We start from the raw sequence: 115343 nt of genomic DNA on the forward strand, positions 1-115343 counted from the left end.
CGAGAACGGTAACTACTTCGGTTACGGTGAGAAAGTTTCTTACGTCGACCCCGAACAGGTCGAATGGCTGAAGAAAGATCTTCAGGCTACCGATAAACGATGCATCATCTTCTCCCACCAGAGCTTTGAATGCTCCTCACAGAACCGCGAAGAGATACGCAAGATCTTTGAGGACGAGAACCTGCGTGCCGGTTATAAGAAAGTAGCAGTGGCCTTCAGTGGCCATGATCATACCAATTATATGAAAGAGATTAACGGCATTGCTTATATCCAGATCAACAGCGCCTCTAACCAGTGGGTGGGAGAGAAGTACGCCTGCCCGGAACGTTTCAGCGACGAGATCAATCAGAAGCGGCCTGCTCTGAAATACACCTTACCTTATAAGGATGCCCTCTACGGGATCGTTACACTGACTGGCGACGGTATGCAGTTGAAAGGCGTAAAGAGCGAATTCATCGCCCCCGGCCCCGAAGAACTGGGTATTACCGACCGTTCGCAACCGCTGGTGCCCTGGATTGAAGACTTACAACTCACATTCTAAATATAAACATTGAGAAACATGAAAAAGACATTTCTGAACATCGCCTTGCTGAGCTGTGTGGCATTCTCTGCCAGTGCTGCTTATACAGGACGTGTATTTGTAGACAAGAACAACAACGGCGTCTTTGATAAAGGCGAAAAACCGATGGCAGGTGTAGCCGTCTCCGACGGCCTGAATGTCGTAAAGACGGCATCCGACGGTACTTTCTCCCTTCCCGGTCACGACCGTGAACGTTTTATCTTTATCACGACCCCTTCCGGATATAAGACAGACAACAAGCATTACCACCGTATCAATGGCGACCAGATATCTTATGACTTCGGATTGCAATCCTACAACGGTGGCATCAAGAAAGACGGTAGCCATAAATACGTGCATATCGCCGACACTGAGATCTTCAACACCGAAAATCACGGTGACTGGGTGAACAACGTCCGCGACTATGTCGCTAATGAACAGGCCGCTTTCATTATTCACACCGGTGATATTTGTTATGATAACGGCCTGAAAGCCCATATCAAACTGATGAACACAGCCAATATGGATTGCCCGATGTTCTATTGCATCGGTAACCACGACCTCGTAAAAGGCAAGTACGGTGAAGAACTTTTTGAAAGTATCTACGGCCCGGTCTATTACTCTTTTGATGCCGGGAGCACCCATTATATCGTCACCCCGATGGCCGGAGGAGACTATCAGCCGGGCTATACCAAGGAAGATGTCTACCGCTGGTTAAAGAACGATCTGGCACAGGTTCCGCAGGGAAAACCTATCGTTGTCTTCAACCACGACCTGCTGACTTACGGCGACCAGTTTATCTTCGGTATCAACGATCAGGAACAGATCAACCTGAATGAACATAACCTGAAAGCCTGGGTCTACGGTCATTGGCATATCAATTATATGAAGAAGCAGGGCGATGTCTATTCCATCTCCACGGCTACGCTCGACAAAGGCGGTATCGACCACTCGACAAGCGCTTTCCGTGTGCTGCATGTAGACAAGAAAGGCGACTTCGTATCCGAACTTCGCTATACGTATCTGGATAAGAACATACAGATCGCTTCTCCCGTAGAAGGCCAGGTACCTGTTCTGGCATCCGGTGCCGTCCCGCTGGCGGTGAATGTATATTCGTCGGTCACTCCGGTAAAGGAAGTGACTTATACCTGTCTGGTAGACGGTAAAGCCATCTTCTCCAACAAGAAGCTGCAACAGGCTACCGACTGGTGCTGGAATACGGAAGTCCCTCTGACCGCCAAGCAGGAAGGTAAAACCGTCACCCTGAAACTGAAAGCCCGCTTCAACAACGGCGAAGTAGCAGAGACGGAAAGCGCTTTCACCTACCACGCCACTCCGACAGAAGTAAAGCTGGCCGGTAATTGGGAGAACCTGCTCGGAAACCCGCAGCACGCCGCCACCGCCCAGCCTGCACTGAACCAACCTTTGCAGCTGGCCTGGATCAAAAACGTCGGTGCCAATATCTATATGACTTCTCCTCTCGTTCATAACGGCAAAGTCTATATTGCTTCCGTCGACGAGAACTTGCAGGGTGAAGGCCATGTATATGCCCTCGACGGTAAAACCGGTGAACTGGTTTGGAAATACCCCGTGCGCAACTCCATCAAGAACACGATTGTGGTAGACAATGGCCGTGTGCTGGCACAGGATGCACAAGGCTGGCTCTACGCCATCGATGCGGCAAGCGGTAAGCTCACCTGGGAGAAGCAGTTACCTATCAATGGCCTGCCCGCCCTGATCGAAGGACTGGTGGCTGCCGACGGTGTTGTTTATGCCGGAACAGGCAAAGGCCTTTGTGCCATCGACACCAAAGACGGTCGCGAGATCTGGCGGAACAAGGGATGGGGGCAAGGCGAAGGTACAACTTCCACCTTCTCTATCGCCAACAACATACTGGTCGGCTCTTCCCAATGGCGTGCCCTCTACGGCAACGACCTGAAAACCGGCGAGCTGAAATGGGAAGCCAACACGAACGGCCTGCGTAACCGCGGTGCCTCGGCTGCCGTTCACGGAGGTCTGCTTTATATTATCTCGGATAAGTCATTCTTTATCCTGGATGCTGAGAATGGCCGTGTGATTGTGCGTAAGGAGTTGCCGTTCAGTGTGGATGTCACTTCTACTCCTTTACTGACGGATAAGGAGATCATCTTCGGTTCGGCGAAAGACGGCCTGATCGCTTTGGATAATGAGACGCTGGAACTGAAATGGAAGTTCGCGACGGAGAATGCTCTTATCTATACTTCCCCTTATTCCCGCAAACCGGCTTCGACTATCGAAACCAGCCCGGTACTGGCCGGAAAGACCGTTTATGTCGGTGCTTCCGACGGTACGATCTACGGGATCAATAAGGAAGACGGCCAGTTGGTATGGAAACATGCCACAGGTGCTCCGGTATTCGGTTCGGTAGCCGTATCGGGCAATGCGCTGATCGCGGTCGACTTCGGAGGGAATGTGTATACCTTCGTGGGGACAATAGAATGATATAATCCTGTCTTGTCCTGAAATAGGTTGTCAGTTAATAGTGTAATCCTTAAATAGGTTATCATTGAAATACTAACTCCTTGTTCTCAAAACCTCCATATCAACCTGTTTTACACCTGTGTCTCGACGATGCTCACATCCGAGCTTCGAGAGCGTCAAGAGCGTCAAGAACCGGATATAAAGCGATATTTGTCATCATATATCTGATAATTAGATATATACCACATATAAAAAGACCGGCATGTATCCGGTTTCAGGACGAGACAGTGATAGTAGGGTGATAGATGAGTGATAGTTAAAATCGGCAACTATCACTGTTGCAAGCCTTGATTATAACGATATTAAATGGATTAGTGATAGTATGATAGTTGTTTCTCTAAATATACTTAGTAAGTATTGTAGACTCACTTCTTGCCGGAAGTGAGTGCCGCACCCAAATACGATAGCTGCGGCAGCTATTTTAAACCGTTGCGGCAGCCACTACTATTGGGTGCTGCAGTCATTGGAAACAGGTTGGCTGTACTTGAGGAAAAGACTTACGCTTTTTATCTAAAAGGCTTACGGTTCATGCCCTATATCCTGCGCAGCTTTACAATATAAGGTAGCGAGTGATACCCTCTAGGCCGCAAGCCGGCACTATATAGGGAAGAAGCCGGGTCAGTAGTGCCAGCTTGCCGACACTACTATCCCGGATGGCTGACACAGTAGTGCTACCCTCTTTGATTTATCCTAAGATACCATCTATAAAGAAACGAATAGGCACCGAACGGCAAACGAGTAGGCATCGGATAACGAACGGACAGGCACCCGTTTTTAAAGGTCAGGTGTTTTGAAATGTTAAGACCTTAGTTTTGATTTCAAAAGAAGGGACTTTTGATTTTAAAAGACCGGTCTTTTTTTCTTGGGCTGGGCTGGATAGCCCAGTTATTTATAGACTCTATAAAAGAAATGCTTACCCAGGATTGAACCGGGTAAGCATCTTATACCTTCTTTATATTTACTCCGAAACAAATGTCACAATTGAACGTGCCGGAATAACGGCTGTTTCCTCTTTACTCAGGACAGGAAGGGGCAAGAGGTTCTCGTTGGCGGCGTCGGAAGTGCGGTAAGGCTGCCAGGCGGTTACTGCCGGATCCGACAGGTCGATGGTGAAACGCTTTTCGGTGGGGGCATAGTTGATAACCACCATCACCCACTGTCCGTTGGCATTCCTGTAGGCGGAACACATCAGGCCTTGCTGGTCGGTATCGCCTTCGCTGATCACTTTTCCCTGTGGGTCTTTGGCCTCTATCGACAGGCGGACGGCGCCCGGGCGAATAAAACGGCTGTAATTGCCCAAGGCCCACATGAGCTTGGAGTCTTCCACACGGCCATCCGACAAGTCTTCGTTGCTGTACTCACGAATCAGTCCGTCTTTATAGTCGCCGCCTACCGAACGCCACCATTGCCAACTGGCGGCATCGGCATACACGATGTCGTGGTGGATGATGCGTGCAACGTAGAGAGCCGTCTTCATGGTGCGGTCGAAGCCCTGGCCGTAGCCGATCTCCTCGTCGTTGCCCATAATACAGGTTTCTGTCTGCCAGAAACCGATATTAAATTTATCGAGGGTATCACGTAACTGGCAACGGATGTTGCGCAGGTCGCTCAGCGGGGTGTTGGTCCAGTAGCTGTGTCCTGCCATCAAGTGCGGAACATTCGGCGTATCCCCCAGATACGTATCCGTGCTGTCGGGGTTGAAGAAAGTTTGTATTTCATAACCACGTTGCCAATCCGTTTCGTGGGTGGCAAACATACAGCGGTAATCGGACGACTCGCTGACAAGTATCTGCGTATTGATACCTCTTTTAACAAACTCCTTGCTCAACAGGCGGACGGTGCGGGCAATCTCGCGGTTGGTGGCCGGGGTACCTTCCTGTTTGGGGCCGATCCAGTTCCAGTGGCCATCCGGTTCATTGAAAGGACAGAGATAACTGAATCGAATGCCATCCTGTTTCTCTACACCTTCTACCACATCTGCCAGGAAGCCGACAAAACGGTCGTAGCAATCAGGGCGGAGATTGAATGTGCCGTCGCGTCCGGTATTCGTAGCCAGACCGTTTTGGGTAAAATGAACGGGAGGTGAGTTGAGGAAAGCCAGAAAACGGGTGACTCCACGCTCCTTGGCCAGGCGCAGGAAGTTACGTTGTCCTTGCTGCTTGTTCCAGTTGTAGGTGCCGTCGGCGTTGAGGAAGCATTCGGAGCGTGTCCAGGGCGAACCGATCTGGCTGGCTTCGCCTTGTTCGGCACTGCCGGCACCTACGTTGAAACGCCAGACAGAGAGACCGATTCCTTTCGGTTGGCCGTTCGTATCGTTTTCGGTGCTGAACAACCAGTCTGCCACCTGGTTTTGTACGGGTTGCGACCAACGTCCGATGTGTTGCATGCTCCAGCAGTCGGATGCACCGAAGTGTTCCATGGTCTGCCGGGGCTGGTCGGGACGTATCTGATAATGCACCGTTTGTGCCTGAAGGCTACCGATGATCAGTAATGATAGTAAGAATGTTTTGTATTTCATGGTGCTATTTGAATTGATAAACGATTGTCACAACAGAGTTGGGTTGGATACTGCACTGGTCATTGTCTAGCGTCTTCTCACTTAAATCCTCATTTTGGGAGGTCGTGTATTGTTTGATACTTGCGATGCTTTTCCCTATTCCTTCAATCGCTGTATCGAGCCCGATCGACTTGGCGGAAAGGTTTGTATAGACTGTTACCAGTTTATCTCCTTCCGGCGAGATATAGGCACTGCCGAAGAAAGAGTTGGACGCATTCGCTATGTTAAGACTGACCCGCTGGTAACCGGGACGAATGAACAGGCTGTAGTTACCCAGTACCCACAAATTCTTGGTAGCTTCATATGTCCCGCTCTCAGCAATGTCTCCATAATCTCCTCCGGCCGGAGTCACTTTTACCAGGTGGAAACGGCATTTCTGGCTCCAGCGTTCCGTATCCATGCTTGTCCAGTATGACCAGGAACTGGCATTGGCTGTCGTGAAGTCCTGATAAATGACTTTCGACATATAAAGGGCCATGTCCAGATAAGAGGCTTTCTCATGCCCCGGATAGCCATCGCTGTTATAGCCGTCACCCAACATGCTCCATTCGGTCTGGTAGACTTTCAGGTTATAAGCAGCGGCGGCCGAAGCCACTTGCTGGCGGACACTGTATAACGTGCTCCAACTTCCGTCGGTCCAGTAGCTATGACCGGCAATGGCGGGGAAAACATGCGGTAGGTTGCCTACGTAATTACGTGAGGCCGGATCGAATAAGTTGTATATCACATTACTGCGGTTGGCGTCGCTCTTTTCTTTGTAGGTATATTCCCAGTCGCCGGCTTCGGCCAGTAAGATACGGGTGTTTGTAAGGCCTTTGGCCTCGAGGGCTTTATCCAGTTCGACTGTCAGGTCCCTGATCTCGCTGTTTTGCCAGGCCGTACCTTCCTGCGAAGGTTCGTTCCAGTTATATTGCGGTTCATTGACCGGGCTGATGAGCGTGAATTCAATCCCTTTCTGTTGTTTGAAATACTGGGCGACCTCTGCCATGTAGTTGGCAAAGGGAGTATAACAATCCTCTTTCAGGTTGCTCCGTGAACCCATTCCCGAGTAGCCTTTCCCGTTGCGGGTGTAGTAAACGGGAGGGGTGTTACTGAACATGACAAACTCCCGGCATCCGTATGCTTTGGCTTTATCCAGAAAATATTGTTGTCCTTGCTGGCGTGTCCAGTTGAGGTTCCCGTCGGCTTGCAGGAAGCATTCTGTGCGTCGGCTCTTGTCTTCGATATTGCTTTCCTCCCCCTGTTCGGCTGTTCCTCCTCCCAGGTTGAAACGCCACATAGACAGGCCGATACCCTGCGGCTGGCCGGAGGTGATATCCGGCGAGAACAGCAGGCGGGCAATTCCCTCTTTACTTTCTTCCGGCCAGTATTTGCCTATATAGTTGGGTACCCAGCAATCGGATGCGCCGAAGCCGTCGATCGTCTGGTAGCGGATAGAGCCGTCAATCGTGATCTGTTTGGTCATATCCGCGGGTTCGGGCGCCGGGATATCGTCGCCTCCGTCGCTACAGGCAACAGAGGCGAGCAATCCCAGTGATAAGAAGAAGTATGCCGGTTTCATACGTTTTAATTATAATTCGGATTCTGTGTAATGCTACCTTCCGACATGGATATTTCGGCATGAGGGAGCGGGAATACCTGGTCGCGGTCTTCGCGGAAGTTGTAACCCTTGTTGCTGTTCTCCTTTTGGTTGGTCAGCTCATACTCGTCGGTAGATGTTTCGAGGTTATATTTAACGAAGGAACCGTTTTCACCCATGACGTTGCAGATGGCTTTCTTCCCGTTGTCGTCTGTCCAGCGGCGCAGGTCGTACAGGCGATTGTACTCCAATGCCAGTTCGAGACGGCGTTCCTGGCGGATTGCATTGCGCAGGGCGGTACCCGATGAGGTGACGTCGGCCAGTTTGGCGCGATGGCGAACCTGGTTGAGGGCTTCGCGGGCCGGAGCGTCTTTGCCTAATGCGTTCTCTACTTCGGCATACATTAATAAGATGTCGGCATAGCGCAACAGGCGGTAGTTCAAAGGGATGTGTGCTGCATCGTACGGGCTGGGGCGCTGATCCACCGGGATATACAGTTTACGGGTTACACGGCCCGATTTGTGTTTGTCCGGAAGGATGATATATGGATTGCTTTCGCTCCAGGACGCGTCGCCGGGGACTTCTGTTGCATTATGTTTGATGATGGTCCATTTCAGACGTTCTGTATCACCTGCATCGAGGAAGGCCTTTTCAAGGTTGCTGGTAGGCAATCCCCACGACCAGCCTGAGTCGTCGCGTGAACCGCAAACAACGGAGATACGTTCTCCCAGGTTATAAGTCAGGTCGCTGTTGGTCTGTACCTCAAACAACGATTCTTTGCTGTTGTTGGTGGCAATGCTCCATACATCGCCGAATTCGGGCAACAGCTCATATTCGCCGGAATTGATGACCTCGGCCAGTACCTGTTCGGCTTCGCTGTATTTCTCCTGGGTGAGGTATACTTTGGCCAGATAACCCTGAGCGGCACCTTTGGTAGCACGGCCCATATCCGAGTCGGCATATTCGCTGCGGCGGGGTAGGTCGGCGATGGCTTCCGTCAGGTCTTTTTCGATCTGTGCATATACTTCTTCCGTCGTGCTGCGGGTGATGCCCTGTACTTCAGAGGGTAGTGCCATCGTCAGGACAACCGGTATGCCACCGAAGTTTCTTACCAGGTCGAAGTAATGGAAAGCGCGAAGGAACTTCGCTTCGGCAATCATGCGTTTGCGCAGTGTCTCATCGGCGATCGGTGCATCCGGTACACGAGTAATGACTACATTGCTGCGAAGGATGCCTTTATAGCGATACTGCCAGTAGTTTTGCGTTGCATCGGTCTGACCGTTGCCGGTGTAATGTGCCAGGTCGCGGTAATCACCGGCATCCTGGGTGGTGTTTCCCATCCACATATCGTCTGTACACATTTCCGAGGCCACAATGAACTTGCATATCTGCCACCAGTCGTCGTAGAAGAGGGTCTGGTAGCATCCGTTGACCTGTTTCAGACATTCTTCCTCATTCTGGAAATAGGTATCCAGATTCTCTTGTCCCAGTACCGGTTGTTCGAGGAAGTCGGAACAACTACTGAAGCCGGCTGCCAGAGCGGCTGCCAAAGTAAAACTTACTATTATCTTTTTCATGATCGTTTACTGATTAAAAGGTTAAATTAAGACCAACGAGGAAAGTACGCGGGTTCGGATAACCTACCCCGTCGATACCTGACTCTGTGATACCTGCGTCGCCGCTCAATCCGGCTCTTTCAGGATCCATACCCGAGTATTTCGTGATGGTGAACAGGTTCTGTGCCGATACCGATACGCGGATGCCCAGACCATCGACAAGCGATTTGGGTAGTGTGTAGCCTAACTGCAACAATTTACAACGGAAATAAGAACCGTTTTCAACGAAGAAGCTGGAAACACGTTTGTAGTTATTGTTGGCATCGTTTACCGACAGGCGGGGAACTTCGTTGCTGGTGCCTTCGCCGTTCCATGCCTTTTCGTAGGTGCCTGCAAATACGTTGGATCCGCCTACACCGGAGTACATCTCACGGGTCTTGTTGAAGATATCGTTGCCGAACGTACCGTAGAAGTTGGCCACCAGGTCGAAATCCTTATAGGAGAAATGGGTATTCAGGCCAAGCATCAGGTCGGGGAGGGCAGAACCCAGATATACTTTGTCCTTATCGTCGAGTACACCGTCGTTGTTCAGATCCTTGAAGCGGATATCACCCGGTACGGCATTCGCTTGCAGCACTTCCCCGTGTTCGCCGGTATGTGCATTCACTTCTGTCTGGTTCTGGAAGATACCGTCGGCAATATAACCGTAGAAGCGGCTGATCTCGCCACCTTCTTCGTTGCGGATGATATAGTCACCGTTGAAACCGCCTGTCAGGATCGGACTTTCACCTAATAACTTTACAGCCTTATTCTTGACAGAAGAGAGGTTCACACCGATTTCATAACCGAAGTCGTTCACTTTATCATTCCAGTTGACGGAAAGTTCCCAGCCGGTAGCTTTCATTTTACCGATGTTCGTCCACATCTGTCCGTTCCACATCGGATAACCGAGGATCAGCAGATTGTCTTTCTTCAATAACATATCGGTTGATTTCTTCTGGAACCAGTCGGCTGTTACGTTCAGACGTCCGTTCAGCATGCCCAGGTCGATACCTACGTTTACATCTTCCACTGTCTCCCAGCGCAGGTTGGTGTTACCGATACTGCTTACGGAAGTACCCAGTACGCGGTCGGCACTGTTACCGAATACATAGTCGCTGGCACCCACCAGGCTCAGGTAAGCGTTGCTGTCGATATTCTGGTTACCTACGCGTCCCCAGCCGGCGCGCAGCTTCATGTTGCTGAAGATATCCTGATCCTTCATAAATTGTTCACTGCTGATACGCCATGCACCGGATACGGCAGGGAAAGTAGCGTATTTGCTTCCTGTAGGGAATTTGGAAGAACCGTCCACGCGGATAGAAGCTGTCAGGTAATAACGTCCGTCATAGTTGTACATCAAACGTCCCAGGTAGGAGATCAATGTGCTGTATGCGTTGGTACCTTCCGATTTCTGGTTCATGGTACCGGCGTTTATATATTGAAGCTCTTCCAGGTTGCTCGGGGTGTTCTCACGGGAACCGAGTACCCAGTATTCAGAGAACTTTTCCATGGTATAACCTCCCATCACATTGATGCTGTGCTTGTCGAGCGTGGTCATGTAGTTGATTGTATTGGTCCAGTTCCAGTCTATCCAGTTATCGGCCTTTCTTTCTACGTAACTTTGTTCTTTCTGTTCGAGGTTATCGATGAAGAATTTGGGTTCGAATTTATCGGCAATACGAAAACGGGCGTTTACACCGAACTGCGAACGGATGGTCAGTCCTTTGATCGGCTCGATATTGATATACGGGTTCATCAGCAGGCCGTATTCGTCGCTACCGTTGTTCATACGGGCTACGTTGGCAACCGGGTTCCATACCTGGCTGTTGTGAGAGCGTGAGTAGTTGTTATATACATTATCTGTCCACTGTTCTTCCGGACGGAATACCGGAGTGGTCGGGTCCATACGCATCGCATCATTCATCAGATTAGGAGTATCATCCCAGCGTTCCAACTTAGGAGAGAAGTCCATACCGGCTTTCACGATCTTGTTGAAACGATATTCAGTATTGAAACGAGCTGTCAGTTTATCCCAGTAACCATAATCGTAGTGTGAATTCTGGCGGAAGTAACCTACACTACCGCTGTATACGATCTTGTCGGAACCACCCTGGAAGCTCAGGTTGTAACTCTGCATGGTGGCTACTTTCTTCACCGTCTCGTCCCACCAGTCGGTGCCCTCCGCATCAGTCATATTGTCTTTGCTGTTCCATACCGGGCTATTCCCGTCGTTGATATAACGTGCTTTGAATACTTTCTCATATTCGGAAGCACCAGCAACGTCGGGCTTTGAAAGTGTCAGGAAGCCGACTGAGGTATTGAACTGGAAAGTCGTTTTCCCTTCTTTCCCTTTCTTGGTTGTTACAAGGATGACACCGTTTGAGCCGCGGGTACCGTAGATCGCGGCAGCTGATGCGTCTTTCAGTATCTCGATATTCTCTATATCATCCTGGTTCAGGAAGTTGATATTCGTGCCGACCGGCATACCGTCTACTACATATAATGGATCGGAACCGTTTACCGTAGTGACACCACGAATAATTACACGTGGAGTGGCTCCCGGACTACCGGCACTGGTGATCTGTACACCATTGGCTTTTCCTTGTAGAGAATACATGGCGTTACCACTGGCCATCTTCTTCAGCTCATCGCCTTTGACGGTTGAAATGGAGCTGGTCAGGTCGCTTTTCTTTGCCGTACCGTAACCGATCACTACCACTTCGTCCAGCGCCTCTATATTTTCGTCGAGTACCACATTAATGACAGTCTGGTTGTTTACCTTCACCTCTTTGGTCTTATAACCGATCATGGAGAAGGTCAATGTACCATTGGCAGGAACTTCGGATAGGGAGTAGTTTCCATCCAGGTCGGTCACTGTCCCGGTCGTGGTTCCTTTTACCATGATCGTAACGCCGATCATAGGCTCCTGATCACTGGAAGAAATTACATTACCGGTTAGCTTTATCTGTTGCGCATAGAGGCTCAGAGTAAAGAACGATAATAGAATGAATAAATATCGTTTCATGTTTTTATAGTATTATATATTAGTTAATCGGATAAAATCTGGAACGTAATAAGTGCGTATCGAACTTGAACATATACTTTCCGTCTTTCTGCACTTTCACCTTACTCATGTTGTTACCATTATTCTTGGTGTTATATTCGTTCTCGCCTGAGTCGGATTCACCGGCTTCAAAACGCCAGAAGGGTTCGAGCCACCAGCCGCCGTCGTCGGTACCTTCGTGAACAAGGTCTTTCGGGGTGATTGTGAATTCCACTTCGCTGCCGGCTTCCAGCTCGACTTCGCCGTAGAATAAATAAGGATTATCTTTGTCGCGTGTCAATACAAATCCGGATCTGGTATCCCAGCTTGGTATTCCGACCATTCCGGCTCCAACCAGACTCATCTGGAATTCTACTGTTTCCGAACCGATTGCTACTGTATAAGGAGCAGGCTCGTCGGTCGGTGTGTAACGGTTGGTTGTGTATTCTCCTGTCAGCACATTGAAGGTGATTTCATAATATCCTTTTTCTTCCAGTACGATAGGTAAAGACATTTCCGGTTCATCGGTCAGTACGGTATTATCGTTCGGGTTGATACCGAAACAGATCGGGGAGAAGTCGGTCTTTTGAGGGACGAAACGTACTTCCGTGCCCGGTGCTTCCGAGTAGTAACGTGCGCGGTAGGTATACGGAGCAGTGCGTTCGATGAGCATCGGAATACCGAATAAGTCGCTGTTCAGCAGGTCGGCTTCCTTCACGTCACTCAGATACATCTTGGAGAAGTCGGGCATTTCGGATACGGTGATCACACTCTTTTTAACTGTCTCCTGACTGAATTTGTCTACAGCCTTTATCTCCAGATTATAAGAAGCGATTGCGGAAGGCAGGCTGATAGCCTTGTCGTAACTCAATGTTTTGCCTTCAACCGGTAGTTTTTCGTAGAAGTCGAGTTCAGGGATACTTACCTCTACATAATCGAGTGCTTTGTCGTCTGCTGCACTGAAACGGAGGTTCAGTTTCGTTTCTTCCTTGATCAGAACTGTCACGGTGGCACCCGGTGCTGCAGGGAAGGTAGGTGCTGTAAAGTCACCGTCCATAGTAACCAGTACTTTCGATTCTACCGTACGGCCGCCGAGGTCGGTCACGGTAATATCGATGTTGAAGCTTTCGCCCTCCTGTGTTTTAGGTGTCTTGAAGCTGTAACTTAAATCATAGGTATAAACAGGCTCTTTGTAGATTTCCAGCAGATCGATTGTCTTTCCCAGGCTCAGCTCTGCATTAGCTAAACGGATAGAACGGATTCCGTCTTTGTCTTCTACCGTACCTTTGATAGTGAATTCACGACCGGTCTCGGTCTGAATGTGATCTGTCGTTAACGCGATAGTCGGGTTTTGCCCGTCGACATCCGGGTAACTATCGTCGTCGTTGCATCCTGTTAGAAGGAAGGATGCGATTGCGAAGCTTGCCATATATATGGCATTGGATGAAAAATACTTTTTCATAAATATTAGTATTAAAGATTATTTGTCAATGAATATTTTGATCCCTTAACACTGCAAAGATATTAGGTGTAAATTTGACAAGCTGATATAAATCGTGCAAATATGGGATACTAATCATGCAATGCCCGATTAGTGTATCTTTTATACCGATTTATTTCGTATTTTTGAATCGGTAAATAAATTAGCGATCACAGCTATGCGAAAAACACTTCTATTCTTCCTTCTGTTAATTTCCTTCTCTATTTCTGCTCAACCTTATACGGTTAAACAATTAGAGATTGAAAAGGGATTATCCAACAATTATGTCGTGAGTATTGCGCAGGATAAATTAGGTTTTCTGTGGTTTGCAACCGAAGAAGGACTGAATAAATTTGATGGTACCCGTTTCATTACTTATTACAAAGAGACGAATAATGCACAAAGTATAACCGGTAATGAATTAAACTGTCTGCTCGATGATCCGCTGGACTCTGTTATGTGGATAGGTACCCAGCGAGCCGGACTGAATGCTTACGATTATGTAAACAATCGTTTCACCTGCTATAAACATGATGAGGATGATCCCCATAGCCTGATAACGGATGACATAACCAATATTAAGGTGGCGGCTGATGGGAATTTGTGGATTGCTACCTATTGGGGAGGAATCGATTACTTCGATAAAAAGACCGGATATTTTACTCATTATAATATCGAAACCGTATCGGGCTTTAAATCTAACAGTATTTGGTCGCTTGCTGACGGCGGCGATGGAAAATTGTATGTAGGGCATGTTCGCCAGGGCTTCAGTATTCTTTCTATAAAGGATAAAACTGCAAAACATTTTATGCACGATCCGGAAGATACTCATAGTTTGCCGGGCAATGATGTGAGGTGTGTCTATAAAGACATGAGTGGTAATATCTGGGTCGGAACCAATAATGGGCTGGCTTTGTTCAATCCGGAAGCGGAGAACTTTGTAACCTTCAGTGGTAAAGGGAATCCGGTTTCTCATTTTGTTTTCGACATCCGGCAAATGGATAACAATAAGCTCTGGATCGCATTCGAGTTCGGGGGCATAGCCATATTAGACCTGACACAACGTTTGTTCTTACTTCCGGAACAGGTACATTTCAATCGGATAAAAGAGGGTTATGATGAGTACGGACTCTCGAATTCGACTGTTCGCTGTGTTTTTCAGGATTCGTTTAAAAATGTATGGGCAGGAACCTGGGGAGGTGGCATTAATTTCCTGAACCATTCGGCCTCTTTATTTAATGTATACGGCTATTCGCCTATCCAGGCATCGGAAAGTAGCCTGAACAATAAAACTGTCGGAGGAGTTTGTGTCGACCGGGAAGGTAAACTATGGATTGGAACAGACGGGGGAGGTATCAACGTCTTTGATAAGGGAAAGCGTGTGGCTATCTATAATGAAGAAACAGGCGATCTGAGCGGAAACTCGATTCAGGTAGGTATGTGCGATTCGGAAGGAAATCTTTGGTTCGGGGTCTTCAATGGAGGGGTATGTTATTATGATATGAAAAGGAGGGCTTTCCGGCAGATTTTCCCCTCTGATAAAGCAAATGCGGATGTCCGTTCGATTTACGAGGACGAAGATCATACGATCTGGATTGGAACCAGTGAGGGGATCTATAAATCCAGTTTGGATGAAAAACGAATTATCGGACACTATGATATGCAGAATAATTTAATCCGTAGTATATCCAGAGATTCCCGTGGACGGTTATGGATTGGAACATATGGCGGAGGATTGAGTGTTTGTTCCGAAGATCTTAGTGTGTTGAAGCAGTTCTCTACTTTTGATCGCTTTCCATCGAATACAGTCAATGACATTTATGAGGATAGTAAAAAACGGATGTGGGTGGCAACCGGTGACGGACTGGTTTGTTTCCCTTCTCTTTCCGGATGGGAATACAATTCTTATGGAAGGGAAGAAGGGCTTGAAAATACCCATATTCATTCTATAATAGAGGACAATAACGGTAATATCTGGTTGAGTACCAATAAAGGGATTAGTTGCTATCTGGATAATAAAGGGCTGTTTTATAATTATGGGCGCTGGGATAATGTACCAGTCGGTAGTTTTATGAGTGGTAGTGTCGCACGTGATAGTCTGGGGGTGATTTATTTAGGTTCTTTGAATGGTCTTTGTCTTTTTCATCCGGAAAGGGTTCTGGAAGAGCGGCAGGCTCCTGCAGCGATCATTACCGACATGAAGATATTTGGTCCGATGAAAGAGAAGGAAAACAACGATAGGATACTTTCCCTGAACCAATGCCCTGTAGTGGATCTGAATTATATGGAGAATAACTTCAGCATCACCTTTACTGTTCAAAATTATGCGCTGACAGATCAAATTGAGTATGCTTATATGCTTAAGGGGCTGGAAGATGCCTGGTATACGATCAATGAGCCTAATAATGTTACTTTTCGCAATGTCCCTCCCGGTAAATACCGTTTTCTGGTAAAAACAAGAATTCGTAACCAGGAGTGGTCGGAAGAGGTTACAGGCCTTGATATTCGCATTAATCCTCCTATGTGGCTGACCTGGTGGGCAAAGTCATTGTATTTTGTTCTGGCAGCTTTGACACTGTTTCTTATTTCGTATGCCTATAAGCGAAAGATCGATATGGAATCGCTCTATTTGCTGGAAAAGAAAAATCATGAACAAGAGCAGGAGCTTAATAATGAACGCTTACGCTTCTACACGAATATTACCCATGAACTTCGTACACCGCTTACGTTGATCCTCGGACCGCTGGAGGATTTGTTGAAACGGAACACATTATCTTCCGGTGATTCGCAAAAGATATCTGTGATTCATCAGAGTGCTATTCGATTGCTGAATCTTATCAACCAGATACTGGAATTCAGAAAGACAGAGACACAAAACAAGAAGCTATGTGTCAGCCGGGAGAATATGGCTGCTCTGATCTATGAGATTGGACTGAAATATAAGGAATTGAACCGAAAGCCAAGCATAGAGTTTCGTATCGAAGTTGAAAAAGAAGATATGACCTTGTTCTTTGATAAGGAAGTAATCATGATCGTCCTCGACAACCTGATCTCGAATGCCATAAAATATACAGATAAAGGTATTATTACCTTGAGTCTTTACAATATCAAGCGGGATGGCCTTATGCAGACTGAAATAAAAGTGTCGGATACCGGCTATGGTATCAGTGTGGATGCATTACCCCATATATTTGACCGTTATTATCAGGAAGGAAGCGAACATCAGGCTTCGGGAACGGGTATCGGGTTGGCCTTAGTAAAGAACTTGGTCTTATTGCACGAAGGAAATATCAGGGTGGAAAGTTCACTGAACGTAGGTAGTTCTTTCTATGTGAGCCTGTTGACAGACAATACATATCCTCATGTCCTTCATGCCGATTCGACTGAAAAGGAAGAAGAGATGGAAGAAGAGCTTTGTGAAGTAGTGCCCGAACCGTCCGGAACCGGGAAGCGTATTTTACTGGTGGTGGAAGATAATCCGGATATTTGCGATTACATTGTCGATTCGTTCTCTGAACATTTTGATGTTAAAACAGCTGAGAACGGAGAAAAAGGTCTGGAGCAAGCATTTGGTTGCATACCGGATATCATCGTTAGCGATATCATGATGCCGGTCATGAATGGCATGGATATGTGCAAGAAACTAAAAGAAGATGTCCGTACCAGTCATATCCCTATTATCTTGTTGACAGCTAAAGACTCCTTGCAGGACAAGGAAGATGGTTATCTGATAGGAGCGGATTCATACCTGACAAAACCATTCAGTGCCACCCTGCTTCATAGTCGTATACAAAACCTGCTTGACTCACGCCGGAAACTGGCCGAACGGTTCAGTTCGACTTCCGGTATCAACGACAAGCGTGTCATTATCGAGGAATCGTTGAATAAGCTGGATAATGAATTTCTTGAGAAGGTTAGTCTGTTGGTTGAAGAAAGAATGTCGTCGGAAAAGATTGATATCGGTTATCTGGCTGATAAGTTATGTATGAGTAATTCTACTCTTTATCGTAAGATGAAAGCTTTGACCGGCCTTTCTACCAACGAGTATATTCGCAAGGTGAAGATGCAATATGCCGAACGCCTGTTGCTTGAAGGGAAATATAATGTTTCGGAAGTAGCCTTCATGGTTGGTTTCAACAGCATTGTTTATTTCCGCCAGTGCTTCAAGGAAGAGTTTGACGTATTGCCTTCGGAATATCTGCGGCGAGTGAAAACGGAATAGTTCAAACTTATTGCTTTTATCCGTTAATCAATTTGCCCGGATATACGAAATAGGCGTATACCCGGGCTGTTTTTTTAAGGAAAGGATGAGTAGTTATTTCAATTCAAATGCTACTTTGCTGCGGATGTCGGTTGCTGATGCACCGATCAGTGTCTCGAACTGTCCCGGTTCGGCTACCCATTCGTGCTTGCCGTCGTCGAAGAAACTCAGGGCATCGGTGGCGATGGTGAAGGAGACTTGTTTCTCTTCGCCCGGTTGCAGGTAGACCTTTTGGAAACCTTTCAGTTCCTTTACGGGGCGGGGCAAGGACGATTTCTTGTCGCTGATATAAAGCTGCACGACTTCTGCACCTTCGCGGTTGCCTGTGTTCCTGACGGTCAGGGTGAAGGTGATCGGTTCGCCCTGGGCGATCGTTTTCTTGTCGGCAGTCACCTTGCCGTATTCGAAGGTGGTATAGCTCAGGCCGTGGCCGAAGCTGAAGAGCGGTTTGGCTTTCTGCTTGTCAGCCCAGCGGTAACCGACGAAGATACCTTCGTTGTATTTCTGGTCTACTATATGGCTTCCGTCGTTTCTGGGAGTACCCGGATATTCGCCCAGTTTATGCGCACCTACATCCTGCAAAGAGACAGGGAAAGTGAACGGCAGCTTGCCGGACGGATTTACGTCACCTACCAATACCGAAGCAATGGCACTGCCTGCTTCCGATCCTAGATACCATGCCTGTACGATGGCCGGAACCTCTTTCACCCACGGCATGGAGATGGCATTACCGGAGATATTAACCATAATCAGGTTCTTATTGGCCTGGGCCAGAGCTTCTATTACCTGATCCTGTCCGTAAGACAAGCCCAGTTCCTTGCGGTCTGCATCCTCGCAGTCCTGGTGTGCGCTCTTGTTCAGACCACCGATAAAGATCACATAGTCGGCTTCCCTGGCCACAGCCACGGCTTCGGCTATCAGTTCTTCCGGCGAACGGTTGTCTTCCAGATCTTGCCCGGACTTCACCCCATTGTATTCACCGCTCGGATCACCTACATAACCACGTGCATAAACGACTTCTGCCTGGTCGCCCACCCGCTTGCGGATACCATCCAGCGGGGATAGTTCGTATTTCACTTTCAGGGAAGAAGAGCCGCCGCCTACGGTCATCATCTTGATGGCATTTTCACCGATAACGGCTATTTTCTTTGCACGGCTGAGGTTGATAGGCAGTACATTATTGTTGTTCTGCAACAAGACAATACCTTCTTCACCGATTTGGCGGGCTGCGGCGAAATGGGCTTCCGAGCAGAGCGCCCCGTAAGGACGGTTTCTATCCATATTGGTGCGGTAGGCCAGGCGAAGGATACGCCTTACCTTGTCGTCGAGTTCTTTCGTCCCGACTTTACCTTCCCGGATCAATTGGAGATAGGGGTCTGCCAGGTAATAATTATCGTAGGCGTTGCTTGCCCCGTTGGATAATCCGTTAGTCCAGCTTCCGAACTCCATGTCGAGCCCGTTGGTGATCGCTTCCTGCGTATTATGAACGCCGCCCCAGTCGGAAACGACAACGCCGTCGAAGCCCCATTCGCCTTTCAGGATGTCATTCAGCAGATATTGGTTATGGCAGCCGTGCTGGTCTTTATACAGGTTATACGAGCCCATGATAGCCCAGGTCTTTCCTTCCTGGACAGCGGCTTTGAAGGCCGGCAGGTAGATTTCGTGCAGGGCGCGGTCGTCTACGATTACGTTGGTCGTGTGGCGGTTCACTTCCTGGTTATTCAGTGCGTAGTGTTTTACACAGGCGGCTACACCGTTCTGTTGAACGCCTTGTATGTAGGGAACCACCATCTTTCCGGCCAGGTAAGGGTCTTCGCCCATATATTCGAAGTTACGACCGTTCAGTGGTGAGCGGTAAATATTCACACCGGGGCCCAGCAATACCGTTTTGTTGCGGTAGCGGGCTTCTTCGCCGATATTCTTTCCGTACAGCAAAGCTATTTGAGGATTCCAGGTAGCCGCCAGGCAGGTTAGTGCCGGGAAGGCTACACAAGAGTCGTTCGTCCATCCGGCCTGTTCCCATTCATCCCATAATACTTCGGGGCGGATGCCGTGAGGGCCGTCGGTCATCCAGAACTCGGGAATGCCTAAACGGGCCACTCCCGGCGAACAGAACTTGGATTGCGCATGTGTCAGCGCCACTTTCTCTTCGAGTGTCAGGCGCGACAAGGCGTCTTCCACACGTTCTTCTATCGGTTTGCTGTTATCCAGGTAAACCGGGACTTCCTGCTGTGCCTGTGCAAAAGCGGGCAACAATAGCAGGGAACAGGCTATGTACTTGATCAGTTTCATCTTATTCGTGTATTTTTAAACTTAGTGAGCGGATATATTCTTTCTGGATGATGCAGTTCGGCAGGCGGCTGTTGCGGATGAACTCCATCAGGGCAGCCCTGGCTTCTTCCTGATCCGGACGGGCGTCGCGGATCTCCTGGTAAGTGCCGCGCGGGGCTTCGGAGAAGGCGACCACCCGTTCCCAGTTCTTCGGCGGTTTGATACCGGCGAATGCGGAGTCGTTGATCTTCTTATACGGCCAGAATGTCCAGCCGATATTGTTCTCTTGCATTGTATGGCAGAATGCGTTCATCCAGGTAGACGTGTTGTGTCCGATCTCTCCCATATACATCGGCAGGTTGACGCGGTCGCGGAAGTCGATGATCTCCTGAATAGCTGCTTTGGTGGCCTCGCCGCCGTAACGGTGGCAGGTGTACATGATCTTGTCGTCGAAGGTGGAGTCGGTGAAAGGGCGGAAATTACCGTTCCACTGGGCACCGCCCAACAGGATGATATGGTTGGTATCTACTTCGCGGATAGCGGCGGTGGCCCGTTTGTACAACGGTTCCAGTTTGCCGTTCAGCTCTTCCATATTACTGAAATAGGGGGCGATAGGCTCGTTCATCAGTTCGTAGCCCAAGATAACGGGTTCGTTCTTGTAGTAGGCGGCGATCTTTTTCCAGATGTCGCAGAACTGCTGCTGGCTGGCTTCGCTTTCGAATAGCCAGGGATACCCGTAGCTGTCGTCGATGTTATCACCGGTTTGTCCGCCCGGGGCATCATGCATGTCGAGGATCAGGTAGAGGCCTGTTTCCCGGCACCAGTTCACAACGCTGTCTATGCGGGCGAAACCGTCCTGGTTGGCGGTCAGTCCCATATAATCCTCGTCGGTGAACAGTTTATAATGGAAGGGGAGACGGATGGTGTTGGCTCCCGTCCCGGCGATGAACTGTACATCTTCACGGGTGATATAGTTGTCTTTGAATGCTTTCCAGAATTCGGCGGTGAAGTCGGGGCCTACCATTTCACAGAATAGCTGGTTGATGCGTCCTGGGGAGTTCGTCTTGCTGAAGCCGAACATATAGCCTTCCGGATTCAACCAGTTACCGAGGTTTGTCCCTTTGATAAAGAACTTCTGTCCTTTGGGAGTGATCAGGTCGGTTCCGGATATGCGGATAAAGGCTTCCGGAGGCAGGGCGGAGATTTCCGCCTCGCCCGGCCCTGTATGCTGCCGGCATCCGGTGAAGGAAACCAGCAGGAGCAGTATCGCTATATATATATTCTTTTTCATATCAGTTGTTATTTGTTGTTATTCGACGGTGAATGATGTTTGTAAACCTTCTGCACTGTTGGGGCCTACCCAAAGGTTGAACTCTCCGGGTTCGACCACTCTCTGCATGTCTATGTTCCAGAATGCCAGTTCTTCGATAGGAAGGGAGAAGGAGACTGTTTGCTTTTCCCCCTGCTTCAGGGATACGCGTTGGAACCCTTTCAGTTCTTTTACCGGGCGGGTGACAGAGCCGGTTTTATCTTGTATGTATAATTGTACGATTTCCGTGCCGTCGTACTTGCCGGTATTTGTCAGGTCGAAACTGATTTCCAGCGTACCGTTCGCAGACGGTTTATCGGTAGCCAGCCGCAGGTTATCGTATCCGAAAGTGGTATAGGATAATCCGTAACCGAAGGGAAATAAGGGATCGAAACCGGCATCCATATAGAAAGAGGTGCAACCTAAAGAGGTCTGACCTGCTTCCAACGGGATGTCGTCGATCAATGTCTCTTGGCGGGAAGCGGGGCGGCCTGTGTTCGTATGGGCATAGTAAACGGGGATCTGTCCGACCATCTTTGGGAAGGTGACGGGCGTTTTGCCACTGGGTACCGCTTTACCGAAAAGCAGGTCGGCGATGGCCGGGCCCCCCATCGTTCCCGGATGGAAAGCGTAGAGGACAGCGTCCGATTGCTTTACTTCCTGTTCGATCGTCAGCGGACGGCCTGCCATAACCACCGTCACGAGCGGTTTCCCTGTCTTTGCCAGGGCGGCTATCAGTTCGCTTTGTGCTCCCTGCAGGTGCAGGTCTGCCAGCGAGTGGGCTTCACCGGAAAGGATGGACTCTTCTCCGACACAGGCTAGTACGGCGTCGGCACGGATGGCAGCGCTGACGGCTTTGGAGATATTGGCGGTGTTTTTGTCGCGGCTGTAACCTAAAGCCGGTTCGTAGATGAATGTAACTTTGTCGCCATACATTTCTTTCAAGGCGGGTAGTAGCGTTTGGGTATGGGCTTTCTCCCCGTCGAATACCCAGGTTCCCATCTGGTCGTGGGCGGCGTCTGCTAACGGGCCTACGATTGCGATGGTGCGGATCTTATCTGTAAAAGGCAAAGTCTCCCCGTCATTCTTCAGTAAGATTACCGATTGCTCGACCGCTTCTTTGGCCTTTGCCAGATGGGTGGGGGTATATTTTACATCTTGGTCTGTGTTTACATAAGGATTGTCGAACAATCCCAGGCGAAACTTAAGGCGTAGGATGTTGCGCACCGCTTCATCGATCGCTGCTTCCGATACTTTCTTTTCTTTTACGAGTTCTTCCAGGTGGCGGATAAAGGTGCCGCTCACCATTTCCATATCGACTCCGGCGTTGACAGACTTCATGGCAGCTTCTTTTTCGTCTTTACAGAAACCGTGGGAGATCATTTCGGCTGTCGAAGCCCAGTCGGTCACAACCATGCCGTCGTAGTTCCATTCGTCGCGCAATACATCTTTCAGGATAAAGCTGTTGCCAGTTGAAGGCACACCGTCGTTATCATTAAAAGAGGTCATAAAGGTGGCACATCCGGCTTTGGCGGCTGCTTCAAACGGGGGGAAGTAGACGTTGCGTAACTGACGTTCGGGGATAAAGGTCGAATTATAATCGCGTCCCCCTTCTGCGGCTCCATAACCTACGAAGTGCTTGGCACAGGCTGCTATCGAGGTTGGATCATTCAGGGAGTCGCCCTGGAAACCTTTCACCATAGCCACGCCCATAGCGGCGCTCAGGTACGGGTCTTCGCCACAACTCTCGGCTATACGTCCCCAGCGGGGATCACGTGAAATATCGATCATCGGGGCAAATGTCCAGCGGATACCGTCGGCAGACGCTTCGATGGCTGCCACGCGGGCGCCGTCTTCCACGATCTGCGGATTGAAGGTCGCTGCTTGTCCCAAGGGGATAGGGAAAATAGTTTTATACCCATGAATAACATCGCGCGACATTAATACAGGAATGCCGAGCCGGGATTCTTCCACCGCTATTTTCTGTATCCGGTTGACAACGTCCGGATCTGTCACGTTCAGTAAAGATCCGATCTCTCCTTTACGTATCTGTTCCGCTACCTCTTCCGGGCCGCCGAACGGACTGAGCTGGTTCATCTGCCCGATCTTTTCCTGTAAAGTCATTTTACCGAGCAGTTCCTCTACCTGCCTGTCGACAGAGGCCTCCTTCCCTGATCCCGAAGGTCGGCTGCACGCCGTTAGGGAGAGCGCCAGCAGGCCTGTATAGAAAATGGTTGATCCTGATGTTTTCATGGGTATAATAGTTATTCCTGGTTATTAATACGGATTTTGTGTGATGGTTCCTTTCGATGCCTCGATTTCACTCTGTGGGATAGGAAGATACTTCTTATTCACCGTCCATTGAACGCGTTCGGGGATACCGTCTTTTACATAGCTGCCGCCTCTCTTATCCAATACTTTTCCGCCTTTGGCTTTCAGTACGTCTTCCGCTTTGTTGAAACGAACCAGGTCGAAGTAGCGTTTGCCTTCGCCTACAAATTCGCGGCGGCGTTCATTCAGGATATTATCGAGGTTGGCATCGATCGGGGCAACGCCTGCACGTTCGCGAACCTGATCCAGATAACCTTTGGCCGTTCCTGTGTCGCCGGTGCGCAGGGCCAGTTCAGCGGCATTCAGCAGTGTTTCCGCATAGCGGTAGATACGAAGGTTGTTGTCCCAGTTGAGGTCGGCATCACCAACGCAACCAGCATTGCCGCCGATGCGTCCCAGATACTTGCGCATGAAGAGTCCGGTGTTCTGGTAACGGCCTCCGTAGGTAACGGTTATGCCTTTGGCTGCATTGTCTGCGATATACTTATCCATATTCAGGATACCGATGTCACGGCGCTTATCGTTTTCTTCGTAAGCATCGTATGCCTCTTTGGCAACCGCTTCAAATCCCCAGCCTCCTACATAATCGGGACTACCGCTCAGGCCGTCGATGCCGATCATGGCGGGAACTACGGTACCTCCGGTGAAGTTGGCATCGCCCCAGGTTCTCTTACCGCCTTTGGAGATATAATTGATGTCGAAGATCGTTTCATTGTTCCATTCGAATTCAGCTTCCCACAAGTTCTCAAACGGTTGCAGGGAGTATTGGCCTGAAGAAATAACGCTCTTCATATAACCCAGCGCTTTGGCATATTTGCTTTCGTCCTGCTGGTACATAACGTATTCGGCGTATAGCATGGATGCCATTGCCTGGGTCACGCGACCGGCCCATTCTGTCGGTTGTTTCATCGGAAGCACATTGCTGTCGAGCACATCGGCCAGGTCTGCTTCTATCAGGTCGTACACTTCTTTAGCCGTTTTCTGTTCGGCTATGTAAGGGAAAGTCAGGTTTACATCGTAATAAGGAACATTACCCCACAGTTTCCACAGGACGGAATAGTACCAGGCGCGCAGCACACGGGCTTCGGCTATCAATTTCTTCTTATCCGTTTCACCCATTTCGGATGCTTCCACATCGGCGATCACCAGGTTTGAACGGTTGATACCGGAATAGCTGGTTGTCCATGCACCGGCGATCGTCTTGATCGGGTCGGACAAGTATTGTGAGATCAGATGGAGCTCGCCCTGGTCGCTGGTGCTACCGCCGCCTACATATACATCGTCGCTCATGCAATCGTACACCAGGCTTAAAGGAGCCCAACCGCTGAAATAATCGTACCATTGCAAGGGGTCGTAAGCAGCGGTAACCGCTTCCATGATACGGCTTTCCGAATTGTAATATCCGTCGATAGGTACGCTGCTGGAGGGTTCAACGGACAGGAAATCGTCTCCGCATGAGGTCGCTCCGAAGATAGCCAGAGCTGCACAGGATGTTATTATTATCTTTTTCATGTTGTCTTATCTTTTTAAATGTTAGAAATTAAGGTTTAAACCAACTGTAAACGTACGGGCTTGCGGGTAGATACCCCGGTCGATACCTGAAGATGCGTCGTAAGAGATCTCCGGATCGAAACCTTTGTAACCGGTCAGTGTCAGCAGGTTCTCAGCCGCTACATATACGCGTAGGCTGGAAATGAATGCTTTTGAAGTCAGCGTCTTAGGCAATGTATAACCCAACTGGATATTCTTCAGGCGCATATAGGAACCGTTCTTGATGTAAAGGTCTGAAACACGGTAGTTGTCGTTGTTGTTGGCCCAGGTGAAACGGGGAACGGAGTTGGATGTCCCTTCGCCGTGCCAGCGATCCATCATTTCAGATGACAGGTTCACGTAGCGCAGGTCGATACGGCGGGTGGCATCGAAAATATCGTTACCGATAGATCCTGCGATCAACATGCTGAAGTCGAAATCTTTCCAGGCAGCCTGGAAGTTAAGACCATACGTCCAGTCCGGTGTACCTTTACCGATTTTTGTGCGGTCGGTATCGCTGATCTTTCCGTCTTCATTTACATCGATGAAGATAACATCACCGGGTTCTGCATTGGGCTGAAGTTTTTCTCCCTTACTGTTTACATACGCATCGATCTGTGCCTGGTTCTGGAAGATACCGGCTGTCTTATAACCGTAGAAGAACGGGTAGACTTCACCGTTTTCCGCACGGCTGACATTTCCCAGCTGGTGAACGTTGTCCTTCATTTCGAAGCCGTCCGAGTTACCCAGGTTGATCAGTTTGTTTTTCAGGTAGCTGATATTACCGCCCACCTTGAAGCTCCAGTCGCCTGCTCCGAACTTATACCCCAGGTCTACTTCAACCCCCGAGTTTTCCATGCTACCCACGTTACCCCAGGGTTTGGATTCACCCAAATAGGAAGGTATGCTCATTTCTTTCAACATGCCGTTCGTTTTCTTCTTGAAGTAATCTGCGCTCAATGTCAAGGCATTGTCGAAGAAGCCGAAGTCGAGACCTGCGTCGTACTGTTCCGATTCTTCCCATTTCAGGTCGGCATTGGGCGTGCCCGACGGCTTGCTACCCATGATGATCTGCTGGTTTGTTCCGCCACCGAATACATAGTTGTTGCCGGTTGCCACGTTGGCAGTATATCTGAAGGCTCCGATGTTCTCGTTACCGTTCTTACCCCACGACAGGCGCAGTTTGGTACTGGTCAGCCAGTCCGGGCGTTTTTCCATAAATGATTCGTTGGTGATATTCCATCCTAAAGAGACGGAAGGGAAAGTTGCCCATTTATTATTCGGGCCGAAGTTGGAAGAACCGTCACGGCGTACAGTCATCTGTAACATATAACGTTCGTTGTAGTTGTAGCTGATACGGCCAAAATACGAAGCCAGGGTGGAAGGGTCGAACATACCGCCGTATACATCGCGTTTACCGTCGGATGCCAGTCCGGATGTGAAATCGAGGTTGGCTTTGTCTTCCATTTCCGCAATCATATCATAAGCGCTACCGCCTATCTTACGACCGGTATATTTCTTTGCCGACTGTCCCAATACGACTGCAAACGAATGGGCACCGAATGTTTTGTCGTAAGTCAGGATATTTTCAAGCTGCCAGGTGCAGCCACGGTTCATTTCCGACCACACTTTCGATTTGTCGTTGTGGCTGTTTACTGCCAGGTAATAAGCCTTGCTCCATCCGTCTTTGCCCCAGAAGGCCAGGTCGGTACCGTAAGATGTCTTGAACTTCAGGTTATCCCAAAGGGTTACTTCTGCATAGAAGTTGGCAACGAACTTATCTGAGTTGTTCGTTTCTCCCGGCAGGGAAAGATATCCCAGCGGGTTGCTGATCTCGTTGAAATCTTTGCTGGGGATAGTGACCAACCGGCCGCTTTTCTTGTCTCTTACCAGATCGCCGTATTGCTTGATCTCCTCGGCATATTGTTTGTACATAGCTGCTTCATCATCTGCATATACGCCGTCCAGTGGGGAGAGGAACATGGCATTACCCAATGCGGAACCGGTCAATGAGTTAGTCTCGATACCGGTATTCTTAATGCGGGAATAAGCGGCATTCACGCCGATAACCATTTTGTTTAACCAATTGCGCTTTTTGCTTTCATCAAACAGGGTATAAGTCGTATTGGAACGCATGGTCATACGTTTGTAGTTGGAACGGTCGTAGTCGCCACCCACAATACCTTCCTGGTTGTAATAACCCAGAGACAGGAAGTAATTGATTTTTTCCGTGGCACCGCTTACGCTTACCTGATGGTTCTGCACCGGAGCGTTGTAGTTGAAAGTCTCTTTCTGCCAGTTTGTACCTGCGCCGTACTGGGCAGGATTGTCATACATATTCCCTTCACCGGCATAGTTGCTGGCCTCGTTCATCAAAGTGGCATACTGTGTGCCGTTGAGGAGTTCGCGTTCTTTCCAGGGACGTTGCCATCCGAAAGAAAAATCGTAAGTAACCCTTACTTTTCCTTCTTTACCGCTTTTGGTAGTCACCAAAACAACGCCGTTGGCGGCACGTGCCCCGTAAACAGCTCCCGAAGCAGCATCTTTCAGCACTTCGATAGAAGCGATGTCATTCGGGTTCAGATAGTCAATACCGCCGTCGATAGCCATACCGTCAACAATATAAAGGGGGTCGGAATTGTTGATGGTACCGGTACCACGTATACGGATCTTGGCTTCTGAACCCGGCTGACCATTGGTCGTCGTTACCTGTACACCTGATGCCAGACCTTTCAGCGCATTATCCACACGAACGGGGGCTGTCGTGCTTAAATCGTCGGCCGAAACCCGGGCGATAGAGGCAGTAACCACACTCTTTTTCTGGACACCGTAACCGATAACGACTACTTCATCCAATGCCTGGTTATCTTCTTTCAGGATAATAGATAAAGGGTTATTGTTCGCCGCCTTTACTGTCTGGGCCAAATAACCTATAAAAGAGATTTCCACGATGGAGCCTTGCTCGACATCCGGAATTGAGAACATTCCATCCAGATCCGTTATCGTACCGGTAGTAGTGCCTTTTATCGCAACGTTCGCACCGGTGATCGGTTCACCCTGGGTGTCTTTTACTTGTCCGTTAACTGTAAGTTTCTGGGCAAACACTAATGTAGGAAATAACAACAGGCATAATAGAGGAATGATTCCTTTACAAAGCCTTCTTTTTGTTAAAATGCTTTTCATAAGATAAATACATTTTTTAAAGTTAACATACTAATCGTTTTTACTTTTGTTGTACATGCAAAAGTAGTGTGTGGCTTATTGGGTTCAATAGGCTGGTAAACTGGAGAAGTAAGTCGGCTGTTTTTGTATATTATTGTTACACAGCTGTGTAAGCTTTTTGCACACGTGCAAAAAGTAAGTTATTATATGGGGTAAAGGAGGGTTTGAGAGCTGTTTCAGCGCTCTATTTTTCCTAAAGATTTTACAATTTCCGCAAAATTCTCTCTGGGGACGATCGCTTTACTTCGTGTTTTCAGCCGGTTGTTGTAGACAGTCTGGGCAGAGCAGTGCAGGAACTCGGCTATCTTTACACTGTCGCTGATCCCCAGCCGCACGAGCGCATAGATACGGAGTTCGGTATTCAGTAATTCCCCTTCCTTAGGTATGATTTGCTTATCCGGTTGCAGCAAAGCGTTGAAATCGGAAACAAAGTCAGGATAGATATGCAGGAAGATAGCATCGAAATTGGCATAGAACTCTTTCAGTTCGTTAGAAGCCAGTGAAGAGGCATCTGTCATCTTTTTTACCTCTTCCACCATACCGGCTTTGATCTTCCGGTTTATGTTTTTCCTGTATTCATCGAGCTTGCTGATATAGCTGGAACAGATATTGAATACATAACCGATATATTCTTCCTTGACGTAATTTGATTCGGTCAGTTTGTTGTTGGCTTCCAGCAACTGTCCGTTCAACGACTGAAGCTGGTTGTTTGCTTCGGCCAGTTGCACATGTGCCAGTTCCAGTTCGTCCACATGATTATTCAACGCCTGATTGGCGACATTGAGTTTCTTTCGTGAATCTTTCAGCCTCTTCATTTGCAGGGCAATAAAGAAGATGGCCGCAAGCAGGACTAACGACAACATGCTGACGATAAGCAGATAACGGCGTAGATCGGCTTCCTGTTTCTTATTTCTCTGTTCGTAGGTTTTATGAATGGCATCCAGGGCAGAGGAGATACCGATCATCCGTATCCTATTCTTGTAGAGTTGTGCACAACTCAGGCAATAATTCAGGTAAGAATATCCCCGGTCTATCTCTCCCTTCTCATAGAGTATTTTCCCTAACTCTTCCAAAGATGCAATATCATGGTTGGCAGACCTTATATCGGCCATTGACGAGAGAATCAGATAACGGAGAAATTCTTCTTCCTTGTTCTCCTCTTTATATAGCTGGGCCAGGATATAAGAATTCATGGCGTCCGGACGTGAATTGAATTTGGAAGTAGCCAGTACGTGGGACAGCTGATCTCTTACCTCTGCGGCCTGAGGCGTTCCTTTGGACTGCCATCCTCTGTACCACAAATATAAAGGATGGTCGCCGGGAATATGAAAATAGACGGAGTCGCGGTATGATTTTTCCTGTATGTTGTAGAGAGCGGTCTGACTGGAGTTCTCTCCCGAGTATTGTCCGTAGTGTGAATACAGATACATCATCTGTCCGTAATAATCTGTCTTGGCATAGGAGGACAGGTTTTCTACTTTTATCTCGTTTAGCAGATCCAGTCCCTCTTTCAGAAAGCCGGTAGCGGATGATATGAATGATTGTTCTATTTTCCATTGTGCCACCCATTGGGGATTATTCAGACGTTGGGCAATATCCAGGTTTTTATGTATATAGCTCAGGGCAGAGTCACTGTCATATACCATATATTCCTCGTAAAACAGTTTGTTCATCCAGTATTGTTCTTCCTCTGTCTGAACCTTTTTCTCCATTTTCCTCAGCTCTTCGATCCGTTTCTCTTTGGCAACTACAAATGTTTCCTTTTCTACAACCAGAGAGTCAAGACTTTGCAGCATCCTTTCTATATTGTCGGACATTATTTGTCCTGTGGCATACCCTGAAAAGATAGATAAAGCGGTAATAAATAGTATTATTCTGATATACATTGTTGTCTGATTGAAGGTTTACGGGTCAAAGATAAAAAAAGAGGATGAATCTTACCTTCTTTTTAGAATTTACTTTTTCGTTAGATTATATGTGTTTTTATTGTGTTGTTCTCTTAAATACATGACAAAGATATGATGTGGATATGTGGTGAATGAACCGAATGGAACCCAGTGGGAATATGAGGGTATTTTTATTGACTTATTTAATAATACTGTTTTATATCCGCAGGTTTTCACCATAATTGATTTCATAAGCGAAAACAATTGTATTTGATTTGAAAAACAGTTGTTTTTGATCACAAATACAATTGTTTCTGTGATTGAGTTGTGCATATCAACTCAATCATTTAGTCCTACTATCGGGAAGTAAATGTGTCAAGCCGGACACTTTCTACCGAAGAACGAAGATTTTTTGTTTTGCCAGCTCCCCTTATAATTCTTTATAAAGAATATTCTTTCTATATTTAAAGAGAAAAATAAAGCCGTCAACGATGTCTAATCAAAACACCTGTTAAATATCATTTAATCAGCGAATTAAATGTACTCATCCAAAATCAAGCGCTAATATTAAAATTTGTCAACAAAACTGGTATTATGAAAGAATCGATAAATTACTTTTTCGTTAGATTGTATATATTTTTAATTGATTCGAGAATATCCAACGTTTGATCCAAATCTTCTGTTGTATGCATGGCTGTTACGCTGAAACGTAGCCTAGATAACTTCTCAGGGACAGCCGGATAACTAATCGGATTTACATATATACCTCGATCGAACAATACACGAGCAGCCTCTTTTACATTTTGTTCACTACGCACCATAACAGGAAATATTGCTGATTCTGTATTCCCGAAATCCAGGTGTAGTTGCTCAAGTCCTTTCTTAAAGTAATTGATGTTATCAAGTAGGTTGTTTCTTAATTGCGGTTCCTTATCAACGAGCTGGATCGCTTTAATGGCGGAAGCAGCCGTTTGCGGAGTGGCAGCAGCGGAGAATATATTTTGTCTTGAATAATATCTTAATAAAGTTATGATTTCTTTTCTGGCAATTGCATATCCGCCAACACATCCAAAAGACTTGCTGAATGTTCCGGTTATCATATCTACCTTATCCAATAGGTCATAATCTTCAATAATTCCTCTTCCTGTTTTTCCTAAGACACCAATTCCATGTGCATCATCCACAATTAAGTAAGCACCAAATTCCTTACAGACCGTATATATTTTATCTAACGGAGCGATATCGCCATCTTGTGAATATACACCGTCTATAATAACAAACCTATTTTTGTAATTTCCTGAATTCTTCAATACATGAATCAGGGAATCCACATTATTATGTAAAAATCTTTTCGTGTTGGTACATAAGCAACCATCAAAAACACTGGCATGTGTGAACATATCCATTATTGCAATATCCTGTTTTCCCATTAATGAGAGTAAGGTGCTTGAATTGGCTGCATATCCGGAAGTGTATGATAGAGCGTATTCGTTTTTCATGAAACGGGCGATTTCCTGCTCTAATTGCTCATGTAAAAAATTATGTCCCCCGATTAATGGACTGGCACCAGCACCGGCTCCATACTGTTCTAGTGCTTTTATACCGGCTTTTATTACTTCCGGATGGTGTGATATCCCTAGATAATCATTTGATACGTAGCTGATTACTTCTTTTTCTTTATTGGAGTAAGGATCTATCAATTTCATTCGTGCATTGGAACCTGTTAATGAGATAACACGGTAGGGCAAATGTTGGATTTGATGTCTATATGAAATATAATCATCTATTTGTTTGGCTCTGGTCAAAAGGTCTTCTCCCCGGTTCTCAAAGTCTTTTAATGTCATGTTGTCGAATTTGTTTTGCATAAGGTAAACTGTTTTTGGAATTATAACTATAAAAGGAAATAATACATTTAATGGATCTTTTTACGGATCTGGCTTAGTGTTTGAGGAGCTACTCCTATATAAGAAGCTATATATTTTAAAGGAATTTGTTGAATAAAATCTTTGCTTTTAGTCATTAGCTCTTTATATATTTCTTCACATGAAAGTCCCAATAATTGTATTTCTCGGTTAATCTTTCGTACTAAAGCATCTTCTAGAACGATTCGTGCGATTTTATTTATATTCAAGGAGGTTTCATATAAGTTGGCTAGGTCTTGCTTTTCTAGTTTCCAGATTATACAGTTAGTTAGAGCTTGAATATTTATGAGAGAGGGTTCTTTTTGCTTAAGAGAGAAATAGGAGTTCGCAAATTCTCCGGGAAACGAGAACCAAAAGGTAATTTCCTTATCAGGATCATTATGACTGGTAGTAGTCCAATAACGGAGGATCCCCTTTTCTATGAAGTAAAGATAATTCTCAAAATCGCCGATTCTGATAGAAAATTCATTTTTCTTTATTTCTTCTCGTTTAAAGTGTTCACAGAAAAAGGATTGTTCTTCCGTGGTTAGCCGTAAACCTCTGTTTAAAGAGTCGAGTGCGTTTACGGATTGTTCGATTAGTAAGGCTATATTTGTTTCCATATATTTTTTCTTTTGTTAAACAGACAGTGTCTGAGGCGTTGTCTTTTCAATGTCTCAGCACAAAATTAGAATAATGTCTGAATCGTCAAACAAAAAAAGAAAAATTTATGGGGATAGCTTGTATTTATTAATATATCTTCATTTTATAGGAAGGCTTTTACCTATATGTTATTGATTCCAGATTGTATTCACTTTTCTTATGTAATGTAGTGATTGATTCTCTATATGATCCATAAAAAAATCGATGGTTAACATAAAGTTGTCATTATCAATCTTTTGGAGTTAAAATGAACTCTGAATATATTTCTATATCTTCTCTTTCTAAACCATTTGATTTTCGAATCGTAATAGTTTTGTAAACACGATATTTTCCGGGAAGGTAACAATGTTGTTGTGGATATAAATTAATTATATCACCAATTTCGCTTCTGGGAAGTAAACGATGTGCAACGCTCTCTATATCGAAGCTCAGAATTATCTTTTCCCATTTCCCTCTATTTAAAAAAAATATAGAATAATCATCATCAGTTAGTGCTACACTGTTTGATTCCATTTCCAAATTATGATTTATAATCTTTATAGGAATCGTTTCAACTGATAATTCATATTCTTTAGAATACATTCTCAACTCAAAGCCTCTTTCATTTGTATTTGTACTCATATTTTCATCATGATAATTATTTGAAAGGCTTTGTTCTGAGATAGTCGCCTCTTTTTTTTTATTTGGTTTGGGTTTAACACATCCCCAAAGAAGACAAATAGAAAATAAATAATATATAATATTCATATCAATAAATTATTAAGCCCGCTTGTATAGCGGGCCTTTATGTTAATATCTAAAGATACCTAATTTTTGATTAATCAAATCAGCTTTACAAAAATGAGCCGTTTTACCATCTGTACTGGCTCCCTGGTGTATTCCTAATGTATATCGATATCCAGTACTTGATACATAGGAATAAACAATTGCGCCACTATCTCCTTTATCACTATCATAAGTTGCATCAGTAATATTAGTATAAGAATAACCCGATTTATATGTCACGGAAGCCCTTGTATTTGTTATCACACCATAACTTTGAGTAATCTGACCATGCATATTAACAACCGTACCTTTCCCAGGCTGATCCGTTTGCGTTGAAAGTATCATTGATTTATTCCCTCCAATATAGTTCGTTGGTTGATAGTTTGAATCAGTTATTGGACACCAAGCAGCATCGACTTCTCCTCCACGATTTCGTTTAGTACATTGTGCAAAAACTTTCCCATTCATTAGTAAGTCATTATATTGTTCTATACCATGAGCAGCAGTAACAACACCTTCATAATAGTTATTAGCAGCACGATAACCGATTGAAAGTTCATCTGTTGGTGAATACACATAAGCACCTGGATCAACATTTACATTAGCATGTTCTTCATGATCTCCTGTTGACTTCTTAAATACTATAGCAGGAGAATTTGATACATGTTTTTTGAATTCTTTTATTGCATCATCACTAAAGTCCTCTAAAGCGACAACTACACGATTTTGGTCATCTTGGATAGCCCACCAGTTAAAGTTTGTACAATACTGTTTATTGGCTTCGTTTAACTTAAAGGCATCAATAGTATCCATAACAGCATTTAATAAATTGAAAGAATAATCAGCCGGTATTGTGATTATTTCATTATTAGATGTAATGTTAGTCAACTTTGACTTGCCTTTATGAATATCCCCCAAAACAAAAATTACCAGCTTTCCATCCTCGTTAATATAAGAACCACCATAATAGTTGGGGTATTCTCCAGAGGCCACAGACCTGGTTTTTGTTTGTCCAAAAGAAATCAACATTTCTCGATAAGAATCTACTGCTTCTTTTTGATTATCAATACTTTTTTCTACAAAAGAGGTATTCGATTTAGTCATTGCCCCGTCAACTACTGAAGAATCCTTTAGATCTTCTTCATTACATGCTGTAAAAATGGCAATAGCCATTAATAGCCAGGAATTTAATAATTTGTACTTCATATTACTATTTGTTTAATTTATGATATTGCAAAGAAATATGCAATCAGATTAAATTCCAATGAATGATTCTTAGTTTAGCATCTTCCTAAATGAATATATATTAATAAACATAAAATTTCCCCACTTTACTACTAAATGGATCTGTTTTTTATGTGTTATAGCTCCATCACCACCTCTATACTATTTTTCCTGTCCGGAAACATTTTGAAACAAACCTGTATCCTTCTGAAGTTTCATTTTCCACGATCTTTCCCTGCTGGGGAACCGGAATTGCATCCTTATTATGGCGATGTCTTTGTTGGCCAGGTATTCCTGCACTTTGAGGTATGTTTCCTGTGCTATGTCGGGGGCGATGTTATGGAGCACCGATATCTCGGGATGTGGCATCAACATGTTAAAATATGCAGAGCGATATTCTAATGAAATCGCCAAATTTGAAATATGACAGAACTCGTATAAGAAAACAGAGCTTCGTTTCTCAGCAAGGCATAAAAAACTATTTTCTAATGGTAAGCCATAAACCTCATTAATATAGATTCATTTTGCAGGGAGTAAAGATGGAATATTAATGTGCTATTATAGGAACAACACTTGGATCATCTTTTATAAAGACAATGCATTTGTCATCTAAAATATTATTCTTAAAGATATTTATAATAGTATCATTACATTCTTTTATTCTTACAGATATATGATTATCTTCAAGATTAAGCATGTGACTAACTATCTTGGTACTATCTATAATAGAACTGTTCTTTTTGTCTTGAAGAAATTTGGTTAATATACTATCCACCTTTGTCAGGTGGTTATACGAAAAATTACATGATTTGATAGAAAAGTCTGTACTATTAAGAATTTTGGTCATTTCTTTTTTCCCTTTCAATGTATCTCCTACAATATAGATTATGAGATTATAATCATCATCAGTAAAATTTCCACCATAGAAATCTGGGAATTCTCCTTTTTCTACGTAATAATTTCTTATTTTTAATATTCTTTCTCTATATGTTGCCAATGATATTGTTTTGGGCCAATATTCAGGTTTAAGGGGATAAGCTTCACCTTTTGACTTGTTTCTTTGCTCCAAAATCTTTTTCTGAGCCAAATCCGGATTTGAGTTAATAGAACTATCCTTTTCAAAACCTGTGCAGTTGCAAAGAAATAATAATATAGTCAATGTAGTGAAAACATGTTTCATACTTTGTATATATGTGAATGATAATAATATGTAGTGAGATTTCTTTCACTATCTTTCTAAATCACCTGAATATCTCTACATATTTTTTTAAGATATAGATCCGGCCACGTTTACCTCCTGTAATCTCTTTTAGAACATCAAGTTTTTCCAGTTCTTCAATAAGTTTGTAAGATGGTGCCTGACTTATACCTGTTATAGATGAAACCTGAGCTGCATCTATAATCGGTTTTTTGTACAGTTCGGTTATTACTTTTAAAGCGTTGGCAGATCTTCTTTAGACATGAGTGCTTCTTCCATATTTGTTTGAGTACCTTCTATCTTAGAAGATTGAGTTGCCTCTTTCATTATATGCATGCTAATGAAAAGATCGATATTAGGTATATGCTCTGAGTACATGTCCAGTCTGCCAAGCATTCTGTCAGCTTTGCTTAACAATGTTACTATTTCCATGTTTTCAATTACCCAGGGGTGATTAATTAAGTTCGGCTGAAAACTTTTGTAGTAACCTTGATTTATGTAAGTGCCTGATTTAAAGTTTTTCATGGTGATATTGGAGGGATAAACCAATTTTAGAATTTAACATTTAATTAAAATAAGCAGAGCAATATTCCAATATAATCGCCAAATTTAAAATAGGACAGAACTCGTATGAGATATGCTCTTATTTTAAATTTGGCGTAGATGTTATTTAGTCTTACGGCTCCATCACAACCTCGATACTATTCTCCTGACCAAGCAGCTTTTTGGTAAAAGCCTGTATTTTAGCCGGAGTAATACCATTCAGCGTTTCGACATACTTTGTTGCGCCGTCGAAGCCTTTGTAGTAATAATTATCCAGTGTATTCAGCCAGTAACTGTTTTCCTGTTGGTTTTCTGCATGACGTTTCAGGATATTGTCCTGCGTCTTTTTGAAATCTTCGGGACGCGGGCCGATATCGGAGATACGTTTCAGTTCGTTGCGGACGATTGTGTTCATCTGTTCCCGTTTATCCGGATCAGTATCGAAGTAAGCCTGCAGGAATGTTTGTCCCTCGGGGAAAGTGGAGATACGTGCGGAAGTCTGTACACCGTATGTTCCGCCCTCTTCCTCGCGTACCTTTTCCATATAAACAAGGTCAAGCACCTGCTTCAACATGGTTGCCGTAAGGATATTTTCCAGGTTGTAATCCATCTGTCCGGAATAGAAGTTTACGACAGAAGCTTTCGGGGTTTCCATCTGGCGTTTGAAACGGTTCACGTATTCGCCTTTACGGATGGGTGGGACTTCTTTTACATTTCCTTTTTCAATTTTACCGTTGGCCGGTAAGGTTGCCAGGTATTGTTCTACCAACGGACGGATGCTATCGGTATCGATATTACCTACGAAAGTGAAGACGAAGCCGGAAGCATCACCGAAACGCTCTTTATACATTTCCATGATACGCGGGTAACTTATGTTTTTGAAATCAGCCGGCTCGATACGCATGGCGCGTGGGTTGTTATTGTAAATAGCCTTGGTCAGCGAGTCGCTGAAAGCCACCATCGGGTTCAGTTCCACGTTTTTCAGCTGGGCGATCATACGGTTCTCGAACGATGCGTATGCCTCTTCGTCCATTCTTGGAGCGGTGAAATAGAGATAGATCAGTTCGAACAACGTTTTCAGGTCAGAAGGTGTGGAAGAACCGTTCATATTTTCACTATCCATTCCCAGTGATGGAGAACAGGACACTTTCTTTCCGGCCAGGAGTTTGTTCAGGTCGGTTGACGAGAAGTTTCCCAGGCCGCCCAGATCGATGACCTCGTTGAATATTTTCAAGTTATCGATGTCCTTATTGCCGAACAGCGTGCTTCCACCTGGGCTGGTTGCCGTCATAACGATTTCATCCTTTTTGAAGTCGGTATGTTTCAATACCACTTTGATGCCGTTGCTTAAAGTCAATACGGTTGCACCGAACAGCGGATCTTCTTTACTCTCCGTAATCTTGCCGGGAGTAGGCAGTTCAGAGATCAGCGGTTCGTTGGAAAGAGTTTCCTTATAGGGTTCGACAGGGATACGTTGCGCTTTCATAAAGTCGCGAAGCAATTCCTCGTCAGTAGGATAGGTGATGCTCTCTTTTTCAGGCCCGGTCAAGCTGATAACGATATTCTTTTCGCCGATCATATCCTGAATATATTTGTTGACCTGTTCCACCGGAACCGCCTGGGCGATCTGCCCGATCAGTGCATATTCGGTTTCGATCCCCGGGATATATCCGCCTTCTGTGAAATGGCGCACATACTCATTGGTAAAGGCACTGTTGCGTTGTTTATCGCGGTCGTTATAAATAGACTCGTACTGTTTCAGCACATTGATACGGGCACGGTCGTATTCCGAAGGTGTGAAACCGAAACGTTTTACACGCTCTGTCTCTGTCACCAATGCATTCATCGCTGAGTCCACTTCGTTTTCCTTCACCAGTGCGGCAACCGACCAGGCACCTTTCGTCTTCGAGATCATATAATCGCCGTCTGAAGCCTGGGCTGCAACGAACGGGGGATTGGCTTTCTGTACCATTTCGTTGAAACGTTCGTTCATCATTGTGGCGGCTACGCTCTGGATATAATCTTTTACCACGCCGGCAATCGTTCCGTACATATCCTGCGGCATCTTCTCATGTTTGTAGAAGATGGATAAGATGGTGTTTGATGCTTCCTTATCCGTTGCAATGGAGATCAGCGGCATATCGTTGTCCGCTACTTCGAACATTTTACGCGGAGCCGGGTTTACCGGAGCCGGAATATCAGCAAATATTTTCTTTACGGCGGCTTCTACCCGGTCGACATTAATATCTCCTACAATAATGATGGCCTGCAGATCCGGACGGTACCATTTATGATAATAATCGCGTAGTTCATCCGGTTTGAAGTTGTTGATCACATCGATCGTTCCGATCGGCATCCGATGGGCATAACGGCTGTCCGGATACATTTTCGGCAATTGTTGTTCCCAGAGACGAGCCTGTGCATCCTGTCGTGTACGCCATTCTTCGCGGATCACGCCGCGTTCCTTCTCGATCGCAGAGTCGGCCAGCGTAATGAAGTTCGACCAGTCGTGCAGGATCAGCAGGCAGGAATCGACTACGCTTTCACGGGTTACCGGTGCATTCATAATCATATATACCGTTTCATCGAAACTGGTATAAGCATTGAAGTTTTCACCGCCACGCATACCTACACTTTCGGTAAATTCATCCATCCCTTTATCGGGGAAGTTTTTCGATCCGTTAAAGGCCATGTGTTCCAGGAAGTGAGCCAGTCCGCGCTGGTTTTCTTCTTCCAGCATGGAACCTACATTCTGGGCGATATAGAAGTCCGCCCGTTCTTTCGGCAGTTCGTTGTGACGGATATAATACGTTAATCCGTTGGGTAACTTACCATAACGAACCTGCGGATCGATAGGCAGTGGTTGCAGTTCCTGCTGTTGTGCTGCCAGCTGGAAAAGGCTGAAGAAGGTCAGCAGGAAAAGACAGAGGAGTCGTTGTTGTCTCATTTGTGTATTTATTTATTGTTATCCGATAATACATATATAACATGTGTACCGCCCCCTATCCTGGAAAGAATGTCTTTCTCTATAAATAATTTCAAATCGGCAGTAGCACGATAACGCGAACAGTCGTTCAGGCTGGCATAATCAAGAGTTGTAATTCGTTTGTTTCGTGACAAAAAATCCAACATTCGTTTTTCGCGTTCTTCTAACGTTAATTTTTTAGGAGCTTTGACATGTTCAAGTTCCGTATATTTTAATTCATCTTTTAGTTTTTCGGAGCAACGGAAATTTACGCCGTCCACTATAACCGTCATATTCTTTCCATCGCCCGATGGCCGCGTACGCAGTGATGGCGAAAAATGTCCCAGTTCTTCCAGTTCCACATGCTGTCCGCTTTTTAGAGAGAGGCTGATTGCCCAGACAAAAGAGTCGAGCACTGCTTTCACATCAGCAGAAGATATAGTCGATCGGGCACAAATCATTTTGCACATATAATCCATTTTCACTGTGCCGCTTGATACAGCCCGTGCGTGGGTGTGTTTTTCTCCCTTCCGGCCTTTCGGCTGGGGCGTCTGGTGGACTTTAAATTTGATTCCCATTTTTGTTTTCTACTAATGTGTTTATAAAAAGAATGTGATGTCTATCCATTTTCCTGCTGACGGAATTGCCTGTTGATAATTGTCGGCAAGCCTTTCGATAATTATAAACAAGCTTGCGGATAATTGTGAGCAGGCTTGCAGATAATTATCAATAGAAAAAAGGATAGAAACAAATATACAACACAATAGAAGGAATTGTCCCCGGGATAGGGATAATTATGATATATTTATTATTCTGATGTTTTGATCTGGAATATCATTTTGTTATTTTGACCGAATGTTTGACAGATGTGTTCTGTTGCTTGATAAAGCAGTTAAAAACAGTACTATAAAAGGTGAAAGCCAGGAGGTGAGTATTTTTTTCATCTGTCTATATGATATGTTAAAAAATATCAGTCGCAATACTAATTTAATTTACCCGCTATATTAATCCCATTTAGTTGCTATACTAATATCATTTTGATAATTGACTTTTCCTTATTCCTCATTTCAAAACTATAATGGATGTGTTAGTCGTCTGGGCATGTTCAAAGAATGTCTGCCAACTATTTGTGTGTGGTTACAGCAATAAATTGATAATTTATTGCCTTTGATCGAATTGTTTTATTACCTTAGTGGCTTTACAAATTATGCGCTGTATGAAATGAGAAACGCCGTTTACCTAATAATCTGTTTATTCTCTTTGGTGATGTGCACCGATCATCCAAAAGAGTTATTGCCGGAACTGTCTCGGGCGGAATCGTTGATGCAGCATTGTCCGGATAGTGCTCTGATGATTTTAGATTCGATGAAAACTTTTTCACTGTCTAATGAATTTCAATATGCGACATGGTGTTTGTTAATTACTCAAGCACGTGATAAAAACTTTGTGAAGCATACTTCCGACTCCTTAATTAATATTGCGTTGGATTATTTTGAAAAACAGGATGATCCGGTGAGAAAAGCAACGGCGTTATATTATGAAGGACGCGTTAATTATGATCTTGGTAATGCGGAAGAGGCAACCAGTTTTTATTTACGGGCAAGAGATGTGGCTAAAGGTACAACGGATTATAATTTACTTCATTTAATAAATACTCATTTGGGTACGTTATATCTTTATAGGGATCTATGTCCCCAAACATCAGAAGCGTATAAAGCAGCTTATGATTATTCAGTCTTGATGGGTGATAGTTCAATAATCTCTTATTCTTTGTCTTATCTAGGACGTGCTTCTGTTATCTGTGGAAATATGGAGAAAGCTGTTGATTATTATAAAAAATCTATAGAAGTTGCAAGTCAATCTAAAAATGAGGAAGCTTTATCCTTTGCTTTTAATGAATTGGCTGCAGTGTATACTGGGAAGGCAAAGTTAGATTCCTCTTTATATTATCTTAAGAAGGTAATAGATATAGATGAAAAAAACGGTTCTTTTACTTTGGCTCAAACATATTTGGGGATGGGAGATACATATCGATTAATGGAACAATTTGATTCATCCTATTATTATTTGGCGAAGGCGTTGAATACTACTAATATTTACACAAAACAGGATGCCTTTAAGTGTCTATATTATTTATGTAGAGATTTTGAAAAATGTAAAGAAGCAATCGAATATAATGACCAGTATTGGTTATATGCGGATTCTGTAGAGAATATTGATCATTGTACGAAAATAGTAGAAATTCAATCTAAGTATGATCAAGAAAAGTTGTTGAATATAAACAATTGCCTAGAAATGGAGAAGGGAAAAATAGAAAAGATTGCATTGTGTGGAATTGTGATGTTGATTTTTCTAATTGGCTTGTTAATATACTTATATCAGCGTAAGTTGTTAAGAAAAGAACGTGCTATTCAGGATGCTAAAGATCAATTGCAGTCACGTTTAATTCAATTGCATGAGAATGAAGCTATAATTCGACTGAATGATAATCTAATAGACTCATTATCTTCACAGGTAGAAGATAGTTTCGGATTGCAAGAGCATATCAATGATCAGGCTTTGAAGATCGAACAAATTCGCAAAAAAAATGCTTTATTGCAAATTCAAAATAAGTCATTACAAGAAGATATTGAGAAGTATATCTCTAGTTTACAGGCTAAGGGCAAAGAGTTAGCAGTGTATAAACGCCTAGCAGTGGAGAATACTGCATTACATGATCGTCAAGAATATCTTTGTACCCAGTTGATTAAGCGTATAGAAGTGTTGAGTAAACTTAAGTTGACCCCTAAATGTATTCAGGAATCCCAATGGCCTGAAATTTTTGATTCTGTAGATATAGTATATCCTAACTTAACAGATCGTTTACATAAAGACTTTCCCTCATTAACGGATAGCGATCTTCAAATCTGTTGCTTAATAAAATTACATTTAAGTAATTCACTTCTATCCGTACTAACGGGTATTTCTCCTTCATCTGTAACCAAGCGTAAACAGCGTTTGAAAGAACGGATTAATCAGTATCTGGAAGCACCTTTGGAGAAAGAAATGTCTATTGAAACATATCTTTGGGAATACTGAGAAATGAATTGTCCACATTTTTGAAATATAAAAATAGCTATTTCTTTCTAAAACAATAGTTTGCGATTCTCGTTCTGTCCACTCTATGTCTCCCATATCCTTCTGTTAACCAGTGATAAAACGTATATCTTTGGCATATCTTAATCAACTAAATGTGATGTCATGCTAAAGAGTAAAAAAATGTTTTCTGGAACTGTTTGTATTTTCCTTGTATTCGTTTTTGGAGGATTAATCTTACAGGATTTGTCCGCAAGAACATCTCAGGAAGTCTCTTTTGTGGGGAGGTGGCTAGAAGTAAGTCGTTCTATTTCCCCTCTTATTCCGATTTCAGCCTTCGTTAATGACGATATCTTGACTATTCATAGTAGTTCCCAATATTCTGATATAACAATATGTATATCAAAAAATGGTGAAGTTGTTTATGAAGAGATTGTTCCTGCTTTGGTAACTGATTGTATTAAAATTGATTTGAGTGATTTTAATGAAGAAGTTTATTCTGTTGAGTTGACCAATCAATGGGGGGACTATTTAGTTGGGTACTTAAATGAATCATTGTTGCAACAATAAAGGAGAATGTCGAAAAGCCTTATAAGAGTAGACACAAATATTTAGCAATTACAATTATGAAAACAAATGAAAAGAATGTCATTTTACTGACAGAAGAAGAACTAAATTCTCTTCGTGGTGGTGTTTCTAGTGAATATGTAATATCTGAAGATACTTCAACATCCGAAGAGGATGGCGGTATTGGATGTTGCAATGGCAAAGGTAAAGATCAACCTAAAAAAGAGTTGTAAGTATATTGATATAAACTGTCAATAAATACTAGATTGAAAAGAATCCTCTACAACTGTAGCTATAAAATTATGGGGCTGTCTAAAAAGCTACTTATTTGTCAATCAAGTCAGGTAGGTATCCGAATAAAATAGAGTGTAAAAGACTTTTTAGACAACCCCATTAAATATAAACTTAATATATCGAATTTAAATTTTATAATCAATGGAAATCAAATATACTTTAGGAAAAAATTATGTATTGAGGCAAAATCAGAAAGATTCGTTTATGCTATTTAATACAAAGTCTTCTATTGAATATGATATATCACAAGAATTTTATTGTGTTCTTAAAATGTTTAAATATAATGTTTTAAGTTTAGATTATGTATATGAATATTTTAAAAAGAATAGAGTTGTTATAGACATATTGAAATTAGAAGAGAATTTTCATAGAATGGAATTTAGTGATTTGTTAGAGAAATCGAATCTACCAAACTCAAATAACAAAGATATTGTAGTAGATGGATTGCCTTTATTTGTAAATTATACACCTCAGAGAATTGATTTGGTATTAACTGAAAAGTGTAATTTACAATGTAAGCATTGCTTTCAAGAGTCTACACCATTTAATCCCTTAGATTTCTCTTCTATTGAAAAACTAATGGCTTTTTGTGATGAAATAGAAGAACTGAATATCAAAAGCTTGAAGATAACAGGGGGAGAGCCTTTTATTTACCCTGATATAAAAAAATTATTGAAACATTTAGTTCAAAAAAAATATCAAAAATCAATTCTGACTAATGCAATTCTATTAGATAGTGATATAATTGATATTGTAAAAGGACATAATTTTAGATTTGGTATATCTCTTGATGGTTCAAAGAGTGAAATACATGAATTTTTGCGTGGGAAAAATACTTTTGATCGGACTGTCAAGAACATAATGAATCTACAAAAGAATGGTATTTATTTTTCATTAAATACGACTTTGCATAGTTTTAATTATTTAGATATAGAGAAAATACTTGATCTGGGATTCAGGAAATTGGAAGCTCATAATATAAATATCAATATAATATTCCCTCTAGGAAGAGGTAGTGAAAATAATGAATTATGCTTGTCAAGAGAAAAAATATTCTATATCAAAAATAAACTATCTGAGCTTAGAGAGTTGTATCCGGATAAGATGATTCGATTGAATGATGCAGAAGAAACTTTGTCTTACGAAGATAATACAGATCTAATTTATTGTAGTGGAGGCACAAAAACTCTTTGTATAAACCCACAGCTTGAAGTTTATCCTTGCTCATATGCATTTGGTATGGACGAATTTAAGATGGGAATTGTTGGAAATGAAAGATTAATAGATATATGGCAGAATAGTAAATGGAATATTTTTAGAGGTGAGACTAAACTCAAAGATTTAAAATCGTGTCATTCATGTGCTTTTAATAAAAAGTGTACTTATCGTAATTGTCGTATAAAGCCTATATATCAAGGTTTGGACTTTTACTCTTCTATAACTTACTGTAAATTAGGAAACTCTCTTTGTTAAACATAATTGTGGATAATGGCGTTAAATAAGTACATATTCTTTATAACCTTTTTATTCATTGGCTTAAATCTGTATTCACAGAATCAGGTTAGTATGGTGAAAGGATTGTTAATGGATGATTCCGGACCTGTAGCATTTGCAAATATTTTGGTAATGGATATTGATTCTGCTTTTGTGGATGGGACAACATCAGACAATGTGGGAAATTTTTCCTTGATAAATATTCCCTATGGAAAATATATCATTAAAATATCTTTTTTAGGCTATGAGACGATTGTGTCTACGCATTATATAGATAAGCAGATGTATGATATGGGGAGATTACTTCTTCATCCTTCTTCCGTGTTTATGAAGGAAGTGGTAGTAACGGCTTCCAGACCTATATATGCATTGGAAAATGGAGTGTTGATAACAAATGTAGAAGGAACTTTGTTAAATTCAATAGGTTCAGCGAGCGATGTTCTGGAAAAAATCCCCGGAATAAATATGAAAGAGGGAATTGTGAATGTATTTGGAAAAGGTGTTCCAATTATTTATATAAATCATAGGAAATGTATGGACCAGAAAGAGCTTGAGAGGTTACAGTCTTCTGAAATTGAATCAGTAGAGCTTATTAAGAATCCCGGTTCACGATATGATGCTGAAGGGAAAGCCGTATTAATTATCAATACCAAGAAGACTGTATCCGGCTTATCTATTCAGTTATCTGAGACATTGGAACAATCAATATATTTAGGGGATGAGGAGAATCTAAGTCTTTCTTATGGAAATAAAGGGCTTAGTTTGTTTGCCTCCTTTTACCATTGTTATGAGAAGAAGAAAGTTGATGAAAATACTTTATATACGATAAATGCCGACACATTATGGAAACAAGAAATAAAATTTCCTTATAAGTATAAGTTTGCTAATTACAATTTCTCCGGAGGGTTTGATTGGAGTGTGAATGACAGACATTCATTTGGTGTACAATATCAGACTTCTTTTTCTGAAACTAGAAATAAAGTACGTTCTACGCAATTTATTACTGCAAATGATTTATTTTATGATGATGTAAAAAGTCTTTATACTATTAATGATGATCCGAAAAGGCATTTACTAAATGCTTTTTATCAGGGGGTTTTCAATGATAATTTTATTCTTCAATTCGATTTTGATTATTTAAAAAATAAAACACAGTCAATTCAACATACAGATGAACAGTCTTACATAACAGGCAATAGGATAGTAGAGACAGATAGTTATTCGTTATTTGATTTATATGCGGGGAAGCTAACAATTGACTATGATATGAAGAATATTGGGAAACTCCAGTTTGGGGCAGAGTTTAATAATATTAGAGGTAACGGCTATTATTTTAATGAAGATGGTTATGTTAAAAACAATATATATACAAATCATGAAAATAAAGCTGCCGGATTCATAAATTACCAGAAAGTATTCGGAAAATTGGAACTAGCAGCGGGAGTACGTTATGAATATTCCAAAGAGCTTTCTACGGAGGGTATACAAAAAATAGAGAAGGTGAATAAAAGGTATCATGATTTTTATCCTAATATAACGTTAGCTCGGGAATTTGGATTGATACGTATGGCTCTGAGTGCCAATAGGAAAACTAAACGTCCATCATTTGTACAACTTAACAACAATAATGTATATGTAAATCGCTTCTTGACTCAAAAAGGGAATCCTTATCTTGAAAAAGAGGGTATTTATGAGATAAATTATCAAATGATATATAGGTTTTTAAATATTGGTCTAGGATATACTTTCGTGAAAAAACCGATTAGTTATACTTTTGAAAGTGATCCAATAACCTCTGCTGAATCAATATTGAGCTATAAAAATTATCAAAAGTATCAAAAAGTAGATTTTTTGATTTCTGCAAATTATTCTTTGGGAATCTGGAAATCAGAAATAACGGGAGGAATTATTCAACCCTTTTTTGATATGGAGCAAAAATTGAAAAATCGTACTGATTTTTCTTGTAGCTTTTATAATGATTTCGTGTTGCCGTGTGATTTTATTTTCTCGTTGAATTATTCTTACCAAAGTCGCTATAATTCGTATATCGAGCAATTAAAAGGTTTTAATAGAGTTGATTTCAGATTAAGAAAATCTTTTTTTAACAAGTCTTTAGAGCTAAACTTTTTTGTTCATGACATATTTGATGGAGTTAAAGAGGGAACGATCATGAATGTTGGTAACTTTATATTTGATCAGGATCGAAAGCGCGAGTCGAGAACTTTCTCTTTATCAATACGATATAAGTTCAATAATAGTAAGAAAAATTATAGAGGGCAAAATGCCGCTCAAGATGATATAAATAGATTATGATGAAAAAGAAGTTCCTTTTTTTTAAACAATTGGATTCGATGGATTGTGGTCCAGCCTGTCTTAAGATGATACTATCTTTCTACGGAGCTGACTATTCATTAGCATTTCTGCGGAATCACTCATATGCAGGAAAGGATGGAACTTCACTGTTGAATATAAGTAAACTAGCCCAAAATGTGGGTTTTAAAACTACCGGAGGGTTATTCACACAAGACCAATTGATTAAAAATACAATATTACCCTGTATAATACATTGGAATCAAAATCATTTCGTTGTTTTATATAAAATAAAAGTTAAAAAGAGTAGTGTTGTAATTTATATTGCAGATCCAGGGAAAGGATTATTGACATATTCTGAACATGAATTTAAAGATCATTGGATTTGTACAAAGGTAGATAAAGAAGAGAGAGGTGTAGTTCTTTTGTTGGAACCTTCTGGCGTGACAGCTGATTTAAATAAACAGAATAAGGAGAAAAAGTATTCTAAATTATTATTTTTATATACTTATTTTGAACAATATAAAAAATCTTTTTGTCATTTGATTGTAGCAATACTTGTTGGAAGTATATTACTTCTTATCTTCCCTTTTTTAATGCAATCAGTTGTCGATATAGGAATTCAAAATAAGAATTTCAATTTTATTCTTCTTATTCTTTTAGCGCAATTGATGTTGCTGTTTGGAAGAATGAGTCTTGATTTCATCAGAAACAGAATTTTGTTACATATTAGTGCGAGAATCAATATTTCATTAATATCAGATTTTTTTATAAAATTAATGAAATTGCCAATGGCCTTTTTTGACGCAAAGTTACAAGGTGATTTGCTTCAAAGAATAGAGGATCACAAAAGAATAGAAAAATTTTTAACAACTCAATCTCTTACATTATTATTTTCGTTGTTTAATTTTATTGTTTTTGGAACTGTTTTATTTGTCTATAATGATCAAATATTTTTAATATTTATTACAGGAAGTCTTATCTATGGATTATGGCTATTATTATTTTTGAAAAAGAGAAAAATTCTTGATTACAAATTATTTGAACAGCAAGCAATTAATTCAAATAAAGTACTCCAATTGATAAATGGTATGCAAGAAATAAAGCTTCAGAGATGTGAAGAACGTAAGCGTTGGGAATGGGAAGATACTCAAGCTGATTTATTTAATATTAATTTGAAAACATTGTCATTGCAACAGATCCAAGAAGCAGGGGGTATTTTTATAAATGAGTCTAAAAATCTATTAATCACCATTTTGTCCGCTACTGCTGTTATTCATGGGGAATTAACATTAGGGATGATGATGTCTATACAGTATATAATCGGGCAATTAAATTCTCCAGTTGAAAGAATTATGAATTTTGTATATCAATTGCAAGATGTAAATATAAGTCTTGAAAGAATGAGTGAGATTCATAGTCAAAAAGATGAAATTTCAAAAAGTAGGAATTTGCAATATTTATCAAAAACAAATGATATTCTTCTTGATAATATAACTTTTCAATATGAAGGTCCTTACTCTCAAAAAGTGTTGAAGAATATATGTCTAAATATTCCCGAAGGTAAAATTACCGCTATTGTGGGTGCGAGTGGTAGTGGAAAAACTACATTAATCAAACTTTTATTAGGTTACTATAGTCCAATTACAGGTTGCATACAAATTGGTGATTCGAATTTGAATAGTATTGATTTATCTTGGTGGAGAACGCAATGCGGTGTTGTAATGCAGGATGGGTTTATCTTCTCTGAATCAATAGCTAAAAATATAGCTATATCTTCTGATGAAATTGATTTGGAAAGACTGATCTATGCGTCTCAAATTGCGAATATCCATGATTTTGTTTTGAGTTTACCTCTTCAATATAATACAATTGTTGGGCGGGACGGACAAACTCTTAGCCAGGGGCAGAAGCAACGTTTACTTATTGCTAGAGCTGCATATAAGAATCCTAGATTTATTTTTTTAGATGAAGCAACAAATTCGTTAGATGCTAACAATGAGAAAACTATCATAGATAATCTGTCTTCTTTTTATAGAGGAAAGACTGTTGTAATTGTTGCTCATCGTTTAAGTACTGTAAAGAATGCAGATCAAATAGTTGTATTAAATAATGGTTGTATTGTTGAACAAGGAAATCATGATAGTTTAGTAAGTAGAAAATCTCAGTATTATGAATTAGTCAAAAATCAACTAGAATTAGGCATTTAGTTTTAAAATATGAAAAATTGTAATTTAGAAAATATAGAATTAAGAAGCGAGAAGATTAGATCTATTATTGGTAATATACCAGCTTCATTATTACGATATGAAGTAGTTATTGTTTTGATTATTCTATTGTTTTTATTTATTCTATTGTTTTTTATCCCTTATAATGAATCTTATTCTGTAAAATTAGAGTTATCAAATGAAAATCAAAAACTAAATCAGGTTACTGATTCAAACGGATTAAATCATATTGATTATACAGATAATATTTCCAATAAACTGAAGTTTAAAGCTTATGTTGAAAAAGATATAGCAAAAAAAATTGTAATTGGACAAAAAGTAGATGTGAATGCAAGTAATTTTTGGTGTAAGATTAATTTTGAAGCAATCGTATCACGAACATATCCTCTTTCTGAAGGTGATCTTTTTAAAATAGAAATAGAGAGTAATAATTTTATGATTTTTCATGAACATTTTTTTTATAATTCTGATTTTGAGGGTACTGTTATATTATCCAGTCAATCTTTATATAGATACTTTTTATTATCTAGAAAACTAAAAAAATATTAATTGTTATGTGTAAATATTTGATTGTTATTATTGTTGTTTTTGATATATTTTCGCTTTTTTCTCAAAGTGAACAATATTATCAATTACCGTCAAAGGAGATATTGCAAATGACTGATTTTACATTTCCACCATCTATTGCCGTAGATAATGAATGCAAAAAGGTATTTTTTATGTTTGAAAGTACTTATAAATCTATAGAAGAACTTTCAGAGAAAGAGTTGTGTTTAGCTGGATTAAGAATTAATCCTCAATTAAATATATCAAGTACAGTTACCTATGTAAATAACATTAAATATAAATATATTGAAGACAATAATATTAAACAGGTTCATGGTTTACCTGATACTCCAAAATTGAGTAATTTTAAATGGTCTCCAGATCAGACAAAAATAGCTTTTACTAATACAACCGATAAAGGTGTTGAATTATGGTATTTTGATTTTTGTACAGGTAATGCACAGTGTATTTCTAGAGATAGCTTAAATGCGAATATCGATATTCCTTATTGTTGGCATAGTAATGGAAAGAGTTTATTAGTCAAATTTATTCCGTTTAAGAGAGAATCATTAATTGAACAAAGTAATTGTGTTCCATCAGGACCAATTATTCTGGAAAGTAAATCAGGTGTAAAATCTCCTAATCGGACGTATAAAGATTTAATAAAAAGTCCTATTGATGAATATAATTTTCAATTGTTGAGTCAATCTGAATTGTTTTTAGTTGATTTACATGGTAACAAACAAATGTGGGCATCCAAAAAATCGTATAAAAAAATTTTGTTTTCTCCTGATGGGAAATATGTACTTGTAGAGATATTACATAAGCCATATTCATATATGGTGCCTTATAATAAATTTTCTACAACAACAGTAATTTATGATTCTAAAGGAAATGAAATAGACACAATCGAAGAGGTTCCTTCACTGGAGTCTATACCTAAAGGTTCTATGTCTACAATAAGCAGCAGGCGTGAAATAACTTGGAGGTCCGATAAACCTTCTACTATATATTGGGTCCAAGCGATGGATGGAGGAGATCCTGAAAAGAATGTTGATTATAGAGATGAAATATTTGAACTACAATCTCCATTTAAAGGGCTTCCAATAAGTTTAGTAAAAATAAAGAATCGCTATGCAGGTATTATTTGGGGTAATAAAGATTATGCTGTTGTAATTGATCAATGGAAGCCCACCCAGAATATTAATACTTATGTTTTTAATCCTTCGGTTTCTAATAGTTCTCCTGAGTTACTCTTTACCCAAAAATATCGTGATATTTATAATGATCCAGGTGATTTTGATGTGATAAGAAATCAATATGGTTATTATATATTGAATATGGATTCAAATAGTGTCTTTTTAATTGGACAAGGTTATTGTGACAAAGGGAAATACCCTTTTATTGATAGGGTTAATTTAGAGACAAAGAAGAAAGAGAGAGTCTATCAATCAAAAAATAAGACAAAATCTTTGACTATAGAATCCGTTGTTTCTATAAAGAACAATGAGATACTAGTTAGTATTCAGTCGCCAACAGAGTATCCCAATTTTTATTTGTTAAATTATAAGAAACATCGTTTTGTAAATAAACTCACGAATTTTGATAATCCATTTAAAAGTATAGAAGGAGTTTATAAACAAGTTGTAAAATATAATCGGCCTGATGGTGTACCATTAACAGGAGTACTCTATCTGCCTAAAGCATATGATAGAGTAAAAAAAACAAAATTACCAATGCTCTTGTGGGCATATCCTCATGAATATAAAGACAAAAATACTGCGGGACAAAGTACGGTTAATCTTAATAATTTTACCTATGTACATTATGAGTCTCCTATTTTGTGGGTATTAAAAGGATATGCTGTTTTTGATGAAGTATCATTCCCTATTGTTGGAGAAGGTGAAAATTTTCCTAATGATACCTTCATTGAACAATTAATTACAGATGCAAAGTCTGCAATTGATGCAGTTGATAGTTTAGGATATATAGACAGAAACAGAATTGCAGTAGGAGGTCAATCATATGGAGCATTTCTGTCCGCGAATCTACTAACTCATTCTGATTTATTTGTTACAGGTATAGCTCGTAGTGGAGCATATAATAGGACATTAACTCCTTTTGGTTTTCAGAAAGAAGAACGTTTCTATTGGGATGCCCCTGATGTGTATAATTCAATTTCTCCTTTTATGCATGCTGACAAAATGAAATATCCATTATTATTGATACATGGTGAATGTGATGACAATCAAGGTACTCACACAATGCAAAGTGAGCGTTATTTTAGTGCGTTAAAAGGGTTAGGAGTTCCTGCACGTTTAGTCCTTTTACCAAGAGAAAAACATAACTATGAAGCCCGTGAGTCTATTTTGCATATGCTTTGGGAAGAGGAATGTTGGTTAGATAAGTATCTGAAATCTGAATGATGGAATCGAAACTGGACTTTTCATCCGATTTGATTATTGATTTTCCACCTTGAATAGAACACGACATACGAATGAAAAGCGCTTTTTACCTGTTCGCTTTTGTGAAGTGTTATCGCCTGGGTTAGTATATGCTAGATCTTGAATGTTAAGCCATCCGAGCAGCATTAAACATATAATAAAGAGACGACAGGTATCATCCTTATGATTATGTCGTCTTTTTCAAATGTATCACTCTGGTTAAGGGGTACAATAGTGTCTTGTTTTGGGCCGAGATTTTGTACGGCTTCCAATAAGCCGTTATATTCGCGATCGAAGTTTTCATTGTAGAGCCCGATATCTGTCACATACACTTTTTGGGGGACGTGCTTGTATCTTGAGTAAATGGCTGAACATGGGGTGAAATCCAGTAGATAAAGCGTCTTTCAGGGATGAAAAGTATTCCAGAAAGATTGTCGGCGATTTTATATCGAACATCCCAGACAATTTATTTGCGGAAACAAGATTTCCAATATTGGTTATATTATTAGGTTATCAAACATAACTTATATATAGTGTAATTTCTGGTTGTTTATAAGTTATGATTGATAAAATTGATAAAAGTGTATATACAGGTGACTTACCTGATTCCGGATGAAAAAACCCGGGAACGTGAATTTGGGAACCTGATGGCTATCCAGGATAATTATCCGAAATATGTAGTTAGTCTGGATGAGTTCAACAGAGGGAGTGATGTGGAAGGGATTATGCATCTTCATCTTTCGGATTTCCTGAAAAAGGAGATCTTGTAAGTACAGGCGTTAAATAATAGGAAGTGTTAAAAAATTGGGTCTATTCCTATGATTTATTCTATATAATAGTACCTGAATTAGTACATGCCGAATCTTTTATGTTAAGTCATTCGGACATCATTAAACATGCAATAAAGAGGCGGCAGGCATCATTCTGATGATTATGCCGTCTTTTTCAAATGTGTCACTCTGGTTAAGGGTTACAATAGTGCCTTGTTTTAAGCCGAGATTTTGTACGGCTTCCAATAAGCCGTTATATTCACGGTCGAAGTTTTCATTGGTGATAGTCAAACAGACTTGTATGGCTTCTTTTACAGTGTTTTTCTCAATAGCGATAAAATCGCACTCGCCACGGTCTTTGTAATAGAAAATGTGTTTGTATCTTCTGCGCAGATGTAAGAAAACGAGGTTTTCCAGACGCCTGCCCATATTGTCACTGGTTGATAGGGCGTTTTCAGTGTAGAGCCCCATATCTGTCACATACACTTTTTTGGGGTTACGTGCTTGTATCTTCAGTGAATGGCTGAACATGGGGATGAAATCCAGTAGATAAGCGTCTTTCAGGAATGAGAAGTATTCCAGAAAAGTTGCCGGCGATTTTATATCGAACATCCCGGACAATTTATTTGCGGAAACAAGATTTCCAATATTAGTTATCAGGTATGCAGTGAGTTGACGCAGTGAATTAACATCCCGAACAGAATGTCTGATTGCTATATCACGCATTAGTATATCATCCACTAAAGCATTCAGTACATACGAAACGTCACTTTTCACATACTCGGGAATTCCTCCTGTTTTCAGATAATCGATCACTGCATTTTCGTCATTGTTCAATTTTTTGAAACGAATAAACTCGGAGTAGGAAAACGGAAACAGTTCCATTGATAAATGTCTGCCTGTAAGGTGTGTGCCTAACTCTACACTAAGCATAGAGGCATTAGAACCGGTAATAAAAACTTTATAACCTTCACGTAATAACTGGTTAATAAACTTTTCCCAGTTTTCTATGACCTGCACTTCATCGAAGAATAATACCCGTATTTCTCTACGTTCAATTTCTTTGTGCAGACGGGTAAAGTCGGCTGTTTCAAAACCGGAAAGACGTATATCGTCAAAATTAAGATATATGGCATTCTGATAATCCCGGCGAAGTAATTGTAACAATAATGTACTTTTCCCGCAACGCCGTATTCCGGTTATGATGGTCGCGAATGAATTCACTATTGGTATCTGAGACAAGGCATCGCGGCTAAAGCCGGAATCTTGTTTCAAAAACACTTCCCGTTGTGAGTCTATCACCAGGCTTATTTCTTCTTGTCTTATCATAGCCGTACTTTTATCAAAGATAATCTTCTGTTACAAAGATAAGATATCTTTCGATAATAATGAAAGATATCTTTCATTTTGAATGAAAGAATATGCAGTGGCGTAGATGTTTCGTTGTTAAGTTATCAATCATAACTTATGTAAAGTAGACAAATCAAAAGTTACACGGGAAACATAATTTTAATACTGTGATATTTTCGATTGTGGAAGAATATTCTTACATTTGAAGAAATATTTTCGAGTATGGAAGAAAATTTTGCATTGCTGAGTAAATATAATTTTTGGAATGGGAATGTTCCTGAATTAGGTTTTATACGGGTTGGTTATACAGATAAGATTTTTGATTACACAGGAAATAGGCTGATCAAAGTTCTTGTAGGACAGCGTCGTGTAGGGAAAAGCTATCTGCTTCGGCAAATTGCTTACCGGTTAATTCAAAGTGGAATAAATCCTCGGAATATATTTTATATCAATAAAGAATTTACTGATTTTGACTATGTACAGGATTATCATGATTTGGAAACTTTGTTGAAACAGTATAAAGAAGCTTTGAATCCTGATGGGAAAGTTTGGTTGTTCATAGATGAAATACAAAATATATCTGGCTGGGAGCATTTTGTAAACTCTTATTCTCAGAACTTTATAGATAGTTATGAAATCTTTATCAGTGGTTCGAACTCGAAAATGTTATCGGGAGAATTGGCTACCCTTTTATCCGGGCGATATGTGAATTTTGAAATATTTCCATTTAGCTTTCAAGAATATGCAGGCATAACCGGTAAAAGTGAGAGCAGACAAAGTTATATTGAATATATGGAAAGCGGGGCTTTGCCGGAGTTATTTATTTTACCCAATAATGAAACCAAGCGTAATTATATCGCGGCAATAAAAGATACTGTCTTATTAAGGGATATTATTCAACGAAACAGTATAAAAGATCCGAAGTTGCTGGAAGATATTTTTATTTATCTCGTAAATAACGCCTCCAACCTGGTTTCGATCACTAATATTCTGAACTTCTTTAAAAGCAATAAAAGGAAAACTACTTATGATACAATATCTAACTATATAGGTTATATTGAGAATACTTTTTTGATTCATAAGGCTGAACGCTATGATATAAAAGGGAAAGACACTGTATCCGGTAATTGTAAGTATTATATTAACGATCTTGCTTTTAAGAATTATCTTTATTCTGGTTTTGCCTACGGAATTGGTTATAAACTGGAAAATCTTATTTATTTACAATTGCGACGTTCCGGATATAATGTGTATGTGGGCGCGATGCGGGATAAAGAGGTCGATTTTGTGGCCAGTAAAGGTGATCGTATTATTTATTTGCAAAGTACGTATCTGCTTTCGGACGAACAAACTGTCCGTCGCGAATATGCTTCTTTGGAAGCGATTCAGGATAACTATGAAAAGTATGTTGTGTCTCTTGATGATTTTTCTTTTCCTTCCAATAAAGGGATACAGCATATTCAGGCTTGGAAGCTGACGGAAATTATCTGATTAACTTATAATGACACACGACAAACGAATGAAAAGCGCTTTTTACCTTATACTCTGTCTGTTAACTTTTGTGATGTGTAATAAACGCTCTGAAGTGTTGCCGCCTGAGTTAGTACATGCCGAATCTTTAATGTTGAGCCATCCGGACAGTGCTCTGGCTATTCTTGATTCAATGAAGATACCGTCTCCTGAAGATGAATTACAGTATGCTACCTGGTGTTTGCTTAGCACACAGGCCCGAGATAAAAATTATCTGAAACATACGTCGGATTCTTTAATAAATAGAGCTCTCGAATATTTTGAGAAGCAGGATGATCCGCTCAGGAAGGCAACAGCCTTGTATTATGAAGGACGTGTAAATTACGATATGAATAGGGCAGAGGAAGCTGCAACATTCTATTTACGTGCACGGGATGTAGCAAAGAATACAACGGATTATAATTTGCTCTGTTTGATAAATTCCCATCTGGGAACATTGTATCTTCATAGGGACTTATGTACTCAAACAACTGAAGCTTATAAACTAGCTCATGATTACTCCCTGTTATTGGGAGACAGTGCAACTATATCATACTCTTTTTCATATTTGGGGCGTGCTTCTATAATCTGTGGCGATATGGAAAAGGCTGTGGAATATTATAAGGAAGCCATAGATATTGCCGAAAAATGTCGAAGTCAAAGAGCTTTAACTTCGGCTTGTGCAGAAATAGCAATGGCATATACCAGAATGGGGGCACTAGATTCGTCTTTGTATTATCAGGTAAAATCACTAGGTATAGATGAAAGATCCGGTTCCCTTGATTTTTCACAGATACGTTTAGGAATAGGAGAGACATATCGGTTGATGGGGCAGTTTGATTCGGCTTATTACTATTTAGAAAGTGCGTTGAATACGACGAATGTATATGTCAAAAAAAATGCAAGCCAGGAATTATACTATTTGTATCGGGATTTCGGAAAATATAAAGAAGCGATAGCGCATAATGATTTATATCGAATGTATGTGGATTCGGTAGAGAATATTAATCGTAGTATGAAAGTGGCTGAAATACAGGCAAAATATGACCGGCAAAAGCTTTTAAATGAAAATAATCAATTGTTGATTCAGAAAAGTCATTTTATAAAAAGTGCTTTGTCCATTCTGATCTTATTGCTTATACTAATTGGTTCATTGATATTTGTCTACCAACGTAAATTATTGCGTAAAGAGCGTGATATTCAGAAAACGAAAAAGCAGTTGCAGTCTCATTTAGTTCATTTGCGTGAAAATGAATCTGTTATCAGAAAGAATGAAGGTTTGATCAAATCATTATCTTTGCAAATAGAAGAAAATACGGAACTGCAGGAGTCTTTGCAGGATAGAATTTTTGAAATTGAATGTATTCGCCAAAAGAATGAATCACTACTTGGTCAAAATAAGCTTTTACAGGAGAATATAGAAAACTACATTTATAAGTTACAGGAAAAAGGAATTGAGATAGAGACTTATGAATGTTTGGCAGTTCAAAATACAGTTTTGCATGACCGTGAAAAGTTCCTTTGTAACGAATTGGTAAAACGAATGGAAGTATTAAATAACCTGGCAGTATCTCCTCGTTATATAACAGATGATAAATGGACTGAAATCTTCGATTTAGTAAATATGGTCTATGAGGATTTAACTTATCGTCTGCAGAAAGATTTCCCCACATTAACGGATAGTGATCTCCGGATTTGTTGTCTGATTAAATTGCATCTGAGCAACCCCATTATAGCGACATTAACAGGAATTTCCTCTTCTTCCGTAACTAAACGGAAACAGCGTTTAAAAGAACGTATCAGCCAACATTTGGTTACTCCCCTGGATAGGGAAACTTCAGTCGACGCTTTTCTTTGGGAATATTGAAAAATGATTTGTCCGTATTTTATGGATATAATAGATGGTAATTGCTTTATTAATAGTATTTTATAATTTGTGGATGTCCACATTGATTCTATCCTTGTTTGTTGCAAAACACATATCTTTGTTATGTATTAATCATCTCAAATAATTAAAATCATGGTAAAGGGTAAAAAAATGTTTACATGGATTGTATGTGTATTTTTTGTACTTATTTTCAGTGGATTAATAGTACAGGATTTGTCTGCAAAGACAATGTCCGCAGTTACATTTGGCGGTTGGTGGACAGAAGGGCATCGTTCTGCTTCCGGAGTTGTTCCTATTTCTGCTGTTATTAATGGGGATATCTTATCTATTCAAAGTTCCAGCCAGCGTTCCGATATTGTTGTACGAATATCGAAAGATGGCATTGTTCTTTATGAAGCGAGAGTTTCGGCTTCAGAAGCAGAATATACTATGATTGATTTAGGTGGTTTAGATGCAGATACGTATGTTCTGGATCTGACAAACCAATGGGGAGATCACCTATATGGAATATTTGAAAAAGAAGGAAGTAATAGTCTATAGGTAATAAGATGTTTGCAAAGTGTTTTGAGAGTGTGTGAAACTGACTAACTATTTTGTTAGTGGTAAAATCAAGTGAATAGAGTTTATATTTCATATATAGGCTCTATTTTTTTATTTCCATTGATCCTTTTTATCTGATTTACCTTGCATTTTAATGGCTTTTTATAAATCATTTTTGGGTATATTTGAATGTTTATTACTTTAACTTTTATACGATTGATTTTTAACCAAAAAGAGGATTTACTTTTTAAACAAAACTTTTACAGCTTCTGTTCTATATGCAAATCGAAAGAAATATACTTCCTCTGTCTTTTCCTTGTACTAAAATGACTCTGGTCGGTATTTTAGGTGTTAAGTTAATCACAAGATAAATTTGTTTTATTATGGGAAGAATTGTGTATTTTCTTCATGCCATTGGTATGCTTTTTTTATTATCATCTTGTATAAAAGAAGATATGGATGATTGTGTAATAACACATACTGTAAAAGTATATGTAAAGGATAAGAATTATTCAAATATAGAGAGTGTTTTCCAGCTGGTAAAGAAAGATGAAAACTTGCCTTATCGTGCATTTATTAGTACGGTGCATTATCAGTTACGTGATATAAAAACCGGACAGATTGTTGAAGAAAAGTCAGATAATGCATTAAGTAGCAGTGACCAGTTCTATACAATTCAGTTCAATAATTTACCTCAGGGTGATTATAATCTTACTGTGTGGGGGAATATACAATCGGAAACGGCAACCGGTATTTTACATAATAATGGTAATGAGTTGACAGATACTTATGTTGCCAATAAAAATATCACTTTTACTTCCGAGCCTTTTTCCGACCTGTTAATGTTGGAGAGAGCTAAAGGTGATTTGCTTCTGCTTTGTTCGAATTTCCCGTCTGAGATAACACAGGTAGAAGAAAAAGTTACTTCATTATATGATACGGTAGATCCTTATTTGAAGTATACGGGGAATACGACTGTTCACAAAACGGGGCCTGTTAAACCTCTTATTGAGACTGTGCTGGCACCTTCTGTGGCGGGGGGAAGTTCGAAGTTACACCTTCGTTTCTTTTCCGGTACTTCCGGGAATGCATCTAAAGAACTTGTTGTTCCGGAAATACCTCTTATAATGAATCGAAATCAGGTAACTGCTGTGGAGGTTAACTATAATAAGATCACCGACGTATTGGAGATATGGACGTATGTCGATGGTGAGTGGACTATGATCCATCATTTGGATATCTTAAACACCAAATAATATATTCTTTTTTCTAGTTATTTACTTTAATAATTTCGGCTTATGAAAAGTGTTGTTTTTTTATCAGTAATTTCTTTACTGATGTTTGCCTCATGTTCAAATGAAGACAACGTAGATCCTGTAGAGAGTGAAAACGGTTCAGTTACTTTTGAACTGTCAGCAGTGAATGAAATAGAGAGTGGCTCGGTGACACGTGCTCCGGTTTATAGCCAGGAGGCCACCCAGCATGTAACCCAAGTGGATGTGTATGCTTTTAAAAAGAGTGGCTCGGATTATCTTTTTGAGAAATCGTACAATATTGCAGGCTGGACGGACGGTACGACTTTCAAACGTTTTTCCGTTCCGGAAGAGAACAAACTGGCTATGGGAGATTATAAGTTCCTGGCAGTTGGAGTCGGAGCGGATAATCAGTTTGCAATAACATCACCTACTGCTTCCACGACTAAGTTTGAAGATATGGTGGCTACTATTGCTACGACAGGTAACGAAACGGAGATCTTTGCCGGTTCTACCCCTTATACGATCATCGCCCAGGGTAGCCGTGTCAGTATCCAGATGACTCGTCAGATAGCCGGTGTTCTGGGATATTTCAAGAATGTACCGACAACGGTAGACGGAACTGCTGTTAAGTACCTGCGGCTTTCAGTATCGGCCACCAATAAAGTGACGAACCTTTCTACAGGTGCCGGATCGACAGCGGGAACCAGTCCGTACAATATTATCGATATCGACCTTTCTACACAAGGTACAGCGAATGATGTTTATACCGGAAATACGGTTGGGTCTGGTGTTGTCAAAGTTGCGAATTCACAGCTTAGTGGTAAATATATGGTTCCTGTTAGTGCTATTACAATGACTTTGGGCTTGTATGATGCGAGTGGAACAGCTCTCAGGACATGGGCGGTTTCTTCTCCCGGAACAGGTACGAGCTTCGATATTCTGGCCAACCATTTCTATACGTTAGGTAGGAAAGTGACTGCAGGCAGTACCGTTGGAGATCCGGATGATCCGAATGATAACGATAATCCGATCGATTTGCTGACTGACCAAACAATCACCATCACTATCTCTCCTAACTGGGTGGCTATTCACGATTTGGTTCTACAGACTCCTTAAACTGAATGTCGTATGAATATTATGCGTCGGACAACAGATGTTTATTTTTGGGCCGCTCTCCTGGCTTCCTTATGGCTGGGAGGGTGTTCTACGGATGATATTCCTCTCGATCAGGAAGTCGGAACGGTTTCTGTTCCTTTGTCGATCATGGAAGAAGGGAGCAATCTCACCCGTGCGTTTGGAGATGCTACCCCTTCCGTGAATCGGGTATTGATCCTGCCGTTTAAAAAGACGAATGAATCCCTGGCGAATGATCCGGCCAATTTTGTACCGGATTATACAGCCGTCAAACAGATCGATCTAAATGCATTTCCTTTGAATACGGCTATGCTCCGGATGACTGCCGGCTCGACATACCAGTTAATGGTGATCGGTTATAACCGGAATGATTATGACTTCGCTAATCCGGCCGCTTCCGGCAGACGTTTCGACCTGGGAATATCCGGTCGGCCGTCGACCTTGGCCGATGTGAATTTGAAGTTGATCAATGCAACGGATGTTCCCGAACTGTTTTCCTGTATGGGTAATGGATATAATGGAACTGTTTCGGTTGGAGGATTATTTAAACCCGAGCAGGTAAATAATATAAAAGGGACGTTAAACAGGATTTCCAGTGGTTTAACGCTGAATATTACCAATATTCCCGCCTATGTGAGCTCTATCCGTTTGAGAGCCGAACAGCTGGTTACGGCAGTGAAGGCCGCTGATGGTACTCCTGTGCAATGGCAGGTTGTCGGTGACACCGGGGTAAGGACGTTGGGGTTATTAGCTCCCGCATCCGGTAAAGTCACATTCAACATGTTTATGTTGCCTACTTTGGATGCACGTAAAACGCTTTTATATCTGGATGTTATTTATGCGGGTATTACGGAGCAGTACACGGTGAAGATTGCTGATGTTGCCAATGTTGTCTCCGGCAATCGAATAATATTCTCACCGAACCATTGGGTACGGATTGATGGTGATTACAATAAAATCAACTTGGGTTTTACCTTATCCAATAATATTAATCTGGATGATAATGCCTGGGATGGTATTCAAAACTATTAAAAGAGTAACGAAGATGAAGACATTTATTCTTGTTTGGGTTGGTTTGCTTCCGCTCTTGCTTTTTGCTGCCTGTGAGAAGGAAGAATTGGTGCCCGTTGAAACGGAAAAGCCGGCAGAGACTCCTGATGACGGAGGCTCCGGTGTTGTCCCGGAGGGATATTTTGTAGTAACATTCTCACCGGAAAGCGGTATGACCCGGACTCCTGTGAGTGGCCTGGATGGGCGGGTTCGTCATCTTCGTTACCTTGTTTATAATGAATCAGGGACGTTTGTAAAGGAAAAAGAGGTGTTGCCTCTGACTTCCGGGACAACGACCTGGCCATTATCTGCCATAAGAGATACTTTGCCAAGGGGAGTCTATACGGCTGTTTTCCTGGGAAACACGGATAAGAATTTGTTCCCTTACCCTGTTACGGGCGGTGGACAGGGAGTGGCAGATGTGTTACTGAACTATAAAGGGCAGATGTCGGATGCACGTATCGTATTGCCCAACGGCCCTTTTTCCGATACGTCGGAATATTATGAAGCGAAGGTGAGTTTTTCGCCTGCTGCGCCGAATCCGAATATTGTGTTACAACGGATCATCGGAATGTTTAGGGTACACCGTAATTTTGTGGATGCACAGACAGCGCTTAACCAACTTGTTAACAATATTGTGACACAGATACAGTATAAGAATTATATACAAACTACGGTGGGAGGATCGGTAACAACCCCGGGATCATTACGTTATTTACTGAATCGTATACCTGCTCTTTCGCTTCTTGATAATGCGGTAAATATTGTAGCTGATGCTTTACTGATTCCCGTAGTCGATACGCTCTATAATTCTTTGCTAAAGGAACTTGTGAACCAGATAGGACGAGCATTGACCGGAAATGCTAATCAGCAGGGGGCACTTAGCGGAATCGGTGTTTTATTGAATCCCTGGGTGGGAGATTCAGCCCGTACGGCGGTTGTTAGTATAAATAATTTCCCCAAGTCGGTGGATCTGAGCAATAATGTGACTGCCTATTATACAGGTGTAAACCGCTTCAGATTTAATTTTACCGGAGGAAATGTTTACAGTGAAAAAGATATCCTTATCCGTGGTTTTCATGGTAGTTTCGATGTTCGCCGTATCAGTGCCATACGTGACGGGCTTATATCCGGTTTTCTGATTGAGAATACGATCGACGGGCCTCTTTTGCTGAATGGTGCTTTTATCGATATTACAGATCCGGTAACGGCTAACGTGGCGACGAATATGCGTTATAAAGCCGATTATTCCTTTGTCGACTTAGGGCTTAAATCATATACCCAGCAAACCGATGGAAACCATTCGCTTACGCTGAGTGTAAAACTTGGGAATATTGCGAATATCGATGGTATACTGGGAGGAATACCTTTGCTGAGTGCTATATTGAGTACAGTTCTGACTCCTATAAAGAATATTACAGTTTCCGTCCCTGTTAATCTACCCTTGCTGGGTGTGAATAACCTGCAATTGTCGGGTAGCTGGAGTGCGGTGACATCTTATTGATTTATCCATCTTTGACTTTCATATTTTCCGGGAAAAGAGCTTGTGGGGAATGAGGAGGCTTATAACTTTAAGTTAAAGTGTAACTTAGCTTTGTATACTTGAGCAAAAAAGCTACTTTTGCACGAGAATATAAAGGAATATATGGTGAAGGATGTATTATACAACCCCAATGCTAACTTAACCCTGAATGAAGTACGGGCTTTGTTGTTTCAACAGAGAATACTTACATTATCCACAGAGGCTTTGGCAAAGGTGGATCATAGCTATACTTTTTTGAAAGATTTTTCAGCGGATAAGATCATTTATGGGATTAATACAGGTTTTGGCCCGATGGCCCAGTACCGCATAGAGGATGATTCCCTGAAACAGTTACAATACAATATTATACGCAGTCATTCGACCGGGGCGGGTGCCCCGCTGTCTCCTTTGTATGTCAAGGCGGCGATGATTGCACGACTGATGACCTTTTTACAGGGGTATTCGGGTGTACATGTAGAACTGGTCGAATTGCTGGTTGAGTTTATCAACCGGGATATTTGCCCTTATATTCCCGAACACGGCAGTGTGGGAGCCAGTGGGGATCTTGTGCAGCTGGCACATATGGCGTTGGCCCTGATCGGTGAAGGCGAGGTTTTCTATAAAGGTGAACGCCGCGATACGGCAGAGGTCATGAAGGAAACCGGACTGAAACCTTTTACTATGAAGATACGTGAAGGCCTGTCCGTAACGAACGGGACATCGGTCATGACCGGTATCGGTATGGTCAACCTGATCTATGCCAAACAGCTGCTTACCTGGTCGGTAATAGCTTCCGTGATGATGAACGAGATCGCATCTTCGTATGACGACTTCATGTCGCCTGCCCTGAACGGCGTTAAACGGCATGAAGGGCAGCAGACGATTGCCCGTGCCATGCGTGAATGGGTGGCGGGAAGTTCTTCTGTCCGTAAACGTGAGAATGAATTATACTGCCGCCATACGGAAAAGATATTTGAACATAAGGTACAACCATATTATTCGCTGCGTTGTGTCCCCCAGATACTGGGCCCCGTATTCGATGAGATGGTCAATGCGGAAAAGGTACTGATCGACGAGCTGAACTCTGCCTGTGATAACCCGATCGTCGACCCGGAAACGGAAAATGTATATCATGGGGGTAACTTCCACGGCGATTATATCTCTTTTGAGATGGACAAACTGAAGATCGCCGTTACTAAGTTGACCATGCTGACCGAGCGCCAGCTGAATTATCTGTTCCACGACCGTATCAACGGCATTCTGCCGCCGTTTGTCAATCTGGGTGTATTGGGACTGAACTACGGATTGCAAGCTTCCCAGTTTACGGCAACTTCCACAACGGCAGAGAGTCAGACCCTGTCGAACCCGATGTATGTGCACAGCATTCCGAATAATAACGATAACCAGGATATTGTCAGTATGGGGACAAACTCCGCCCTGCTGGCAAAAACTGTCATAGAGAATGGTTTCCAGGTGATGGCGATCCATTTTATGGCAATCGTACAGGCGGTGGATTACCTGAAGATACAGGATCGGTTGTCTCCCCGTACAAAGGATATTTATAACGAAATACGTTCTTTCTTCCCGGTGTTTACCGAAGATACTCCCAAATACAAGGAGATCGAAACGATGATCGAGTGGTTGAAGAACAAGAATTTAGAACCGATTGCATGAAATACGCATTAGTAACTGGCGGAAGCCGCGGCATAGGGCGTGCCGTCAGTGTCAGGCTGGCGGAAATGGGATATGCCCTATTGATAAACTACCAAAGTAACGATACGGAGGCAGAACATACCCTGCAACTTGTCCGCGAAAAAGGATCGGACGGCGAACTGCTGAAATTTGACGTAACGGATGCCGCAGCAGTCACTGCTGCCCTTAACGGATGGACGAAAGCCCATCCGGATGCCTATATCGAAGTACTGATCAATAACGCAGGCATTCGCAAAGATAACCTCTTGCTCTGGATGACCGGAGAGGAGTGGCACCGTGTGCTCGATATCAGCCTGTCGGGTTTCTTTAACGTTACGCAGCCTTTATTGAAAGACATGCTGGTAAAACGTTTCGGGCGGATTGTCAATATCGTTTCCCTGTCAGGGATAAAGGGGATGCCGGGACAGACCAATTATTCGGCGGCTAAAGGTGGTATTATTGCGGCAACCAAAGCGCTGGCGCAGGAAGTTGCCAAGAAGAAGGTCACGGTAAATGCTGTTGCTCCCGGTTTTATCCGTACGGATATGACCGGCGATCTGGATGAAGCGGAGCTGAAAAAACTGGTGCCTGCAGGCCGTTTCGGTGAACCGGAAGAGGTGGCTGACCTGGTGGCTTTTCTTGTTTCGCCTGCCGCCTCGTATATTACCGGCGAAGTGATTTCAATAAACGGAGGATTATATACCTGATAATAAAGATATATGAATAGAGTTGTTATTACAGGAATGGGTATTTACTCCTGCATCGGAAAGAACCTGGAGGAGGTAAAGACTTCATTATATAAAGGGAAATCGGGTATCGGTATCGATCCGGTTCGTAAAGAATTCGGATACCGCTCGGCATTAACGGGACTATTGGATAAACCGAACCTGAAAGGCGTACTGGATCGCCGCCAGCGTATCGGTCTTCCCGAACAGGGCGAATATGCTTATCTGGCAACGGCCGAAGCTTTTGCACAGGCGGGGATAGACGAAGAGTATCTGCTGAACCACGAAGTCGGCATCCTTTACGGAAACGACAGCAGTACGGCTCCTGTGATCAATGCGGTGGATATCATCCGTGAGAAAAGAAATACGGCGCTGGTCGGTTCCGGCTCTATCTTTCAGAGCATGAACTCGACGGTGACGATGAACCTGTCGGTTATTTTCAAGCTGCGGGGTGTCAACTTTACGATCTCCGGTGCGTGTGCCAGCGGTTCTCATGCCATTGGGATGGGATATTTCCTGATCCGTTCGGGTATGCAGGATTGTATCGTATGTGGCGGGGCGCAGGAGGTGAATATGTATTCGGTCGGCAGCTTCGACGGGCTGGCGGCTTTCTCTGTCAGGGAGGACGAGCCCGGAAAGGCATCGCGCCCGTTTGACAAACACCGTGACGGACTGGTTCCCAGTGGGGGAGGGGCGACCGTTATCATTGAAAGTTACGAGTCGGCCAAGCGACGGGGAGCGAATATCCTGGCGGAAGTGGTAGGCTATGGCTTTTCTTCCAACGGCGAACATATTTCCGTCCCGAACGTAGACGGGCCGCGCCGCTCACTCGAAATGGCATTGAAAGATTCGGGACTGGCTGCCCGCGATATACAATATGTAAATGCACATGCAACATCCACTCCGCTGGGCGACCTGAATGAGGCGAAGGCTATTGCAGCCGTCTTCGGGGAAACATCCCCGTATGTCACCTCTACCAAGTCGATGACCGGGCATGAGATGTGGATGGCCGGGGCAAGTGAAGTGATCTATTCCATGCTGATGATGCAGAACGGGTTTATCGCTCCCAATCTAAACTTTACGGAACCCGACGAGGCTTCTGCCTTGTTGAACATTCCGGCGGAAACGAAACAACTGGAGTTCGATACGTTCCTGTCCAACTCGTTTGGCTTCGGAGGAACCAACTCTACATTAATAATCAGGAAATTCAAATCTTAGCAGACAATAAACAAATGGCAAGCACAGAATTAATTCAAAAGATCAACGAGAAACTATCGGAGGAGTTCGAAATAGATATAGAACTGATACAGCCCGATGCCCCGTTGATGCAAACACTCGAACTCGATAGCCTCGACCTGGTGGATATGGTCGTACTGGTAGAGCACAACTTCGGCTTTACCCTGAAAGCGCAGGACTTTATCGGGATTAAAACATTTCAGGACTTCTACGACTTTATTGACTCACGTGTGAATGGGTGATAGTAACGATACAGGCTGGAAAGGTAAAACGCGCGGAGGTTCTTTCGGTTACCTCTTCTTCATTCTCTTGATAAAAGGGCTGGGGGTAAAGGCGGCGTATGCGTTTCTTTGTCTGGTCGTGGTCTATTTTGTACCGTTTGCCCCGAAGGCGACCTGTGCGATCTGGAAATATGCGCGGCAAAGGCTGGGTTACAGCCGTTTCCGTTCCGCGTGCTTTCTGTTGAGGAATTATTACCGGTTGGGACAAACCCTGATCGATAAAGTGGCGGTCGGTGCCGGGATGGCTAAACAATATACTTTTGACTTCGGTACGCAATATTCCGATTTCCTGGAGGTATTGAACAGGAACGAGGGAGTAGTGATGATCGGTGCCCATGTTGGCAACTGGGAGATCGGCGCCCCTTTCTTCGACGATTACGGGAAGAAGATGAATATTGTGATGTTCGATGCCGAATATCAGAAGATAAAAGAGTTACTGGAGAAGAATACGAACGGAAAGAACTACAAGGTTATCCCTGTAAATGAAGATAATCTGACACATATATTCCGGATCAGGGATGTTCTGGCCAACGGGGAATATGTTTGTTTCCAGGGAGACCGCTATGTGGAGGGCACGCAGACTTTTAAGGAAACTTTCCTCGGTGCGGAAGCCTCTTTTCCTGCCGGCCCTTTTCTGCTGGCATCCCGTCTGGGGGTACCTGTCGTATTTTATTTCGCTGTGCGTGAGAAAGGAATGCACTATAAGTTTAACTTTGTACTGGCGCAACCGGAGAAGCGCGTCAAAGGGGTGGTTCCCGGACAGGGATTGCTGAAACAGTATGTCTCGGCGTTGGAATCGGTAGTGAAACAATATCCGGAACAATGGTTTAATTACTATGACTTCTGGAAATAACAGATAGAATAAGAGAGAACATGGAATTATCATCTCCTCAAAAAGAAATATACGCAAAGGATCGTTTCTCGGCTGTACAGGCGCAACGTCTGGCACAGGAGATCGCTTTTGGCCCGGTAGTCTTCCAGGTGTCGCGCCTGATGGTTAAATTCGGGATCTTCGGAATGCTCCGCGAAGCACAGAACGGCCTGACGATGGATGAGATTGCGGAAAAGACAGGCCTTTCCCATTATGCCGTACAGGTGTTGTTGGAATCGTCGTTGACGATCGGCACGATCCTGTTGAAAGACGGGCATTTCCATCTGGGAAAAGCCGGATGGTTCCTGCTGAACGATGAAATGGCCCGGGTCAATATGGATTTCAACCACGATTTGAACTATCTGGGACTGTTCCGGTTGGAAGAGGCTTTGCTGAATGGCAAGCCCGAAGGCCTGAAGGTTTTCGGTAACTGGCCGACCATTTACGAAGGCTTGTCCAGCCTGCCGGAAAAGGTGCAGGAGAGCTGGTTCGGTTTCGACCATTTCTATTCCGACAACTCCTTTAAGCAAGCCTTGGAGATTGTTTTTGCCAATCCGGTGCGTACGTTACTGGATGTAGGCGGCAATACCGGGCGCTGGGCGACGCAATGCGTGGCTTATTCGCCGGAGGTGGAAGTGACTATAATGGATCTGCCCCAGCAGTTGGAGATGATGCGTGAACAGACCCGGAAACTGGAAGGGGCCGACCGTATTCATGGCCATGCAGCGGATTTGTTGGACGACGGAACAAGTTTCCCGCAGCCGTTCGATGCCATCTGGATGAGCCAGTTCCTCGATTGTTTCTCGGAGGAGCAGGTACTGAGCATCCTGACACGTGCCGCCCGGTCGATGGAGGCGGGCAGCCGCCTGTATATCATGGAGACTTTCTGGGATCGTCAGCGTTTCGAGACCGCTTCTTATTGCCTGGCACAGACCAGCCTTTATTTTACGGCAATGGCCAACGGTAACAGCAAAATGTATTATTCCGCTGATATGGCCCGCCTGGTAGAAAAGGCCGGACTGGCGATCGAACAGATACATGACGGCCTGGGGCTGGGACATAGTATTATGCAATGTAAACTGAAATAGATATGGCAGCAATCTCGTTCGATACCCCTTTACTGTCCGGTGACGAGCTACTGGATCTGATCCCGCAGCGTGCGCCGATCGTGATGGTTGACCGTTTCTTCGGGATGGACGGCAACGGGTCTTATACCGGATTGAAGGTAGAGGACTCGAACCTGTTTTGTCAGGGCGGGCAACTGGATGAATGCGGCATAACGGAACATATCGCCCAATCGGCTGCCGTAAGGGTGGGCTATCTCTATCGGTGTGCGGGCGAAAAGATCCCGGTCGGTTTTATCGGCTCGGTGAATAAAATGAACTTCTATGCTTTGCCGCAGGTGGGGGACGAATTGCATACCACGATCCGGGTAGAGCAGGAGATTTTTGATATAACGCTTATCTCGGCCACCGTACAGGTGAATGGCACTACGGTAGCCGAAGGTCAGCTTAAGATATTTCTAAAGAAAGACGCATGAGACGGATGAAAATACAGGAAGCGGCATTGACCAACCGCACGACTTTGCGGGTCAGATTCAGCGAGGTAGATTCGATGGAAGTCGTTTGGCATGGCGAATATGTCCGCTATATGGAAGACGGGCGGGAAGCTTTCGGTCGCCAGTACGGTATCGGCTATACGGAGATACGGGATGCCGGCTATGTAGTTCCGATCGTCGAACTGAACATCCAGTATAAGCAATCGCTGAAATACGGTGAGTCGGCTATTGTCGAGACACGGTATATCCGGACGGAAGCGGCTAAGATCCTTTTCGAATATATCATTTTTCGCGAAAGCGACGGGGCGGTAGTGGCTACCGGTTCCAGTACGCAGGTTTTCGTGGATAGCCGCACGGGGGAGCTGGAATTGAATAATCCGGACTTTTATCAAGCGTGGAGAGAGAAATGGAATATCGGATAAACAGCTATATAACCGCCGGCTCGATCATCAGTTCGCTGGGCTTCGGCACGGAAGAGAATTTCTCCCGCATCCGTGAATACCGTTCGGGTATTGCCCGGGTGGAAGATACTGCCCTTTTCGATACGCCTTTTATGGCGGCACGGATAGACGATACCCGGCTAAAGGTACTGGCACAGGAGCTGGACGGCTACACCCGGATGGAGCAACTCTTTATCTTGTCCTTGTCGGATACGATCCGGCAGAGCGGCATCGATCCTGCCGATCCGGGCTGCGGGCTGATTCTTTCCACGACGAAAGGAAATATCGATGGATTGGCTGCCAGCAGGAATGAGCACTCGATTACGCTCGCAATCGACACTCAATTACGGTCGCAATCGGCACCCGATTACGGTCGGAATCGACACCCGATTGGGGAAAGCGCGACCGCGTCCTCTGGGCTTTTCGGGATGGCGATGCGTGTTGCCGGCTATTTCGGTTGTGTGAATGAACCGATCGTTATCTCCAATGCCTGTATCTCCGGTGTGTCTGCGTTGATAGTAGCTTCCCGGTTGATAGAAGCCGGGAAATATAAACATATACTGGTGGCCGGAGGGGATCTGCTGACCCGCTTTGTTGTCACCGGCTTTCAATCTTTCAAATCGGTCAGCCCGGAGATCTGTAAACCCTATGATAAGACGCGTGACGGCTTGTCATTGGGGGAAGCCTGCGGATCTGTGCTGGTGACTTCCGATCGGGGATTGGTCGGGGAGGAACAGCCGGTTAGTATAGCAGGCGGTTCCATCACCAACGATGCCAACCATATTTCGGGGCCTTCACGAACCGGTGACGGCCTGTATTATGCGATCAGCCAGGCGATGGATGAGGCAGGCCTGCAACAGGAAGCCATTTCTTTTGTCAATGCACATGGGACGGCGACCTTATATAACGATGAAATGGAATCGAAAGCCCTGCATTGGGCGGGGCTCGATCATCTGCCGCTCAACAGTATGAAATCCTACTGGGGGCATACGCTCGGCGCTTCCGGTATTATCGAGGTGATTGCCTGTATGGAGGAGCTTCGTAGCGGTGAGGTGTTTGGGACATTCGGGTTTGAAGCCTGTGGGGTTCCTTACCCGTTATCGGTAAGTGCGGCGCATAAAAAGGTGGCGATGGCGCATTGCGTGAAAACGGCGTCAGGTTTTGGCGGGTGTAATGCGGCGGTTGTGCTGTCGTTGGAAGGGGAGAGCTTTGACACACCCCCTGCCCCCTCTCAAGAGGGGAAAGGATACTCCCGGCGCACGGTGGTAATAGAGCGGGGGAAGATCGTGCTGGATGGAGAGGTGCTTCTGGAAACGGAACCGGCGGGAGCGTTTGCTACCTTTATCCGTGCTGCTTATAAGTCTTTAGCGTTGGATGACCGGAAGTTTTATAAGATGGACGATCTGTGTAAACTTGGATATATCGCGGCAGCCTGTCTTTTTGCCCGGAACGGGGGGGAAACGGGATATGAACCCGGCGAAGTCGGAATCATATGCACAAATGCTTCTTCCTCGATGGATACGGACCGGAAGCATCAACATATTATCGATACGATGGGCGATCGGGAAGCAAGCCCGGCTGTGTTTGTCTATACCTTGCCGAATGTGGTGCTGGGCGAACTATGCATCCGCTATAAGATACAGGGCGAGAACACCTTCTTTATCAATAACCGTTATCCGGAATCCTTTGTCCGCGACTATGCCACGCTGGTGATGCGGAAACAGAAACTGCGTGCCTGCCTGACCGGTTGGTGCGAGTTGACGGGAGACCGGTATGAAGCCCGTTTCGACTGGCTGGAACAAACAACGATAGCTAACGAATAATTAAAGAACAAACGATATGGAACAATTAATGCAAGAATTGAAAGAAGCGCTGATCGAATCGCTGAACCTGGAAGATATCACCCCGGATGAGATCGATAACGAAGCGCCTCTTTTCGGAGATGAAGGACTGGGACTCGACTCGATCGACGCACTCGAAATCATTCTGATCCTGGAACGCAACTATGGCATTCGTATTGCGAATCCGGCTGAAGGTAAATCTATCTTCTATTCTGTGCGTACGCTGGCTGACTTTATCACTGCAAACCGTACAAAATGAGAGTCTGCGTCACAGGCATCGGTTGTGTGTCCGGCATCGGTCTGAATGTGGAGGAACATCTTCGCTCGTTTCGTGACGGGCGGGATGGACTGGGGGCTGTTACGCTTTTTTCTACACGTCATGAAGAACCAGTCTCCGAAGTGAAGCGCACGAATGAGGCTTTGAAAGAGCAACTGGGTATTCCCGTATCCGCAGCACTGTCACGCACGGCTTTGCTGGGAATGACGGCAGCTTTCGAGGCGCTTGCCGATTCCGGGTTGGATCTCTCCGATCGGGATCGCCCCCTTCGCGTCGGCCTGATCTCTTCCACCTCTACCGGAGGTATGGATCTGACAGAGTCTTTCTACCCTTCCTTCCGGGAAAATCCGGCACAGGGTCGGTTACGGTATGTTGCTTCGCACGATGCGGGCGACAGTACGGAACGGATCGCTTCTTTCCTGGGTATTACCGGATTTCGTACAACCGTCAGTACCGCCTGTTCGTCTGCCGCCAACGCAATTATGCTGGGTGCCCGGATGATCCGGCAGGGGATGCTCGATGTTGTGGTCGCCGGAGGGACGGATGCACTGTGCAAGTTTACTTTAAACGGCTTCGCTTCGCTGATGATACTCGATAAAAAGCCTTGCCGTCCTTTTGATGTCTCGCGTGCCGGGTTAAATCTGGGCGAGGGGGCCGGTTATCTGGTGCTTCAGTCGGAAGCAACGGTCGGTAAAACTCCTTATTGCCTCTTGTCCGGTTACGCCAATGCCAATGATGCTTTCCATCAGACGGCTTCTTCTTCCGAAGGTACGGGTGCTTTCCTCGCCATGAAAGGCGCTTTGGAAAAGGCCGGCCTGCAACCGGAGGAGGTGGATTATATCAATGCGCACGGAACAGGCACACCGAACAACGATGCTTCCGAGAGCCAGGCGATCCGCCGCCTTTTCGGGAACCGGATACCGCCTTTCAGCTCGACGAAAGCCTTTACCGGGCATACCCTGGGGGCTGCCGGAGCCCTTGAAGCCGTATTCAGCGTACTCTCTCTGGAGCGGGGTATCCTTTATCCCAATCTGAACTTCACTGCACCGATAGAGGAAACGGGCTTGATCCCTGTTACCCGTTATCAGGAAGGAATATCCCTACGTTCGGTATTGTCTAACTCTTTTGGTTTTGGAGGGAACAACGCTTCCCTGCTTTTCCGGAAATACGATAAATAGGTTATGCTTACGAAACCGGTTTATATAGATAAGGCGGCAGCCTCTTTTGAACGGACGGACGATGGTTACGCGCTGAAAGAGCCCGACTATAAGTTCCTGATCCCGAATGCCACGCTTCGCCGCCGGATGAGCCGCATGGTTCGTATGGGGGTGGCAACCGGGTTACAGTGTCTTGAAGACGCAACGGCTCCTGTCGATGCGATCCTGACGGCTACGGGACTTGGATGTCTGGCCGATACGGAAAAGTTTATGAATACGATACTGGATCATAACGAAGAGTTGCTTACCCCTACGGCCTTTATCCAGTCCACTTTCAATACGATCGGGGCACAGATTGCCCTGCTTACCGGAAACCATAGTTACAATACGACCTATGTGCACCGTGCTTTCTCTCTGGAAAGTGCTTTGCTCGATGCCGCTTTGCTAGTCCAAGAGGAAGAAGCGCAGTCTGTTCTGGTAGGGGCGGTCGATGAAATGACACCGACGCTGCAAACGATCCTCGGCCGTTTGGGTTTGTGGGAGAAGAACAAGCCGGGAGAAGGGGCGGCATTCTTCCTTTTGTCGGGGAACCGCTCACCGCAATGCGTGGCGGAGCTCCGGGATATGGAATTGTTCAGCGGCCGTTTTACGGAAGAAGAGATAAAGGAGCGGATGACCGCCTTCCTGCTTCATAACGAAGCAAGCGATGCAGAGGTGGTCTTTCCGGATGAATACAAACAATATTGCGGCGAATATCCGATAGCGATGTCCTTTGCTTTGTGGCAGGCCTGTCACCGCGTGCAGGAGACGGATGCCCCGCGTTCGATCCTGCTGTACAACTCTTTCCTGGATAATCACTCGTTTCTATTGATAAGGAGGGTATAGTCTATGGGGTGGCTGGTCTTTATAGCGGTTTTGAGCGGTATCGGTGCTTTTCTCTTTTATGCCTCTTACAGCATTCGTTCAGGGGTATATGTGAAAGCCCTGTGCCGGGGAAACACCGATAAGCGCGTTGTCTGCCTGACATTCGACGACGGCCCCGATCCCCGATATACGCCGCAGGTACTCGATGTACTGAAAAAGTATCAGGTGCAGGCTGCCTTTTTTTGCATCGGGGCGAAGGTACGAGAAAACCCTGCCGTGATGGAGCGCATCGTATCGGAAGGGCATCATGTCGGTAACCACTCCGACAACCATACCTGGAAGTTCCCGCTGCTTTCCCGTAAAGAGATGTGTGAAGAAGCGGAACGGTGCGAAAAGGCCTTGTTGAAACATACCGCTCCGATCCTTACCTTCCGTCCCCCTTTCGGTGTGACCAACCCGACGGTAGCCCGCCTGGCGAAAGACCGCCCTTATACAATAATCGGTTGGAGCATTCGTTCTTTTGATACGCGTAAAGAGTCTGAAGATAAGGTGTTTCGCCGTATTATCAGGCAGGTCAGGCCGGGGGCTGTTATCCTTCTGCACGACCGCTTACCCGGATGTGCTTCCCTGCTGGCTCGTTTACTTGAATACCTGAAGACAATAAATTATGAGGTGATCCCTCTCGATAAAATGTTTGATATACCTGATCCGAATGAAAAAGAAGATGAATAGATATTATATATGCCTGTTTTTGTTTATAACCTTCTGTTTGCCGGTAGCCGCGCAAGAGGAGTTAACCCCGTTGGCATCCGTTACCGCGTTTCAGGAACGGCTGAAAAAGGAAGCAGCGTCGCTTTCTTCCATTGAAAGCGACTTCACGCAGGAGAAGTTTCTGGATGTCTTTAACGAGAAGATCGTATCGAAAGGCCGTTTCTATTATAAGCAGGAGAATATGATCCGGATGGATTACACCTCTCCGGTAGATTATCAGATCATTATAAACGGGCAGAAGCTGAAGATCGTTTCTGAAGGGAAAAGCAATGTAGTCAACCTCGGTTCTAACCAGATGATGAACGAGATGAAAGGAATGCTGGCAGCCTGCATGATCGGTGACCTGACGGTGATGTCGTCGGCTTACCAGCTGGAATATTATGAATCCCCTTCCCTTTATGTGGTGAAGATCCGTCCGGTTTCCAAGAGTGTACAGGTTTATATCTCGGAGATCATCATTTCGATAGATAAGAAAGATATGTCTGTACAGACTCTGCGTTTGTTGGAGAATGCAAAGGATTATACGGAATATCATTTTACGAACCGGAAATACAATACACTGACCAGTGATGAAAAGTTTGTTATCCGCTAGTCTCTGCTTGTTGCTGGCCTGCTGTTCGTGTGCCCCCTCTATCACACGTGAATGCCGGAAAGGGGAAACTGTGTCCGCTATGAAAGGGCAATTCCCACCTATGATAGATGCTTCTTCCCGCCTGTGTAAATACAACATGACGATCGACTTTATGCGGAAGCACTTCAGCGGGCTGTTATTGGTGAAGGAGACGGAGACGGGCACCTACCGTACACTGTTCAGCACACATTTCGGACTGAGCCTTTTCGACCTGGAGATCGGTTCGGATAGTCTGACGGTACATCACTGCATCGAACCGTTGAATAAGAAAAAGATACTGTCTCTGTTCTATCGCGACTTCTCGGTCCTTTTCGGTTTGAACATACCGCTGGAAAATAAGGTGACTGTTTATAACTGCACTGACCCGCAGACAGATATCGTATATAAGCTATCCACTCCCGGCTTCAAAGGTTATTACCGGATAGACGGTGTGGAAAATCGTATGCGGGAGATCAAACTCGGTTCCGGCCTGCGCAAAACCACTTTCCGCTCTTTCCCGGACAGTTCCGGACAGGAAGCGATCCGTATCAGGCATACGGGGCTGAAGCTTTCCATCGGGTTGGATGCGTTCAATTAAGAAATTCTTCATCATTCTGATTATCTGAGGAAAGGGATATTGTATAGCAAGGGTTAATACCTTCAAAAAGATTCGAAACTGACCAACATAATAGAAAAACTTCCCTACCTTTGTCACACTAAATGCATATTGGAAAGGGATGTTGACTAACTTTTATACGATAGAAGCTATTGCAGAACAAGGCGGGGAATATAATTGTACGATCCGGCTGAATCCGCTACATGATGTTTATAAAGGGCATTTTCCGGGTATGCCGGTGGTTCCCGGTGTTTGTATGCTTCGTATAATTAAGGAATGCATGTCGACAATCTTAGATACCCCGGTTCGCTTTCAGACGGTAACCAGTTGCAAGTTCCTTTCTGTGGTAAATCCATCGGAGCAGGAGTTGCTGGACTTTATATTTTCATTGAAGGATTCAAACAGGCTACAGGTTACAGCCAATGCAGGCGGAGTAACTGTGCTGAAACTAAAAGCAACGATTGTGGCAGAGTTGGAACATCAGCAGCAGGAAAGTCAATCGGTTATTGTGATCCCAACCTATAATAACGGGGGGACACTCGGTCAGGTACTGACAGATGTATTGGCTTATTCATTTCCTGTCATAGTGGTGAATGACGGTTCTACGGATAATACGTTAGAGGTTCTGAAAGGATTTCCCGGGATACGTGTAATCAGTTATCCTGACAACCAAGGAAAAGGATATGCCTTGAATACCGGATTGAAGGCTGCTACGGAAGCCGGTTACCGTTATGCGATTACCCTTGATTCGGATGGGCAGCATTATGCGGATGATATACCTGTTTTCTTGAAAGAAATAGCCCTTTATCCCGATAGTTTGCTGATCGGAGCCCGTAATCTGGCTTCCGATAACATGCCCGGGAAAAATACCTTCGCCAATAAATTCTCTAATTTCTGGTTTACACTGGAGACAGGCATCCGGCTGTCGGATACGCAGTCGGGCTTTCGGCTTTATCCTTTGCACAAGCTGAAGAAGATGCATCTTTTCACTACGAAATATGAATATGAACTGGAAATAATCGTACAGGCTGCTTGGAGGAATATACGGGTGGCGAATGTACCGATAAAGGTGTATTATCCGCCGGCTGGGGAAAGAATCAGCCATTTTCGTCCGTTGCGCGACTTTACGCGTATCAGTTTGCTGAACTCGGTGCTCGTCTTGATCGCCTTGTTATGGTACTGGCCGTGGAAATGTGTGCGGAGTGTGACGAAAGAGAATGTGAAGAAGTTTGTCTCTAAGAATATTACGCATTCCGCAGAGTCGAATTTGCGGATCGCGTTGGCGGTCATGTTCGGTGTGTTCATGGGGATTGTTCCGATCTGGGGATATCAGATGATCGTTGCCGGGGTGCTGGCGCATTTTATGGGGCTAAACAAGGTCATTACCATTGTGGCCTCGAATATCAGTATCCCGCCCATGATCCCTTTCCTGCTGTTTGGCAGTTATGTGACGGGCGGCTGGGTGCTGGATCAGCCTGTGACGCTGACGTTGCACGAGGTTACTTTTGATACGATCAAAGATTCGCTGCTGCAATATCTGGCCGGGAGTATGGTTTTTGCCGTTATCTGCGGATTGCTGGCCGGCTTTGTTTGTTTAACGTTGCTTTCGTTGTTCAGGAAACCTGAACGTATTGCCGGATGAGTAAGTTGTTTATTCATATATATAATTATCTGGAACGCCATACGGCTCTCCGTTACCTGTTACTGGCCGGTAGCTTTTTGCTGATGCTTTTCTTTGCCGTACAGGTGAAATTCGAGGAGGATGTAACCCGTTTCTTTCCTGATACGCAGGATGCGAGGAGTACGGAGATCGTTTTTCAGAATCTGAAAGTCAAAGATAAGATCATCGTTATGTTGTCGTCTGCCGACACTGTTTCCGGTACGGTTCCGTCCGATCGGCTGATCGAGGCGGGTGACTTGCTGAAAGACAGTTTGCTGGCTGAGGCCGGTTCCGAATACATCACGGATATATTCTCGGAAGTGGATGAGAATATGATCGGGAAAGTGACAGATTTCATTTATGATAATCTGCCGGTTTTCCTGACGGAGGACGATTATGCCCGCATGGATTCTGTACTGACGGCCGATGGGATAGAACGCCGTATGCGTAGTAATTATCTGCATTTACTATCTCCTGCGGGAGTCGCTTTGAAAAGTATATTACCCCGTGACCCGGTAGGGCTGGGGACTACCTCGCTGGAAAAGTTGCGCGATTTCCAGATGACGGCTAATTATGAGATATATGACGGGCATATCTTTTCGAGGGATATGTCTACCCTGTTGCTTTTTATTACTCCGCATTACGGGACGGGAAGTACCGGGAAGAATGAGTTCCTGATCGATACGATCGAGAAGCGGCTAAGGGAGACGATGGACACGTATCCCGGTGTGAAAGCAGAGTATTTCGGCGGGCCGTCGGTCGGTGTATATAATGCCCGGCAGATCAAGTCGGATACGATGCTGACGATGACGATCGCGCTGATTATCATCATTGTTTTTATCACGTTGGTATTCAAGAGCCGTTCGGCGGTGATCCTGATTATATTGCCGGTATTGTACGGGGCTGTGTTTTCGCTGGCTCTGATCTATTTCCTGAAAGGGTCTGTCTCGGCTATTGCTATCGGAGCAGGGGCGGCGGTGTTTGGGGTGGCACTGAGTTATTCCATTCATGTGCTGTCGCATTTTAATCATGTTTCGTCTATCCGGCAGTTGATCGAGGAGCTGGCTTATCCGCTTACTGTGGGTAGTTTTACGACGGTCGGCGCTTTCTTCGGGTTGGTTTTCACCAGTTCCGATTTGTTGCGTGACTTTGGGCTGTTCTCATCGTTGGCGCTGATTGGAACCACCTTCTTCTGTCTGGTGTTCCTGCCGCATTTCCTGAAAGTGAAGGAAGGGCATGAGGAGTCGGGGAGGGTTCTCCGTTTTATTGAGAAGATTAACGGGTATGCGTATGAAAAGAATAAGCCGTTGGTTATTACGATCGTAGTTGTCTTCTTTGTGTCTCTTTATATGTCGGGGAAGGTGACGTTCGACAGTAATATGATGAACCTGAGTTTTGAGCCGGCTAACCTGAAGGCGGCCGAACAACGTTTGAACGACCTGTTCCAGTCGGATAATAAAACGACGCTTTTCGTATCGGTCGGAAGCACCCCCGATGAGGGGCTACGGCATTATGCCGAAACGAACCGTAAACTGGATTCGTTGAAAGCAGAGGGCAGGATCAAAGAATTCGCTTCTGCTGAAAAGATATTTATCCCTTATGCGGAACAACAGCGCCGTATTGAACGCTGGAATAGTTATTGGACGGAGGGACGGAAAACGCAGGTAAGGGAGGATATTAAAAACGGGGCTGCGAAGTACCATTTCCGCGAAGATACCTTCCATGATTTCTTTGCCCTTCTAGATAAACAGTATCTTCCCTGTGACTTTACTGCGGGTGATTCTTCTTTACCTCTATTGGACAGTTGGGTTTCTTCAGCTGATTCCCTGTCTATGTTTATTACACAGGTACGTCTGAATGAGGAGGATAAAGAGACTGTCTACGACCGTTTTGCGGGTAATGACGGATTGGTGATTTTTGATCGCGGGTATTTTGCCAATAAATGGGTGTCTGCCATTAACGACGACTTTTACCTGATACTGTATATCTCTTCGTTCCTTATCTTCTTTGCTTTGCTGATCTCCTATGGACGGATCGAACTGACCTTGATGACTTTTACGCCGATGGCTGTCAGTTGGGTGATTATCCTGGGGTTGATGGCGGCTACCGGAACGCAGTTCAATATCGTGAATATTATCCTTTCCACCTTTATTTTCGGCTTGGGGGATGATTTCAGTATCTTTATTATGGACGGCCTGCAACAAGAGTACCGGACGGGGAAGAAGATGCTGACTTCCCATAAGACGGCTATATTTTTCTCTTCATTCACTGCTGTAGTGGGGCTGGGGGTACTGGTCTTTGCCAAACATCCGGCATTACAATCCATTTCGGTGATCTCGATCCTGGGAATGATCTCCGTAGTGCTGGTGTCTTACACTATTCTACCGATTCTGTTCCGCTTCTTTATCTCCGGGCCGGCATCGAGGGGTAATTTCCCTTATACGCTCTCCGGCTTGCTGGTTACGGTCTGGTTCTTCGGGTTGTTCGTTGTCGGTTGCCTGTTGATGATGGGGGTTGCCCTTCTGCTGATATTACTTCCGGTGAAGCGGCGGAAAAAGAAGCAAGTGTTCAGCCGGATCATGATGTATATGTTGCGTATCTTCCTGAAAGCGGCCTGGATTGCCCGGCGTGAGAATATCAATCCGGGAAATGAAACGTTTGAGAAGCCGGCGGTGATCATTGCCAACCATCAGTCTTTTGTCGATATCCTGGTAATGCTTTCACTGGCTCCGAAGCTGGTGATGGTGACGAACAGGTGGGTCTGGCATTCTCCTGTCTTTGGAAAGATCGTACAGTATGCCGACTTTGTACAAACGGAAGATGGGTACGAAAAGGTATTGCATCATCTTCGGGACAAGGTGGCGCAGGGATATTCCGTTGTTGTCTTCCCCGAAGGGACACGTTCGGCTGATTGCCAGGTGCATCGTTTCCACAAAGGGGCTTTCTATCTGGCGGAGAAATTGCAGTTGGATATACTTCCGGTAGTTCTTTACGGAACCGGAATGATCATTTCGAAGCGGCAGCCTTTCTATGTAAAACGGGGAGTGTTATGCACCCGGATATTACCTCGTATTTTGTATACGGATGCGAGTTACGGAGTCACTTACCAGGAACGTTCCAAAGCGATAGCTAAAACTTTCCGCAGGGCTTATCAGGAGACTTGTGATATTTATTCAAATCCGAGGAACCCGTATTTCTACCGGCAGTTGGTGGCTAATTATATTTATAAGGGTCCGGTGGAAGAATGGTATATCCGTATCAAAGTCCGTATGGAGGATAAGTATGACTTTTTTAACCGGATTGTTCCGCGCAGAGCCCGGATTACGGATATCGGTTGTGGCCTGGGGCCTTTGTCCTATATGCTTGCGATGCTTTCCGGAGAGCGAACGGTACTGGGGATCGATTATGATGCGGATAAGATTGCCGTAGCCAATCATAATTTCTCCCGGAATGAGCGTATACGCTTCGTTTGTGCTAATGTTGCAGACTATGATCTGCCGGAAAGCGATGTGTTTGTTATGAATGATATGCTCCATTATATGGATTATCCGTCACAGGAACGGTTGCTTGAAACCTGTATCGGCAAGTTGTTGCCGGGTGGTATGCTGATTATCCGTGACGGGGATGCCGGAGGAACGACAAAGCACCGTGTGACGCGGTTTACCGAATTACTTTCCACCCGTTTGCTGGAATTTAACAAGAGGGAGAATGACCTCTGTTTTCCGACGCATGAACAGTTTATCCGTGTAGCGGAACGTTTTCATCTGGAGATAGAGCAGCGGGCAAACGACCGCTTTACTTCCAATATGATCTATATCCTGAGAAAGAAGGAGGTCGCTTATGAATGATAACCGGTATGATGTTATTATCATAGGAAGCGGATTAGGCGGCCTGGCTTGCGGTGTAACGTTGAGCAAGGAAGGGTATAATGTCTGCGTGCTTGAAAAGAACGCCTTGCCTGGCGGTTGTTTTCAATCCTTTAAACGATATGGCAGGGTATTGGATACCGGTATTCATTATATCGGGAGTATGGATGAAGGGGAGATCATGCGGCAATACTTCACTTATTTCGGTATCATGGATAAGCTGAAGATGAGGCGGATGGATGAGGTGGCTTTTGATGTGATCTGTTATCAGGATAAATTCTATCCTTTTGCTATGGGGCATGAACGGTTTGCCGAGACATTGACCCGTGAGTTTCCGAAAGAGAAAGAGGCGCTCAAACGTTATGTTGGTTTGCTGGATAGTGTGGGGCGTTCTATCAGTGTGGAGCAGTTGCGGAAAGGCAAATTGTCATCCGGGAATATGGATAACTTTTATATCTCCGCCTGGGAGCAAATCAGGGAAATCACTTCAGATACAACCTTACAACAGGTTTTATCCGGCAGTGTATTACTTTATGGGGGCGATCAGTCGGTTTCTACCTTCTATCATCATGCCATTATTACAAATTCTTATTTGCAGGGAGCCTGGCGTTTTGTAGATGGGAGTATGCAGGTGGTGGATGCGATGGTGAATGTGATCCGTCAAAATGGAGGGACGGTGCTGACTGGTGCGGAAGTAAGTAAACTATGCCTGTCCGGAAATGAGATACAAGCAGTGGAAATCAACCGGGCGGAAAGATTGGAATCCCGGTATGTGATATCTTCCCTGCATCCTTTCAATACATTGAATCTGGTGGAGAAATCGCCGCTCATACGGAAAGCGGCCTTATCCCGTTTGGAGCATCTGCCTAATTCGTATGGGCTGTTTTCTGTCTATCTGCTTCAGAAGCGGGGGACGACTCCGTATAGTAACCGGAACTTCTTTTTATTGGGCGATCAGAATGCCTGGTATAATACCGGACACAAGGAAGATACCCGGATCAATACCTGTATGGTTTCGATGCAACCTTCTTCCGTCTTGGAGCAGTACACGGATGTGATCTGCCTTCTTTCGCCTATGTATCTGTCGGAAGTACAAGCCTGGGAAAATACAACTGTCGGGCAGCGTGGCTCCGATTACGAGCAGTTCAAATTAGATAAAGCGCAGCAGTTGATCGCTTTTGCCGAACGCTATTGTCCCGGTATATCACTGAACACGGAGAAGATCGTAACGACTACGCCGCTCTCTTACCGCGATTATACCGGAACCCCGGAAGGGTCAGCCTATGGGATTATGAAGAATTATAATAATCCGTTGACTACGCTGATCCCGACACGTACGCGTATCCCTAACCTGTTCCTGACCGGACAGAGTCTGAATGTACACGGTGCTTTGGGGGTGACTTTGACCTCTATGCTGACTTGTACGGAATTAGTGGGTTCGGAATACCTGGCCCGTAAAATAGGAGAAGCCTGATATGAAGATAAAGAAAATACTGAAATACTTCGTCCTGTCCTTTATTAGTCTCATTGGACTGATAGTGATTGTTTCGTCTGCTCTCTATCTGACTGCGGATATGAAGCAACCGGTAATAGATATGAACACCCTACCGGATTATCCGCTAATAAAAACGGATAGTTTACGCACCTATGGCCCTAATCATCTGCGGCAAAGTAAAAGCGGTTTGTGGGAATTGTCGGTGCAGGGAGATCCTGCCGAGCGGGGAGTGGCTTTCGGGAAGCTGGCGGAAGATTTGTTGCATTATCAGGAAGAGGTCTTTGTCGATCAGATACGCCAGATCATTCCTTCAGACAGTTATCTGAAATTCTTGCGTTTCTTCCTGATCCTCTTTAACCGTAATCTGGGCGAATATATACCGGAAGAATACAGGACGGAGATCTATGGAATATCTCTTTCCTGTTCCCATGAGTATGATGCGATCGGAACTCCTTATGAACGTCAGTTGAATTACCATGCGGCGCATGATATCGGGCATGCCATGCAGGACTATATGCTGGTCGGATGCAGCTCCTTCGGTGTTTGGGGAGAAGAAAGTGCGGACTCTACTTTACTGATCGGACGTAATTTTGACTTTTATGTAGGGGATGACTTTGCCCGTAACAAACTGGTCTCTTTTTATCAGCCTTCCGACGGATATCGTTTTGCTTCTGTCGGTTGGGCGGGAATGACCGGAGTATTGTCGGGTATGAACGAAACGGGACTGACTGTGACGATCAATGCTGCCAAATCTACGATGCCGGTATCGGCTGCTATGCCTATCTCCCTACTGGCACGTGAGATATTGCAATATGCTTCTACGATAGAGGAGGCTTATGCGATTGCACAGAAGCATAAAACCTTTGTCGCGGAGTCTCTGCTGATCGGTTCGGCGAAAGACGGTAAAGCGGCTATTATTGAGAAATCGACCGATAAGATTGCTCTTTTCCAGTCGGGAACAAACCGGATTATCTGTACAAACCATTACCAGTCGGATACTTTTAAAGAAGATGCCCGTAACAAGGAAAATATAGCTACCTCCGACAGCCCTTACCGACAGGCCCGGCTGGATGAATTATTAAGTGATAATCTCCCGGTAGATCCATCGAAAGCGGCTTCCATACTGCGTAACCGCTTTGGAGAAGAAGGAAAAGAGATCGGATTGACCAATGAAAAGGCGATCAACCAGTTTATAGCCCACCATTCTGTCATCTTTGAACCTGCTAAACGCTTGATGTGGGTATCGACTGCTCCCTGGCAACTGGGTGAATATGTGGCCTATGATCTGAATAAGATATTTGCTCATCCCACTGATACGGGAGAGTTACGGATCGATAGTCTTTCACTACCGGCGGATACCTTTCTGAATAGTCCGGTCTATCGGCAATTGTTGACTTATAAGAATTTGGCAAAGGATATTCGTCATAGTATCGGTAGTCATACTCCCCTTGATGAAGCTTTGCTGGATGAGTTTATAGCATCAAATCCCGAGTTCTACTATTCCTGGCAATTGGTCGGCGATTATTATCAGGCATTTGGTGCGGAAGATAGAGCGATCCTCTCCTGGCAGACCGCTTTAACAAAAGAAATTCCTAAAGAAGAGGAGCGTACGGCTCTACAAGAGAAAATAAAACAATGAACGATATGGATAAGTATAGTGCTATACAATTTAAAACCCCGGCAGAGATAAAGGCTTATCAGGAGTTTCGACTGGCCGGTGAGTTGGAATACCTGAATAATCATTCCGTATTTTATCAACGCATGTTCAGAGAAGAAGGGATCGATATTTCCCATATCCGAACATTAGAGGACTTGCAGCAACTGCCGGTCACGACAAAAACAGACCTGCAACTATATAATGACGATTTTATTTGTGTAGACAAAGCGGATATAATCGATTACGTAACGACTTCCGGAACGTTGGGTGATCCGGTGACATTTGTTCTCACCGGTGACGATCTGGACAGGTTATCTTATAATGAATATTTATCGTTCACGACTGCCGGCTGTACGAAGCAAGATGTCATGCAGTTGATGACAACACTTGACCGGCGCTTTATGGCTGGCTTGGCTTATTATATGGGTGCCCGTGAACTGGGAGCCGGCGTGGTGCGTGTCGGTAATGGAATACCGGAATTGCAATGGGATACGATCCATCGGATACATCCTTCTTTCTGCATGGTTGTCCCTTCTTTTCTGGTCAAACTGATAGAATATGCGGAAGCCAACGGGATCGATTATAACAATTCTTCCATACGAAAAGCGATTTGCATCGGTGAAGCCTTACGCAATCCGGATTTCTCCCTGAACACTCTGGGACAGCGTATCCATGAGAAATGGAGTACTCCTTTGTTGCAGTCTACGTATGCTTCAACAGAAATGCAGTCTTCTTTTACGGAATGCGAGGCCTGTCGGGGAGGACATTTGCAGCCGGAACTGATCATTGTAGAGTTTCTGGATGATAAGAACCAACCTGTAGCCGAAGGAGAAGCCGGTGAGGTCACTATCACTACATTGGGGGTTAGAGGAATGCCTTTGTTACGCTTTAAGACGGGCGATATCTGTTATCACTATACGGAACCTTGCTCCTGCGGACGGAATACGGTGAGGCTGAGTTCTGTGCTGGGTCGCAAAGGGCAGATGATAAAATATAAAGGAACAACCCTTTATCCGCCTGCTTTATATGATATCCTCGATAATATTCCCGGCGTAAAGAATTATGTAGTGGAAGTTTATACGAACGATCTCGGTACCGATGATATTTTGATCCGGGTAGGAAGCGACAGGCAAACAGAAGCTTTTGCCAAGCAAATCAAGGATCTGTTCCGTTCAAAAGTACGGGTGGCGCCTACCATTCAGTTTGCTTCTCCTGACTATGTGGCTAAAATTCAGATGCCCCAGATGAGCAGGAAAGCAATTAAATTTATAGATTTGCGATAATTTAGTACTAATTTAAAATGTAATCGTATGAAACAGTTGATGGTATTGATGTTTTTATTCCTGACAAGCCTTGTAAATGCACAGGATAAAACAAATTTGAAGGATATAGACAAACTGACATTTTTTGGTGTGGACTTTTCTATGGCTAAAGTGTACGGTGCTGATGAGACGACGGAACAGTTTAAGGATGCTTTCTATGGAATAAATACGCTATTCCAGCGCGAGCCGAAAAAGTATGATACGGCTAAGGCATTTGACGCTGCTGTAACAACCGATCTGGAAACTTCTCAGAACCTTATCGAACAGATAAAGAAAGCTGATCTTTTTACCAGTGACGATAGTTATCAACTGATTGGTGACGAAATAGCGGAACATATCCGTCAGTTTAATACCGGAAATGCTCAGGGATATGGCGCAGTTTTCATCGCTGGGCTACTTAACAAAGGAAAGACACAGGCTACTTACAACGTCGTTGTGTTCGATATCGCCACCAAAGACATTATTTTTAACAGGCAGTTTACTGAAAAAGCCAGAGGCTTCGGACTTCGTAACTACTGGGCTTATCCGGTTTATAAAATATTGAATAAGGTAAAAAAGATCAAGTGAATCTAATTGATTTACAGATAAATGAAAAATGACATCAGTGTGACATTGGTGTCATTTTTTTGTCAGCTAAATATCAGTCGTTTTTTAATATAATTCTAATCTCTTCAATACAATTTATAGAGTGTTAGGGCGTTGGTATTAAACGTAAATGCTTACCTTTGCGGCCGACTGTCTGTGTTAGGATAGCTTTTTTAGACAATTAATTATCACACTTTATACAAACGTATGAGAAAGTATAAACTAATCAACAACGTGTTGGGATGGGTCGTATTTCTGATCGCAACCACCGTTTATTTGATGACGATCGAACCCACTGCCAGCTTCTGGGATTGTGGTGAGTTCATCTCTTCTGCCTTTAAACTGGAAGTAGGACACCCACCCGGAGCACCGTTCTTTATGCTGACGGCCAACCTGTTCACACAGCTTGCGTCGGACACTTCCACAGTAGCTAAAATGGTCAATTCTATGTCGGCACTGTTCAGTGGGCTGACTATCCTGTTCCTGTTCTGGAGTATTACCCACCTGGCCCGTAAGATCATGGTGAACGAGGAGAATGAAATTTCTTTGGGTACAATGATCACTATCATGGGTAGCGGCCTGGTAGGAGCTTTGGCTTATACCTTTAGCGATACATTCTGGTTCAGTGCGGTAGAAGGTGAAGTATATGCTTATTCTTCCCTGTTCACAGCCCTGGTATTCTGGTTGATCCTGAAGTGGGAAGAGGCGGCCGACCGCCCTCATGCCGACCGTTGGATCGTACTGATCGCTTACCTGATGGGGCTGAGTATCGGTGTCCACCTGCTGAACCTGTTGTGTATCCCGGCGATCGTGCTGGTTTATTACTATAAGAAATTCCCGAATCCGACGATGAAAGGTACCATCTATGCATTGCTGGTTTCTTTCGCAATCGTAGGACTGATGATGTATGGTGTCGTTCAGGGACTGGTTGAGGTATGCGGTTATTTCGAACTGCTGTTCGTCAACGTACTTGGAATGCCTTACAACTCGGGTGTGTTTGCTTATGTATTTGCTTTGTCTGGTGTACTGATATGGGCTATCTGGGAGACGATGCGCGACGAGATCAATCCGACACGTATGAAGATCGCCTTTATCCTGGCCGTTGTACTGGTAGGTGTTCCGTTCATCGGTAGCGGTTATGTATTGGCCGTTATCCTGACGGCTGCGTTGAGCGCTTATCTCTTCATGAGCAAGAAAGTTAATATCAAGCTGCTGAATACGATACTGGTCTGCCTGATGGTAATCGTTGTCGGTTATTCGTCTTATGCACTGACTATGATCCGTGCTACCGCCGATACGCCTATGAACCAGAATGCGCCGAGCGATATCTTCACCCTGCGTTCGTATCTGGCCCGTGAACAGTATGGTAAAACCCCGCTGCTCTACGGACAGACATTTGCTTCGGAAGTGAAGCGCGAAAACCAGGGGGGTAACTGTTCTCCTGTAACCAAGGAAGGTGAAGCCGTTTGGAGCCGCGTGATCAAACAAGATCCGAACGAGAAAGATAAGTATTATGTTTCCCGTCACGACGTTGAATATGAATATGTAGACGAGTTGAGTATGCTCTTCCCGCGTATGTACAGCAATGTGGATGCCCATGTGGGAGCCTATAAGGAATGGTCGCAATTCAAGGGAGAGCCCGTGAAGTTTAACCGTTGTGGAGAGAATGTGACGGTGATGAAACCGACCTTTGCTGAGAACCTTCGTTACTTCTTCGCTTACCAGCTTAACTTCATGTACTGGCGTTATTTCATGTGGAACTTCTCCGGACGTCAGAACGATATCCAGGGAAATGGCGAGGTGATGAACGGTAACTGGATCACCGGTATCAAAGCCATCGACGAAGTACTTGTCGGCCCGCAGGATAACATGCCTTATGATATAGCCAATAATAAAGGACATAACGTATACTATATGTTGCCGCTCCTGCTCGGTATTTTAGGTCTGTTGTATCAGGCTTATTCCGGACAGCGGGGTATCCAGAGCTTCTGGATCACTTTCTTCCTCTTCTTCATGACGGGTATTGCCATTGTGCTCTACCTGAACCAGACGCCTTATCAGCCGCGTGAACGAGACTATGCCTATGCAGGCTCCTTCTATGCGTTCTGTATCTGGATCGGGTTCGGTGTCGCGGCACTGGCCAAGTTGATGCGGCAGTATGGTAAGCTATCTCCGGTGGTGGCCGGCTCTCTCGCAACCGTGCTGTGTCTGTTCGTTCCCATCCAGATGGCTAGCCAGACCTGGGACGACCACGACCGTTCAGGACGTTACGTTTGCCGCGATTTCGGTGCTAACTACCTGGAATCCTGCGAACCGAATGCCGTGATCTTCACCAACGGTGATAACGATACATTCCCGTTGTGGTATGCACAGGAAGTGGAAGGCATCCGTACCGATGTACGTGTATGTAACACCAGCTACCTGCAAACCGACTGGTATATCGACCAGATGAAGAAACAGGCTTACGAATCGGCTCCGCTGCCTATCTCCTGGAACCGTGCGGACTATGTGCAGGGTACACGCGATGCGGCTTATGTAATCCCGATGATGGATCAACCTATCGACCTGAATACGGCTCTGAGCTTTGTCCGTAGCAACGATCCGAAGTTCAAGAAGATCCCCGGATTTAATCAGGAACTCGATTATATCCCTTCTGAAACGTTGATCTATAAAGTCGACTCTGCCACAGCAGTAGCCAAAGGCCTGGCAACCGACTCAACCGGTCTGCTGAAGGAAATGACGATCAACCTGAAAGGTAAGAACGCACTGGGCAAACAGGAACTGATGATCCTGGATATGTTGCAGACCAATAACTGGGAACGTCCTATTTATTATGCGATCACCGTAAATCCTGACCAGTTTGTCGGTCTGGACGGTTACTTTGAACAGACAGGTCTGGCTTACCAGATCGTTCCGAAGAATGCCAACAAGGAAACGAACACGGAAAAGATGTATGATAACGTCATGAACAAGTTCAAATGGGGTGGCGTAGACCAGCCGGGCGTTTATATCGACGAGAACGTGATGCGTATGTGTAAGAGCTATCGTATGGCCCTGTTCAATAAACTGGCGGAAGACCTGCTGAAAGAAGGTAAGAACGAGAAAGCATTGAACGTGCTGAACAAGAGCATGGAAGTATTGCCCCCGGAAAATGTGCCGTTGGATTACACGGCTCTTTCTACCGGCGAACTGTATTATGCACTCGATGAAAACGAAAAGGCAGAAGAGGTATTTACCGGAATTGCAGAGAATGCAATGCGTAATATCGATTGGTTCTTCCGTCTGAAACCGTCTCAGTTGGCCTCTGTAACAAGAGAATTGGAACATAACCTGGCCGTTATGCAGCAAGTGCTGGCAGTCAGCAAACATTATAATCCCGAATTTGCAACTAAGTATCAGGAAGAGTTTGACAACTATCGGATGGCTTACGGTTCGGTTCGTGGGAATAAGTAATATATGTTTATAGAACAACCACCCTGGTTTTACAGGGTCCTGTTTCCAGGGGTAATCTGGCGGATACCGGCCAAGGAGAAGTGTGTATATCTCACCTTCGACGACGGCCCTATTCCCGAGGTTACCCCTTGGGTCTTGGATATACTCGATAAATATGGTGTGAAGGCTACCTTCTTCTGTGTAGGGGATAACGTCCGCAAGCATCCTGATATCTATCAGATGGTGCTCGACCGCGGACACAGGGTAGGCAATCACACCTTTAACCATATCCAGGGCCTTCAATACTGGACGAAGAACTATCTGGATAACATCGAGAAGGCCGCCGGATATATCCATAGCGACCTCTACCGTCCGCCGCACGGTCATATGCGTTTCCCCCAGGTAGTCGCTCTACGAAGGAAGTACAAGATCATCATGTGGGATGTCGTCACCCGCGATTACAGCCCCCATATGACCCCGAACGGTGTCTTTAATGTGGTAAAGAACTATACCCGCAACGGCTCCGTCATCGTCTTCCACGACTCCCTCAAAGCCGAAACGAACATGCGCGAAGCCATGCCCCGCGCCATCGAATGGCTGCAAAAGGAAGGATATACGTTTAAGGTGTTTGAATAATCTGTCATGGCGGACTTGTCCACCCAAATAAAGAACAAAGCCAACCAACTGGGCTTCGATGCCTGCGGAATAGCCGAAGTAGCTTCCGCAGACACCGAAGCTTTGTTTTTTGACCGGTGGATAGCCGAAGGCTGTCATGCCGGCATGAAGTATATGGAGAACTACCGCGACATCCGTCTCAATCCGGCCGGGTTAGTGGAAGGTGCCCGTTCCGTTATCTCCGTCGTCCTCAACTATTACCCGGCCGTGAAACAATTGCCCGATGCCCCCCGTATCTCCTATTACGCTTACGGAAAAGACTACCACCTCGTAGTAAAAGACAAACTGCACCAACTCTGGCAATACATAGCAGACCTTGTCCCCGTGCTTGACACGGGGCCGCAAGCGAACAGGCCGGATCAATCGGATATTCATACGGATAGCTCTTCGGCCGCCCGTATCTTCACCGACTCCGCCCCTATTCTCGAACGCTACTGGGCATGGAAAGCCGGTCTCGGCTGGATCGGGAAGAACACCAACCTGATCATCCCCGGCAAAGGTTCTTTCTTCTTCCTCGGCGAGATCGTCACGACACTGGAGTTGGATTATGACCACCCCCAAGCGAACCGTTGCGGCTCCTGTCGCCGTTGTCTCGATGCCTGTCCGACCAGAGCCCTCGAACGCCCCGGCCATCTCAATGCCGGTAAATGCCTTTCCTACCTCACCATCGAGCATAAAGGCGATATCCCTACCGAACAGGCCGCCCGTCTGGGCAATCGCCTCTACGGTTGCGACACCTGTCAGGAAGTCTGCCCCTGGAATCGTTTCGCCCGTCCCACCCGCGAAGCCGCTTTCCATCCCACGCCCGACTTCCTTTCCCTTCAAAAAGAGAGCCTGCAAGACTTTACACGTGAAGATTATAATCGTATCTTTGCACGGTCGGCCGTCAAACGCGCGAAGTATGAAGGGCTGATCCGTACGATCAGCAACAAAAAGGATATCAACAACAAATAAACATATACCATGAGAAGAACATTCAACCTTCTGCTCCTCTCTTTCCTCTGTACCCTGGCAGCCTTTGCCGCTCCGGGCGAACTGAAAGAGAAGCTCGCTTCCCTGAAAGGGATCAGTAACATCGAACAACTCGAATCGGATGTCTATCCGGAAAAGTACCTGGTACGCATCACCCAACCCGTAGACCCCAAAGATCCTTCGGCCGGTACATTTACCCAGCGTGTCGTTGTGGGCCATGTCGGTTTCGACCGTCCTACCGTGATCGTGACCGAAGGATACGGCGGCGCTTACGCCCTCAACCCCAAATACCAGGAAGAGCTGACCAAACTGCTCGACGCTAACCTGATCTTCGTCGAATACCGTTACTTCCTCGAGTCGACCCCCGAACCCTGCAACTGGGATTACCTGACAGCCGAGAACTCCGCCTACGACCTGCATAACGTAAACCAGACATTCCGCCAACTCTACACCGGCAAATGGATCAGCACCGGTATCAGCAAGGGCGGCCAGACCACCATGCTCTACCGTGCCTTCTTCCCCGATGATGTGGATATCTCTGTCCCGTACGTCGGCCCGCTGTGCAAAGGTGTTGAAGACGGCCGTCACGAACCGTTCCTGCGTAAGGTAGGTACCAAGAAGGAACGCCGTAAGATAGAAGATTTCCAGCAGGAAGTCCTGAAACGCAAAGCCGATATGCTTCCTCTACTCGAAGCCTTCTCCAAAGATAAGAAACTGGAATACCGTATTCCGATGGCCGAAGTGCTAGACTATTGTGTACTGGAATATCCTTTCGCCCTCTGGCAATGGGGCACCCCGGTCTCCGTCATCCCTTCATCGAATGCCGACAACGAAACCCTGTTCAAACACCTGATGGAGATCAGCAGCCCCGACTACTTTGCCGAGAACCAGCCCAACATCTCCTTCTTCGTACAAGCCGCCCGCGAACTGGGTTACTATGGCTACGACACGAAGCCTTTCCGCAAGTACCTCACCATCGACAGCAGCAAAGGCTATCTTAACCGCATCATGCTCCCCAAAGAGCTGGTCGACAAGATCGAATTCCGCCCGGCTCTCTATCATAAGATCTACGACTTCCTGAAGGACAACGACCCGAAGATGATCTTCATCTACGGAGAGATCGACCCGTGGAGTGCGGCGCATGTCCCCGTCTTCAAAGGCAAAAAGAACGAACAGGTCTACTTCCAACCCCGTGGCAGCCACCGTGCCCGCATCGGTAATATGCCGGAAGATATCAAGGAAAAGATATTGACGCAGCTGAACCAGTGGCTGGCGGAATAATTTTTAAGCTACGAATAGCATAGTAGTGCTGACCATCGTAGGACTATAGTGTCAGGTAGGTTAGGATTATAGTGATAGATATCCTATCATTATAGTCCTATTTTTCTATCATACTATTATTAGGAATATCTGAAACTCTTTACAGCCACCCCTGCACCTTATAAACGAACTCCATCCACACCCAATAGCGGATGGCTTTGCCCAGGAACATGGAGATGGCGACGATCCAGACGTTGGCACGGAGGAAACCCAGTGCCACTGCGATAAAGTCGCCGATGCCGGGGAGGAAGACGAAGAAGCCCATCCAGGAGCCTTTGCCTGCGATCCAGTCCTGCACCTTTTGCAGCTTTTTGGCATCCAGCTTGAGGTATTTCTCGATCCATTCCACCTTGCCCAGCATACCGAGCCAGTAGCAACTCATGCCGCCAAGGAAGTTACCCAGGGTGGCGGCAACCATGCAGGGCCAGTAGGACGAACCGGCCAGTAAGACACCCGTCAGAACCACCTCACTGCTGAACGGCAGGATGGTAGCTGCCAGGAAGGAGGCGATGAACACCCCGATATATCCGTATTCTATAAGAAATTCCATAAGCGTAATACCAGGAGAGTTATATAAAGCACAATCGTTGAATAGAAAGTCCAGAAGATGACCTTACCCCGCATCACGGTGAAGAAGTGGGCGATCAATATGGAAGCCGGGATACAGGCTGTCTCCAGAAATTCTTCGGAAACCTGTTCGTAAAGCAGGTAGAGCGCGAAAGCCCATACCGACATGGCGATCAAGAAAGACAGGAACTGGCGCGTACGCAGCACGTCTTCAAACTCATGCGTAATGATGTTGATGGCGGACACGGTTGTCAGCAACGCCATCCAGAGGATACCGATCCAATCGAGCAGGCCGAGCTCCTGGGAGATCAGGAAACGGATCTTAAACAGGGCGGCAAACGGGATCGTGAACGGTGTGAAGTCGCGGAACCACACGCACCAGCCCAACAGGAACCAGTAGATGGTGCCGATACCCAGCAGGGAGGCCAGGAAAGTACGTATATTTAATGTCCTGAAATTATACATCCCCATCCAGAACAAAGGCAGGAACCAGAGGATATGCACCCACAGGAGACTGCCTACGCCGATCAGCAGTGCCGTGTTATAGGCATTGCTTTTGGCCTCGGGATCGTGGTAGGAGGTGAATAGCTGGTAGATAGCCAGGATCAGGCAGAATACGCCCAGCGAAGTGGACTTCAGCGGGAGAAAGTCCGGATTGGTACTAATGAACAGCACATAGAAAAGGAAGGGGAGCAATGTCTTTTCGCGTATCAACACCAGGATGTAGTTGGCGCGATGAAGCAGGAAAGCCCCTCCGAACATCAGCAGCATACCGATCCCGTAGGTGAAAGCCTTGCCGGGCAGCACCTGGCAGATGGCATTCCATAACGGTGTGGCAGTCACTTCCCCATATACCGGATAACCGACCGAATTCAGATAACTGGCGATCCAGCAGCCGATACATGCCAACAGCACCACAACAAATGTCGTGGTGCCGGATAAGTTATGTCTGCGGGAGTAACTGTATGTACTGTTCATTTTGCTTCCTGTCTGAACCTATTACAAGTCGAAGCCGATGTCGCTCCGGAAATACTTCTTGTCGAACAGGATCTTCTTGGCTCCGGCGAATGATTTGGCCAGGGCTTCTTCCTTGTCGGCCCCGTAAGAGCTGACGGCGATGACACGGCCACCGTTGGTCAGGATACGGCCGCTGGCGGAGATGGTGCCGGCGTGGAAGAGTATATTGTCGGATGTGATGTCGTCGAGTCCGTAGATGATCTTCTCTTTCTCATACGCTTCGGGGTAACCGCCGCTTACGAGCATGACCGTTACGGCAGCACGCGGGTCGATCGTCAGGGTGCGCTTGTCAAGATCGCCTTCGGCTACGCCTTCCAGCAGGTCTACCAAGTCGCTCTGGATACGGAGCATCACTACTTCTGTTTCCGGGTCGCCCATGCGGCAGTTGTATTCGATCACCTTCGGGTCGTTCTCGTTGATCAGGCCGAGGAAGATGAAACCTTTATAGTCGATACCTTCCGCTTTCAGCCCTTCGATGGTCGGGCGGATGATCTGTTCTTCCACCTTCGCCATATAAGCGTCGTTGGCAAAAGGAACGGGAGAAACGGCACCCATACCGCCGGTATTCAGGCCGGTGTTGCCTTCGCCGATGCGTTTATAATCTTTGGCTACGGGGAGCACTTTGTAGTTTGTTCCGTCGGTCATGACGAATACGGAGCATTCGATACCTGTCAGGAACTCTTCGATAACGACTGTCTTGCTGGCATCGCCGAACATACCGTTCAGCATGTCGCCCAGTTCCTTTTTCGCTTCTTCCAGTGTTTCGAGGATAAGCACGCCTTTACCGGCTGCCAGTCCGTCGGCTTTCAGCACGTAAGGAGCTTGCAGCGATTCGAGGAAAGCATAACCTTCGGCGATGTTTTCGGCGGTGATGCTCTTGTAACGGGCGGTCGGGATGTTGTGGCGCATCATGAACGCCTTGGCGAAATCCTTGCTGCCTTCCAGCTGTGCACCGGCTTTGGAGGGGCCGATCACCGGGATGCCGGCCAGTGAAGCGTCGTTCTTGAAGAAGTCGTAAACACCTTTTACCAGCGGGTCTTCCGGGCCGACAACTACCATGTTTACGTTGTTTGCCAGTACGAAGTCTTTAATGGCCTGGAAATCGTCTGCTTTGATGTATACGTTGGTTCCTGCCTGTGCAGTACCGGCGTTACCGGGGGCAATGAATAGCTTGTCCACTTTCGGGCTTTGAGCAATCTTCCAGGCTATTGCGTGTTCGCGGCCGCCGGAGCCTAATAGTAATATGTTCATATCTTAATTATTTATATCGGTTATTTTAAATAGTCGTCGAAATACCGCGTGATCTTCTCGTAGAGATGCGGGCGGTCTTTGCCGATCACGTTGTGTTGGTGACGGGGGTAGACGAAATAGTCGGGGTAGGTGTCCGCATTCACGCAGGCTCTGAGGAAGCCCAGGCTGTGCTGCCAGACCACTACCGGGTCGATGTCGCCATGTATCTGCAACAGGTGTCCTTTCAGGTTGCCGGCCTTCAGCTTCAGGTTGGCATTCTTATATCCTTCGGGATTATCCTGCGGACGATCCATATACCGTTCGCCGTACATGATCTCGTAGTTGCTCCAGTCAATCACCGGACCGCCGGCTACACCCACTTTGAATACGTCGGGATGTGTCAGCATCAGGTTAGTCGTCATAAAGCCTCCGTAGCTCCATCCGTGTACGCCGATGCGGTCGGCATCCACGTAGGGCAGCGATTGGAGGAACTCCACGCCTTTCATCTGGTCGGCCATCTCGTTGACACCCAGGTTACGGTGGATCACGCTTTCAAAGGCGAATCCCCGGTTGGAGGTTCCGCGGTTGTCGACAGTGAAGACCACGTATCCGCGTTGTGCCATATAGATATCCCAACCCCTGACGCCGTTCAGCCAGCCGCCTGTCACCAGTTGCGAGTGGGGGCCGCCGTAGACGTAGACGATGGTCGGGTATTTCTTGCTTTCATCCAGTCCGACGGGTTTCACCAAGCGGTAATGTAGGTCGGTCATGCCATCGGCAGCCTTTATGACTCCGGCTTCTATTTCCGGCATCGCATAGCCTTCGTACGGATCTTTGGCGGTCAGGAGGTTTTCGATCACCTTGCCGTCTTTCGTTTGCACGATGTCTATCTTGCGGGGGATTTCAGGTGCGTCGTAACTGTCTATCGCGTATTTGCCGGAAGGGCTGACAGACAGGTTGTGCACGCTTTCCAGTCCCGCACTCCGGGTGAGGAGCTGCATTGTCCCTTTCTTCAGGTTCAGCTTCCAGCCGTTTACATTCATCGGCGTTCCGTAGCTGAATGAGCTTAATACGTGCGGCTGGGTGGAGGTGAGGAAAAGGTTCTCGCCTTTGGCATCGAAGCCGATCACCCGGCTGACTACCCATTCGCCTTTGGTGAGCTGTTTCAGCAGCTTACCGGTGGTATCGTAGAGGTAGAGATGGTTGTATCCGTCACGCTGGCTTTGCCAGATGAATTTCTGCGGATCGCCGGGCAGGAAGAGGACAGGCTGCTGCGGTTCGACGTAATGTTCGTTCGTTTCGGTGAACAGGTCGGCTTCCTTCTCGCCTGTCAGGGCGGAGTAGCGTACCAGATGCATTTCGTTCTGTTCGCGGTTCAGCTCGGCGATATAGATGCTCTTTTCGTCGGGGCTCCAGGCGATGTTTGTGAGATACTTCTCTTTCGGGGTGCCTGTTTGCAACCAGACGGTATTGCCTGTCGACAGGTTATAGACACCGACTGTTACCTCATGGCTTTTCATCCCTGCCATCGGGTATTTTACGGGTTCGGCCTTGGCACAGCGGGCGTCGATATTGACGATCGGATAGTCGGTCACCATGCTCTCGTCCATGCGGTAGAACGCCAGGGCGGAACCTTCCGGCGACCAGAACAGGCCTTTGCTGATGCCGAACTCCCGTTGGTGGACGGCCTGTCCGCATACGATACCCTCTTTTGTTTCACGTGTAACAATTCCCTGTTGATTGTATGGTGAGAGAATCTTTATGTTATTCCCTTCCGTGAAAGCCAGGTAGCTGTTAGCCGGGCAGAACTCGTAGTTGTTCCATTTCTTATCCAGCGGATAATCGGCTACAACCTTTCCCTGCTCCATATCATAATGGATGCGGTGCTGCTTCTGGGTGAACGCCAGTATCCATTGACCTTTGTAGGGTACGGAGAAATTGGGCATGCGGGCTACCGTATCGAGTCCGGCAGCCTGTAAAGCCTGGTTCAGTCCGGTGAGGCTGACGCGTATCTCCGGATAGTGCTTGGGCTGGGCACCTCTTACGATGTCCTTCTCTACATATATATACATGTCGTCGCCTACCCATTGCAACTGCGACCGGTTCTCGGGTACGAAACGGCTGTATGTCTTCCCGCCCGGGATCAGATCGTGCAATGTAAACTGCTTGTCTTGCGCCATCAGTGTCAGAGGGGTTGATAAAACGAACACGCAAAGGAGTAACAGATACTTAATCTTCAAAGTCATTCTTAAAATCATCAGTACCTCTTTTGAATGGTTTCTTGAATGCACGACCTTCTCCGCGTTTTCTGTCTCCGAAGCTCTTTTTATTCTTTGAGTATTTATCGTCGTCGTCGTTGTATCGCATCTTGACAGGGCGTTTCTCACCGGCTTTGCGCAATACGGGGCGGTCGCCGGCAAACTGTTTGCGGGCAGGGCGTCCGTCGTTACGTTCTTCACCGAAGAAGCGTTTGCCGGGAGCAGCTGAAGCGCGTTCGCTTTCATCTTCGCTATGGGCGGCGGCAAAGCGGCGTTCGGGGCGATCCAGGCGGTCGGACTTGAAGTTGGGACGCGAAGGACGGTCGTTGCCGCGGCTTCCGTATTCTTTTCTCGGGAATTCCGTTTTAGGACGTGAGTTGCCGGAAGAGGATTCTCCCCCTTCTTCGTTCAATGCTTTCTTATAGTCTTTGTTCTTTCCTTCAAAGATATCGTAACAACGGTATTCGCAGTCGAGCGAGCCGTTGATCAGCTTCATCTTCTCGCTCGGACGCAGCCCGATCTTGTCAAAGCATTCGTCTTTGTAGCTTAAGATCCACACTTTATAACCGGTGAATACATGCTTGATGCGTTCGCCGATCATATTATAAAGTCCCAGCAGGTCGCGGGAAGAGATACGTTCGCCGTAAGGAGGGTTGGTAACCATGATGCCCGGTTGCGGGGCATCGGCATATTGCTGGAAGGGCAATGTCTTCAGGTCGATGTATTTAACGAGTCCGGCACTGCGTATGTTCTTCTGTGCGATCTCGATAGCGGCCGGGTTGATATCCGAACCGTAGCATTTGAAAGTGAACTCGCGTTCCCTGCTTTCGTCGTTATAGATACGGTCGAACAGTTCCTGGTCGAAATCGATCCATTTCTCGAAAGCAAATTCCTTGCGGTGGATACCCGGGGCGATGTTGAGCGCGATCATAGCCGCTTCGATCAGCAGGGTTCCCGAACCACACATGGGATCGACGAAGTTTGAATCGCCTTTCCAACCTGTTTTCAGGATCATACCGGCAGCCAGTACCTCGTTCAGCGGGGCTTCGGTCTGTTCGACACGGTAGCCGCGTTTGTGGAGGCTCTCGCCCGAACTGTCGATCGACAATGTACAGTCGTTGTGTGAGATATGTATATTGATATACAGATCCGGATTGTTTACACGTACGGAAGGACGCTTGTTGTGCTTCTCCATGAAGTAGTCGACAATAGCATCTTTTGTGCGGTAGGCAACGAACTTTGAATGGTTGAAGTCATCGGAATAGATCACGGAGTCGATCGCGAAGGTCTTGTCCAGCGACATATAGTTTTCCCATACTACTTTTTTTACTTCCTTGTAAACCGTATCGGCGTCTTTGGCTTTGAATCGATAGATCGGTTTCAGGATGCGCAGTGCGGTGCGGCAACAGAAGTTTGCTTTGTAAAGCACTTCCTTATCTCCTGTGAAGGATACCATCCGGCGTCCGATCTCTATGTCGTTGGCGCCAATAGCTAATAACTCACCGGCCAGTATTTCTTCTAACCCGTAAAGGGTTTTGGCCACCATGTCAAATGTCTCGTTACTCATTTGTGTGCGTTGTAAGAAAAAGATATTATTTAGTTACTTTATTTTGCGTGATCACATCGCCGGGAGGAACATCCCCGGTGATCCATACGTTACCACAGATCGTAGCGCCTTTACCGATCCGTATTTTTCCGAGCAATGTCGCGTTGGAATAGACGGTTACATCGTCTTCAAGGATCGGGTGGCGGGCTACGCCACGGATAGCATTGCCATTCTCGTCGGGAGGTAGCTTTTCTCCTGCAAGGCTGACACCCTGGAAGATACGTACGCGGTTTCCGATGATACTGGTTTCGCCGATCACGGTTCCTGTCCCGTGGTCGATAGAGAAATAGTGTCCTATCTCAGCGCCCGGATGAATATCGATACCTGTCTCGGAGTGAGCCATTTCGGTGATCATACGGGGGATGAAAGGAACGTTCAGCTTATAGAGCTGGTGTGCGATGCGGTAGTTGCAGATTGCCCGGAACCCCGGATAGCAGAATATGACTTCGTTGATGTTCTGTGCAGCCGGATCACCGTTGTAGGCGGCTTCGGCATCGGTGGCAAGCAGGCTTCGCATTTCCGGCAGGGTAGCGATAAATGCTTCGGTAAGCTCTTCCGCCCTTGCCTGGATTTTTTCTTCCGGGCAGGAGGTACAGCTCGTATCGGCCAGGCAAAGTCCGGCATAGATTTGCCGGCAGAGCAAAGTGTGCAAGGTTTCTATATTTACTCCGGTATGGAAGCGGATCGTTTGTTTGCTGATCCGCGCATTCCCGTAGTAGCCCGGAAACAGGATTGCACGGCACAGGTCTATGATGTCCTTCAGTACCTCTCCTGAAGGTAGTGCTTCTTCGTCACGGTAGGCATGGAACAGCTGTTTGTACGAGCTCTCGTCCGAAAGCTTCTCTACTGTTTCATTCAGTACCTTGCTATGCTTTTGCAATCCCATTATTTTGAAAGTCTTATTTTGGGCAAAAGTACATTAAATATCTGATATATGCGTACTTTTTAATAGGTTAAAGCTGCTGCTCTGAAATATGTTGTTGGTGGCTTCTGGTCGAGAAAGAAGTCAGAGATTGACACTTTGAAGATGATAAAACCATCGATAGTGTAATCGTATGAATAAGTTTCTGTCCATTTGTTGCCATCCTTATCTTGCCGGTCAACCGGGTTAGGGAGCGGTGTTTGTGCTTCCAGCTTATCGTCTCCAAAATCCAGATACATATAACAGCTGACCAATCCCGTATAATAGGCATTCATATAAAGATCGTAATCTTTATCTTTGATCCTGAAATCATAGGTATAGATTGGCTCTCCTTCTTCGTTACTGCTCAATTTCCAATCGTTCGATTTGACTTCTATTTCATCTTCTATTATCCAGTAGGTTGATGCACCGTCTCTGCCTGGCTCTCCTTGTGGGCCTTCGCACGAAACGAACAGGATCGCCATTAAAAATATCGCTAACAGATTCTTCATAAATTCACTCTCTTATTAAGTTTAGTATTTCTTGTGTGGCGCCCCGAACTCTTTGCAAGTCACTTCATCGAGGTCTACCAGCCATATTTTCACGTTCTTTACTGCCGGATCCGAATAACGGAATTCTTTGTCTGAATATTGTTTCATGATGATATCCAGTGCTTCCGTTTTCTTGTCGAAATCTTCTTCAAACCGCACTTCTCCCCAGGCGATAACACTCTTTGAGCGCATACGATAGCTGCAAGCCACTTCAGGATGCTGGAATACCAGGTCGTGATCGGTACTGAATGTAATACAGATCTTCGGATTACGTTCCAGTATCGAGATGCTGCGGCCTTCCTGGGCGGAATGTAAATAAATAACACCATCGCGATAGCCAAAGTTCATGGGAATTACATAAGGTGTACCATCCGTATCAGCCAAGCCGACGAAACAAACGTCGCAGCTGCGGATAATTTCCTCTATATGTTCTTTCTCTGTGTGTACCAGTGTTTTCATTGCCTTTTTAATTATGCTTTTGCAAACATAGCTAAAAAAGTTCAATTCTTCGTTATTGTCTTTGCTTTTCCATGCGTCTTTTTAGAGAATTTGATTGGCGAAATTTTTCTTTAATCGTTTGCGTGATACGTGTATTTAGCATACCTTTGCGTGATAATTAAGCTAGTTGAAACGAATCTTTAAAAACAATTAAATAACTTAAATTATTATCTTATGTGGTTACTTAATTCTTCTATCGGGAAAAAGCTGATAATGAGTGTATCAGGCCTTTTTCTTGTTTTGTTCTTATTGTTCCACTTGTCAATGAATGTGGCGGCAGCTTTCTCGGGAGAAGCCTATAACATGATTTGCTCATTGTTGGGAGCTAATTGGTATGCTGTTGCTGCTACTTTGGTACTTGCGGCAGGAGTTGTGATTCACTTTGTGTATGCTGTTCTTCTGACACTGCAGAACCGTAAGGCCCGCGGTAACGACCGTTATGCAATTAACGCTCGTCCGAAAGGTGTGGAATGGGCATCTCAGAACATGCTGGTACTGGGTATTATCATTATCCTGTTCATGGTGTTGCACTTCAGCCAGTTCTGGTATAAGATGATGTTCGCCGAACTTCTGGGCAATCACATGGTAACTCTTTGCGACGGAACGACCACCGTATCTCCTCAGGACGGTGCAGCATTCATCAACTACTATTTCCAGGGTAATATCCTGAACACAGTTCTTTACCTGGTATGGTATGTAGCTTTGTGGTTCCACCTGACTCATGGTTTCTGGAGCGCTATCCAGACAATCGGTTGGAGTAATACAATCTGGATGAACCGTTGGATCTGTATCTCTAAGGTTCTTGCAACAGTAATCTGTGTAGTGTTTGCTATCATTACTATCGTTTTCTACCTGAATGGTGTAGGTGGTGACTATGTAGCTGTTTGTGCAGGACATTAATTTAAGGTGTAACAATATTGAAAATAAATCATTATGACTCAAATAGATTCTAAAATCCCTCAGGGCCCGTTGGCTGAGAAGTGGAAAAATTATAAAGATCATCAGAAACTGGTGAACCCCGCGAACAAACGTCGTCTGGACGTGATTGTAGTAGGTACAGGTCTGGCAGGTGCTTCTGCTGCTGCCTCTCTGGCTGAAATGGGATTCAACGTATTGAACTTCTGTATCCAGGATTCACCCCGTCGTGCTCACTCTATCGCTGCACAGGGTGGTATCAATGCTGCAAAGAACTATCAGAATGATGGTGACTCTGTTTACCGTCTGTTCTACGATACAATTAAAGGTGGTGACTACCGTGCCCGCGAAGCAAACGTTTATCGTCTGGCTGAAGTGTCAAACTCTATTATCGACCAGTGCGTAGCACAGGGTGTTCCTTTCGCCCGCGAATACGGTGGTCTGCTGGATAACCGTTCATTCGGTGGTGCTCAGGTATCCCGTACGTTCTATGCCCGCGGTCAGACCGGACAGCAGTTGTTGCTGGGTGCTTACTCTGCTTTGAGCCGTATGATCGGTTTGAACAAAGTAAAGATGTATACTCGCCACGAAATGTTGGACGTTGTGAAGGTGGATGGCCGTGCCCGCGGTATCATCGCACGTAACCTGATCACAGGTCAGATCGAACGTTTCTCTGCTCACGCAGTAGTGGTGGCAACAGGTGGTTATGTAAATACATTCTTCCTGTCAACTAACGCAATGGCTTCCAACGGTTCTGCTGCATGGCAGTGCTACAAGAAAGGTGCTTACTTCGCTAACCCTTGTATGGTGCAGATCCACCCGACTTGTGTACCGGTGAAAGGCGACTACCAGTCTAAGCTGACTTTGATGTCTGAATCATTGCGTAACGACGGTCGTATCTGGGTTCCGAAGAAACTGGAAGATGCAAAAGCATTACAGGCTGGAACAAAGAAAGGTAAAGACATTCCTGAAGCAGACCGCGACTACTATCTGGAACGCCGTTATCCGGCATTCGGTAACCTGGTTCCGCGTGACGTGGCTTCACGTGCCGCTAAAGAACGTTGCGACGCCGGTTTCGGTGTGAACAACACAGGTCTGGCCGTGTTCCTCGACTTCTCCGACGCTATCAACCGTCTGGGTAAAGATGTTGTAAAAGCTAAATATGGTAACTTGTTCGACATGTACGAAGAAATTACCAACGACGATCCATACGAAACTCCGATGATGATTTATCCTGCATTGCACTACTCGATGGGTGGTCTGTGGGTTGACTATGAATTGATGACTTCTATTCCGGGTCTGTTCGCTATCGGCGAAGCTAACTTCTCTGACCACGGAGCTAACCGTCTGGGTGCTTCTGCGTTGATGCAGGGATTGGCCGATGGCTACTTTGTATTGCCTTATACAATTCAGAACTATCTGTCAGACCAGATTCAGGTTCCGCGTTTCAGCACCGACCTGCCTGAGTTTGCAGAAGCTGAAAAGGGTATTAAAGACCGCATCAAGAAATTGATGAGTATCAAGGGTAAAGAGTCGGTAGATTCTATCCATAAGAAACTGGGTCATATCATGTGGGAACATGTAGGTATGGCACGTGATGCAAAAGGTTTGCAGGAAGCGATCCAGATGTTGAAAGAGCTGAAGAAAGAGTTCTGGAGTAATGTATATATCCCGGGTGAAGCCGATAACCTGAATGTAGAGTTGGATAAGGCATTGCGTTTGGCTGACTTTATTGAGATTGGTACATTGATGGCACACGATGCGTTGGATCGTGCCGAATCTTGTGGAGGACACTTCCGTACAGAACACCAGACCGAGGAAGGCGAAGCCCTGCGTCATGACGATAAGTTCATGTACGTATCTTGTTGGGAATACCAGGGTGAAGACAAAGACCCGGTTATGCTGAAGGAAGATTTGAACTATCAGTTCGTTGTTCCTCAAACACGTAACTACAAGAAGTAATAATCATCAATCACAAAAATTAGAATCATGGATAAAGATATAAAAGTAACACTTAAAGTTTGGCGTCAGAAAGGTCCGAAAGATAAAGGACAATTTGAGACTTACCAAATAGACAAAATCAATCAGAGTGTTTCTTTCCTGGAAATGTTAGACATTTTGAATGAACGTTTGGTCAGTGAAGGTAAAGAGCCGATCGTATTCGACCACGACTGTCGTGAAGGTATCTGCGGTATGTGTTCATTATATGTAAACGGACATCCGCACGGACCTGCAACCGGTGCAACTACTTGCCAGCTTTATATGCGTCGTTTCAACGATGGCGAAACGATTACGATCGAACCGTGGCGTTCAGCCGGTTTCCCGGTAATCCGCGACTTAATGGTAGACCGTTATGCTTACGATAAAATCATCCAGGCAGGTGGTTTCACCTCTGTGAATACAGGTGGTGTACCTGATGCGAATGCTATACCTATTCCTCGTGCAGATGCTGAAATGGCTATGGATGCTGCTGCATGTATCGGTTGTGGTGCTTGTGCTGCTGCTTGTAAGAACGGTTCGGCTATGCTGTTCGTTTCTGCAAAGGTGAGCCAGTTAGCATTGCTTCCCCAGGGTAAGGTGGAGGCTGCTCGCCGTGCGAAAGCAATGGTTGCCAAGATGGACGAACTGGGCTTCGGTAACTGTACCAACACACGCGCTTGCGAAATGGAATGTCCGAAGAACATTTCTGTCAGCAACATCGCCCGTTTGAACCGTGAGTTCATCTGTGCTAAATTGCAAGACTAATATATATATATAATGTATAACCGGAGAGGCGTTGCTTATAGCAGCGCCTCTTCTTTTTTGCCTCTATTTTAACATTTGTGAAGCCATAAATAAATATATTGAATGTTGTTAGTGTTTCTTATATGCTATACAACACTAATTAGCACTTTAACTATTGACAAGTTGGAGAATACCCGTATCTTTGTACTGTGGTTTTTTCATAATAGTATTAGATTTAAGGTTAACAAAGTTTGGTTAGGGCTTGTCGTGAGACAGGCTTTAATTGTTTATAGGGGTTTGCGTCCGGCATATCCCTTTTTTTAGCTCTCCCTGTATTCCTGTGGAGTCATTCCCACATGCTGCCGGAAGTATTTATTGAAGAACGACAGATTGTCGAAGCCCAAGGCGAATGCAATCTTTTTTACCGGAAGGTCGGTCGATTTCAACTGCGCTTTTGCATCCATGATAATAATGTTGGAGAGTATCTCTAAAGCGGTGCGCCCGCTCACCTTTTTAATTACGTAGCAGAAATGCTGTAAAGTAATATTGAGCCGCTTCGCATAATAAGAGACGCTATGCTCTTTCGTATAGTTTTCCATCGCCAGTTGGATAAATTCCCGGCATATCTCCATATTGCGCGTCATCGGCGCATTGCTGTACGGAGTGTGATTCCGGTACAACTCGATAACCCCCTGCATAAAGATGGTAAAGACCGCCTTGATGATCTCCTTATTCTCGATCGCTTTAGGCATGGTATAAGCATTGATCAAGACAGAAAAAGCCTGTTGGTATAATAAGGATATATGCTCAGGTAACGGCATGACCGGACTGTCGAAGATAACAGGCAGATAGTTCGTGATCGTTTTTATATAGTTTATATGGCTCACGAACGTAGATGAGAACCCCGCAAAACAGAGTTTGATATCGTCGGACACTTCATGTATATGGATGAAGCAGCCCGGTGGAAGCGTGATGAAGTCATTCTGCTTGATAATGAACTCAGTCAGGTTGACGGTTGCACGTGCAGTACCCTGTACGCAAAGTACGAAAATACCGGCTTTGATCTTACAAGGGAAGCGACCGTATTGATTTAAAATTTCACCCGTAATACTGTCTCCGACAATAAAGTCCCGGGGAAGATCGAATTTAGGAATATTGTCTTCCATGTTGTTGTCTTCACTATTTTGAATGTACAAATATAAGATTATTTAGATTTGTTGGTCGATATTCTTAAATATAGAACATCGAATCCCACAAATGGAGATTGTTTGGTGCTATATAATAGTTGAAATTTGCGAATGTTTTCAGGTCTGGCCGATAGTTTTAATTGGGATGGTATATATTTGTCTATCTGCTATATAAGATATGGGAGCTAATACTAATAGAGAAATCTAATCGATAATAACAATGAGTACGAAACGAACAAAGAGCTCTTTCAGGGCAATGAGTACAAACAGAAAATTAGAATCTATCTTCCTGTTTGTCACAGGACGGTGTAATGCCAAATGTAAGATGTGTTTCTATGCCGAGGACATGGATAAAAAGGAAAAAGACCTTACTTTTGAAGAAATAAAGAAGATCTCCGAAACAGCCGGTCAGTTCAACCGCCTATGGGTGTCCGGTGGCGAACCGACCCTTCGTGAAGAGCTGCCGGAGATTATAGAAATGTTCTATAAGAACAATGAGATCAAAGACGTAAACATTCCTACCAACGGATTGAAGCCCGACCGGATCGTTGCCTGGGTAAAACAAATCCGTAAGAACTGCCCTGAGCTGAACATCAACCTCAGCCTTTCTCTGGACGGTTTCGGTGATACGCACGATGTGCAACGCGGGGTTCCCGGTAACTTCTACAAAGCGATGGGAACGCTGAAGTTGATTGAGAAAAACTTTGCTGACGACGGCAGAGTCCTGAAAAACCTGGCAACCGTGATTACCAAATATAACGAGACCGAAGTGGAAGATCTGATGGTATGGATGTTGGGACGTTTCCATCTTTCCAACCATATCATCGAAGCTGCCCGCGGAATGACCCGCGACGACGGAGTGAAGATCCTTACCGAGCCTACTTTGCGTGCTTTGCAGGATAAGGTTGTCCCTATCTATAATGTCTATGGAGAGCGTATGGCGGAGGAAACCGGTGGCTTCAGGAAACCTATCGCCCGTTTCTTCTATCTGGGCTTTATCCGTACCTTATATAATGTACGTGCCACCAACATCGATCATCCTACTCCCTGGGGAATGGATTGTACGGCTGGCGAAACAACACTGGTGATCGACTATGACGGCCGTTTCCGTGCCTGCGAACTTCGCGAACCGCTCGGCAATGTCAAGGATTACGATTGCAATATCTCAAAGATCATGGCGAGCGATGCCATGAAGCAGGAGATTGCCGCTATCGGTCATGGCGATAAGGCTAATTGCTGGTGTACGCATGGATGCTGGATCACATCGTCGCTTGTTTTCAATCCCCGCAAGATGATTACACAGGTCTATAAGGGATACCGTGAAATGAAGAAACTGAACCGCCCCGTGGATATCAGCGAAGATGTATTGCAGAGCATCGAACGTAAATATGCACTGGATGTGGAAAAACTGACGGAACTAGGCGTACGGAAATAACATTCATTGATAAAATACTGCAGGGGTTGTGTCGAAATATTCACCGACACAACCTCTTTTTCGTATAATAGGGAACAATTGACAAGTTATCTGGCAGAATTGCCATTTATCAAAGGGTAGAAATGTCTGATCTTTGCATCATAAGTTAAACACATAAAAAAGAGAAAGACATGACTACTAAACTAAAAGATTTATTTTACACATTCCTCAACATTGCCGCTTCCACTCAGAAGCTGGGTATCAACCTGATACGTGTAGCGATCCTGATCATCTTTGTCTGGATCGGCGGCCTGAAGTTTTATAATTATGAGGCGGAAGGTATTGTACCCTTTGTGGCAAACAGTCCTTTTATGAGTTTCTTTTATACAAAGAGTGCTCCGGAATACAAGGAATATAAGTTGAAGGAAGGCGAATTCAATGAAGCAAAACATCAATGGCATGTAGAAAATAATACGTATGGCTTTTCGCATGGCCTGGGTATTCTTATCATGGGGATAGGTATCCTTACTTTCCTCGGTATCTTCTCACCGAAGATCGGCCTGGTCGGTGCCGGCCTGGCTATTATAATGACTATCGGGACGCTCTCTTTCCTTGTCACAACTCCTGAAGTATGGGTGCCAGACTTGGGTAGCGGCGAGCATGGTTTCCCGCTATTGACCGGGGCAGGCCGTCTGGTGATAAAAGACACGGCTATCATAGCCGGAGCATTGGTCGTGTTATCCGACTGTGCACAACGTATTTTGAAGAAGAAATAGGAAAGGAAAGTGTTTATTTTAACACTTTGGAAGCAAAAAACAAACATATTGAAACTTGTTAGCTTTTCTTATACGGCATGAAACATGATTTAGCACAAAAAGTCTTGATAAAGTTAGAGTAAGCAGTATATTTGCATCGTGGTTTTTTCATAATAGTATTAGATTTAAGGTTAACAAAGTTGGTTAGGGCTTGTCGTGAGACAGGCTTTAATTGTTTATAGGGGTTTCTTTAATCTATCGACCACCACTTCCCAAAGTTGCTTTCATGGCCTTCATTACCTTTGCATCTCTTGATTAATAATGCATAGCGAATGAACCCGCTTTGCTTTTTGCCTTCATAGTGGCTTCATTGTGTCTTCATAGAGCGCGGATGGTGCAGATGTCGATATCGATTGATGCAGGCTTACTGCTGTGTCATATATTGTGATACTGTAGTATCATATATTATGGCACTCAAGTATCATATATTATGGCACAAGTGTATCACAATATATGATTTTTTTATCACTTGAAGAACAATGGCTTACAGAGCAAGTAAAAGCCTTCCGGATAGACACCGCTTTCTATGGATACTATTTATTAGCTAAGAATTATCAAAGACTCATATCTGCCAAGAATTGAAACATTCATTGCTTAATAACTAAACTAATGAACCCCAAATGAAGCCCCAATGAAAGCAAAACCGAGTCCGGGTTCATGCTTGTTTCTGTTGAAAATCAGCAGCTATCTATCCTCAATGAATCCTGAAGGCAGGGTGGCTAAAAACATTCTTTCGGAAGAGTAAAAAGAGTAACAAGCAATGAGAGCTAAAGACGGAATATCGGTGCATGACAGAAAAATAACTGATTTTTACTTGTTTATCTTATACCTTCTCTCTACTTTTGCCCCTGTACTCCGGTAAAGCGTTACCGGTCAGTACATCTTATTGATTACGAGAAGCGTTTAAAAGATATTATCCAGTAGATGAAACTTCGACACTTTCATAGGGATTGGATAATAGACAACAAAACGCTCACGTACCTTTCCTTGTTATATCTATTCGTATGCCATACATACGTCTATATGCAAGATAAAGGGCGTGGGTACGTTGTTTATATCAATCCCTAGGGCAGTCGAAGGCCTCATCTATAGATATATTCAACAGTTCCTACGCCTCTTTTATTTTTTAACATCCACTCCGGGAATTGATGGATACTCTAATCTGTATTGCCAATGAGGTAAGTATAATCTTTTCGAAAACCACATCTGTATACCCTTTTATAAGGATAGGGTATGCAAATCAGGTAAGTTGCCCGGGCAACTTAAAATCACACCCGGAACAAGTATTAATATTCAAACTAATTAAAATCAAAGAGTAATGAAACATAAATTACGCTTTTTACTTGCTATTGGTATAGGGCTAATGACAAGTATCGGGTGGCTTCATGCAGAAAATGATGGCTACACGAAAGATGGAGGCAACAACTACACGGTCAGTACAGCGGAAGGATTACAAAATGTACTGAAAGAATTGAATAAGGCATCATCCGAAATAACCTCAACAATTACATTGGATGCTGATTTGGATATATCTTCTTTAAAGGTTATGGGAGGAAATGGGGCAAAGGGTGATTTTCAGGGAATGTTTTTTCTGGATGCACCGCTTAATAAGAATGTTACTTTGACCCTTGATGGTGGTGCCGGTCAACATAAAATTTACGGCTCAAATACTATACAAGGTACAGCCGGATCTAATAAGGGTGAAGCTATTGCTGATTATGCAACTAAAACATATGTGTTTTATGTTCACAATGGTAGTAAAACTCTTACCTTCAAGAATCTAAAGATCGAAGATACAAATATTGTCGGTTTCAACTTCTTTGGTATGACGAATATTGTATTCGAAAATGTTGTTGTAAGCAATAATGAACAGGGAGGTATTCATCTGAATTCTTCTAATTTAACGGCTACCAAATTGAGCACATCCGGCAATGGTAAGTTTGCAGTGAAGTTATCACGTGAAACAGCAAACATACCGAGTATCGTGTTGAATGAAGGGTGTACTTTTGCTGAAACTACTGTACCACAGGTCGGTTTCTATGATCGTTATGCTTATAAAGATAAATTCGGTGAACAGACACCTGCAACACCAACAGAAGATGAATTTAAAGCAATGGTTAGCGGTACAGTCGGTAGTACGATGGCACAAACCTGGATGGCTGCCGATTTACATACATCTAATAATACATATTCTGTTCGTGCATGGACAAACCTAAAATCAGATTTATCTATAGAAAAGTATTCTGCTAATGGTAAATATGTATTTGCCAATGGTAAACCTATTACCATAGAGGGGATAGCAGGTAATAAGGTGAAAATTAGCCTGAGTGGAAGTGATTATGTAGAATTACCCGAAAGCGATAACTTGATTGTGTTTGGAGGTAGTAAAGATAAGTCTGTTTCTTCTTCCAGTGTTACGATGAAAAGTGGTATTGTAACCAGATTATATGGAGGTGGTTATGGTACTACTAAAGATAATTCAGCTAATGTAAATGGAATAAGTATTTTGACTGTTACAGGTGGAACTGTTAAGACCTCTGCTTTTGGTGGTGGTAAATATTATGCCCATTCACAAAATGTTGAAATTAATATTTCAGGGGAAAATACATTTATTGGGGATCCCAAAGAAACAGGCAACTATTGGTTGATTTGTGGTGGCGATGAAAATGGAAAGACATCCGGAAGTAACTATGTAGAATTTGACCAAAGCAATAATACGGTTGAGTCTGCAACTCTGAATATTAATGGAGGTACATATAGCCTTATCGCGTTAGGTGGAACAGATGGAGCCAAAGGGTATATTAAAAATGTTACGGCTGATATTAAAAATGCAACTATAACAGGTGGAATATATGGTAATGGTTCAAATGGGCGTAGTGATGAAGTTGTTGGTACATTGACTAACTGTACGTTCGCAAAATCAAACTCTCCAATTGAAATAGCAGCAGTGAACCGGGGTAAGTCTAAAAATATATCACTTACGTTTGATAATTGTACTTTCCCTACTCAGGCTAGTGATATCTATGCTTACTTGGGTGCAACTTACAACACACTATTAGGTTACCAGGGATCGGAATATGGAGTTCCTGAAAGTGTGAATTTTGTTTTTAAGGGTACAAAAGCTTTTCCGGAAGTTGGTGTAAGTGATGGTTTGGGTAGTGCAAATGTTACGCTTACCGGAGCAAAAGGATATATTAAGCCTTTTGTAGCCAGCTCTTCAAGTACGATAAAAGCATTTACAATCCCTGAAGGTAAGACCTGGGCATTCAACAATGGTCTGGAAATAGCCAATGATGTAACGCTGACTAAAACCGGCACATTAGCTGTTAAAGGTACTCTTACTCTTTCAAAGGTTGATCAATTAGCTATGGCGCTATCTAGTGTTACATCAGGAGGAACTATCGATCTTTCAAGCGTTACTGCTACAAATATGCTGACAGCGTTGAATAACGGAGAGAAGAAAGCTCTTACTGCTGGTATCTGTATCCTTTGTTCGGATGTAACTGTTTATACGGATATGGCTAGTGCCCAATTGTCTACTGCTGAAGGAACGGTTAAGTATATCAAGTTGGAAAATAGTACTTATTCTTTGGAAATTCCGGAAGCTTTAATAGTAGCACCAACGATCAAAACTAAACCTGCCGCTTCTACAATCGAAGCCGGACAGCCGTTGTCTGCTTCTATCTTAACGGGGGGAGAAGCTAAGGTTACAGTAAAAGAAGCAGAAGGAGATAAAGAGGTTGTAGTTAGTGGCGTATTCAGTTGGATGGATCCGTCTACACAAGCAACTGTTGGTACCAAATCGTACAAAGCCGTCTTTACCCCAACCGATCTGACAAAGTATGAGGTGGTAAAGGATATTGATGTTGAGATCAAAGATGTCAAACAATATTATACTGTAACCATCGGTAAATGCGAAAACGGTAAGATCGAAGTAACAGATGGCAACAGTGCCGGAAAGTACGAAGATAAAAAAGTACTGGCTGTTAAGGCAATACCGAATGATCATTATGATTTCTCTACATGGGGAACAGGTATAACAGTAAATAAAGGTTCTTACACAGTAAGTGCTAACGCTGTTTTAACAGCTACATTCGTTGCTAAAAACTATGCTGTTACAATCGGTGGCAATGTAAAAGTAACTAAGCAGGACGGTAGTTCTGTTACTTCTGGTGTTAGCCTTCCTTACGGAACCGTATTAAACGTTGTTGCCGCTCCGACAGGGGAGGTTGGTTCATTGAAATCATTGACTTGCAATGATAAGGAAGTTATTAACAATACGGTTACGGTAGATGGAGCTTTGAATATTCAGGCTGCGTTTAATGCTTTTGTCCCTTCTACTTATCGTATCACAGCAGGTACTATGACAAATGGTAAGATCCAATTGTTCGATACAAATGGTAATGCAATCGCATTTGGTTCTGCTCTTACTGAAGGTACAGTTGTTAGCGTTGTGGCAGTACCGGATCCGGGATATGAACTGGATGGTGGCGTAACAGTAGCCGATGCAACATACGAAAATGGCAAATTTACCGTAGGCCAAAAAGCTGTTACTGTTTCTGCAACATTCAAACCAAAGAAGTATAAAGTAGAAATCGCTGCTGAAAATGCAACTATAACACTGGACAAGACAGAGGGTTTAGATGCGGTTGACTATGGTACTTCAATAAAAATCACGGAAGCTAAAGCTGCTGATGATTACAAACTCTTAGCCGTTGTCGTAAATGGTAAAGAAATAGCGAAGGGTGAATCCTTTACAGTAAAAGGTGCTACGACGGTAAATGCTGTTGTTCAGAAACTACCGGAAGTAGTCTTTGCAGACAAAGAACAGACATATACATACAATAAAGCAGCACAAGCATTTGTTGTTAGAACTGTTCCAGCTGGTATTAGTGGTATTACTATTAGTTATCAGAATAATGCCAAAGAAGCAGGCGAAGCAACAGCTGCTCCTACAGAAGCCGGTACTTATGAGGTATTTGCATCTCTTGATGCTAATTCATCTTATGCTTCTATGGATAAGAAATATATCGGTACTTTGACAATCGAAAAAGCTCCGTATCCTGCTGCTATTATTCCGAAAGCAGAGAATGTAAGTGATGGTGTAGCAGAGAACGAATATCATTGGAAATCAGCCGATGACGCTAGTAAAGAGTTCCGTACCGCTTACTATAAGCTCCCGGCTAGTTTAAGTAATTATCGTGAACCGGAGTTTGTTATTCCAACTGCAGATGCAATAAGTGGAAGAAAAGTTACACCAGTAAAATTAGGCACTGGTGACTGGGTAACAACACGTGCTAATAATGATGTTTCTTTGAATTTATCTGCTACCGGCGGTTCCGTATCCGCATGGCTTGGTGATGCACTAGTTACAAATGAAACAACTCTATATGCTGGACAGACATTGACATTAAAGGCTATACCTGCTGATGCCAGCTATTCTACTCGTCCGACTTGGAGTGGCGAAGGTGTTGTCGTGAAAGACGGAGTTGCCTCTATCACTTTATCTAAGCAGGCAACAACCGTAACAGTTAAATTCCAACCGAAAGTTCCAGCTATTTTGACAAAGAAAGATTATACGAGTCTTTATACTGGAACTGCATTCGGTGATAAAGTCGCTCCAACTGTAACGTCTGAGCTTTCCGGTTGGATAGTATCTTTTGAACAAGACGGTGTAACAGTTAACGAACCGACTGCTGTCGGTAGTTATACAATGAAGGCTAGCCGTTCGGCTGATGATGTGTATCAAGCTACCACTGAAACAGTTGGTACTTTGCGTATCACTGAAGCACAAGCTGTTATCAGCGATGTTGTAGGAACAGATATAACAACAATCCAGACACTGAACCAGTCTGTTATTTCCGGTACAGCCAATGTGGAAGGTACTTTCTCATGGGTAAATCCGGATGCAAAACTGGCGCAAGGTGAACATGCTGATATTCCTGTTTTATTCACCCCGGCAGATAACAATTATGCACCTGTAAGCGGAAAGGCAACAGTAAAAGTAACAGCTTTGGCTAACGAGGTGGCTGTCCGCACTATCGAATTAACCGAAGAAAGTGACCCGGCAAACGGTAACGGCGTTGTCCTTACTCTGAATGGTACGACAGTAGCAGCCGGTACAACCGTGAAAGCCGGTGATAAACTGACTGCTACCTTTAGCGCAAAATCAGGCTATACCGCTACTGCTAGAATCAATGATGCTTCTTATGCAAGCGGCTCTGAATATATTGTTAAAGATGAGGTCGGCAATGTGTCGATCATCGTTACTTATAAGAAAAACCAGACAATCGATCCTAATCCGGGTACTGATCCTGATCCCGATCCCGACGTTGACGTAACCGGCGTTTCCCTC

The 115343-nt window shown here is 44.3% G+C and carries 80 protein-coding genes (2 of these 80 cut by a window edge); 50 read left to right on the forward strand and 30 right to left on the reverse strand.

The features are described 5' to 3' along the window. On the forward strand, window positions 1-541 hold the 3' portion of the coding sequence (locus tag HMPREF1212_RS21745; protein WP_046151060.1) for a metallophosphoesterase family protein. The gene continues 419 nt to the left of window position 1, outside the view; 541 of the gene's 960 nt are visible here — the last part of the coding sequence; its start codon lies off the left edge, out of view; it ends in the stop codon at window positions 539-541. A gap of 18 nt (window positions 542-559) precedes the next feature. Next, window positions 560-3040 (forward strand): outer membrane protein assembly factor BamB family protein, encoded by a 2481-nt coding sequence (locus HMPREF1212_RS21750; RefSeq protein WP_046151061.1) that lies wholly within the window; start codon window positions 560-562, stop codon window positions 3038-3040. 997 nt (window positions 3041-4037) lie between these two features. On the opposite strand, the gene HMPREF1212_RS21755 is transcribed toward HMPREF1212_RS21750, so the two are convergent. The 5 genes from HMPREF1212_RS21755 to HMPREF1212_RS21775 are packed head-to-tail and all read right to left on the reverse strand — an operon-like array spanning window position 4038 to window position 13318. Continuing rightward, window positions 4038-5597, reverse strand: coding sequence for a glycoside hydrolase (locus HMPREF1212_RS21755; protein ID WP_046151062.1), 1560 nt, complete (start codon window positions 5595-5597; stop codon window positions 4038-4040). A gap of 4 nt (window positions 5598-5601) precedes the next feature. Then, window positions 5602-7197, reverse strand: a complete 1596-nt coding sequence (locus HMPREF1212_RS21760; protein WP_046151063.1) for a glycoside hydrolase — start codon at window positions 7195-7197, stop codon at window positions 5602-5604. A gap of 5 nt (window positions 7198-7202) precedes the next feature. After that, entirely contained in the window at window positions 7203-8792 is a 1590-nt protein-coding gene (locus HMPREF1212_RS21765; RefSeq protein ID WP_046151064.1) for a RagB/SusD family nutrient uptake outer membrane protein, read from the reverse strand. A 13-nt stretch (window positions 8793-8805) separates the two neighbouring features. After that, window positions 8806-11838: a SusC/RagA family TonB-linked outer membrane protein gene (locus HMPREF1212_RS21770; RefSeq protein WP_046151065.1), complete on the reverse strand. Its 3033-nt coding sequence runs from the start codon at window positions 11836-11838 to the stop codon at window positions 8806-8808. 19 nt (window positions 11839-11857) lie between these two features. Further along, window positions 11858-13318 (reverse strand): hypothetical protein, encoded by a 1461-nt coding sequence (locus tag HMPREF1212_RS21775; protein WP_046151066.1) that lies wholly within the window; start codon window positions 13316-13318, stop codon window positions 11858-11860. A 196-nt stretch (window positions 13319-13514) separates the two neighbouring features. On the opposite strand from HMPREF1212_RS21775, the gene HMPREF1212_RS21780 reads away from it, so the two are divergent. After that, window positions 13515-17558, forward strand: a complete 4044-nt coding sequence (locus tag HMPREF1212_RS21780; protein WP_046151067.1) for a hybrid sensor histidine kinase/response regulator transcription factor — start codon at window positions 13515-13517, stop codon at window positions 17556-17558. A gap of 93 nt (window positions 17559-17651) precedes the next feature. On the opposite strand, the gene HMPREF1212_RS21785 is transcribed toward HMPREF1212_RS21780, so the two are convergent. The 15 genes from HMPREF1212_RS21785 to HMPREF1212_RS21855 form a co-directional block, all read right to left on the reverse strand. Further along, a complete protein-coding gene (locus tag HMPREF1212_RS21785) occupies window positions 17652-19889 on the reverse strand; it encodes a glycoside hydrolase family 3 C-terminal domain-containing protein (protein ID WP_046151068.1) in 2238 nt (745 codons plus the stop codon). A 1-nt stretch (window position 19890) separates the two neighbouring features. Continuing rightward, a complete protein-coding gene (locus tag HMPREF1212_RS21790; RefSeq protein WP_046151069.1) occupies window positions 19891-21159 on the reverse strand; it encodes a glycoside hydrolase family 5 protein in 1269 nt (422 codons plus the stop codon). Between the two features lie 18 nt (window positions 21160-21177). Beyond that, window positions 21178-23430: a beta-glucosidase BglX gene (gene bglX, locus HMPREF1212_RS21795; RefSeq protein ID WP_046151070.1), complete on the reverse strand. Its 2253-nt coding sequence runs from the start codon at window positions 23428-23430 to the stop codon at window positions 21178-21180. Between the two features lie 24 nt (window positions 23431-23454). Further along, a complete protein-coding gene (locus HMPREF1212_RS21800) occupies window positions 23455-25020 on the reverse strand; it encodes a RagB/SusD family nutrient uptake outer membrane protein (RefSeq protein ID WP_046151071.1) in 1566 nt (521 codons plus the stop codon). Between the two features lie 21 nt (window positions 25021-25041). Next, window positions 25042-28221 (reverse strand): SusC/RagA family TonB-linked outer membrane protein, encoded by a 3180-nt coding sequence (locus tag HMPREF1212_RS21805; protein ID WP_046151072.1) that lies wholly within the window; start codon window positions 28219-28221, stop codon window positions 25042-25044. 215 nt (window positions 28222-28436) lie between these two features. After that, window positions 28437-30146, reverse strand: coding sequence for a DUF6377 domain-containing protein (locus HMPREF1212_RS21810; protein WP_052725080.1), 1710 nt, complete (start codon window positions 30144-30146; stop codon window positions 28437-28439). Between the two features lie 611 nt (window positions 30147-30757). Beyond that, window positions 30758-32011, reverse strand: coding sequence for an aminotransferase class I/II-fold pyridoxal phosphate-dependent enzyme (locus HMPREF1212_RS21815; protein WP_046151073.1), 1254 nt, complete (start codon window positions 32009-32011; stop codon window positions 30758-30760). Window positions 32012-32058: 47 nt separating this feature from the next. Then, window positions 32059-32670, reverse strand: a complete 612-nt coding sequence (locus HMPREF1212_RS21820) for a Crp/Fnr family transcriptional regulator (protein WP_046151074.1) — start codon at window positions 32668-32670, stop codon at window positions 32059-32061. Window positions 32671-32938: 268 nt separating this feature from the next. Further along, entirely contained in the window at window positions 32939-33457 is a 519-nt protein-coding gene (locus tag HMPREF1212_RS21825) for an immunoglobulin-like domain-containing protein (RefSeq protein ID WP_046151075.1), read from the reverse strand. A 42-nt stretch (window positions 33458-33499) separates the two neighbouring features. Beyond that, window positions 33500-34681: a chymotrypsin family serine protease gene (locus HMPREF1212_RS21830; protein WP_046151076.1), complete on the reverse strand. Its 1182-nt coding sequence runs from the start codon at window positions 34679-34681 to the stop codon at window positions 33500-33502. A 180-nt stretch (window positions 34682-34861) separates the two neighbouring features. Beyond that, window positions 34862-35068, reverse strand: coding sequence for a hypothetical protein (locus HMPREF1212_RS21835; protein WP_157317102.1), 207 nt, complete (start codon window positions 35066-35068; stop codon window positions 34862-34864). A gap of 178 nt (window positions 35069-35246) precedes the next feature. Continuing rightward, window positions 35247-35879 carry a hypothetical protein gene (locus HMPREF1212_RS21840; protein WP_046151078.1) on the reverse strand — a complete coding sequence of 211 codons (633 nt, stop codon included), beginning with the start codon at window positions 35877-35879 and terminating at the stop codon, window positions 35247-35249. 252 nt (window positions 35880-36131) lie between these two features. After that, window positions 36132-36422 (reverse strand): Fic/DOC family N-terminal domain-containing protein, encoded by a 291-nt coding sequence (locus HMPREF1212_RS27420; protein ID WP_052725081.1) that lies wholly within the window; start codon window positions 36420-36422, stop codon window positions 36132-36134. Between the two features lie 151 nt (window positions 36423-36573). Continuing rightward, on the reverse strand, window positions 36574-39387 hold the full coding sequence (locus HMPREF1212_RS21850; protein ID WP_046151079.1) for a M16 family metallopeptidase: 2814 nt from the start codon (window positions 39385-39387) through the stop codon (window positions 36574-36576). Between the two features lie 8 nt (window positions 39388-39395). Continuing rightward, complete coding sequence (locus HMPREF1212_RS21855; RefSeq protein ID WP_046151080.1) at window positions 39396-39983, reverse strand: HU family DNA-binding protein; 588 nt, start codon at window positions 39981-39983, stop codon at window positions 39396-39398. Between the two features lie 643 nt (window positions 39984-40626). Here HMPREF1212_RS21855 and HMPREF1212_RS21860 point away from each other — a divergent pair. The 9 genes from HMPREF1212_RS21860 to HMPREF1212_RS27215 all read left to right on the forward strand — a co-directional run bounded on the left by HMPREF1212_RS21860 (window position 40627) and on the right by HMPREF1212_RS27215 (window position 53133). Beyond that, window positions 40627-42483 (forward strand): tetratricopeptide repeat protein, encoded by a 1857-nt coding sequence (locus tag HMPREF1212_RS21860; RefSeq protein WP_046151299.1) that lies wholly within the window; start codon window positions 40627-40629, stop codon window positions 42481-42483. Window positions 42484-42645: 162 nt separating this feature from the next. Continuing rightward, window positions 42646-43050, forward strand: coding sequence for a DUF3244 domain-containing protein (locus tag HMPREF1212_RS21865; RefSeq protein WP_046151081.1), 405 nt, complete (start codon window positions 42646-42648; stop codon window positions 43048-43050). Between the two features lie 56 nt (window positions 43051-43106). Continuing rightward, a complete protein-coding gene (locus tag HMPREF1212_RS27050) occupies window positions 43107-43280 on the forward strand; it encodes a hypothetical protein (RefSeq protein WP_157317104.1) in 174 nt (57 codons plus the stop codon). Window positions 43281-43482: 202 nt separating this feature from the next. Further along, window positions 43483-44814, forward strand: coding sequence for a radical SAM/SPASM domain-containing protein (locus HMPREF1212_RS21870; protein ID WP_046151082.1), 1332 nt, complete (start codon window positions 43483-43485; stop codon window positions 44812-44814). 93 nt (window positions 44815-44907) lie between these two features. Next, on the forward strand, window positions 44908-47148 hold the full coding sequence (locus tag HMPREF1212_RS21875; protein WP_198293294.1) for a TonB-dependent receptor: 2241 nt from the start codon (window positions 44908-44910) through the stop codon (window positions 47146-47148). Continuing rightward, the gene (locus HMPREF1212_RS21880) at window positions 47145-49355 is read left to right on the forward strand and encodes a peptidase domain-containing ABC transporter (protein ID WP_046151084.1); all 2211 of its coding nucleotides are present in this window, start codon (window positions 47145-47147) and stop codon (window positions 49353-49355) included. Before HMPREF1212_RS21875 ends, HMPREF1212_RS21880 begins: the two co-directional genes overlap by 4 nt. 9 nt (window positions 49356-49364) lie before the next feature. After that, the gene (locus HMPREF1212_RS26445; protein ID WP_052725082.1) at window positions 49365-49922 is read left to right on the forward strand and encodes a hypothetical protein; all 558 of its coding nucleotides are present in this window, start codon (window positions 49365-49367) and stop codon (window positions 49920-49922) included. A gap of 5 nt (window positions 49923-49927) precedes the next feature. Then, window positions 49928-52345, forward strand: a complete 2418-nt coding sequence (locus HMPREF1212_RS21890; RefSeq protein WP_046151085.1) for an alpha/beta hydrolase family protein — start codon at window positions 49928-49930, stop codon at window positions 52343-52345. 581 nt (window positions 52346-52926) lie between these two features. Beyond that, a complete protein-coding gene (locus HMPREF1212_RS27215; protein ID WP_082099962.1) occupies window positions 52927-53133 on the forward strand; it encodes a hypothetical protein in 207 nt (68 codons plus the stop codon). A gap of 120 nt (window positions 53134-53253) precedes the next feature. Here the strand turns inward: HMPREF1212_RS27215 and HMPREF1212_RS21900 are convergent, their stop codons facing one another. Continuing rightward, entirely contained in the window at window positions 53254-54462 is a 1209-nt protein-coding gene (locus HMPREF1212_RS21900; RefSeq protein ID WP_046151086.1) for an ATP-binding protein, read from the reverse strand. 243 nt (window positions 54463-54705) lie between these two features. Between HMPREF1212_RS21900 and HMPREF1212_RS21905 the strand changes: the two genes are divergently transcribed. From HMPREF1212_RS21905 to HMPREF1212_RS22060, 32 genes are all read left to right on the forward strand, one after another. Next, window positions 54706-55974, forward strand: a complete 1269-nt coding sequence (locus tag HMPREF1212_RS21905; protein ID WP_046151087.1) for an ATP-binding protein — start codon at window positions 54706-54708, stop codon at window positions 55972-55974. 28 nt (window positions 55975-56002) lie between these two features. Further along, a complete protein-coding gene (locus HMPREF1212_RS21910) occupies window positions 56003-57859 on the forward strand; it encodes a tetratricopeptide repeat protein (protein ID WP_046151088.1) in 1857 nt (618 codons plus the stop codon). A gap of 153 nt (window positions 57860-58012) precedes the next feature. Then, window positions 58013-58420: a DUF3244 domain-containing protein gene (locus HMPREF1212_RS21915; RefSeq protein ID WP_028730185.1), complete on the forward strand. Its 408-nt coding sequence runs from the start codon at window positions 58013-58015 to the stop codon at window positions 58418-58420. 383 nt (window positions 58421-58803) lie between these two features. Next, the gene (locus HMPREF1212_RS21920) at window positions 58804-59676 is read left to right on the forward strand and encodes a FimB/Mfa2 family fimbrial subunit (RefSeq protein ID WP_046151089.1); all 873 of its coding nucleotides are present in this window, start codon (window positions 58804-58806) and stop codon (window positions 59674-59676) included. Between the two features lie 42 nt (window positions 59677-59718). Beyond that, complete coding sequence (locus HMPREF1212_RS21925) at window positions 59719-60792, forward strand: FimB/Mfa2 family fimbrial subunit (protein ID WP_028730187.1); 1074 nt, start codon at window positions 59719-59721, stop codon at window positions 60790-60792. Between the two features lie 12 nt (window positions 60793-60804). Then, the gene (locus HMPREF1212_RS21930; protein ID WP_046151090.1) at window positions 60805-61842 is read left to right on the forward strand and encodes a hypothetical protein; all 1038 of its coding nucleotides are present in this window, start codon (window positions 60805-60807) and stop codon (window positions 61840-61842) included. A gap of 13 nt (window positions 61843-61855) precedes the next feature. Continuing rightward, window positions 61856-63364 carry a hypothetical protein gene (locus tag HMPREF1212_RS21935; RefSeq protein ID WP_046151302.1) on the forward strand — a complete coding sequence of 503 codons (1509 nt, stop codon included), beginning with the start codon at window positions 61856-61858 and terminating at the stop codon, window positions 63362-63364. A gap of 141 nt (window positions 63365-63505) precedes the next feature. Beyond that, a complete protein-coding gene (gene hutH, locus HMPREF1212_RS21940; RefSeq protein ID WP_028730189.1) occupies window positions 63506-65056 on the forward strand; it encodes a flexirubin biosynthesis tyrosine ammonia-lyase FlxA in 1551 nt (516 codons plus the stop codon). Then, the gene (gene fabG, locus HMPREF1212_RS21945; protein ID WP_046151091.1) at window positions 65053-65781 is read left to right on the forward strand and encodes a flexirubin biosynthesis SDR family reductase FlxB; all 729 of its coding nucleotides are present in this window, start codon (window positions 65053-65055) and stop codon (window positions 65779-65781) included. The genes hutH and fabG overlap by 4 nt, the downstream gene beginning before the upstream one ends. 12 nt (window positions 65782-65793) lie before the next feature. Beyond that, the gene (locus HMPREF1212_RS21950; RefSeq protein ID WP_046151092.1) at window positions 65794-67017 is read left to right on the forward strand and encodes a beta-ketoacyl-[acyl-carrier-protein] synthase family protein; all 1224 of its coding nucleotides are present in this window, start codon (window positions 65794-65796) and stop codon (window positions 67015-67017) included. Window positions 67018-67031: 14 nt separating this feature from the next. Further along, window positions 67032-67277: an acyl carrier protein gene (locus tag HMPREF1212_RS21955; protein ID WP_028730192.1), complete on the forward strand. Its 246-nt coding sequence runs from the start codon at window positions 67032-67034 to the stop codon at window positions 67275-67277. After that, window positions 67270-68169 carry an LpxL/LpxP family acyltransferase gene (locus HMPREF1212_RS21960; protein WP_046151093.1) on the forward strand — a complete coding sequence of 300 codons (900 nt, stop codon included), beginning with the start codon at window positions 67270-67272 and terminating at the stop codon, window positions 68167-68169. Before HMPREF1212_RS21955 ends, HMPREF1212_RS21960 begins: the two co-directional genes overlap by 8 nt. 20 nt (window positions 68170-68189) lie before the next feature. Beyond that, the gene (locus HMPREF1212_RS21965) at window positions 68190-69275 is read left to right on the forward strand and encodes a FlxJ family methyltransferase (RefSeq protein ID WP_046151094.1); all 1086 of its coding nucleotides are present in this window, start codon (window positions 68190-68192) and stop codon (window positions 69273-69275) included. Window positions 69276-69277: 2 nt separating this feature from the next. After that, on the forward strand, window positions 69278-69727 hold the full coding sequence (locus tag HMPREF1212_RS21970; RefSeq protein ID WP_046151095.1) for a hotdog family protein: 450 nt from the start codon (window positions 69278-69280) through the stop codon (window positions 69725-69727). Further along, entirely contained in the window at window positions 69724-70167 is a 444-nt protein-coding gene (locus HMPREF1212_RS21975; RefSeq protein ID WP_046151096.1) for an acyl-CoA thioesterase, read from the forward strand. The genes HMPREF1212_RS21970 and HMPREF1212_RS21975 overlap by 4 nt, the downstream gene beginning before the upstream one ends. Continuing rightward, on the forward strand, window positions 70152-72008 hold the full coding sequence (locus HMPREF1212_RS21980) for a beta-ketoacyl synthase N-terminal-like domain-containing protein (RefSeq protein ID WP_046151097.1): 1857 nt from the start codon (window positions 70152-70154) through the stop codon (window positions 72006-72008). Before HMPREF1212_RS21975 ends, HMPREF1212_RS21980 begins: the two co-directional genes overlap by 16 nt. A 16-nt stretch (window positions 72009-72024) precedes the next feature. Then, entirely contained in the window at window positions 72025-72285 is a 261-nt protein-coding gene (locus HMPREF1212_RS21985) for a phosphopantetheine-binding protein (protein WP_028730198.1), read from the forward strand. Then, window positions 72282-73481 (forward strand): beta-ketoacyl-[acyl-carrier-protein] synthase family protein, encoded by a 1200-nt coding sequence (locus HMPREF1212_RS21990; protein WP_046151098.1) that lies wholly within the window; start codon window positions 72282-72284, stop codon window positions 73479-73481. The genes HMPREF1212_RS21985 and HMPREF1212_RS21990 overlap by 4 nt, the downstream gene beginning before the upstream one ends. Before the next feature lie 3 nt (window positions 73482-73484). After that, window positions 73485-74345, forward strand: a complete 861-nt coding sequence (locus HMPREF1212_RS21995) for a beta-ketoacyl synthase chain length factor (protein ID WP_046151099.1) — start codon at window positions 73485-73487, stop codon at window positions 74343-74345. Between the two features lie 3 nt (window positions 74346-74348). Next, the gene (locus HMPREF1212_RS22000; protein WP_046151100.1) at window positions 74349-75056 is read left to right on the forward strand and encodes a polysaccharide deacetylase family protein; all 708 of its coding nucleotides are present in this window, start codon (window positions 74349-74351) and stop codon (window positions 75054-75056) included. After that, window positions 75049-75687 (forward strand): flexirubin biosynthesis/transport protein LolA2, encoded by a 639-nt coding sequence (locus HMPREF1212_RS22005; protein ID WP_046151101.1) that lies wholly within the window; start codon window positions 75049-75051, stop codon window positions 75685-75687. Before HMPREF1212_RS22000 ends, HMPREF1212_RS22005 begins: the two co-directional genes overlap by 8 nt. After that, window positions 75665-76303: a flexirubin biosynthesis protein LolB2 gene (locus tag HMPREF1212_RS22010; protein ID WP_157317105.1), complete on the forward strand. Its 639-nt coding sequence runs from the start codon at window positions 75665-75667 to the stop codon at window positions 76301-76303. The genes HMPREF1212_RS22005 and HMPREF1212_RS22010 overlap by 23 nt, the downstream gene beginning before the upstream one ends. 478 nt (window positions 76304-76781) lie before the next feature. Next, a complete protein-coding gene (locus HMPREF1212_RS22015) occupies window positions 76782-77963 on the forward strand; it encodes a DUF2062 domain-containing protein (RefSeq protein ID WP_046151303.1) in 1182 nt (393 codons plus the stop codon). After that, window positions 77960-81829, forward strand: a complete 3870-nt coding sequence (locus HMPREF1212_RS22020) for a trifunctional MMPL family transporter/lysophospholipid acyltransferase/class I SAM-dependent methyltransferase (RefSeq protein ID WP_046151103.1) — start codon at window positions 77960-77962, stop codon at window positions 81827-81829. The genes HMPREF1212_RS22015 and HMPREF1212_RS22020 overlap by 4 nt, the downstream gene beginning before the upstream one ends. Further along, on the forward strand, window positions 81822-83321 hold the full coding sequence (locus HMPREF1212_RS22025; protein ID WP_028730207.1) for a phytoene desaturase family protein: 1500 nt from the start codon (window positions 81822-81824) through the stop codon (window positions 83319-83321). The genes HMPREF1212_RS22020 and HMPREF1212_RS22025 overlap by 8 nt, the downstream gene beginning before the upstream one ends. Before the next feature lies 1 nt (window position 83322). Continuing rightward, window positions 83323-84981, forward strand: a complete 1659-nt coding sequence (locus HMPREF1212_RS22030) for a C45 family autoproteolytic acyltransferase/hydolase (RefSeq protein ID WP_046151104.1) — start codon at window positions 83323-83325, stop codon at window positions 84979-84981. A 5-nt stretch (window positions 84982-84986) separates the two neighbouring features. Then, complete coding sequence (locus tag HMPREF1212_RS22035) at window positions 84987-86282, forward strand: flexirubin biosynthesis putative acyl-CoA ligase FlxY (protein WP_046151304.1); 1296 nt, start codon at window positions 84987-84989, stop codon at window positions 86280-86282. A gap of 27 nt (window positions 86283-86309) precedes the next feature. Continuing rightward, complete coding sequence (locus HMPREF1212_RS22040) at window positions 86310-86888, forward strand: hypothetical protein (RefSeq protein ID WP_028730210.1); 579 nt, start codon at window positions 86310-86312, stop codon at window positions 86886-86888. 225 nt (window positions 86889-87113) lie between these two features. Continuing rightward, the gene (locus HMPREF1212_RS22045) at window positions 87114-90359 is read left to right on the forward strand and encodes a DUF2723 domain-containing protein (RefSeq protein ID WP_046151105.1); all 3246 of its coding nucleotides are present in this window, start codon (window positions 87114-87116) and stop codon (window positions 90357-90359) included. A 3-nt stretch (window positions 90360-90362) separates the two neighbouring features. Continuing rightward, window positions 90363-90974, forward strand: coding sequence for a polysaccharide deacetylase family protein (locus tag HMPREF1212_RS22050; RefSeq protein WP_028730212.1), 612 nt, complete (start codon window positions 90363-90365; stop codon window positions 90972-90974). 6 nt (window positions 90975-90980) lie between these two features. Then, window positions 90981-91967 (forward strand): tRNA epoxyqueuosine(34) reductase QueG, encoded by a 987-nt coding sequence (gene queG / locus HMPREF1212_RS22055; RefSeq protein WP_046151106.1) that lies wholly within the window; start codon window positions 90981-90983, stop codon window positions 91965-91967. Between the two features lie 9 nt (window positions 91968-91976). Further along, window positions 91977-93266, forward strand: coding sequence for a S28 family serine protease (locus HMPREF1212_RS22060; protein ID WP_046151107.1), 1290 nt, complete (start codon window positions 91977-91979; stop codon window positions 93264-93266). Between the two features lie 139 nt (window positions 93267-93405). On the opposite strand, the gene HMPREF1212_RS22065 is transcribed toward HMPREF1212_RS22060, so the two are convergent. Genes HMPREF1212_RS22065 through HMPREF1212_RS22100 form a run of 8 tightly spaced genes read right to left on the reverse strand, consistent with a single transcriptional unit; the run spans window position 93406 to window position 101894 of the window. Further along, window positions 93406-93855 (reverse strand): YqaA family protein, encoded by a 450-nt coding sequence (locus tag HMPREF1212_RS22065; protein WP_028730215.1) that lies wholly within the window; start codon window positions 93853-93855, stop codon window positions 93406-93408. Next, a complete protein-coding gene (locus HMPREF1212_RS22070) occupies window positions 93840-94850 on the reverse strand; it encodes a hypothetical protein (protein ID WP_046151108.1) in 1011 nt (336 codons plus the stop codon). Before HMPREF1212_RS22070 ends, HMPREF1212_RS22065 begins: the two co-directional genes overlap by 16 nt. A 21-nt stretch (window positions 94851-94871) precedes the next feature. Then, entirely contained in the window at window positions 94872-96140 is a 1269-nt protein-coding gene (gene purD, locus HMPREF1212_RS22075; protein ID WP_046151109.1) for a phosphoribosylamine--glycine ligase, read from the reverse strand. A 20-nt stretch (window positions 96141-96160) separates the two neighbouring features. Then, window positions 96161-98365 (reverse strand): S9 family peptidase, encoded by a 2205-nt coding sequence (locus HMPREF1212_RS22080; protein WP_046151110.1) that lies wholly within the window; start codon window positions 98363-98365, stop codon window positions 96161-96163. Continuing rightward, window positions 98349-99944, reverse strand: a complete 1596-nt coding sequence (locus HMPREF1212_RS22085) for a THUMP domain-containing class I SAM-dependent RNA methyltransferase (RefSeq protein WP_225607960.1) — start codon at window positions 99942-99944, stop codon at window positions 98349-98351. Before HMPREF1212_RS22085 ends, HMPREF1212_RS22080 begins: the two co-directional genes overlap by 17 nt. 25 nt (window positions 99945-99969) lie before the next feature. Beyond that, window positions 99970-100869: a serine O-acetyltransferase gene (locus tag HMPREF1212_RS22090; protein WP_028730220.1), complete on the reverse strand. Its 900-nt coding sequence runs from the start codon at window positions 100867-100869 to the stop codon at window positions 99970-99972. 59 nt (window positions 100870-100928) lie between these two features. Beyond that, window positions 100929-101396, reverse strand: coding sequence for a hypothetical protein (locus HMPREF1212_RS22095; RefSeq protein WP_028730221.1), 468 nt, complete (start codon window positions 101394-101396; stop codon window positions 100929-100931). A gap of 21 nt (window positions 101397-101417) precedes the next feature. After that, window positions 101418-101894: a pyridoxamine 5'-phosphate oxidase family protein gene (locus HMPREF1212_RS22100; RefSeq protein ID WP_028730222.1), complete on the reverse strand. Its 477-nt coding sequence runs from the start codon at window positions 101892-101894 to the stop codon at window positions 101418-101420. Window positions 101895-102107: 213 nt separating this feature from the next. On the opposite strand from HMPREF1212_RS22100, the gene HMPREF1212_RS22105 reads away from it, so the two are divergent. Genes HMPREF1212_RS22105 through HMPREF1212_RS22115 form a run of 3 tightly spaced genes read left to right on the forward strand, consistent with a single transcriptional unit; the run spans window position 102108 to window position 105593 of the window. Further along, window positions 102108-102833 carry a fumarate reductase gene (locus HMPREF1212_RS22105; protein WP_028730223.1) on the forward strand — a complete coding sequence of 242 codons (726 nt, stop codon included), beginning with the start codon at window positions 102108-102110 and terminating at the stop codon, window positions 102831-102833. Window positions 102834-102866: 33 nt separating this feature from the next. Continuing rightward, window positions 102867-104810 (forward strand): fumarate reductase/succinate dehydrogenase flavoprotein subunit, encoded by a 1944-nt coding sequence (locus HMPREF1212_RS22110; RefSeq protein WP_009860314.1) that lies wholly within the window; start codon window positions 102867-102869, stop codon window positions 104808-104810. Between the two features lie 27 nt (window positions 104811-104837). Next, entirely contained in the window at window positions 104838-105593 is a 756-nt protein-coding gene (locus HMPREF1212_RS22115; protein ID WP_028730225.1) for a succinate dehydrogenase/fumarate reductase iron-sulfur subunit, read from the forward strand. Window positions 105594-105892: 299 nt separating this feature from the next. Here the strand turns inward: HMPREF1212_RS22115 and HMPREF1212_RS22125 are convergent, their stop codons facing one another. Continuing rightward, window positions 105893-106738: a helix-turn-helix domain-containing protein gene (locus HMPREF1212_RS22125; protein ID WP_046151112.1), complete on the reverse strand. Its 846-nt coding sequence runs from the start codon at window positions 106736-106738 to the stop codon at window positions 105893-105895. A gap of 241 nt (window positions 106739-106979) precedes the next feature. Between HMPREF1212_RS22125 and HMPREF1212_RS22130 the strand changes: the two genes are divergently transcribed. The 3 genes from HMPREF1212_RS22130 to HMPREF1212_RS22140 all read left to right on the forward strand — a co-directional run. Continuing rightward, on the forward strand, window positions 106980-108194 hold the full coding sequence (locus HMPREF1212_RS22130; RefSeq protein WP_046151113.1) for a radical SAM protein: 1215 nt from the start codon (window positions 106980-106982) through the stop codon (window positions 108192-108194). A 170-nt stretch (window positions 108195-108364) separates the two neighbouring features. After that, a complete protein-coding gene (locus HMPREF1212_RS22135; RefSeq protein ID WP_028730228.1) occupies window positions 108365-108949 on the forward strand; it encodes a DUF417 family protein in 585 nt (194 codons plus the stop codon). Between the two features lie 1357 nt (window positions 108950-110306). Beyond that, on the forward strand, window positions 110307-115343 hold the 5' portion of the coding sequence (locus HMPREF1212_RS22140; RefSeq protein ID WP_046151114.1) for an Ig-like domain-containing protein. Its footprint extends 462 nt past the window's final position; only the first 5037 of its 5499 coding nucleotides appear in the window; the start codon lies at window positions 110307-110309; the stop codon falls past the right edge of the window.

The organism is Parabacteroides sp. HGS0025, assembly GCF_000969845.1.
Taxonomy (GTDB): domain Bacteria; phylum Bacteroidota; class Bacteroidia; order Bacteroidales; family Tannerellaceae; genus Parabacteroides; species Parabacteroides gordonii.

Bases quoted from the DNA above. Each gene is read 5' to 3' on its own strand.
- HMPREF1212_RS21925 (WP_028730187.1), top strand. From the start codon at position 59,719: ATGAAAAGTGTTGTTTTTTTATCAGTAATTTCTTTACTGATGTTTGCC.
- HMPREF1212_RS22115 (WP_028730225.1), top strand. From the start codon at position 104,838: ATGGATAAAGATATAAAAGTAACACTTAAAGTTTGGCGTCAGAAAGGT.
- HMPREF1212_RS27050 (WP_157317104.1), top strand. From the start codon at position 43,107: ATGAAAACAAATGAAAAGAATGTCATTTTACTGACAGAAGAAGAACTA.
- HMPREF1212_RS21995 (WP_046151099.1), top strand. From the start codon at position 73,485: ATGCTTACGAAACCGGTTTATATAGATAAGGCGGCAGCCTCTTTTGAA.
- HMPREF1212_RS22085 (WP_225607960.1), bottom strand. From the start codon at position 99,944: ATGAGTAACGAGACATTTGACATGGTGGCCAAAACCCTTTACGGGTTA.
- HMPREF1212_RS21790 (WP_046151069.1), bottom strand. From the start codon at position 21,159: ATGAAAAAGAATATATATATAGCGATACTGCTCCTGCTGGTTTCCTTC.
- HMPREF1212_RS22090 (WP_028730220.1), bottom strand. From the start codon at position 100,869: ATGGGATTGCAAAAGCATAGCAAGGTACTGAATGAAACAGTAGAGAAG.
- HMPREF1212_RS21855 (WP_046151080.1), bottom strand. From the start codon at position 39,983: ATGGGAATCAAATTTAAAGTCCACCAGACGCCCCAGCCGAAAGGCCGG.
- HMPREF1212_RS21935 (WP_046151302.1), top strand. From the start codon at position 61,856: ATGAAGACATTTATTCTTGTTTGGGTTGGTTTGCTTCCGCTCTTGCTT.
- HMPREF1212_RS22050 (WP_028730212.1), top strand. From the start codon at position 90,363: ATGTTTATAGAACAACCACCCTGGTTTTACAGGGTCCTGTTTCCAGGG.
- HMPREF1212_RS22130 (WP_046151113.1), top strand. From the start codon at position 106,980: ATGAGTACGAAACGAACAAAGAGCTCTTTCAGGGCAATGAGTACAAAC.
- HMPREF1212_RS21785 (WP_046151068.1), bottom strand. From the start codon at position 19,889: ATGAAACTGATCAAGTACATAGCCTGTTCCCTGCTATTGTTGCCCGCT.
- HMPREF1212_RS21980 (WP_046151097.1), top strand. From the start codon at position 70,152: ATGGAATATCGGATAAACAGCTATATAACCGCCGGCTCGATCATCAGT.
- HMPREF1212_RS21750 (WP_046151061.1), top strand. From the start codon at position 560: ATGAAAAAGACATTTCTGAACATCGCCTTGCTGAGCTGTGTGGCATTC.
- HMPREF1212_RS22025 (WP_028730207.1), top strand. From the start codon at position 81,822: ATGAATGATAACCGGTATGATGTTATTATCATAGGAAGCGGATTAGGC.
- bglX (WP_046151070.1), bottom strand. From the start codon at position 23,430: ATGAAAACATCAGGATCAACCATTTTCTATACAGGCCTGCTGGCGCTC.
- HMPREF1212_RS21905 (WP_046151087.1), top strand. From the start codon at position 54,706: ATGGAAGAAAATTTTGCATTGCTGAGTAAATATAATTTTTGGAATGGG.
- HMPREF1212_RS21825 (WP_046151075.1), bottom strand. From the start codon at position 33,457: ATGAATATTATATATTATTTATTTTCTATTTGTCTTCTTTGGGGATGT.
- HMPREF1212_RS21910 (WP_046151088.1), top strand. From the start codon at position 56,003: ATGAAAAGCGCTTTTTACCTTATACTCTGTCTGTTAACTTTTGTGATG.
- HMPREF1212_RS21805 (WP_046151072.1), bottom strand. From the start codon at position 28,221: ATGAAAAGCATTTTAACAAAAAGAAGGCTTTGTAAAGGAATCATTCCT.
- HMPREF1212_RS21985 (WP_028730198.1), top strand. From the start codon at position 72,025: ATGGAACAATTAATGCAAGAATTGAAAGAAGCGCTGATCGAATCGCTG.
- HMPREF1212_RS21810 (WP_052725080.1), bottom strand. From the start codon at position 30,146: ATGTATATCAGAATAATACTATTTATTACCGCTTTATCTATCTTTTCA.
- HMPREF1212_RS22110 (WP_009860314.1), top strand. From the start codon at position 102,867: ATGACTCAAATAGATTCTAAAATCCCTCAGGGCCCGTTGGCTGAGAAG.
- HMPREF1212_RS22095 (WP_028730221.1), bottom strand. From the start codon at position 101,396: ATGAAGAATCTGTTAGCGATATTTTTAATGGCGATCCTGTTCGTTTCG.
- HMPREF1212_RS21990 (WP_046151098.1), top strand. From the start codon at position 72,282: ATGAGAGTCTGCGTCACAGGCATCGGTTGTGTGTCCGGCATCGGTCTG.
- HMPREF1212_RS22080 (WP_046151110.1), bottom strand. From the start codon at position 98,365: ATGACTTTGAAGATTAAGTATCTGTTACTCCTTTGCGTGTTCGTTTTA.
- HMPREF1212_RS21965 (WP_046151094.1), top strand. From the start codon at position 68,190: ATGGAATTATCATCTCCTCAAAAAGAAATATACGCAAAGGATCGTTTC.
- HMPREF1212_RS21860 (WP_046151299.1), top strand. From the start codon at position 40,627: ATGAGAAACGCCGTTTACCTAATAATCTGTTTATTCTCTTTGGTGATG.
- HMPREF1212_RS21875 (WP_198293294.1), top strand. From the start codon at position 44,908: ATGGTGAAAGGATTGTTAATGGATGATTCCGGACCTGTAGCATTTGCA.
- HMPREF1212_RS21780 (WP_046151067.1), top strand. From the start codon at position 13,515: ATGCGAAAAACACTTCTATTCTTCCTTCTGTTAATTTCCTTCTCTATT.
- HMPREF1212_RS27420 (WP_052725081.1), bottom strand. From the start codon at position 36,422: ATGAAAAACTTTAAATCAGGCACTTACATAAATCAAGGTTACTACAAA.
- HMPREF1212_RS22005 (WP_046151101.1), top strand. From the start codon at position 75,049: ATGAATAGATATTATATATGCCTGTTTTTGTTTATAACCTTCTGTTTG.
- HMPREF1212_RS21870 (WP_046151082.1), top strand. From the start codon at position 43,483: ATGGAAATCAAATATACTTTAGGAAAAAATTATGTATTGAGGCAAAAT.
- HMPREF1212_RS21960 (WP_046151093.1), top strand. From the start codon at position 67,270: ATGGGTGATAGTAACGATACAGGCTGGAAAGGTAAAACGCGCGGAGGT.
- HMPREF1212_RS22065 (WP_028730215.1), bottom strand. From the start codon at position 93,855: ATGGAATTTCTTATAGAATACGGATATATCGGGGTGTTCATCGCCTCC.
- HMPREF1212_RS22020 (WP_046151103.1), top strand. From the start codon at position 77,960: ATGAGTAAGTTGTTTATTCATATATATAATTATCTGGAACGCCATACG.
- HMPREF1212_RS21975 (WP_046151096.1), top strand. From the start codon at position 69,724: ATGAGACGGATGAAAATACAGGAAGCGGCATTGACCAACCGCACGACT.
- HMPREF1212_RS22045 (WP_046151105.1), top strand. From the start codon at position 87,114: ATGAGAAAGTATAAACTAATCAACAACGTGTTGGGATGGGTCGTATTT.
- hutH (WP_028730189.1), top strand. From the start codon at position 63,506: ATGGTGAAGGATGTATTATACAACCCCAATGCTAACTTAACCCTGAAT.
- HMPREF1212_RS21950 (WP_046151092.1), top strand. From the start codon at position 65,794: ATGAATAGAGTTGTTATTACAGGAATGGGTATTTACTCCTGCATCGGA.
- HMPREF1212_RS22040 (WP_028730210.1), top strand. From the start codon at position 86,310: ATGAAACAGTTGATGGTATTGATGTTTTTATTCCTGACAAGCCTTGTA.
- HMPREF1212_RS21930 (WP_046151090.1), top strand. From the start codon at position 60,805: ATGAATATTATGCGTCGGACAACAGATGTTTATTTTTGGGCCGCTCTC.
- HMPREF1212_RS22135 (WP_028730228.1), top strand. From the start codon at position 108,365: ATGACTACTAAACTAAAAGATTTATTTTACACATTCCTCAACATTGCC.
- purD (WP_046151109.1), bottom strand. From the start codon at position 96,140: ATGAACATATTACTATTAGGCTCCGGCGGCCGCGAACACGCAATAGCC.
- HMPREF1212_RS22070 (WP_046151108.1), bottom strand. From the start codon at position 94,850: ATGAACAGTACATACAGTTACTCCCGCAGACATAACTTATCCGGCACC.
- HMPREF1212_RS22100 (WP_028730222.1), bottom strand. From the start codon at position 101,894: ATGAAAACACTGGTACACACAGAGAAAGAACATATAGAGGAAATTATC.
- queG (WP_046151106.1), top strand. From the start codon at position 90,981: ATGGCGGACTTGTCCACCCAAATAAAGAACAAAGCCAACCAACTGGGC.
- HMPREF1212_RS21915 (WP_028730185.1), top strand. From the start codon at position 58,013: ATGGTAAAGGGTAAAAAAATGTTTACATGGATTGTATGTGTATTTTTT.
- HMPREF1212_RS21840 (WP_046151078.1), bottom strand. From the start codon at position 35,879: ATGAAACATGTTTTCACTACATTGACTATATTATTATTTCTTTGCAAC.
- HMPREF1212_RS21850 (WP_046151079.1), bottom strand. From the start codon at position 39,387: ATGAGACAACAACGACTCCTCTGTCTTTTCCTGCTGACCTTCTTCAGC.
- HMPREF1212_RS22125 (WP_046151112.1), bottom strand. From the start codon at position 106,738: ATGGAAGACAATATTCCTAAATTCGATCTTCCCCGGGACTTTATTGTC.
- HMPREF1212_RS26445 (WP_052725082.1), top strand. From the start codon at position 49,365: ATGAAAAATTGTAATTTAGAAAATATAGAATTAAGAAGCGAGAAGATT.
- fabG (WP_046151091.1), top strand. From the start codon at position 65,053: ATGAAATACGCATTAGTAACTGGCGGAAGCCGCGGCATAGGGCGTGCC.
- HMPREF1212_RS21835 (WP_157317102.1), bottom strand. From the start codon at position 35,068: ATGCCACATCCCGAGATATCGGTGCTCCATAACATCGCCCCCGACATA.
- HMPREF1212_RS21830 (WP_046151076.1), bottom strand. From the start codon at position 34,681: ATGAAGTACAAATTATTAAATTCCTGGCTATTAATGGCTATTGCCATT.
- HMPREF1212_RS21880 (WP_046151084.1), top strand. From the start codon at position 47,145: ATGATGAAAAAGAAGTTCCTTTTTTTTAAACAATTGGATTCGATGGAT.
- HMPREF1212_RS21890 (WP_046151085.1), top strand. From the start codon at position 49,928: ATGTGTAAATATTTGATTGTTATTATTGTTGTTTTTGATATATTTTCG.
- HMPREF1212_RS22030 (WP_046151104.1), top strand. From the start codon at position 83,323: ATGAAGATAAAGAAAATACTGAAATACTTCGTCCTGTCCTTTATTAGT.
- HMPREF1212_RS21755 (WP_046151062.1), bottom strand. From the start codon at position 5,597: ATGAAATACAAAACATTCTTACTATCATTACTGATCATCGGTAGCCTT.
- HMPREF1212_RS21955 (WP_028730192.1), top strand. From the start codon at position 67,032: ATGGCAAGCACAGAATTAATTCAAAAGATCAACGAGAAACTATCGGAG.
- HMPREF1212_RS22060 (WP_046151107.1), top strand. From the start codon at position 91,977: ATGAGAAGAACATTCAACCTTCTGCTCCTCTCTTTCCTCTGTACCCTG.
- HMPREF1212_RS21820 (WP_046151074.1), bottom strand. From the start codon at position 32,670: ATGGAAACAAATATAGCCTTACTAATCGAACAATCCGTAAACGCACTC.
- HMPREF1212_RS21800 (WP_046151071.1), bottom strand. From the start codon at position 25,020: ATGAAAAAGATAATAATAACATCCTGTGCAGCTCTGGCTATCTTCGGA.
- HMPREF1212_RS21765 (WP_046151064.1), bottom strand. From the start codon at position 8,792: ATGAAAAAGATAATAGTAAGTTTTACTTTGGCAGCCGCTCTGGCAGCC.
- HMPREF1212_RS21865 (WP_046151081.1), top strand. From the start codon at position 42,646: ATGCTAAAGAGTAAAAAAATGTTTTCTGGAACTGTTTGTATTTTCCTT.
- HMPREF1212_RS21970 (WP_046151095.1), top strand. From the start codon at position 69,278: ATGGCAGCAATCTCGTTCGATACCCCTTTACTGTCCGGTGACGAGCTA.
- HMPREF1212_RS22105 (WP_028730223.1), top strand. From the start codon at position 102,108: ATGTGGTTACTTAATTCTTCTATCGGGAAAAAGCTGATAATGAGTGTA.
- HMPREF1212_RS21920 (WP_046151089.1), top strand. From the start codon at position 58,804: ATGGGAAGAATTGTGTATTTTCTTCATGCCATTGGTATGCTTTTTTTA.
- HMPREF1212_RS21770 (WP_046151065.1), bottom strand. From the start codon at position 11,838: ATGAAACGATATTTATTCATTCTATTATCGTTCTTTACTCTGAGCCTC.
- HMPREF1212_RS22000 (WP_046151100.1), top strand. From the start codon at position 74,349: ATGGGGTGGCTGGTCTTTATAGCGGTTTTGAGCGGTATCGGTGCTTTT.
- HMPREF1212_RS21900 (WP_046151086.1), bottom strand. From the start codon at position 54,462: ATGATAAGACAAGAAGAAATAAGCCTGGTGATAGACTCACAACGGGAA.
- HMPREF1212_RS21775 (WP_046151066.1), bottom strand. From the start codon at position 13,318: ATGAAAAAGTATTTTTCATCCAATGCCATATATATGGCAAGCTTCGCA.
- HMPREF1212_RS21760 (WP_046151063.1), bottom strand. From the start codon at position 7,197: ATGAAACCGGCATACTTCTTCTTATCACTGGGATTGCTCGCCTCTGTT.
- HMPREF1212_RS22010 (WP_157317105.1), top strand. From the start codon at position 75,665: ATGAAAAGTTTGTTATCCGCTAGTCTCTGCTTGTTGCTGGCCTGCTGT.
- HMPREF1212_RS21815 (WP_046151073.1), bottom strand. From the start codon at position 32,011: ATGCAAAACAAATTCGACAACATGACATTAAAAGACTTTGAGAACCGG.
- HMPREF1212_RS22035 (WP_046151304.1), top strand. From the start codon at position 84,987: ATGGATAAGTATAGTGCTATACAATTTAAAACCCCGGCAGAGATAAAG.